General features: G+C 42.9%; 103 protein-coding genes, 6 pseudogenes and 2 CRISPR repeat arrays (2 of these 111 cut by a window edge). Of the genes and pseudogenes, 44 read left to right on the forward strand and 65 right to left on the reverse strand.

Translation table 11 applies throughout. The annotated features are described in order from the left end of the window. Positions 1 to 931: a CRISPR direct-repeat array (repeat unit 25 nt; unit sequence CTTTCAATCCCGTTATGGGTTCAAC) (it extends 1,008 nt beyond the left edge of the window). Positions 932 to 2,027: 1,096 nt separating this feature from the next. From cas2 to crn1, 5 genes are all read left to right on the forward strand, one after another. Beyond that, positions 2,028 to 2,312, forward strand: a complete 285-nt coding sequence (gene cas2, locus IC007_RS10585) for a CRISPR-associated endonuclease Cas2 (protein WP_054846540.1) — start codon at positions 2,028 to 2,030, stop codon at positions 2,310 to 2,312. Between the two features lie 189 nt (positions 2,313 to 2,501). Continuing rightward, complete coding sequence (gene cas4 / locus IC007_RS10590) at positions 2,502 to 3,038, forward strand: CRISPR-associated protein Cas4 (protein WP_054846539.1); 537 nt, start codon at positions 2,502 to 2,504, stop codon at positions 3,036 to 3,038. A gap of 946 nt (positions 3,039 to 3,984) precedes the next feature. Beyond that, on the forward strand, positions 3,985 to 4,683 hold the full coding sequence (locus IC007_RS10595) for an ATP-binding cassette domain-containing protein (RefSeq protein ID WP_054846538.1): 699 nt from the start codon (positions 3,985 to 3,987) through the stop codon (positions 4,681 to 4,683). After that, entirely contained in the window at positions 4,680 to 5,189 is a 510-nt protein-coding gene (locus IC007_RS10600; protein WP_054846537.1) for a hypothetical protein, read from the forward strand. The genes IC007_RS10595 and IC007_RS10600 overlap by 4 nt, the downstream gene beginning before the upstream one ends. Positions 5,190 to 5,465: 276 nt before the next feature. After that, positions 5,466 to 5,966 (forward strand): CRISPR-associated ring nuclease Crn1, encoded by a 501-nt coding sequence (crn1, locus tag IC007_RS10605; RefSeq protein WP_054846536.1) that lies wholly within the window; start codon positions 5,466 to 5,468, stop codon positions 5,964 to 5,966. 1,541 nt (positions 5,967 to 7,507) lie between these two features. On the opposite strand, the gene cas4a is transcribed toward crn1, so the two are convergent. Beyond that, on the reverse strand, positions 7,508 to 8,371 hold the full coding sequence (gene cas4a / locus IC007_RS10610; protein ID WP_149528740.1) for a type I-A CRISPR-associated protein Cas4/Csa1: 864 nt from the start codon (positions 8,369 to 8,371) through the stop codon (positions 7,508 to 7,510). Between the two features lie 746 nt (positions 8,372 to 9,117). Next, a CRISPR array of direct repeats spans positions 9,118 to 11,246; the repeat unit is 25 nt; unit sequence GTTGAACCCATAACGGGATTGAAAG. A gap of 171 nt (positions 11,247 to 11,417) precedes the next feature. On the opposite strand from cas4a, the gene IC007_RS10615 reads away from it, so the two are divergent. The 14 genes from IC007_RS10615 (at position 11,418) to IC007_RS10680 (ending at position 24,756) form a co-directional block, all read left to right on the forward strand. Continuing rightward, the gene (locus IC007_RS10615) at positions 11,418 to 11,969 is read left to right on the forward strand and encodes a hypothetical protein (RefSeq protein ID WP_054846533.1); all 552 of its coding nucleotides are present in this window, start codon (positions 11,418 to 11,420) and stop codon (positions 11,967 to 11,969) included. A 1-nt stretch (position 11,970) separates the two neighbouring features. Further along, entirely contained in the window at positions 11,971 to 13,038 is a 1,068-nt protein-coding gene (gene cas7a / locus IC007_RS10620) for a type I-A CRISPR-associated protein Cas7/Csa2 (RefSeq protein ID WP_054846532.1), read from the forward strand. 9 nt (positions 13,039 to 13,047) lie between these two features. After that, positions 13,048 to 13,821 carry a type I-A CRISPR-associated protein Cas5a gene (gene cas5a / locus IC007_RS10625; RefSeq protein WP_054846531.1) on the forward strand — a complete coding sequence of 258 codons (774 nt, stop codon included), beginning with the start codon at positions 13,048 to 13,050 and terminating at the stop codon, positions 13,819 to 13,821. Continuing rightward, on the forward strand, positions 13,811 to 14,851 hold the full coding sequence (locus IC007_RS10630) for a hypothetical protein (RefSeq protein ID WP_149528741.1): 1,041 nt from the start codon (positions 13,811 to 13,813) through the stop codon (positions 14,849 to 14,851). The genes cas5a (IC007_RS10625) and IC007_RS10630 overlap by 11 nt, the downstream gene beginning before the upstream one ends. Beyond that, a complete protein-coding gene (gene cas3, locus IC007_RS10635) occupies positions 14,824 to 16,359 on the forward strand; it encodes a CRISPR-associated helicase Cas3' (protein ID WP_054846529.1) in 1,536 nt (511 codons plus the stop codon). The genes IC007_RS10630 and cas3 (IC007_RS10635) overlap by 28 nt, the downstream gene beginning before the upstream one ends. Further along, on the forward strand, positions 16,356 to 17,075 hold the full coding sequence (locus IC007_RS10640) for an HD domain-containing protein (protein ID WP_054846528.1): 720 nt from the start codon (positions 16,356 to 16,358) through the stop codon (positions 17,073 to 17,075). The genes cas3 (IC007_RS10635) and IC007_RS10640 overlap by 4 nt, the downstream gene beginning before the upstream one ends. Before the next feature lie 278 nt (positions 17,076 to 17,353). Further along, positions 17,354 to 19,939 carry an HD domain-containing protein gene (locus IC007_RS10645; RefSeq protein WP_149528742.1) on the forward strand — a complete coding sequence of 862 codons (2,586 nt, stop codon included), beginning with the start codon at positions 17,354 to 17,356 and terminating at the stop codon, positions 19,937 to 19,939. A gap of 5 nt (positions 19,940 to 19,944) precedes the next feature. Beyond that, entirely contained in the window at positions 19,945 to 20,463 is a 519-nt protein-coding gene (locus tag IC007_RS10650; RefSeq protein ID WP_084739869.1) for an RAMP superfamily CRISPR-associated protein, read from the forward strand. Positions 20,464 to 20,468: 5 nt separating this feature from the next. Continuing rightward, a complete protein-coding gene (locus tag IC007_RS10655) occupies positions 20,469 to 21,452 on the forward strand; it encodes a hypothetical protein (protein ID WP_149528743.1) in 984 nt (327 codons plus the stop codon). After that, the gene (locus IC007_RS10660) at positions 21,433 to 21,870 is read left to right on the forward strand and encodes a hypothetical protein (RefSeq protein ID WP_054846523.1); all 438 of its coding nucleotides are present in this window, start codon (positions 21,433 to 21,435) and stop codon (positions 21,868 to 21,870) included. Before IC007_RS10655 ends, IC007_RS10660 begins: the two co-directional genes overlap by 20 nt. Before the next feature lie 3 nt (positions 21,871 to 21,873). Further along, a complete protein-coding gene (gene csx7 / locus IC007_RS10665) occupies positions 21,874 to 22,611 on the forward strand; it encodes a type III CRISPR-associated RAMP protein Csx7 (RefSeq protein WP_149528744.1) in 738 nt (245 codons plus the stop codon). 5 nt (positions 22,612 to 22,616) lie between these two features. Then, on the forward strand, positions 22,617 to 23,375 hold the full coding sequence (locus tag IC007_RS10670; RefSeq protein WP_162205017.1) for an RAMP superfamily CRISPR-associated protein: 759 nt from the start codon (positions 22,617 to 22,619) through the stop codon (positions 23,373 to 23,375). Between the two features lie 8 nt (positions 23,376 to 23,383). Next, positions 23,384 to 24,271, forward strand: a complete 888-nt coding sequence (locus IC007_RS10675; RefSeq protein WP_149528745.1) for an RAMP superfamily CRISPR-associated protein — start codon at positions 23,384 to 23,386, stop codon at positions 24,269 to 24,271. 5 nt (positions 24,272 to 24,276) lie between these two features. Beyond that, on the forward strand, positions 24,277 to 24,756 hold the full coding sequence (locus tag IC007_RS10680; protein ID WP_149528746.1) for a hypothetical protein: 480 nt from the start codon (positions 24,277 to 24,279) through the stop codon (positions 24,754 to 24,756). A gap of 111 nt (positions 24,757 to 24,867) precedes the next feature. Here IC007_RS10680 and cas6 read toward each other — a convergent pair whose 3' ends face one another. After that, a complete protein-coding gene (gene cas6 / locus IC007_RS10685) occupies positions 24,868 to 25,683 on the reverse strand; it encodes a CRISPR-associated endoribonuclease Cas6 (RefSeq protein ID WP_149528747.1) in 816 nt (271 codons plus the stop codon). 274 nt (positions 25,684 to 25,957) lie between these two features. Here cas6 and IC007_RS10690 point away from each other — a divergent pair, with 274 nt between their 5' ends. Next, the gene (locus IC007_RS10690) at positions 25,958 to 27,400 is read left to right on the forward strand and encodes a TM1812 family CRISPR-associated protein (protein WP_054846922.1); all 1,443 of its coding nucleotides are present in this window, start codon (positions 25,958 to 25,960) and stop codon (positions 27,398 to 27,400) included. Between the two features lie 688 nt (positions 27,401 to 28,088). Here IC007_RS10690 and IC007_RS10695 read toward each other — a convergent pair. The 4 genes and pseudogenes from IC007_RS10695 to IC007_RS13550 all read right to left on the reverse strand — a co-directional run bounded on the left by IC007_RS10695 (position 28,089) and on the right by IC007_RS13550 (position 32,291). Continuing rightward, positions 28,089 to 29,195, reverse strand: a complete 1,107-nt coding sequence (locus tag IC007_RS10695) for a hypothetical protein (RefSeq protein WP_054846588.1) — start codon at positions 29,193 to 29,195, stop codon at positions 28,089 to 28,091. A gap of 214 nt (positions 29,196 to 29,409) precedes the next feature. After that, positions 29,410 to 29,730, reverse strand: coding sequence for a clan AA aspartic protease (locus tag IC007_RS10700; RefSeq protein WP_054846589.1), 321 nt, complete (start codon positions 29,728 to 29,730; stop codon positions 29,410 to 29,412). After that, a pseudogene (locus tag IC007_RS10705) lies at positions 29,720 to 30,713 on the reverse strand (putative CRISPR-associated protein). The gene IC007_RS10700 and the pseudogene IC007_RS10705 overlap by 11 nt, the downstream one beginning before the upstream one ends. 579 nt (positions 30,714 to 31,292) lie before the next feature. Then, positions 31,293 to 32,291 carry a hypothetical protein gene (locus tag IC007_RS13550; RefSeq protein WP_174861572.1) on the reverse strand — a complete coding sequence of 333 codons (999 nt, stop codon included), beginning with the start codon at positions 32,289 to 32,291 and terminating at the stop codon, positions 31,293 to 31,295. 534 nt (positions 32,292 to 32,825) lie between these two features. On the opposite strand from IC007_RS13550, the gene IC007_RS10715 reads away from it, so the two are divergent. Then, positions 32,826 to 33,347, forward strand: coding sequence for a hypothetical protein (locus IC007_RS10715; RefSeq protein ID WP_054846590.1), 522 nt, complete (start codon positions 32,826 to 32,828; stop codon positions 33,345 to 33,347). 73 nt (positions 33,348 to 33,420) lie between these two features. Here the strand turns inward: IC007_RS10715 and IC007_RS10720 are convergent, their stop codons facing one another. The 11 genes and pseudogenes from IC007_RS10720 to IC007_RS10760 form a co-directional block, all read right to left on the reverse strand. Beyond that, on the reverse strand, positions 33,421 to 33,831 hold the full coding sequence (locus IC007_RS10720; protein WP_054846591.1) for a PaREP1 family protein: 411 nt from the start codon (positions 33,829 to 33,831) through the stop codon (positions 33,421 to 33,423). A 202-nt stretch (positions 33,832 to 34,033) separates the two neighbouring features. Then, positions 34,034 to 34,159, reverse strand: coding sequence for an AF_0619 family ribbon-helix-helix protein (locus IC007_RS14300; protein WP_500797355.1), 126 nt, complete (start codon positions 34,157 to 34,159; stop codon positions 34,034 to 34,036). A gap of 721 nt (positions 34,160 to 34,880) precedes the next feature. Further along, entirely contained in the window at positions 34,881 to 35,501 is a 621-nt protein-coding gene (locus IC007_RS10725; RefSeq protein ID WP_054846592.1) for a hypothetical protein, read from the reverse strand. A 74-nt stretch (positions 35,502 to 35,575) separates the two neighbouring features. Continuing rightward, positions 35,576 to 36,070: an aromatic-ring-hydroxylating dioxygenase subunit beta gene (locus IC007_RS10730; protein ID WP_162205019.1), complete on the reverse strand. Its 495-nt coding sequence runs from the start codon at positions 36,068 to 36,070 to the stop codon at positions 35,576 to 35,578. After that, positions 36,060 to 37,040 (reverse strand): SRPBCC family protein, encoded by a 981-nt coding sequence (locus IC007_RS10735; RefSeq protein ID WP_054846594.1) that lies wholly within the window; start codon positions 37,038 to 37,040, stop codon positions 36,060 to 36,062. The genes IC007_RS10730 and IC007_RS10735 overlap by 11 nt, the downstream gene beginning before the upstream one ends. Beyond that, a pseudogene (locus tag IC007_RS14090) lies at positions 37,017 to 37,235 on the reverse strand (Rieske 2Fe-2S domain-containing protein); the annotation flags it as partial. The pseudogene IC007_RS14090 and the gene IC007_RS10735, both read right to left, overlap by 24 nt. Positions 37,236 to 37,458: 223 nt before the next feature. Beyond that, complete coding sequence (locus IC007_RS10740; protein ID WP_054846595.1) at positions 37,459 to 37,722, reverse strand: hypothetical protein; 264 nt, start codon at positions 37,720 to 37,722, stop codon at positions 37,459 to 37,461. Between the two features lie 41 nt (positions 37,723 to 37,763). After that, on the reverse strand, positions 37,764 to 38,654 hold the full coding sequence (locus tag IC007_RS10745; protein WP_149528749.1) for an amidohydrolase family protein: 891 nt from the start codon (positions 38,652 to 38,654) through the stop codon (positions 37,764 to 37,766). 212 nt (positions 38,655 to 38,866) lie between these two features. Then, the gene (locus IC007_RS10750; RefSeq protein WP_162302136.1) at positions 38,867 to 40,147 is read right to left on the reverse strand and encodes a 5'-methylthioadenosine/S-adenosylhomocysteine nucleosidase family protein; all 1,281 of its coding nucleotides are present in this window, start codon (positions 40,145 to 40,147) and stop codon (positions 38,867 to 38,869) included. A gap of 235 nt (positions 40,148 to 40,382) precedes the next feature. Next, on the reverse strand, positions 40,383 to 41,747 hold the full coding sequence (locus IC007_RS10755; RefSeq protein WP_054846599.1) for a ferredoxin-like domain-containing protein: 1,365 nt from the start codon (positions 41,745 to 41,747) through the stop codon (positions 40,383 to 40,385). 202 nt (positions 41,748 to 41,949) lie between these two features. Then, positions 41,950 to 43,299 carry an MFS transporter gene (locus IC007_RS10760; RefSeq protein ID WP_156303837.1) on the reverse strand — a complete coding sequence of 450 codons (1,350 nt, stop codon included), beginning with the start codon at positions 43,297 to 43,299 and terminating at the stop codon, positions 41,950 to 41,952. Between the two features lie 426 nt (positions 43,300 to 43,725). Between IC007_RS10760 and IC007_RS10765 the strand changes: the two genes are divergently transcribed. After that, the gene (locus IC007_RS10765; RefSeq protein WP_084739889.1) at positions 43,726 to 45,669 is read left to right on the forward strand and encodes a molybdopterin oxidoreductase family protein; all 1,944 of its coding nucleotides are present in this window, start codon (positions 43,726 to 43,728) and stop codon (positions 45,667 to 45,669) included. A 376-nt stretch (positions 45,670 to 46,045) separates the two neighbouring features. Here the strand turns inward: IC007_RS10765 and IC007_RS10770 are convergent, their stop codons facing one another. Further along, the gene (locus IC007_RS10770) at positions 46,046 to 47,842 is read right to left on the reverse strand and encodes a S53 family peptidase (RefSeq protein ID WP_149528751.1); all 1,797 of its coding nucleotides are present in this window, start codon (positions 47,840 to 47,842) and stop codon (positions 46,046 to 46,048) included. Positions 47,843 to 49,244: 1,402 nt separating this feature from the next. On the opposite strand from IC007_RS10770, the gene IC007_RS10775 reads away from it, so the two are divergent. Then, positions 49,245 to 49,790, forward strand: a complete 546-nt coding sequence (locus IC007_RS10775) for an amidohydrolase family protein (RefSeq protein WP_054846603.1) — start codon at positions 49,245 to 49,247, stop codon at positions 49,788 to 49,790. A gap of 116 nt (positions 49,791 to 49,906) precedes the next feature. Here IC007_RS10775 and IC007_RS10780 read toward each other — a convergent pair whose 3' ends face one another. The 4 genes from IC007_RS10780 to IC007_RS10800 form a co-directional block, all read right to left on the reverse strand. After that, on the reverse strand, positions 49,907 to 50,164 hold the full coding sequence (locus IC007_RS10780) for a winged helix-turn-helix transcriptional regulator (RefSeq protein ID WP_084739890.1): 258 nt from the start codon (positions 50,162 to 50,164) through the stop codon (positions 49,907 to 49,909). Between the two features lie 1,109 nt (positions 50,165 to 51,273). Beyond that, the gene (locus IC007_RS10790) at positions 51,274 to 51,843 is read right to left on the reverse strand and encodes a DUF1286 domain-containing protein (protein ID WP_149528752.1); all 570 of its coding nucleotides are present in this window, start codon (positions 51,841 to 51,843) and stop codon (positions 51,274 to 51,276) included. Next, positions 51,843 to 52,226: a hypothetical protein gene (locus tag IC007_RS10795; RefSeq protein ID WP_054846604.1), complete on the reverse strand. Its 384-nt coding sequence runs from the start codon at positions 52,224 to 52,226 to the stop codon at positions 51,843 to 51,845. Before IC007_RS10795 ends, IC007_RS10790 begins: the two co-directional genes overlap by 1 nt. 9 nt (positions 52,227 to 52,235) lie before the next feature. Then, positions 52,236 to 52,490, reverse strand: coding sequence for a helix-turn-helix domain-containing protein (locus IC007_RS10800; RefSeq protein ID WP_054846605.1), 255 nt, complete (start codon positions 52,488 to 52,490; stop codon positions 52,236 to 52,238). 226 nt (positions 52,491 to 52,716) lie between these two features. Between IC007_RS10800 and IC007_RS10810 the strand changes: the two genes are divergently transcribed. After that, complete coding sequence (locus tag IC007_RS10810) at positions 52,717 to 54,744, forward strand: hypothetical protein (RefSeq protein ID WP_306344632.1); 2,028 nt, start codon at positions 52,717 to 52,719, stop codon at positions 54,742 to 54,744. Positions 54,745 to 54,855: 111 nt separating this feature from the next. Then, the gene (locus tag IC007_RS10815; protein WP_054846606.1) at positions 54,856 to 55,545 is read left to right on the forward strand and encodes a hypothetical protein; all 690 of its coding nucleotides are present in this window, start codon (positions 54,856 to 54,858) and stop codon (positions 55,543 to 55,545) included. On the opposite strand, the gene IC007_RS10820 is transcribed toward IC007_RS10815, so the two are convergent. Next, entirely contained in the window at positions 55,495 to 55,752 is a 258-nt protein-coding gene (locus IC007_RS10820) for a hypothetical protein (RefSeq protein WP_084739891.1), read from the reverse strand. The genes IC007_RS10815 and IC007_RS10820 overlap by 51 nt on opposite strands. 1 nt (position 55,753) lies before the next feature. Beyond that, the gene (locus IC007_RS10825; protein ID WP_149528753.1) at positions 55,754 to 57,610 is read right to left on the reverse strand and encodes a VirB4 family type IV secretion system protein; all 1,857 of its coding nucleotides are present in this window, start codon (positions 57,608 to 57,610) and stop codon (positions 55,754 to 55,756) included. 49 nt (positions 57,611 to 57,659) lie between these two features. On the opposite strand from IC007_RS10825, the gene IC007_RS10830 reads away from it, so the two are divergent. Continuing rightward, positions 57,660 to 59,177 (forward strand): Ig-like domain repeat protein, encoded by a 1,518-nt coding sequence (locus tag IC007_RS10830; protein WP_149528754.1) that lies wholly within the window; start codon positions 57,660 to 57,662, stop codon positions 59,175 to 59,177. 4 nt (positions 59,178 to 59,181) lie between these two features. Here the strand turns inward: IC007_RS10830 and IC007_RS10835 are convergent, their stop codons facing one another. Continuing rightward, the gene (locus IC007_RS10835; RefSeq protein WP_149528755.1) at positions 59,182 to 59,652 is read right to left on the reverse strand and encodes a hypothetical protein; all 471 of its coding nucleotides are present in this window, start codon (positions 59,650 to 59,652) and stop codon (positions 59,182 to 59,184) included. A 397-nt stretch (positions 59,653 to 60,049) separates the two neighbouring features. On the opposite strand from IC007_RS10835, the pseudogene IC007_RS10840 reads away from it, so the two are divergent. Beyond that, positions 60,050 to 61,067, forward strand: a pseudogene (locus tag IC007_RS10840) (transposase). Positions 61,068 to 61,090: 23 nt separating this feature from the next. Here the strand turns inward: IC007_RS10840 and IC007_RS10845 are convergent. Together IC007_RS10845 and IC007_RS10850 are read right to left on the reverse strand one after the other, a co-directional pair. Beyond that, positions 61,091 to 61,528 carry a hypothetical protein gene (locus IC007_RS10845; RefSeq protein WP_149528756.1) on the reverse strand — a complete coding sequence of 146 codons (438 nt, stop codon included), beginning with the start codon at positions 61,526 to 61,528 and terminating at the stop codon, positions 61,091 to 61,093. A gap of 3 nt (positions 61,529 to 61,531) precedes the next feature. Then, positions 61,532 to 62,002 carry a hypothetical protein gene (locus tag IC007_RS10850; RefSeq protein ID WP_054846891.1) on the reverse strand — a complete coding sequence of 157 codons (471 nt, stop codon included), beginning with the start codon at positions 62,000 to 62,002 and terminating at the stop codon, positions 61,532 to 61,534. 182 nt (positions 62,003 to 62,184) lie between these two features. On the opposite strand from IC007_RS10850, the gene IC007_RS13490 reads away from it, so the two are divergent. Then, positions 62,185 to 62,343 carry a hypothetical protein gene (locus tag IC007_RS13490; protein WP_054846892.1) on the forward strand — a complete coding sequence of 53 codons (159 nt, stop codon included), beginning with the start codon at positions 62,185 to 62,187 and terminating at the stop codon, positions 62,341 to 62,343. Positions 62,344 to 62,370: 27 nt separating this feature from the next. On the opposite strand, the gene IC007_RS10855 is transcribed toward IC007_RS13490, so the two are convergent. Further along, entirely contained in the window at positions 62,371 to 62,907 is a 537-nt protein-coding gene (locus IC007_RS10855) for a hypothetical protein (protein ID WP_054846893.1), read from the reverse strand. A gap of 40 nt (positions 62,908 to 62,947) precedes the next feature. Between IC007_RS10855 and IC007_RS10860 the strand changes: the two genes are divergently transcribed. Further along, positions 62,948 to 63,235: a hypothetical protein gene (locus IC007_RS10860; RefSeq protein ID WP_054846894.1), complete on the forward strand. Its 288-nt coding sequence runs from the start codon at positions 62,948 to 62,950 to the stop codon at positions 63,233 to 63,235. A 26-nt stretch (positions 63,236 to 63,261) separates the two neighbouring features. Here the strand turns inward: IC007_RS10860 and IC007_RS10865 are convergent, their stop codons facing one another. After that, entirely contained in the window at positions 63,262 to 63,780 is a 519-nt protein-coding gene (locus tag IC007_RS10865; RefSeq protein WP_232048908.1) for a conjugal transfer protein, read from the reverse strand. Between the two features lie 37 nt (positions 63,781 to 63,817). Here IC007_RS10865 and IC007_RS10870 point away from each other — a divergent pair, with 37 nt between their 5' ends. Then, on the forward strand, positions 63,818 to 64,213 hold the full coding sequence (locus tag IC007_RS10870) for a hypothetical protein (protein WP_054846895.1): 396 nt from the start codon (positions 63,818 to 63,820) through the stop codon (positions 64,211 to 64,213). A gap of 585 nt (positions 64,214 to 64,798) precedes the next feature. Continuing rightward, on the forward strand, positions 64,799 to 66,781 hold the full coding sequence (locus IC007_RS10875) for a type IV secretion system DNA-binding domain-containing protein (protein WP_232048909.1): 1,983 nt from the start codon (positions 64,799 to 64,801) through the stop codon (positions 66,779 to 66,781). Here IC007_RS10875 and IC007_RS10880 read toward each other — a convergent pair. The 3 genes from IC007_RS10880 to IC007_RS13900 are packed head-to-tail and all read right to left on the reverse strand — an operon-like array spanning position 66,706 to position 69,062. Continuing rightward, positions 66,706 to 67,632: a tyrosine-type recombinase/integrase gene (locus tag IC007_RS10880; protein ID WP_232048910.1), complete on the reverse strand. Its 927-nt coding sequence runs from the start codon at positions 67,630 to 67,632 to the stop codon at positions 66,706 to 66,708. The genes IC007_RS10875 and IC007_RS10880 overlap by 76 nt on opposite strands. A 43-nt stretch (positions 67,633 to 67,675) precedes the next feature. Continuing rightward, positions 67,676 to 68,539 (reverse strand): RNA-guided endonuclease InsQ/TnpB family protein, encoded by an 864-nt coding sequence (locus tag IC007_RS13895; protein ID WP_232048911.1) that lies wholly within the window; start codon positions 68,537 to 68,539, stop codon positions 67,676 to 67,678. Between the two features lie 43 nt (positions 68,540 to 68,582). Beyond that, complete coding sequence (locus IC007_RS13900; RefSeq protein WP_232048912.1) at positions 68,583 to 69,062, reverse strand: hypothetical protein; 480 nt, start codon at positions 69,060 to 69,062, stop codon at positions 68,583 to 68,585. A gap of 57 nt (positions 69,063 to 69,119) precedes the next feature. Here IC007_RS13900 and IC007_RS10890 point away from each other — a divergent pair, with 57 nt between their 5' ends. Then, the gene (locus tag IC007_RS10890; protein WP_149528757.1) at positions 69,120 to 69,965 is read left to right on the forward strand and encodes an amidohydrolase family protein; all 846 of its coding nucleotides are present in this window, start codon (positions 69,120 to 69,122) and stop codon (positions 69,963 to 69,965) included. Positions 69,966 to 70,208: 243 nt separating this feature from the next. Continuing rightward, a complete protein-coding gene (cynS, locus tag IC007_RS10895; RefSeq protein WP_054846210.1) occupies positions 70,209 to 70,658 on the forward strand; it encodes a cyanase in 450 nt (149 codons plus the stop codon). 72 nt (positions 70,659 to 70,730) lie between these two features. On the opposite strand, the gene speB (IC007_RS10900) is transcribed toward cynS, so the two are convergent. The 7 genes and pseudogenes from speB (IC007_RS10900) to IC007_RS10920 all read right to left on the reverse strand — a co-directional run bounded on the left by speB (IC007_RS10900) (position 70,731) and on the right by IC007_RS10920 (position 75,970). Further along, a complete protein-coding gene (gene speB, locus IC007_RS10900) occupies positions 70,731 to 71,681 on the reverse strand; it encodes an agmatinase (RefSeq protein WP_149528758.1) in 951 nt (316 codons plus the stop codon). Between the two features lie 287 nt (positions 71,682 to 71,968). After that, positions 71,969 to 72,106 carry a hypothetical protein gene (locus IC007_RS13390; RefSeq protein ID WP_156303792.1) on the reverse strand — a complete coding sequence of 46 codons (138 nt, stop codon included), beginning with the start codon at positions 72,104 to 72,106 and terminating at the stop codon, positions 71,969 to 71,971. Between the two features lie 780 nt (positions 72,107 to 72,886). Beyond that, on the reverse strand, positions 72,887 to 73,144 hold the full coding sequence (locus IC007_RS13905) for a pepsin/retropepsin-like aspartic protease family protein (RefSeq protein ID WP_054846209.1): 258 nt from the start codon (positions 73,142 to 73,144) through the stop codon (positions 72,887 to 72,889). Then, positions 73,120 to 73,435 (reverse strand): annotated as a pseudogene (locus IC007_RS14235) (hypothetical protein). The gene IC007_RS13905 and the pseudogene IC007_RS14235 overlap by 25 nt, the downstream one beginning before the upstream one ends. A gap of 263 nt (positions 73,436 to 73,698) precedes the next feature. After that, positions 73,699 to 74,325: an MBL fold metallo-hydrolase gene (locus IC007_RS10910; protein WP_054846208.1), complete on the reverse strand. Its 627-nt coding sequence runs from the start codon at positions 74,323 to 74,325 to the stop codon at positions 73,699 to 73,701. Positions 74,326 to 74,841: 516 nt separating this feature from the next. Next, positions 74,842 to 75,006 (reverse strand): annotated as a pseudogene (locus IC007_RS14240) (hypothetical protein); the annotation flags it as partial. A gap of 223 nt (positions 75,007 to 75,229) precedes the next feature. Further along, positions 75,230 to 75,970, reverse strand: a complete 741-nt coding sequence (locus IC007_RS10920) for a hypothetical protein (protein ID WP_054846207.1) — start codon at positions 75,968 to 75,970, stop codon at positions 75,230 to 75,232. Between the two features lie 256 nt (positions 75,971 to 76,226). On the opposite strand from IC007_RS10920, the gene IC007_RS10925 reads away from it, so the two are divergent. Continuing rightward, positions 76,227 to 77,318 carry an FAD-binding oxidoreductase gene (locus IC007_RS10925; protein ID WP_054846206.1) on the forward strand — a complete coding sequence of 364 codons (1,092 nt, stop codon included), beginning with the start codon at positions 76,227 to 76,229 and terminating at the stop codon, positions 77,316 to 77,318. A gap of 145 nt (positions 77,319 to 77,463) precedes the next feature. Here IC007_RS10925 and IC007_RS10930 read toward each other — a convergent pair whose 3' ends face one another. Next, on the reverse strand, positions 77,464 to 78,678 hold the full coding sequence (locus IC007_RS10930; protein WP_149528760.1) for an FAD-binding oxidoreductase: 1,215 nt from the start codon (positions 78,676 to 78,678) through the stop codon (positions 77,464 to 77,466). A gap of 9 nt (positions 78,679 to 78,687) precedes the next feature. Continuing rightward, on the reverse strand, positions 78,688 to 79,875 hold the full coding sequence (locus tag IC007_RS10935) for an FAD-binding oxidoreductase (RefSeq protein ID WP_149528761.1): 1,188 nt from the start codon (positions 79,873 to 79,875) through the stop codon (positions 78,688 to 78,690). A gap of 600 nt (positions 79,876 to 80,475) precedes the next feature. Here IC007_RS10935 and IC007_RS10940 point away from each other — a divergent pair. The 3 genes from IC007_RS10940 to IC007_RS10950 all read left to right on the forward strand — a co-directional run bounded on the left by IC007_RS10940 (position 80,476) and on the right by IC007_RS10950 (position 84,719). Next, the gene (locus IC007_RS10940; RefSeq protein ID WP_054846202.1) at positions 80,476 to 81,954 is read left to right on the forward strand and encodes a thiamine pyrophosphate-binding protein; all 1,479 of its coding nucleotides are present in this window, start codon (positions 80,476 to 80,478) and stop codon (positions 81,952 to 81,954) included. A gap of 338 nt (positions 81,955 to 82,292) precedes the next feature. Then, positions 82,293 to 83,489, forward strand: coding sequence for a carboxypeptidase CpsA (gene cpsA, locus IC007_RS10945; protein ID WP_054846201.1), 1,197 nt, complete (start codon positions 82,293 to 82,295; stop codon positions 83,487 to 83,489). Positions 83,490 to 83,675: 186 nt separating this feature from the next. Next, positions 83,676 to 84,719, forward strand: coding sequence for a GH12 family glycosyl hydrolase domain-containing protein (locus tag IC007_RS10950; RefSeq protein ID WP_054846200.1), 1,044 nt, complete (start codon positions 83,676 to 83,678; stop codon positions 84,717 to 84,719). Positions 84,720 to 84,772: 53 nt separating this feature from the next. On the opposite strand, the gene IC007_RS10955 is transcribed toward IC007_RS10950, so the two are convergent. After that, the gene (locus IC007_RS10955) at positions 84,773 to 86,011 is read right to left on the reverse strand and encodes an RNA-guided endonuclease InsQ/TnpB family protein (RefSeq protein ID WP_149528762.1); all 1,239 of its coding nucleotides are present in this window, start codon (positions 86,009 to 86,011) and stop codon (positions 84,773 to 84,775) included. 365 nt (positions 86,012 to 86,376) lie between these two features. On the opposite strand from IC007_RS10955, the gene IC007_RS10960 reads away from it, so the two are divergent. Beyond that, the gene (locus IC007_RS10960) at positions 86,377 to 86,715 is read left to right on the forward strand and encodes a hypothetical protein (RefSeq protein ID WP_149528763.1); all 339 of its coding nucleotides are present in this window, start codon (positions 86,377 to 86,379) and stop codon (positions 86,713 to 86,715) included. On the opposite strand, the gene IC007_RS10965 is transcribed toward IC007_RS10960, so the two are convergent. Then, entirely contained in the window at positions 86,705 to 87,985 is a 1,281-nt protein-coding gene (locus IC007_RS10965) for an HD domain-containing protein (protein WP_054846198.1), read from the reverse strand. The genes IC007_RS10960 and IC007_RS10965 overlap by 11 nt on opposite strands. A 963-nt stretch (positions 87,986 to 88,948) precedes the next feature. Between IC007_RS10965 and IC007_RS10970 the strand changes: the two genes are divergently transcribed. Further along, positions 88,949 to 89,443: a hypothetical protein gene (locus tag IC007_RS10970; protein ID WP_054846197.1), complete on the forward strand. Its 495-nt coding sequence runs from the start codon at positions 88,949 to 88,951 to the stop codon at positions 89,441 to 89,443. Next, the gene (locus IC007_RS10975; RefSeq protein WP_149528764.1) at positions 89,394 to 89,786 is read left to right on the forward strand and encodes a winged helix-turn-helix domain-containing protein; all 393 of its coding nucleotides are present in this window, start codon (positions 89,394 to 89,396) and stop codon (positions 89,784 to 89,786) included. Before IC007_RS10970 ends, IC007_RS10975 begins: the two co-directional genes overlap by 50 nt. An 89-nt stretch (positions 89,787 to 89,875) precedes the next feature. On the opposite strand, the gene tsaA is transcribed toward IC007_RS10975, so the two are convergent. After that, positions 89,876 to 90,280 carry a tRNA (N6-threonylcarbamoyladenosine(37)-N6)-methyltransferase TrmO gene (gene tsaA, locus IC007_RS10980; protein ID WP_054846195.1) on the reverse strand — a complete coding sequence of 135 codons (405 nt, stop codon included), beginning with the start codon at positions 90,278 to 90,280 and terminating at the stop codon, positions 89,876 to 89,878. A 173-nt stretch (positions 90,281 to 90,453) separates the two neighbouring features. On the opposite strand from tsaA, the gene IC007_RS10985 reads away from it, so the two are divergent. Then, a complete protein-coding gene (locus IC007_RS10985; RefSeq protein ID WP_054846194.1) occupies positions 90,454 to 91,614 on the forward strand; it encodes a PIN domain-containing protein in 1,161 nt (386 codons plus the stop codon). Positions 91,615 to 91,803: 189 nt separating this feature from the next. On the opposite strand, the gene IC007_RS13910 is transcribed toward IC007_RS10985, so the two are convergent. The 5 genes from IC007_RS13910 to IC007_RS13925 are packed head-to-tail and all read right to left on the reverse strand — an operon-like array spanning position 91,804 to position 93,788. Then, entirely contained in the window at positions 91,804 to 92,010 is a 207-nt protein-coding gene (locus IC007_RS13910; protein ID WP_232048913.1) for a hypothetical protein, read from the reverse strand. After that, entirely contained in the window at positions 92,007 to 92,177 is a 171-nt protein-coding gene (locus IC007_RS13915) for a hypothetical protein (RefSeq protein WP_232048914.1), read from the reverse strand. Before IC007_RS13915 ends, IC007_RS13910 begins: the two co-directional genes overlap by 4 nt. A gap of 40 nt (positions 92,178 to 92,217) precedes the next feature. Further along, positions 92,218 to 92,901 carry a hypothetical protein gene (locus IC007_RS13920; protein ID WP_232048915.1) on the reverse strand — a complete coding sequence of 228 codons (684 nt, stop codon included), beginning with the start codon at positions 92,899 to 92,901 and terminating at the stop codon, positions 92,218 to 92,220. An 11-nt stretch (positions 92,902 to 92,912) separates the two neighbouring features. Next, positions 92,913 to 93,509: a DNA-methyltransferase gene (locus IC007_RS10995; protein WP_232048916.1), complete on the reverse strand. Its 597-nt coding sequence runs from the start codon at positions 93,507 to 93,509 to the stop codon at positions 92,913 to 92,915. Between the two features lie 39 nt (positions 93,510 to 93,548). Further along, positions 93,549 to 93,788, reverse strand: a complete 240-nt coding sequence (locus tag IC007_RS13925) for a class I SAM-dependent methyltransferase (protein ID WP_232048917.1) — start codon at positions 93,786 to 93,788, stop codon at positions 93,549 to 93,551. 731 nt (positions 93,789 to 94,519) lie between these two features. Here IC007_RS13925 and IC007_RS11000 point away from each other — a divergent pair. Then, the gene (locus tag IC007_RS11000; protein ID WP_149528765.1) at positions 94,520 to 95,086 is read left to right on the forward strand and encodes a ferredoxin reductase domain-containing protein; all 567 of its coding nucleotides are present in this window, start codon (positions 94,520 to 94,522) and stop codon (positions 95,084 to 95,086) included. Then, complete coding sequence (locus IC007_RS11005) at positions 95,083 to 96,012, forward strand: alcohol dehydrogenase catalytic domain-containing protein (protein WP_149528766.1); 930 nt, start codon at positions 95,083 to 95,085, stop codon at positions 96,010 to 96,012. The genes IC007_RS11000 and IC007_RS11005 overlap by 4 nt, the downstream gene beginning before the upstream one ends. Before the next feature lie 502 nt (positions 96,013 to 96,514). Here IC007_RS11005 and IC007_RS11010 read toward each other — a convergent pair. From IC007_RS11010 to IC007_RS11025, 4 genes are all read right to left on the reverse strand, one after another. Continuing rightward, on the reverse strand, positions 96,515 to 97,312 hold the full coding sequence (locus IC007_RS11010; protein WP_149528767.1) for an MFS transporter: 798 nt from the start codon (positions 97,310 to 97,312) through the stop codon (positions 96,515 to 96,517). Between the two features lie 1,295 nt (positions 97,313 to 98,607). Beyond that, entirely contained in the window at positions 98,608 to 99,516 is a 909-nt protein-coding gene (gene speB / locus IC007_RS11015) for an agmatinase (RefSeq protein ID WP_149528768.1), read from the reverse strand. A gap of 469 nt (positions 99,517 to 99,985) precedes the next feature. Next, a complete protein-coding gene (locus tag IC007_RS11020; protein WP_162302138.1) occupies positions 99,986 to 101,014 on the reverse strand; it encodes a saccharopine dehydrogenase family protein in 1,029 nt (342 codons plus the stop codon). 5 nt (positions 101,015 to 101,019) lie between these two features. Continuing rightward, entirely contained in the window at positions 101,020 to 102,636 is a 1,617-nt protein-coding gene (locus IC007_RS11025; protein WP_232049058.1) for an APC family permease, read from the reverse strand. Positions 102,637 to 103,366: 730 nt separating this feature from the next. Between IC007_RS11025 and IC007_RS11030 the strand changes: the two genes are divergently transcribed. After that, positions 103,367 to 104,677: an aspartate aminotransferase family protein gene (locus tag IC007_RS11030; protein ID WP_162302181.1), complete on the forward strand. Its 1,311-nt coding sequence runs from the start codon at positions 103,367 to 103,369 to the stop codon at positions 104,675 to 104,677. Positions 104,678 to 105,200: 523 nt separating this feature from the next. Here IC007_RS11030 and IC007_RS11035 read toward each other — a convergent pair. The 12 genes and pseudogenes from IC007_RS11035 to IC007_RS11090 all read right to left on the reverse strand — a co-directional run. Continuing rightward, a complete protein-coding gene (locus tag IC007_RS11035; protein WP_054846185.1) occupies positions 105,201 to 105,785 on the reverse strand; it encodes a hypothetical protein in 585 nt (194 codons plus the stop codon). A gap of 870 nt (positions 105,786 to 106,655) precedes the next feature. Beyond that, positions 106,656 to 107,288: a CRISPR-associated endonuclease Cas3'' gene (locus IC007_RS11040; RefSeq protein ID WP_149528771.1), complete on the reverse strand. Its 633-nt coding sequence runs from the start codon at positions 107,286 to 107,288 to the stop codon at positions 106,656 to 106,658. After that, entirely contained in the window at positions 107,285 to 108,940 is a 1,656-nt protein-coding gene (gene cas3, locus IC007_RS11045; protein WP_232048918.1) for a CRISPR-associated helicase Cas3', read from the reverse strand. Before cas3 (IC007_RS11045) ends, IC007_RS11040 begins: the two co-directional genes overlap by 4 nt. Continuing rightward, positions 108,909 to 109,889 carry a hypothetical protein gene (locus tag IC007_RS11050; protein ID WP_054846184.1) on the reverse strand — a complete coding sequence of 327 codons (981 nt, stop codon included), beginning with the start codon at positions 109,887 to 109,889 and terminating at the stop codon, positions 108,909 to 108,911. Before IC007_RS11050 ends, cas3 (IC007_RS11045) begins: the two co-directional genes overlap by 32 nt. Beyond that, positions 109,877 to 110,701 (reverse strand): type I-A CRISPR-associated protein Cas5a, encoded by an 825-nt coding sequence (gene cas5a, locus IC007_RS11055; RefSeq protein WP_149528772.1) that lies wholly within the window; start codon positions 110,699 to 110,701, stop codon positions 109,877 to 109,879. Before cas5a (IC007_RS11055) ends, IC007_RS11050 begins: the two co-directional genes overlap by 13 nt. Next, positions 110,698 to 111,729 (reverse strand): type I-A CRISPR-associated protein Cas7/Csa2, encoded by a 1,032-nt coding sequence (cas7a, locus tag IC007_RS11060; protein ID WP_054846183.1) that lies wholly within the window; start codon positions 111,727 to 111,729, stop codon positions 110,698 to 110,700. The genes cas5a (IC007_RS11055) and cas7a (IC007_RS11060) overlap by 4 nt, the downstream gene beginning before the upstream one ends. A gap of 1 nt (position 111,730) precedes the next feature. Then, the gene (locus IC007_RS11065; protein ID WP_054846182.1) at positions 111,731 to 112,201 is read right to left on the reverse strand and encodes a hypothetical protein; all 471 of its coding nucleotides are present in this window, start codon (positions 112,199 to 112,201) and stop codon (positions 111,731 to 111,733) included. A gap of 102 nt (positions 112,202 to 112,303) precedes the next feature. Then, a pseudogene (locus IC007_RS11070) lies at positions 112,304 to 113,230 on the reverse strand (IS1 family transposase); the annotation flags it as partial. 240 nt (positions 113,231 to 113,470) lie between these two features. Continuing rightward, positions 113,471 to 114,040: an urease accessory protein UreD gene (locus IC007_RS11075; RefSeq protein ID WP_149528773.1), complete on the reverse strand. Its 570-nt coding sequence runs from the start codon at positions 114,038 to 114,040 to the stop codon at positions 113,471 to 113,473. A gap of 1 nt (position 114,041) precedes the next feature. Then, on the reverse strand, positions 114,042 to 114,641 hold the full coding sequence (ureG, locus tag IC007_RS11080; RefSeq protein WP_054846180.1) for an urease accessory protein UreG: 600 nt from the start codon (positions 114,639 to 114,641) through the stop codon (positions 114,042 to 114,044). Between the two features lie 8 nt (positions 114,642 to 114,649). Continuing rightward, positions 114,650 to 115,234, reverse strand: coding sequence for an urease accessory protein UreF (locus tag IC007_RS11085; protein ID WP_084739805.1), 585 nt, complete (start codon positions 115,232 to 115,234; stop codon positions 114,650 to 114,652). Then, a protein-coding gene (locus tag IC007_RS11090; RefSeq protein WP_149528774.1) for an urease accessory protein UreE crosses the window boundary here: on the reverse strand, positions 115,231 to 115,343 show its final stretch. 307 nt of this gene lie beyond the right edge of the window; only the last 113 of its 420 coding nucleotides appear in the window; the start codon falls outside the window, past its right edge; it ends in the stop codon at positions 115,231 to 115,233. Before IC007_RS11090 ends, IC007_RS11085 begins: the two co-directional genes overlap by 4 nt.

Raw genomic sequence — 115,343 nt, forward strand, 5'->3', positions numbered from 1 at the left:
TGAACTACAACAACAAATCTTTCAATCCCGTTATGGGTTCAACCGAGACTGAAATAAGCTATATTGCTGACGACGTTGCCTTTCAATCCCGTTATGGGTTCAACCCTAGGCGTGAGCGTTCCGCTCAACAGAGTCGCAATAAACTTTCAATCCCGTTATGGGTTCAACTAGACATGTCATATACTTTTCATGTGTCACACTGTCACTTTCAATCCCGTTATGGGTTCAACTGAATACTCTTATGTCTTTGGATGGGACAGGGAAACTGCTTTCAATCCCGTTATGGGTTCAACCGAAAGGACGGCATCAATGTGGTGCCGTCCGCTATGACCGCTTTCAATCCCGTTATGGGTTCAACTTATTGATTTCGTGACCTCTGTAGTTTTTATGTCATTTATCTTTCAATCCCGTTATGGGTTCAACAAACCCTCCCTCAAACTTGAGGGGACTTTTCATATCACCCCCTTTCAATCCCGTTATGGGTTCAACTACGTCCATGGTTATATATAATCATCAAATACTAATACTTTCAATCCCGTTATGGGTTCAACTCGTCTCATATAAGGAATTGGTAGGGAAAATTTTACAGGGCTTTCAATCCCGTTATGGGTTCAACGATTCCTCTAGACAGGAACGAGCAAGGGTATTGTGTTAGCTTTCAATCCCGTTATGGGTTCAACCGCTATTATCGCAGTATTGCCATTGCCATTACAGATACGCTTTCAATCCCGTTATGGGTTCAACAGTAGTAGGAGTAGGAGTAGGAGGAGTAGTAGGAGGAGTCTTTCAATCCCGTTATGGGTTCAACGAATTTTTTCACCTCCGCGGGGGAAATCCCGCAATTCTTTCAATCCCGTTATGGGTTCAACGTATCTGAGAAGCCACACTCCTCTATGGCAAGTTCTCCTTTCAATCCCGTTATGGGTTCAACTGAAGGTTTTATTTATCTCTATCTTCATCTTCTCCTTTCTCCCCTATAAATTTTACGTCTCCTCCATTACCTCACAATTCGACCCTTTTCCCCTTCCTTTCCTTACCGTAACCCGGTCGCATGGTGTTTTACACTAACTGAAAGAAACTACCCTATTTATAAATGTAAAACTAATCTAAGGATTTCGTTTCGGTCGCAAGGAGACTCGAACTTCATCGTTTATTATCTCCATGGAAAGATCGAACTATTAGATATAACTTAATTAAAAAATAGGTACATACTAATAAGACCTTTACAAAATCATAGATCCTTAAAAGTTTTGTATATGTAAAATTAGAAAAAGAATAATCTACATATATAAGAAATATAAAATTAGATAAATAATTAAAAAATTTACTAAAAACTAAATATCTAATACAAAATCTAATATTAATGATTTTACATTTAATACTGTAAGATTTACAATTTTAATAGATTGAAAAATAGTTGAAATTTTCGCTCTAGAAAAGCTAAGGACTAAACTTCAAATTTCATCAAAAAAGAACTTCCTAAACCAAGAACGTGCCTGTTATGACCACGTAGTGAAGGTTTTATCTTGATGGATTTAGGATTAATACTCATCATCAATAGCCTTATTTAGATGTTACACGGTTCAAGAACGACATAGATCGCTGAGACGAGATTAAGGTTAAGAACCCTTTAAATAATCATGTAGATACATATCTACGCTCTATACGATTCAAATGCCGATGTAGAAGTACAAAAAGAAGACAAGGAACTTTGATAACATCTTCGTTCTATACTATTCAGCATAAATTACTATTTACATAAGACGAAAGCCCCTTCGGCGGATGTCTACCGAGTCATGTAATTGACTAAACCCTGAACTGTGAATTTCTCTGTCATACACCATAAAATAGTCGTACATGTACCTCACTCGGGCTTCAGACTTCTCTCAACAATACCTTCTGTTCTCTCCTCCAAACGTACATCAAGCTAAGTTTAAAACAGAAGAGAATCCAAGAAAAGGTCCCACCCATAGATATCATGAAAAGCCCGAATCAAAACTTATTTCTTATAAATTACACTAAACTGCATGTTTTACGTAGTCTTCTACGATATAACCGATTCCAATCTCAGGCAAAAAGTCGCTTCCTTCCTTAAATCTAGGGGTTTAAGAAGGGTACAGTTGAGCGTCTTCGTTGGGGAGATGAACTCTTCAACCTTGAAGGACGTGAAATCGGGACTGTCCAGGCTTCATAGAACGTCTCAAGAAGGGGAAAGGTTCTCCGTCATGATAGTACCAACTACTGAGTCTCTCTTCTCCAAGAGAGTTTCAATCCCCAGTGAAGGCGTGGAAGACGATAAGGTAATTTGGTGAGTTCTGGGATAAAATACGATGAAATAGCCCAAACGGCTAAAGACTTACATGGGATTATTTTATCATTCATTACCACAATTACTAGTGAAGCTTTCATATCACCCGAGGTTAACTGGTCATTTCATTCATTTTCTCTTTTAAGTGAATCTAATATATTAACTAGTGAAAATACTCATGCAGTGATAGGTCTTGATAACCGGAACCACGGTGAAGCACTACGTTTACTGTCCAAGGATAGTACACTTGGAAGCTTTAGGTTTCAGGGAGAGGGTAACCCAGTACATGGTTGAAGGTAAGGAAAAGGAGGAGGAAGCATACGAAGACCTTAGCCCTAAACTTCCCTTAGAGAAGGGAAAGTTCTACTCAACCGAAGGTTTATCAGGGTTTCCCGACTTCATAGTGAGGGGACAATGGGTCTCACCTTTAGACGTAAAGGTGAGCAATAAGGTTAGGTTAGATCACAAGGCCGAGGTTCTTTTCTACTGCTACCTCATGGAACTTTCAGGGGAGAGGGTAAAGGAAGGCATGCTTTACTATTTACCCGTCAAAAAACTGGTAAGGCTAAACTACTCTTCTCAAGAAAGAGAATACGTTAAGAGGATAATTAAGGAAATAATTATAAGTAAAATTACGGATCCCAAGGTAAGACAGCCGGTTAGGAAGTGCCTCAATTGCGGGTTCAGGAGGTGGTGCAATCCTCGTTTGAAGTCCTTCGGAGAAGCGTAGACCGAAGCCTCAAGAAACGTTACTCATCCCCCGTCTAGAGAAATGACCTCGCCCCTGGGCAAGTTCGCAGTAATGTAACAAAACCGAAAGATGAAGCCCGATAGAAGTTTTGCAGTCCTCTTCATGTAATGACAAGACCGAAAGATGAAGAGGGACGTGTTCGGCGTCCATCTCCATGACACACAAGGTCATACTTGATAGAACTACTTGTGTGTCGTTTTTTACAAAGGGATGAAAGCCTCGACCCCTCTCGGTAGACCCAAAATCATTTAACTGAATATAATAACGGTTAATTAATAAATCAAAATTTCCTTATATATGGTAAAATACAACGGAAAAACTGATTTTATCTAAAATTTTTATAAGTTAGACACATTATTTTACTGTTTTATCTAAAAATTTTTAAGAAAATATCACAAGGATTCCTAGAATTATAATAGCTTTCTTAAGTAATACATATATATATTTGATCATTTGATAATGATTTTACTTTAAATTTTTACTTATTATAATAAAATTATATACTTCGACTGTTAAAATGATACGATATCTAGATATGAATTATTTCTGAGAATAGGTTTCGGGTCTACCTTTTACCCGGGGAAGTCAGTAATGAGCATTCAGCACTAACTACATTTTTAATATCAATTTTAGTAAAATTATACAAAAATACGGATAAGGGAGTAATAGATTTGCACTTATAGACGTGGGGATTCTAATAGAGAATTTTTATTCGTTTTCACCGTGTTATATTTAGGGATCATGGCTGTCATTGAGCGTAACGTTATTGTGGAGAAAGTACTTAAACGTAGAGAAAGGCCTAGAAGCCCCGGTGTTAGGTCTGCTAATTGGAGGTGGGGAAATAGATGATTGAAATCAAGACGCTTCACTAGTCATTAATGGTAGAACAATCCTGGATATCAGTGCTATAATTGACAACAACTCAGTGATTTTAGGGTCAAACGGTGCGGGAAAAACTTCACTTCTCAAGGCTATAGTCGGGCTGTACAAGGTAAATAAGGGGAGTATCCTTGTGAACAATTTTGACGTAACAAGAGGAAAAAAGCTTAACCTATTATCCACGAATTTGGAATCGGTTTATCATTTAGGTTCACTCAATATAGGTCAAACATATTCCGTATATTCTGAGGCATTTAATTGTGTAAAAGATGCGGGCAACCTTTACAACTTAGTTAGACCTAAGGGCGACACTCTATCCAGGCTTTCCACGGGGGAAAAGAAGTGGTTTACTACCGTGTTAGCCTTGTTCGCGGGCACTGAAGTGACTCTGCTGGACGAACCTTTTGAAGATCTAGACCCGGCTTTGGTTAAGTCCTTAGTAAACGCCGTGCTCTCCGTCAAGGGAAAACAGCTAATCATAACACTCCACAGCATTCACTTGCTTAAATACTTCAAAGACTGGGATTTGTTCTTCATGTTTAACGGGAAACTTTACGGGAAAGCCAAAGTGGAAGACGTGTTAGACTCATGCATAGTTTCAGGAGATAAGGAGAACTCGGTCTTAAAAGTCAGTGTGGGAGGAATGACTTACTCTATAGTTAAAGGCGACTGCGAGGGAGGAATTTCACTAAAAGAAATTAATAACCTAGATATACTTTATGACAGACTAAGGGAAGAAATATGAGAGGAGTGGAGAAGCTTGTCTTTATCTACGAACTTGGTAACCTAGTTAAATCTAAGTACATAATTCTCTTCCCGGTCTTGTACCTTGGTTTGTTCCTCGGGTTTATAGGTATTTTCGGTGCGCACGAACCTTTCAGTTTTTGGTTTCCTTTGCTCTTACTTCTACTTTCTGCTTTTCTTGCGTCTTTGTTCGTAAACACTCTGGGAATAGCTATAGGGTTGGCGACGGCTAGGTTTAATTCACCCAGCATAATCAATGCCTTACCTTCCATACCACTCATACTGTACATGATATCCCTGCTCCTACCAGAAAAGTTGCAACAATATAACCCGTTGACTGCCACCTTCGTCATGATGGGTTCCTCTCTCACAACAGAGGTCATTCCACGGGATCAAATCTTTTTATCTGCATTAGTAATAGTATCTACTGTGCTCGTTTTAATGATGGTCAACACTCTACTGGCGAGGAAATTAAGGGACATCAACCTATACGACTTGTTCAAATGAAGATATATACACAATATATATATGTAACAACTGGCTATCTTGATTTGTTTTCCCGTGAGTTCGGTTCAAATTTCTATCATAGACTACAGTTGAGATAATGATTATACGAAATGGCGTCCAGTTACGTCCAGTTTCAAATTAAGTGGGATTATTAGCTCTATGCAAGTTGTCTGTCTTCGTGTGAGCGTTTACACTGCCTTCTGAGCGTCGTTGTCTTCACGAACAGTCTCCTGAGTCCCCGTCATGATATAAAAGCGGGGATGTGACAATAAGGACATGAAGTTAGTTTCCACGCTGGGGACTACCCCCGGGGGAGTGGCAGAGACCTACCTTTCCTTATTGAGGGGAGACTACTCTGCACCTTTCCCCAGTTCTCCTCTCAAGATAGATGAACTCATAGTAGTCAGAACTAGAGGCACTGACGTGTCTTTCTCCGTCCTCTCAGCCATCTTTTCTAAGTGCGTATCTCCGATTCCGATGAGGGAAGTTATACTCTCAATCGAAGACGTTATGAGCCCGCAGGACTTCAAGGAGGTCAGGGAGAAGGTTAGATCCCTGCTCTCCCCTGGAGATTACCTGGACTTCACGGGAGGAAGGAAAGCGATAAGCGCAGCCTCTGTCCTAGCAGCGAGGGAGGCCGGAGCTCATCTGGTCACCACTACCGTAGATCAGGAAACGTATGCCAGAATGAACGACGCCATGAGGAGGATAGCCAAAGGTGAGGATGTAGACCCTTGTAACCTTTTAGCTAAGGGTAGAACCTTAGTCTTCTTTTGACATCTTGAGGACTGACATCTTGAGAACTAGAGGGATTTCTTTCCTCCGCATCGGCAAGGACTTTGAGGTCAGCCACAGAAGTTCTGTTCACTCAGCACCTTCATTAACAGCAACTGTCTTTGAGGTCAAGGAATGATAAACATTGTCACGATGATTGTAGACACCAGCGGCAATGCCTTGAGAGTTCCCTCCTCTTCATGTTAACACGCTGACGTCCCTTCACGCTCACGTAATTCCAGAAGGGGAAATGCACTTACGGTGAAGACTTAAGAATTCGAGGAAGAGACGTACTCAGCTCTCGTGAGCAGGGACATAGAATGACGTTGTTGGGTCGTCTTTTCCTCTTAGTCTTTACCCCCATTTCCCGCTGGTCATAGTCGCCCGTTGGACTATTTTCCTCTTAGCCCGAGAGAATAGGTCAAAGTTTAATTGCGCATGCTCGTCATGACACCCTTAGTTTAACCAAGTCTACTAGATACCTGATAGGAGAGGAATTACAAGTCCCTAGGCTCCACTTCACGGTATCAACTGCGGGCCACGTCCTAAGTTAGGACCGTTTCTCGATGACGTGTTGAGGTGTCGTTGCTATCCTTACTTCTAGTTAGCGTGAAAACTAAAAGGCAAACAGCTTAGGGTGTTCAAGTGAGTAACTAAGCTATTACTACGAAAACTGGTTCATCTCTTTGTAAAGAAGCTGAAACTTGTTATAATTAGAAATCTAGTTATGTGACTTTTAGAGTTTCTTGTCACTCTTGTAATTTTAAAATAGACGACATTAAACCTCTCGAGAGTAATTGAGTTAGTTCCCTCCTTCTCATGTACTTGATTTGACAACATGGGAAGAGGTTCATTCGCCCTGAAGATACAAAAGGTGAGACACTCACTTCCCGTAGAGATACCATCAAGTGAGATAAGAAAGTTATATAAAATAGATTCCTTTGAAAACACCTAATAACTATCCATGCATTTCTCTTGATAAAAAGATGGTAAAGACAACTCGCTCTCCATGTGAGTGTGGGAGTGGAGTGTTAGGGGTCCTCTCCTGTGGCGGGAAGATAGAACTGTCGATGAACGGTATGTCACTCTTTTGGAGTGAAACCGTGGGAAGACTGAACAACACATGGTCAGTCTAGATGTATCTCCTACACCTCGTTGTGAAGCTTGGTCGGGTCGAGGATCGTTGATAGTTTTCCCGCTACGTCTCCTCACCCGTGGTACTGGCGATCCCTGGTGCGAGTACCTACACGGAAGAGGACTCTGTCGGTTTCTCGACCCTACACAGTATGAAGGTGTGCGGATATGCGGGTCTGTGAGTTTCCTGACCCTGTTACACTCCTGCAGTACCGTGTAGAAGCTTGGATTCCCGGCTTAGAGGTTCGATAGTAATTCTGTGTTAAGTACCATGATCGGAACTAAATTCCGTTTTTCCCCTTGATAACGAGAGACAACTGTAGTTCATAACATGTACGACTTGACTATCGCTGAACTCCCCTTGGTAACCAGAGACAACTGTCGAGAGCGCGAATTCTCTAGCAACATAATTAAGGATTACATACCTTCAAGAAGGGACAATCTTGGTCGCACCTCTTTGGCTTTTCCGGCTCCACTCCGTTCTCTATGGATTCCATTACCTTGTCCCTCATCTGGAGAAACTCGTCCCTCAGGTAGTCCCCCACTTGTACAAGCCTACAAGAGTCGAACACTCTCCCTTCCTTTACTTGGACGTAACAGAGGTATCCAAAGTCCATGGGGTATTCGAACATGCTCTCATAAGCTAAAGCGTAACCCGTCAAAGCCAACTCGTGTTGTCTCCTAGGTTTACCCGTCTTCATTTCTGCTATCATGGGTACGTGTGGGATGAACGCGTCAGCCCTCACCCCGTTGTGGAGGCCCACCAGCGTACCGTCAAGGGGGAACTCCACCGAGAACGGGACCACCATGGAGGCAAGCGAGTCCCTTGAGAAGTAAGGTGACCGTCCCTTTGCCTTGTCCAACTCAGCTGAGTACGTGTTAACTACCCTGTCCCAAATAGCCTTTGCTAGGGTTAAGTCTTCTACCTTTAGGGAGTAGAACTCGTCCTCCATGAGAGTCCTGAGTCTGGCCCCGTTCAAGTCCTCCTCGTAGATGAGTCTCTTTACTGTCTCAATCCCCTTGGCATAAACCTCGTGAACTGATGCGCCGGGGAGGGGCTTAACCTCAACTTTCTTTCCCGTGTACTTGAGGAAAGCGAACCTACCCGTGGGACAGAGCCCGTTAGTGAGGTCGGAAACACCGAGAGTCATAGTCGAGGGAGGGTAGACCGGAGGTTCGCTCCAATTCCACCCCCTCAGTTCTTCAGAAATAGAGCGGGGGGTACTACGCGTCCTCCTTGAGAGGAGCATCACGTCTGAGAGAGTGAAGAACATCGGATTATAATAATTTCTAGAAGGAAAAAGTTTTCCCTCCGTCTATTGACGATCACGTGATGAGGGGAAAGGCTTTCCTCCTAAAGGACGGTGGGAGTAGAGCATGGATAACTTTAACCGGAGCGTGAACAGCGAGACGAGGCCACGGAAGCACATGGGACAATGAGGGGAGGGCTTTCCTCACGGTGAAAGGCTTATCATGTAAGGAGATTTATCAAGAGGAAGGTTTATGAACAAATATATTTAACAGAGTGTAACTTTTATTTAAAAAAATATATATGTAAATAAATATAAAAATATTAAGTTTTATTATTCCTTTACTAAAATGAGATACAGATATCTTAATGTAATTCAGTAGCCTTTACGATTCTCTTAATCCATCTATTCTTATAAAGTATTTTAAAGCAAGATTTGTATTTTATTTTAAGTACAAGTTATAAAATGAGAAGAGAAAACTATTTTATTATGATTTAAATCTTTATATGATTAAAAGATTGGTAAGTTCGATCTTTCCATGGAGATAATAAACGATGAAGTTCGAGTCTCCTTGCGACCGAAACGAAATTCTTAGATTAGTTTTACATTTATAAATAGGGTGGTTTCTTTCAGTTAGTGTAAAACACCATGCGACCGGGTTACGGTAAGGAAAGGAAGGGGAGAAGGGTCGAATTGTGAGGTAATGGAGGAGACGTAAAATTTATAGGGGAGAAAGGAGAAGATGAAGATAGAGATAAATAAAACCTTCAGTTGAACCCATAACGGGATTGAAAGGTAGAATATGCATATGCCGTGGTTCAACTGCCACGGCAAATGTTGAACCCATAACGGGATTGAAAGAGGTATTATCACTGTCTTCCCTAACGCTAGCATCTCAAGGTTGAACCCATAACGGGATTGAAAGAAACAATATAATGCCTTGTATGTATGGCAACAAATACAATGTTGAACCCATAACGGGATTGAAAGTAAAAAATAAAACTTCTTAGAACGTATCCGTGCTCTTGTTGAACCCATAACGGGATTGAAAGGAAAAGCGATACGTAGTGTTGTGTCAACACGCGGGTCGGTTGAACCCATAACGGGATTGAAAGCAAAAATAAAAATACCAAATCTCACAATCCCATCATCTCCGTTGAACCCATAACGGGATTGAAAGATACCTAACTTAGGGCATAAGTCGTTAAGACCCGATAGAGTTGAACCCATAACGGGATTGAAAGTGAAATTGTTTTAGCAACGTGGTGTTAAGTGTCATGTAAGTTGAACCCATAACGGGATTGAAAGTTTCCAGCTCACTCTCGAGTTGCAACGCTTTGACATATGGTTGAACCCATAACGGGATTGAAAGTTGTCATAATACTCAGGTAGCTTTTCATATTTATTGATGAGGTTGAACCCATAACGGGATTGAAAGATGTATTTGTCAAGATTTAGTTTATCTAACTTGTTTGCAAGTTGAACCCATAACGGGATTGAAAGACAGAACCGTTATTCAGGATAAAGTACTGGTCTCCACCCGTTGAACCCATAACGGGATTGAAAGATTCCATGCTACCCCTGGGTAGGGCTGTAGCACATTCAGTTGAACCCATAACGGGATTGAAAGTCTGGAACTCATTTATAGCTTCAATATCCAAATCGTTATGTTGAACCCATAACGGGATTGAAAGCTCATAGCCGGAGAACATATGATAATCATCGGTCCTCCGGGTTGAACCCATAACGGGATTGAAAGTTAAATAGTTCATTTCCGACTGAATCAGTATTTGTATCCATGTTGAACCCATAACGGGATTGAAAGATTATCAGTGTATTGGTATTCGAATACGCTGTTAAGTTCGTTGAACCCATAACGGGATTGAAAGTGTTCCAAGTACCACCAAATTCATCCATGACAATACCAGTTGAACCCATAACGGGATTGAAAGACGGTCAAGCTAGTGCCGATTCTTATCTCGCCTCCTCGGTAGTTGAACCCATAACGGGATTGAAAGAGTTAGTCAATCCGAAATATATTTTTAATATTACAAATGTTGAACCCATAACGGGATTGAAAGTTAATCAGTTTGTTAATATGAAAATTAAGTAAATTATACGTTGAACCCATAACGGGATTGAAAGTGATATATTCCGACATAGAGCATTACCGTCATATTTTAGTTGAACCCATAACGGGATTGAAAGGTGTGTCAAAAGATGTCATGTTTTCTTGATTTTGATTTTGTTGAACCCATAACGGGATTGAAAGCGTCCAGCTCGGCTCGTGCGGGGGATAGGCGTACACCATGTTGAACCCATAACGGGATTGAAAGCAGTTTATGCGGGTAAAAGCGGTTTCCTGATATCTAGTTGAACCCATAACGGGATTGAAAGGATAGAAGCCTCTTCGGCTTCTATCGTGTATTTATCCCGTTGAACCCATAACGGGATTGAAAGTTAGCTATACCGTATCTTTGTCTGTCGATATATTTGTTGAACCCATAACGGGATTGAAAGTAAGGTAGGAATACGCCTTAGCCCCCCGTATCCCGTTGAACCCATAACGGGATTGAAAGATACTTACTTTGATTTGGGTTTGGGTTTGGGTCGCCATGTTGAACCCATAACGGGATTGAAAGTTTTCTGACACTCATCATGACAGTGAGGGGCATGACAGCGTTGAACCCATAACGGGATTGAAAGTCTCCTTCTCTCATATATTGTTTTGGATTTTACTTTTTCGTTGAACCCATAACGGGATTGAAAGTTCAATGAAATAGGTCCGGTTAACGTTACCCTTGATTCGTTGAACCCATAACGGGATTGAAAGTACTCTTCCAGGGTATTGATCAGTTCGTTGAGTTCTTTCTTGTTGAACCCATAACGGGATTGAAAGCTTCGCTATTTCCTCTCTACCTATGACAAACCCTCTTAGGATAGACTCATAACGGAATTTTAGCAAGATTTAGTCTAAGTTTGCGATTCACGTCCATTTTATAAAAATCAAGATATATAAAAGAACCAAAAATAATAATAGTTATTAAACTCCTTTATTTCAAGTATGTATATGCAAAAGTATAATGAGTATAAGGAGGGAGACGAGTTAGCAAAAGTCTTGGCCCTTCTTCTATATGTTCAGAGAGAATATTCCTATATTGATAAATTATCTCAGTCAGCGTCCAAGGATCTAGCATTGTACCACACGAGGGAAGCGTTGAGGGACTATAACTCTCTCTTGAACAGTGGGAAGATCAACGATCCCGAGGCCATCAACCTATCGAAAAGCATCAGATTCGACGCAGTTAATAAGGAGCTTGCCTTTATCAGGGCCATTAATTCTCTACCAGAATTAAGGGAGACCGTATCATATATTTCCGCCTCCGCATTAACCTTAGCAGCTAAGATGAAGGTTTCAAGGGAGTACTTATTGGCAAGTAATGCACTAAATCACCTTAAGTCAAGAGGTATTCAGGTTTCTGATCCAGAAAAGTTGTCTCAGGAACTCGAAATCCATAAACAGGATTTATCACAGGAACTGGATGTAGATGTCTCAGCTATAGAATCGCTGTCTCAGAACAAGAGCTTGATGTCTTATCTATTCAAGAAAGGTGAGGAATGAGATGTACGTTTCAGTTAGGGGCAGGGTATGGCTTGAAGTTGAGGCGGCCAACATGGTTGAGAGCGTCGGTAACTATGTTAAGCATAGGAGGGTTCCCGTGGTCGTGAAAGAGAAGGACGGGAATTTCATGACTTTCTTCGTCCCTTCCATTTCGGGAGAGAGCGTGGCCCATTCGTACCAGTTAATCTTAGCCGAAGCGTTGAAGAAGAAGGGGCAGAAGGTCTGTAAGTACTGTGAGAAGGGTATATTCCTTAAGAGTACCAATAAGGAAATATACAAGGAGGTCACTGGAAACGACCCGCCTAAATCAGGCAAAAAGGGAAGCGAGAGTGTACAAGCAGCTAATGAAATAGAGGAGAACATAATCAAAAGCTGTGGCGTAGAAGACGTCGGAGGTTTCTTGTTCGCCGAGAACCCCAACGTGAAGAGAACATCCGCTTTCAGTACAGGCTACATGATACCAGTCAAGGAATCCCTGAGCGTGACCTCGATAGATCCTCAACTTCACAGCAGATATGCGTTGGGTACAAAGTTCGTGAACATGGGCGAGGAGAGCAGTAGCTCTGGACAAATGATCTACTACGTGGAGGTATCCTCAGCTATGTTCTCTTTCTCCTTCGACATAGACACTAAGTTCATAGGCAAGTACACGTTTAGTGTGGATAATTACGGTAAAGTAATAAAAGACATGAGTGAAAATGATGTTAAGTCAAGGATAGAAGCCTCCCTTGAGGCTCTGAAGAGGTTCCTCCTCGAGTTCCCCGTAGGGGCGAAGAGGACTAGGTTCAACCCGTCCGACGTTAGTTGGGACTCAATAGGAATTGCAGTCTCAAACGAGGTGTGGACGATGCCTAGTAGCTTTACCGAGGACTATTTAAAGAGAGCAAGGATCAAGAGAGAAAAAGTATCATACGAAACTGAGATTCACGCTTACTCTGAAAACACGGAGACGAAGGAAGAAGTTTCCCCTAATGAAATGAAGAGTTACGACTCAGCCGAGGAGGCAATAGTTTCCGCGATCGAGAACGCAGAGAAACGAGTTTCCGCGATCGAGAACGCAAAGAAATGAGGCTAAAGCATGAAGGGTTACGTGTTTGACGTGGAGTATTGTTGGGGCTTTCAGGCGAGAATAGCGGGGATGTCCAAGACCTCGTCGTCTTACCTTTTCCCCCCGCCCAGCACCATCCTCGGTGCTATAGCGGAGTCATATAACGTCAGAAAAGGCAGGTCAGAAAGCGAGAGTGTGTCCACTGTTGTAAAGCTATCCAAAGAGATCCTTTCTCTTACTTTCAAGTCTTTGAACGCCATCCCGATTTCATTTCAGGATCTGAACAAGGTGATCGCGATCAGGACTTCTGCTGGTGAAGAGTACCCTTCTACTGTGGAGGTCTACAAGTCCTTCGATGCCCCAGCCAGGGGAAAGACTATCCTCTCTTCCTTGGATGATAGTCCTCCATCCCTCAGAGTTGTCCTGATAGTTAGGGACTCTGACATCACCGTTGATGATCTGTGGAGGATAAAGAGGATTGGGAGCAAGGAGAGTTTAGTTTCGGTAACCAACGTTAATGAACACGATGTGAAGGGAGTAGGTAAGGAGTTTGAGACAGACTTTGCCATCCCAGTATTGGACGAAGTAGAAATTCACAGCCTAGGGGAGTTTCTCTATCAATTTTACGTTCCTGTTGACGGGGGAAGCTTAGTGGACTCTCCGTGGAAGATGTACGTAGAGTCTAAGACAGTAAAATACATGATCGGGCTTCCGTTCAGAGATTATAAGGTAGCCGTGAAGGTCAAGGGCAAATACACTGGATACAAGGTAGGTGAAGAGGTAGTGATGGGAATTGAAAGTTAACTTTCCTCCTGACTCCTCAATACTCTCCTCGATGATCTACGAAGGGTACATTTACGTTTTGAGTATCTGCAGAAATGATCCATCACCTGAATGCCTTCAAGGTCTCTGGAGAAATAAAGTGCAATTTTACTTCACAGGAAACGACGTAAAGCATACTCTGAAAAGGATTTCTGCTCAAATTCCTCAGTGCAAACAGATTGACGCTAAGCTGGAGTCATTAGCAGAGTGTCTATCCCTCATCACACCCGACCTTGAAGTTAGCATGAAGGTGAACGAGGACGTCTTTGTAGGGCACAATCTCGAAATGAAAGAGAACTGGCTTAGCTTTCAGATCATGAAAGTAGACAGATATATGGGAATATCAAGCATGGAGAGCGGGCTTATGAAGAAGCAGGTTACATGTTTCACAGACTTGTCAGGAGCGTATCTCTTCTTTTTAGGGCTCATCTCCTCGAGCGTGGTCACTATAGGAAATGACTATTATTTTCTCCTATTCGACACTTCGCAGGTACCAGACTGTCTAGCCAATCCTTTAGCATGGTTCTCAGTGAAGGATCAGCTAAAGGCAGACTTAAGAAACGCCCTCAAGAAGGTCGGGAGGGTTTCGGAGGAGATAATTTCCCTGGAGTCCCTCCTGGACAGTTCCGTGATATCTGCAATGATGTCAAATCGACTAGAGCGGGTGAACCTGAGGTTGTTGAAGATCTCCAGTGAGGGGAATACGTATAAGGTGTATAACGATTTCCCAATAACTATGCTGAACATGAGGATATATCAAAACATGAAACTGGTGAAGTCCTTGCAAAAACTCGTGAACTTACTCATAATACCTGCGTCGGATTTCCTTAACGGGAGAGATAAGAAAGGCGACGGTTATCACGCTTACATGGCACTAAAGTACGTGTACATGTTCCTGACCTCGGATAACTCTACATATCTGAACATGGCAGTGAGGGAGCTCCACGAGGCGAATAAAGCGAATGAAAAGGGCGGATACCTGAGATGGATAACTTATCTTATTATGAGGTAGTCAAGGAGTCCCTGGGACTCAAGGAGAGGCCCTTCCTAGATCACGTGATGTCTTCAATTCAGGATGGAAACTACTTCGTCTTGGCACCCACTGGGTACGGCAAGACTGCCATATCAATGGCGCTCTCCATGAGAGAGATAGAGGATGGCTTCAAGATAGTCGTGTCATACCCCCTTAGATCACTCATTGAACAACAGTCATGGAAGTTCCAAAACTTCATGAGGATGAGGGGCTACATTGACGTTATCGGGGTGAGGTACATGGGAAGGGCAGATTCACCTTACTTGGTTCACCCGGTTACTCTTACCACTGTGGATAACTTATCCCTCATGTCCTTGGGTCTATCTCCCGAGGATACCCAGAAAGTATACAAGGAATATCATGGGACGACCTATGGCTCCCTGGGACATTACATGTTCTCATGGGCCTCAGTTTTCACCGCGTCTCACGTCTTCGATGAGGTACATCTTTTGGCGGATAGGACTAAGTCGCTTTCCTTCCTTATGACCTTTCTGAGGCTTAGCAAAACGTTCGGGAATAACGTGATCTCCATGTCAGCTACCTTACCCAAGTCTTACAGAGGGATCCTCTCGCAACAAGCTAAGTTACTTGAGTTCAAGGAATGCTACGATAAGGAGTTCTCCAGAGAAAGGGAGAGTAAGAGATACAGAATCGAGCTCAAGGGAATAAGGAATGACAAGTTAAATACTCTGAAGTCTGTCCTGAAAGACCTCAAGAAAGACTTCAGGAAGGCGTTGGTTATCTTCAATACCGTCAATGATGCCATAGAGTTCTACAGAAGTATAGAAGGGGAGAAGAAAGTCCTCATACATTCTAGATTCTCGGACGAGGATAGGAAAAAGAAGGCCATCGAGGTGGAGACAATGAGTGAAGGTATAGTCGTTGGGACTCAAGCAGTGGAGGCGGGACTGGACTTCTCATCAGATTTGATAATTTCTGAGCTATGCCCAGCAAACTCTCTTATCCAAAGGTTCGGTAGGTTCCTTAGAAAAGATGAGAAGAAAGGTAAAGCGATAGTGTGGTACGAGGAAGGGAAAGAGGACGGAGTTAGGTACAAGGTTTACGAAGGAGAGTTGGTCAGAAGAACCCTGGATTACCTGAGTTCAAACCAGGACATCAATCTACACATAGGTTATGAGAGGTTCCTCGATCACGTCTATTCTTCCCCTCCTGAGGTGGACTACAACCTGATGGAGAAAATAGTTAACGTGATCACTAACCTGAGCAATCCTTCAGAGTCTGCCATGGACCTCCTGATAAAGATGGATGGGAGTCTCGTGAGGGAGGGAGATGTCCTGACAGCTTTGTCAAGCGACGGGGTGGAGGTTCCTGTAAACTTCAACTACATAAGGAATAACTGCGTTAAAGCATTTAACGGAAATGAAGAGAGGAGGTGCCCTCGTAGCGAGAAGGAAGCTGTAATCTACTCATTGGAGGGTTTCAAGTATAAGGTAAATTCTGCCTATACGGAGGTGGGTCTTCCGTGATCTACAGCTTCTATGATCCTCCTGTGGAGGAGAGATTAAAGGATCATATTAACCTAGCTTTGAGTAACATTAACGCTGAAGGAAGATTGATCAGGCAAGGCATGAAGCTGACCGACGACTTCTTGAAGATCCTGCGTCTGTCTATAATATTCCACGACTTCGGTAAAGTGGTTTTCAACCAACACGCCTTCAGAGAGGGTAAGAGACTTACCTTCCCTGGGCATGAGGTTATTTCCTGCTGGGCGGTTTACAGACATTTCAATGTAGGTCAATACCTCAAGGACGAAATAACGGGCAGAAAGTTAATCGCTCTATCTGTGTTGATGCATCACCACCCAATGGAACTTAGGGAGAGGATTAACATCTTGAAGAAGAACGAGATGGAAGTAGACGAGGAGACCTTTAATCTATTCTGGGAAGAGTTAAACGATATTTATATTGATAATGTGAGACTAAATAGAGTGAATGTATCTGAGATTGCGTGGGAAACTCAGAGGATCTATGTAGAGCTATGGAAAGAGATCTGGATGAACTCCAGTCCAAAAATTAGGAAGATATTTCTCCTCAATCTTCAAGGGTTAGTTGCATGTGACTACACTTCAGCTAATAAGCTCAGGGGTGGAGATAAGGGGTTCATAAACGTCATAAGGAAATTCAACGATTCATTCATGAGTTCCAGACAAGGGATGGGGAGAGAAGACCGGGACCACACATAAAGACTCTTACCTTAATAATCCCCTAAGAGACTTCCTCAGCGGATATACATTGTTATGTTCACTTCTTAACTTAATACCATAATATATTGACTTTTATCTACAATAATAAATATATAGTCTAAAATATTAATATAGAGATTTTATAGTTAGTATTAATTCTATATTATTCTTATTTTGTATTTACATTTCATATAAGTTTATTTAAAAATATAATTGATTAACATGGGTGTCACGAGAAATAGTAAAGTTAAATTATCTTCACTTACACTACTCTGCTAATGAGTTCTGCGAACTATGTCAGACCTGATCCGTTAACTTTCAAGGTAATAAGAAAGAGCACTTCTCGTGAATCTGAGGAAATTAGAGAGAAGGTAAGAGAATGTTGGAAAGAGAACCTTGATTACTGGAAGAAAGGAGAAAAAGGAAAGGCACTAAACCTGACAGCAGATTGCATAGTGAATGAGATAAAGGAAGAGATCAGACTTTATCATAAGGAATTAGAAATAGGGAAAAGTTACGATGTTCCTTTCGTTATTCTACCGGCTGATACGCGGTTCCCGGGTTTCCTCAATAGTATAGGAGATCACATGATTACGACATCAGCCTTCGCTGTAAGTGTAGCCCTCTCTATGTACGACAAAGGGCTTCTAGGCGATGTCATATATCCATTTTTAGGAAATAATTCATGTGATAGAGAGATTTTAAGGGGTTTCATAAGACTGGCTGCCTTACTTCACGATTTAGGTAAGATGCCTCCTTGTAACCACGCGGAAAGATCATATGAATATGTCAAGAATATTTTCAGAGAAGACGGGGAGCTCGCTGAAGCGTTGGCCTTAACTGCATCTCGTCATCACTACGGTAGATATACCTCTCAAGATAGAAGGCCTTCTAATATTCTAGAGTTGATCGTAGCTTTCGCCGATAAGGTTTCATCGTCGTCGAGATCCATAGTTTTCAGGGAGACCGACTTAAACAGTGGGAAGGATAGCATGATGAATTTTTTAAGAAGAGCTCGTGGTTTCAAGGAAATCGGGTACAATATAGGAAGCGATGAAGACCTCAAGAGAATAGAGGACCTAATAAGAGACGGGCATGTAGAGGAAGACGAGGACTTTTCAGGAGTGAGGACTTACGGTTTTCTAGACAAGGATGAAAATGCCTCTCTCAGGGTAAACAGTAGACTCGTAAACGCTGAACGAGAACTCATAGGAGAAAAGGGGGAGGGAAAACTCGTCTCCATGTATTTCTTTGAGATTCCCTCAATAAAGAGTTACGTAAGCAGGGGAACATCCCTTAAGGTGTACGCTGGTTACAGTCTGCTCATAGATTACTTGAACCACGAGATCTCAAGGCGAATACAGGAGAAAGTGGGACCAGAATGCGTCATCTCGGATGAAGGTGGCTCGGTTCTGGCTATAACGCCTTCTACTTTCAAAACAGAGGAAATTCTAACCGGAGTTCTGGATCCTGAAAAGGGCGAACTTAGGTTCTTTAAGTACAGAGACTTCAAGGAAGACTTTCTGCTTTCAGAATTCTTCCTTGGACCTAAGGAAGTGTGGGAAGGCTGGGGAGAAAAGTCCCCTTATTTGAGGGACTCAGTGAGGAGTTTTGGGTCACTAGTATCGAAGTTTCTCTCACATGCGTCATCGAGCGAGATTAAGCCGTCCTCTGAGCTAGGAAAGGAGAGAAGGATTCCCATCAATAACACTTGTAAGGAGTGTAAAATGAACCCTAAGGAGGAAGGAGATCTATGCGGTGCGTGTAAGTTAGCTCAAGATATGTATGTAGAGTTCAGAAATAGCGTCCAGTCCCTGCTTGGAGGTGAAGATAACCCAGGGAAGAGAGTGGAGGTCCTAAGGGCTTTCAACATCATAAGGGAATTAATACACGATCTGAAAGAAAGCGGGAAAGACGTTGTGGGAATTAAAGTGCCGATAACTGTTGATGAGTGGGATGAGAACCATGGTGGGTCAGGGTGGATAGCCTTCTTTGACGCCGATGGAGACAATTTCGGAAAACTTAAGAGCAACGCGACGACCTTGACCCAGTACATAGCAATCCTGAACGGGCTTAGCTTTTACATCTATTACTCTATAGAAAGAGGACTTTTATATACAATTGAAAAGAAGGGGGAGGTAAACTTCGTTCCTCTCGTCCTTGGAGGGGACGACATTATTTTCTTATTCAGAGGAGACGACGTCTTTCTTTTCTCTGAAGGAATGGATATGGCGTTAAAGAACGCAACCTATTCTAGAAAAGGAGGTGAACTTGAGAGGAAAGCTACTGATGCAGACCCTTATATGTGGTTCGGAATCTCTGCAGGGATATTCCTCAGTAACAAGGTAGACTATCCTTTCATATTAGGGAAGGAAGAAGCTGAGAGGCTCCAAGGTATATCGAAAGAGTACTCCAAAACTAAAGTTCAACCCAAGTTAAAGGGAGCAGGTTTAATCACCAGCTTTCTATCCTCGAAGTTCGGAGGAACAGAAGAAGTTTCCTCCTTCCCCGGTCTAGTGTTATCGAGGGAGGACGTCAAGGGATTGTCAGAATACATGTCTGAGTTTTGCAAGTCTGGGCTAAACACTAAGAATATGAGGGAACTTCTGAAGTATATCAAGGAAGATAAGATTTCGCTCACCTATAGAGTCTTTAGATCTAAGGGAACCGATATAGTGAAACTGTTCCTGGAAATGTTCAACGAATTACAAGACGAGGAACTACTACGTAAGCTCGTCATAACATTTATCTCAGTGCTCGAGCCTATGGAAGATATGCCGATCTCTGCAGGGAATGAAAAATTAAAAAAGGATGAAATTTGCACCTTCTTTAATGAACTCGAAGCTAAGGCTCAATCGAGGTAATTCGTATGAAGTATAGTGTGACCTTAATAGTGGATAATTTAAGAGGTTCAAGCGAGAACTCATTTACAGGGGATTTTGAGCCTGATTTAAAGGTTCTTTACATGACCTCTGGCGATAAGGTTCTGGTCGTACCCGGATCTAGCATAAAAGGAGTCATCAAGAAGAACGCATTAATGGTGTGTAAAAATCGAGATCCTATCGAGGAAATATTCGGTCTTCCCGGAACCAAACAGGGAAAGGTGGAATTTGGCTGGGGATATGTCTCATCGGCTAAGCCGAATAAAAGGTACGGTGTGAAATTAGATCAAAAGCTGGGAATAGTGAAAACTGCTCATCTATACTCTTTCGAGTATTTACCTGGAAAACTATCGTTAAAGTTTGAGGCTAGAGAGGTCTACCCTTTATCTCAAAATTCAAGAGAAATATTGAAGAATTCTATCAAATTACTTAAGTATACTTCCATAGGTTGGGGAGGATCTAAAGGGCTGGGTATCATAAAGGAAGTTGAAATTCAAGAAGGGTGAAGAGGTTGATAAAGAAAATTACGGTAATAAATGAAACTCCTTTGCTGATATCCTCCCTTTCAAAAAACTACATGAAGTCTATAGATTTCATTCCTTCTACTACACTTAAAGGTGCATATCTGTCTAGAATTATTGACGGTGATAAGTTATTTAAAGAGAAATCCAAACCTCAAACGTCTCTGAGCTTCACTGATGCCTTCCCATCAATGAAATGTCAGATGAACGTTCCCTCGCTGGCCACTCTATCTAAGGATGAAAGCGGAAAAATAGCCGACAAACTAAACGTGATAATAGATGAACTTGAAGGTAGGAAGAAAATAGGCGAGGAGGTAGTGAGGCTCAAGAAAGGACCGAGGAACTGGTTCCTCGATGGCGAAGTAAAGGAAATTAGAGTTAAACGATTCCACGCATCAGTTATAGAGGTCGATCCTAAACTTAAGACAGTTAGGACAGTAAGGGAAAACAACGAAATAAAAGGGCTTTTCTCCCATGTTATCGCAATCTCGCCTGGACATCAATTCACGTTCGAGGTCAAGGGAGAAGAGCAGGAGATACAGGAATTAGAGTCAATGTTGAAAAATGGAGAGATAAACGTTGGAGCACTCAGAACAGACGGATACGGAAAGCTAAGGCTGTTGAAGGCAGAGAAGGAAGAGGTAGAGATAGACGATAGAAGGGATGATTTCCTGGTAATGGACATTTACGGATACTTACCGTATAGTAAATACACAGAGGCATTAGAGGCACTAAAGGAATTCTTCGACGTTAAGGTGAAGATAGTTAGTATTGAGGAGAGGAGATCTCTAGATTACGATGAATGGGAAGTCAGGAACTATGTGAGAACTGGATCGGTCGTATTATTAAAAAGAAAAAAGGATATTAAAGAGGAATTATATAACTCTAGATTGAAGGATATTGTCGTCAATTCAATCGAATCGGGAGGAAGGATCTTCTTTAACCATAAAGTCCATGAGAAACAAGGGAGCTAAGGACGCAATAGAAATTCTGGATAGGAGATTGCAGACTACAGCACAAGGTGGGCAATCTCAAAGCATCGAAAGGAGTAATGGAAATGGAGAGGATGATAAAAAGGGGATAACTAGGAATTTAACTCGGAATTTACTTGATCTAGCAATTAACGAGACCGACCTCAAGAACTTCATGTTAAATTTGTCATATCTGGTTGCTAGAAATAAGGGATTTTCACAGAATAACGAGTTAATGTCTTTGTTTAATAAAATACAAGAACTGATACAAAGCGAGAGAAGGAAGAATAAGAATGATAAAGAAATTCTGGAAGAAATTACAGAGTACTTGAAGGGAGTAGTAATGGTAACTTATGTGGTAGAGAAAAGCGATAAAAAGAAGGATATCCTAGACATACTTAAAAAATCAATGGGTGAATAAAAAATGGAGTTACATGCAGCTATAAAATACAGGGAAGTGGTTGAGTTTCAGCTGGAGTCTAAAGAGTTCTTAAGGGTCGGTGGTGTCCCTGGGGCAGACATTGCAGAACCTGATTTACCCGTAATAAAAGGAGCAGACGGAAAACCGTTCATTCCAGGATCCTCAATTAAGGGGGTGATAAGGGCTGAATACACCAGAATGCTATCCTCTATTCCTCCTCAAAAATTAAAGGAAATTATAGGAATAGAAAAGGCAGTAGGGAAAGAGGAGGAGATAATAGAACTTCAGAAGGAAAAAGATACTAATTCCTTACTTGTGGAGGTCGAGAAGTCCATAAACGGAGATAAAGACGCAAAACTAGGTGTAATTGACCTTTTATTTGGGTCTCATTTCTTCGCATCCCCATTATTGTTTACCGACGCTCAAGTCGATAACGGAGCTGTGAAGAGTAGGTTTCACGTGTCTATTGATTTAGACAGGGAAGTTGCTAAGACAGGGGCATTGGTAGAACTAGAGGCCGTTGAGCCTGGATCTAAATTCATTGGAAAGATGATATATAATTCTATAGATACAGGAAACTCGAGTCAAATAGATAGAGCCTTCGAGATATTGAAATCTACGCTAAATAAAACTGAAATCTTTATAGGTGGTTGGAGGAGTAGAGGATATGGACTATGTGAGTTCTCCATCATTAACTCTAAGAAGTACACTCCAATTGATTTGATTTCTGAGAAAAAGTGATGATAATGTCAGATCAAGTTAAATTCTCTAAAATGTTTACTAATGATAGAATTGAGGTTGAAGTCACTAACCTTTCGCCTTTGAGAGTCGGAACGGGTGAAAACAGAGAGATAGATGAACCAGACCTGCCTACGTTTAGATACGGAAAGAAGGTAGCAATACCAGGTTCATCCTTGAAGGGAATTTTTAGATCCAGTCTCAATAAGATTTACGGAAGGGACTTCGAGGAGCTTTTTGGCTCTACTGGGAACGAGAATAACTTCGCCTCTCCTTTATTATTCACCGATTTTGTGTCGAAAGAGGATGTTCCGGTACACGAAAGAACTCACATAAAGATTGATTTAAGTACGGGTGGCGTATCTAACTTGTTCACGGTAGAGTACGTCCCTCCTGGTATTACTTTCACAGGAGAAATAATATCAAGGAATTTACCTCTATTATATCTCCTAAGCAAACTTAACGATGTGATATCTCTATTAAACGATAGAGTCGTCAGAGTTGGAGGGTTCAAGAGTAGAGGTTACGGAGAAGTATCATTCAGTATTAAGTCAATATATCATTATCAAGTCTCTCCTGAAATTGAGTTCTATTCCCCCTTCAGTAAATCCAAATGCAAGTACATTATAAGGGATAAAGTGTTAGAGATAACTGAAAACATAGGAGGAAATGAAAAGCAACAGAAAGTTAATCTGAAATCATTGAGAAAGAAAGGGATTTTAAATATAGCTGAAATTTCAGAAGAAGCCATAAAATTGTTAGGGTGATCAAGCTAATGACAAACAGACCATTGTCAAACAGATTTCCGAGTTCAAACTATGATTTCGTAGGAAAATACAGTGATGTTATACTCCCCAGCGAGCATACGTCTAGAGGTACTTTTTTTAACGCTGGGAAAGGTAGAAGTCTCTTTAAAGTTGAGTTATCACTGCAAGTGGTCAAGAATACATGCACTTGCTCAGGCGAGGTCGGTTTTATCAGGTCTTGCTATAACCAAGAGAATCTGACTGTCCTTTCGTACAAGTCAGGGAATAAACTAGCATTAAGTGGCTCATCCCTAAAGGGAGCTATTAGAGCTCACTTCTTAGCAGTTTATGGATATCCCATGCTAACTGCGGACTTATTTGGATTTTCGCATGGAGAAAGCGCGGAGAGCAGAGTACTCTTTAGTGACGCTATAGCTGGAGATGCTAGACCTGAGTATGTATCTATAGGTAGAGAATGGAAACCACATAAATATTGTAAGAGTGGTGGAATAAAGTTCTACATACCCGAGTATAGAAAAGATATAAATATTGAAGATTTACTTAGAAGAGGCTATACTTGCCTAGAAACTATTCCCGCTGGAACTAAATTAGAGGGAAGATTAATTATGACTAATTCCACTATAGAAGAACTGACGAAAGTCTTAGCAGTGATGTCTCCTGATCAAGGAGGCAAGTACGAGAACTGCGGTTTCCGCATAGGGAGAGCTAAGCCATTTGGAATAGGTAGAGTGAAGCTCCTAAATTTCAAGGTAGAGGAGAAGTCAAGCCTGACATCAGGTTGGAGGGAAATAGACGTGAAGGATCGCGTAGCAAGGGAGTTTTCAGAAAGGGTAGTAAATACTAGAACAAAGGGATGTAAGATTTCAAGTAATAAATTCAGAATATACTGTGAGTGATCGTTATGAGTAGAAATAACAATTTTTCGCATAGAGGGAGAAACAATAGTGAAAGTAGACCTCAAAGACGCCCTGATGCGATGTTTAACAATAGCAGTGATGAAAATTTAAGAGATAAGCTATGCAAAATATTCGGAGAAAATGCTGAAATATTTGAACAGGAAATAGAAGATATAGGAAAATTAAAAAGAGAAACTAGACAATATATTTCTAGTATGAATGACGTGGATAAATTCTTAAGGAAAATTATACGAAGTTATTTAATAATATTAAATAAGGAGTCTGGTGTAAGTCAAGAGAACTTTAATATAATTTTCCTGAAAGCTCTCAAAGACATACGATATTTTGAAAGAAATCGAAATATTAACATAAGAGATGTGAACACTAATGCACAGAACGTAATGAGAATTCTGAGAGAATGGAAGAGGGATAAATTGATAAAGATATTAGAAATATTAGAGATAACGAATAATCAGAGGCAGTAATTATAATAATTTTAGTTGTATGAAATAAAACTAAATATTAAAATATCTTGGTGAAATCACAGCGTTTCAAGAATGAGTTTTATTTGTTATTTATCACCATATAAAATTTTTTTATTTGTTATCTTTTTTATCTATTTGTGTGAACGTATTTTGATCCTTAGGCTTGTAGGGGAGATCCTGCGGGATGACTTCTACCTCTCCGAAACCTATGGATCTGCTCTTCCCCACCCCTACGTAGTTAGCGTATTGAAGGAGAACATCTATACCTCTCCTCAAGTTAGATCCTTTCTTAGCCTTGAGCTCAAACGTAGTCCATCCCAAGAAGCCCCTTATGGTGTTAGATCCGTACTCAGCTGATACAGCAGATATCTCGTAATTCACTTCCCTCAAGGAATATAGAACTCTGAGGTAAGACCCAACCTTTATGTGAGACATGTACTTATTCCAGTGTGACCATAATGACTTTACGAGAAAGGGAGAGTAAGGGAAGAGAATGAAGCGATTAGTTTTTGTTCTTCTAGGCCTAGGAGGTTGTATCAGGGTTGGAGTCTTGAACCTAACGTGAAAGAACCTCTTTTCGGAAGGTTCTATGTTGGGCGTTGCTTCTACCTTAGAGAGTTCCATTTGAAACTCAGCTCCCCATAACTCCTTCTTTAAAGAGGGGTTTTGAAGAATCGAGAAGTCCTCCCTAAGGGTGGTGAAACTGAAGTTGTAAGTCTCCTCCTTTTTCAGGATTCCTTTAAACACGGGGTTACCGGATTTTTTAAGAACAGTGACCCGAAAAGGTTTCAGCGGTTCGGTGCTCTCTATCATCTCCTTGTATAGAGGAGAGACTGAAGTAAGGAGCGTCCTTGAGACCTTTGACGAGAAAGGAGGTATAACCACGTCGTGGTTTACCCTCACGTTAAACAAATACTTGTAAATCACCCTTGTAACTTTTAATTCTCTAAAAAAAGGTTTTCGAGTAAACACGTTCACTTTAATGTATTCCTACCAAGTTCCTTTCGTTTGCGTCCCATGTTTTTACCAAACTTTTTTTACAAGTTTATCACATAGTGAAATTCCAAGCTTCGTCTTAATTTGGTAACTGTTTTATTACGTAAAATCTAGGAGAACTAAAAATAGAGAATAGTTAAGAAACATGAGGGTTAGGAAAAATTGGCTACAGTATTTTTTAGTACAGTAAACATGTATAGATTATATGAAATGTTTATTATACATTGCAGGAGATGTAAATAATTATAATCCTGTAAGATATATCATAAACGGGAGAGAGGAATTTACTTTCATTGCCGCACATGCCCTCTCTCAGGTGCTTAATCCGGATAGAGTTGTCGCCCTTTTGCCTGACAGCTTAATAGTTGAAGAAGGAAATAGTGTGAATGTTGATAACCTGGTAAAAGCTTATAGAGACTTATTGAGAAAAAGGGCCTCAAAATTACAGAGCCAATTAAGTGAAGACAAACAGAAAGGACTGGAAGAATTCATACAAAAGATGGAAGTTAGATATATCCCTAACATAGGCGTTGGTTCTGCTACGTTAAGCCGTAACGGTGAGGTAGTGGTTAATGAAGACGGCAAAAACGGCGGTGGAGTCGTTAAAAAACCCTATAAGAGGGAGGGTAATCCAACCTTCGTGTTTAACGTTATATACTCAGTTTTCAAAGAATTGGAGTCTGACGATTGCGACGAGTTCCTCGTCGACCTAACTCACGGCACAAACGTCTTAGTGTCCATCACTTTAAGCGTAGGTTCTCTCTTTAACTCCAGCTTCTTCTCTGCTCCAGTCATAGGGAACCCTGGTACACAGGAAGTGAGAGTGTTAGACCTCACCGAAGTGGTGAAGGCTACTAAGGACTCCCTCATGATATCTTCCTCCATAGAGAAATTAGATGAAAGGTACTTCAAAGACTATAGTTCCAGCCTGAGAGGATTGAACCCCAACACGTTCAATGGGGATGAAGTCTATGTTATAAAGAATATAAAGGGAGCAGATCCTGGGAAGGTGATTAACCTTCTTCGCGACATAAGGAACGGATTTTCGGTCAACGCCATGCGTGACATTGAGGATGTAAACGAAAACATTGAAAGTATAAAACAAGACGTCGATAAGTTGAGGTCTTTCTTCAGCGAATGGTACAAACACCAGACGCTTGACGTCAGAGAGATAGTCCTATCGAACTTCTACTCCACGTTCAAAGTGGAGAGAATAACATCAAACATGGAAGACGACATCACTTCACTTATGAAATTGCTGAAACTTTACATAGACGCATCGATGTACGATAAGGCATTCTCCCTAGCTAGAGAACTACCGGTAGCCTTCTGCATGAAATTGAGAGGAGGCGGAACATTTGACGCTGAAGATAACAAATATGAGAAATGCGATAATTTGGTGACGTCTTACTTCAACTCGTATCACAGCGAAGTCCTGAAATACAGGAACGTGTTGATGCACGGTGGATTATCTATAGATTTAAAGGTAAATGTAAGCCCAGATGGTAAATTGTCCATAAGTAAAGAAAACCAGATCAGGTTAGGAAGACTGGAGGAAGAGAGTAAAAAATTGGAGAATTATGAAGAGGAAATAATGAATGAAATAAAAAATGTAGGAGAAAGTGGAAATGAAAGTAAAAATAAGTGAAGCCACTGGATGAATTCTAGGAAGCAGGAGATTCGATGTTACAGTTAAGATCCTTCAGTCTCTATACGTTATTTTCGATGCTCTTTCTGAGGACATCTTGAGGAACTTGTAGGCCTATTCATCCTTTAATTCAAAGTATAACGATAACTGAGTGATCAGCTCATTTATGTTAGGCCTTTCGGTGAAGTCGACGTCGTAACGTTTCCCTACGATATTGTTGCAGTTTCCCTCGTCATGACGTTTATACATTTCTTGGGACTGAGGGCATCATTGAGGGAAGTGAACATGAACGTCAACACGCCGGGTCAAGAGAAGACTTACTCCTGTATTTCGGTCCCTTTATACTTAGTTGGCTCTCTTGACTAGTGAGAGGAGAACTTATACTTGGCTAGATCTTAAAGGACGAGATTTACTTTAGATCTACGCGCAGTTTGACACCTTAAACCAGGGCACTAGGAGGAACTTGTCCTTTAAAGTCTGATGAAGTATAAATTGAGCGATAAACGGGAACGTTAGATCCTTCAAATTGAGGCGTCCTTTTGTCGTAGAGCCCCTTGTCGTTTCTGATTTATAATAGAAAAAGAAGAAAAGAGAAAAGAAGAAAAAGGATTTTACAACACTTTTACATTACATTAACAGATAAATTAAGAATAATGTGATCAAAAAAGTTGGAAGACGTGGAGAATGCTTACTGCATGACTATCATTGCGTTAGCTGGGACAAAGACATACAGTTCGTATAAAGGGGAACTAGTGATAGGTATTTGGGTTCCTACAGGGTAGTAGGTGGAAGTTTGAAATGGATAACTCTCATTGTAGGTCATGCCAACTCCTTTGGATCCCACTGAAAGATACCAAGTGCCATACAAGTTAACGATAGAAATTCTGTAGAACACTACACTAAGATAACCATCGTTTATTGAGTCGTTTATCTCAGTATATCTATACATTTTGGCGAAAGTTACGTGGGAATACTGCTCCCCTTTTAATTGATTAGAGCTCGAATTAACTACAGGGTAGAAGCTCTCCCAGAACAACTGAGTCCCATTATTTTCACCCTCTCCGTAGAAATATTCATAGTAATAATGTCCATAATTGTTCCCATATCCGTCACCGCTGTAGAACAGTATTCCGAAGGGTGAAGGTGCAGGATCTCCATTCTCGAAGAAGTACATTCCTATGCATAGAGTCAGGTTGTTTTTAGGGAACGTGTAAATCAGAGTTACGTTGGACAATCCTAAATAGTTCGTACCGTCAGCTTGTTGTGTCACAACCTCCGCGCCTGAAACATCGTGAAACGGTAACGAAGACGCTTCGTCTATTATGTTGTAGACTTCCTGGGTGTCAGAAAAGTTCTTGAGGCTGATCGCATGAGTTATCCCTATCCCTCCGTTCAGACTTGCATCACTGGGATCTTGAAGAGGATAGTCGCTGACGTTATACTCTTCTCCGTCGTTTGTGACTGCTATGAACCATCCGTTGTAGTTATTCACTAGAGAAGATACGGGGAGAGGTTTTGAGGAGATTTCCACGTTCACGCTTTTCACCTCACCGTCAGGGAAAATAAGGTACTTAACGTATAGCGGTTCACCGGAGGAGGACATCAGCAGGGGTTCGCCCTGAGAGTATACCTCAACTAAAGGGCTAAACTCGAGCGTTTTAGAGACGGAACTCTGTTGCCCTGCGAAAACGCTTGATTGCTCCCTCTCCAACGTCATCAATAGGCTGAGGCTACCCACTAAAATGGTAATTAAAATTAGACCACCTAAGATCCCGGATATTGCCCTCTGTTTCATGGAAAAAGAGTAGCAAAAAGGAACGGGAGAGTGGAATGAAAGTTTTTTCATGGGGCTTGTCAATGCCATAGAGTATCTTGAACTAATTACCAAAACCGAGGTTAAGGAGAGGGAATCTCATTCAGCGGAGATATCCTGTATTTAAACATGGTCTATGAATATATCTTGTGTTTAATTTCTTTAAGCGATAAGTTCTCCTGGTAGGCAATGAATTCTAAATTAATTTCTCTTTATAGTTTACTACAAGCCCTAGTTTCTCGAGGAGTCTCTCTCCGATAATGTTTTTGTCTATTACGGGTGAATACAATATCTCAGCTACAGCTTCTTTTCCAAGCCCACTCACGTTAGCGAGCTTTACGTAGGTCTCATAGCACTGCATTGATGCGGTGCATATCCTAGGTCCGTCAGAAGGCTCGGCCGGTATCTCGTCAAAGATACCCTTTTCGACCAGTAGCTCACCTTGAAACCCTGTGTCTACCTTGACTTTTACTTTGACTTTTACTTTCGTCCCCTCTACCTCTACTTCAAGGTCCAAGGAAATACACCTTATCTGGAGTCTCCACTCTCACCTTCTTTCCCTCCTTTCTCTTAATCTCCATGAACTTGTAAGCATCGTCCTCACTCTGAAATTCAGCCTCAACTTTGTCTTCGACCACTACTTTGTAAGTCTCGTTGTGGAATCCGTTGGGTAGGTAGTTGTGGAATCCGTTGGGTAGGTACATGTCTACTATTTTCCTCGCCCATTCCCTTAATCTGTATGCGTCCTCTCCTTTCCTCTCTGCTAGACTCCTGATCTCAAGGGAATGAACGGGAATGCCGAGCTCTTTAGCTCTCCTGTTAGAGAGCGTATACCCGGGACTCTGCGAAGCGAATTAACCATTCGAGGTACTTAGGGGTGATCGTTATAGGAAGAGAAGGCAGAGAGACTACATTGTTGAACTCTTGGTACTTGTAGTAGATAGAGTCTGCCCCTGCGAGAAGTCCAGCTAGGGAAAGGAACGTGGTCTCAGGCTTGAGTCCAGGGGTAGCGTTTATGAAGACCTCATCTCCTTCTTCCTTGAACTTGATGATCCTTTTTATCACCTTGTCGAAAAGGTCATTAATTCCTTCATAAAATGATTCCTCAGAGGATATGGAGCTTATCTCTGTTTTCTCTCCATGAATACCTTGTTCCTCCAAGTAGTCCTTGATGACTTCCCCTGCAAGTTCCGAGTTCCACGTATTCGTGGTGTACATGAGCACGTAAACCTCCTCCTTCGAGTGCCCAAATCTCTTCATTGCTGAAAGGAGGGAGTCCAGCTCTGCAGACCCTCCTTGCCCTTTGTCCCTCAAGTACTCTAAGAGGACTCCCTTGATCCTGTTGAAATTATCAGCTATCTTTCTCTGTCTATCATCGTTGAAACTCATCCTCTCCCAGTTTTCAAGTCCTAGTTCATCTATAACCTTTTTCACATTACTGTCTTTTGACGAATTCCCTAACAGCGAAGTTCCTACTGCAGTTACATGAACTTTCCTCATAGGTATGAATAGTCTTAGGTCAATTTAGAACCAATACTCTGTCTAGATAGTGAGAAAAAAAGTGCTTGATATCTAAATCCACTAAAGTAATAGAGAGAATCAAAGATTAGGCTTGAGGCTAGCTAGAATTTCCTCATAAAGAACGGGTTTAAGAGAGCGAAAAGTTAGAGATGAGGGCAGATAGTCTCACCATTTGATACTCTTTTTCTTAAAAATAATTCCTATACTGAGATCTCCTTTAAGGCTGGGGGTTTAGCGAGACCTTGAGAGGAGAATCAACTATTATATATAAACATTTTATATACATGCATACACACCTACTGTCTTATCTTACTTGAATGGAGAAGATAGTATATGAACAACAATCCGCATATTGAGTGCCTATCTCCACGCTAAAAGAGAGATGGGCGAACAACGCACGGAACGGCGAACCAGTGAAACTTGTGTGAGGCAATAGTTAGATATCACCTTGCCCTCGTTAAACTTACAAGAAGGAGCAGGATCCATGTGTTCATTTCGTCGTGTTTTCTCCTGCAAGAGATAAAGCTCATGTTCACTCTTCACTTTTTGGGGAACTTGTCAGATCTTGCTACAAGTCTCACGTTCCAGTTCTGCCCTCAAACGGATCTTCAGGTCGACCTCTGAAGGAATCTTTATCTTGTTTATCAGGTTCCTAGTCCTGTTAGCTAAATAATTCAGGTAAATGAGAGAATACAATTTCCTGGACTTCTCGTTATCTTTGACCACATCTCCCAAGCTGACTAGATAAGTCCTCATCTCCTCGCAACAGAGCTCTATTCCTTTCTCCTTGCAGAAGGACGGGTTTTCCAGCATTTCCTTCAAGGGGTTCTTCTTCCCCTCTATGAGGTCCGACATCTCGAACTTCTCGTTGCACTGTTCGTCTCCGCATCTGCAGTCCACAATGAAGTCCAGTTTGTCGAGAATATTTGGAAGTTCCTTCGCGTTGAAGGCCTTGGAGATGTCCTCTCTCATAAGGTTGAGTTTCATCTCCCCTTTCTCCACAGTTTCCATGACCGGGAGGTCTACCTCGAATAGATCCGAATCGTTGAGCCCGCCGTACCTTTCCTTCAGCTTCTTTAGTTCTTCGACAGTTCTACACCCGTTCTCGGAGTCGCAAATTGACCTTATGATACCTCCGATGAGCTCATATGATCCCTTGAATCTCTCCACTTGTAATGACTTTAGGTCCCTCAACAGCCTGTTGACGTTGTCTAGAAAACTGTCTAGGTTTCCCTCCTTCATGCTGGAGAACAAGTTGTGGACGTATACCATGCATTGTATCGAATCGGAACAAGACTCGTTAAGCTTCCTCTTGAAGGACGCTATTTCGTCTATCTCGTCTAACATGAGAGGTAAAAGCACATCATGAATCCTTATCAACGAGTCCCTGACCTGTAGGCACTCCTGAACCGACGACTGGGACTTTATCTCGTCAAGCTGGACCTGTAAAAGCTGGGTCTGTTTCCTGTAATAATAAATCGTTGCAATTAAAGCGGCTGTAGAAATCACGGAGCTCAGTCCGGAAGCATATCCAATAGCCTGCAGTATCACGCTCATAGTTCGATTAAAGTAACATCACGTTTAAGGTTAACATTCTCTCATAGATCAGTTTTTCCTACATGAACCCAATCAATGGAATCACTTTACAAGTCCTCCATTTTATACGGTCTAGTATGAAAAACTCATTTTTAGACATGTTCAAAGTTCAGTAGGAAAATCTCGAACTCACTATTAAGTAAAATTGAAAGGTTCAAAAACCAGAAGAAAAGACCCATCTCAGGGCCTAGGGCGATTCAGGTCATCATTGCAAATTGTAATTATATTAAAATAGATTAAATAAAGAGAATTGTCAAGCGTGAGTCCTCGCCCAGCCCATACGAGGGTGTTCAATTAAATTTATTCTATTTCAATAAATAAACTGAATTCGCAAAGGAGAGGTAGATTGCTCGGGCCCTGAAGTTACTAAGATATTTAAAGACTTTAGAAATTAAATTAATAAATAAGGATCACAATATAACTCCTTTTATGCTTGAATTAATAATTGATTCTTTAAGAAAAAAACTTTATTAGCTCAAAAGGTTATATTTATTTATGCCTCAAACAGTAGAGCTATGCGGAATAAAGAGAGGAGAAGTTCTAAGGGACCCGTTGATATACGTTCTCTATGTTGTACCGCTGGTCATAGCTCTGGGGTTAATACCGGTTAAAGTTTCTTTCTCTTTCTCTTTGTTAGTTATAATTTCTTCTTTCATATTAATGACTCTTCTAATCCTTGTTCTCTCCTTCTTATTTGACAGATCTGGGTTGGGAGTATATCTGGTGGACGGAAAGGAACTAAAGATAAGGTATACCAAGAACGGTTTCACTTTCAAAGAGAAGAGGTTCACCTTACCCGTGACAATGGAAACGGTGAGCGGAACTCCAGTGAGAATAGCGGGATTGGGGCTGTATAAAATAGGCTACGGTACATTTCACGTCTCTGGGCATACGCTACCAACTATCATAAAGGGAAACATATCTAGGATAAAGACGGGTTACGTTATCAACGGTGAGGTCTTGATATACTGTGAGGACCTTGAGAAATACATCCAGCTCATAACTAGAAAATGCTAAACGTCATAGAGCATGAGTTGAGGAGACCAAGATAATTTCCATCTACGTCAGAGGTGAGACGTTCCCTGTACGCTTAAAGTCTCCTCTTGAGCTCGTCTATCTCCATTATCTCGCGGTCGTCCAGGAAATCCTTCAGCCAGTCGTATCTTAACCTTACAAGAAGTTCCTTAACGTCATCAGGGTCCACGTCCCCACGCTTCCACTGGTCGAACAAGGAAAGCGCTGACGAAGTCATGTCCTCTATTCCTTCGTACTTTCCCCTAAGCCTCTCAGCTACATCCATCATACATCTCTTTGGTACAGCACAAGGAGTGTCCTTCCTGTGGAGGTCGTGTATCATTGCCAAACACTGGAGCATCCTGCGCTCCGCCTTATAAGCCCTGAAGGCAGATAACCTAAGTTCTCCCTTCTTTAACCTCTCGTATGCTACCTTAAAGTCGTTCAAGCTCATTCTGGCGTAGGTTTTCTCATCCCTTATTGGCATATGAGAGTGACATATGTAGAGTCGAGGAATAAATTTTCCTTTCATGAGGAGTAGGTTTAGTGCTCAGGCAGGCGTTTTCTTGAACCCAGAGATGAATCTATTTGTTCAATGATAAAAAATCTTCTAATCTAAACTATTTAATTGTCCTACTCCCGTCGTTGGAGAGAGAGTCGCTACAATTAGCGTTTCGAACGACCTAAATCTACTTGAGATTGAAAGGAAGAAGGAGTTTAATTGCGTTCCTAATAATTTCACTCCAATTGATCTCTTTATGCTTCCTCATTTTCTCGTAGAGATCTTCCGGAACTTTTACCGTTATGATTCTCATGAGATAAACCTGTATATATGGGTATGTATATTTATAACTAATAGTTGCCTTATACAACGCTTTCAATTTATTTTACTTAAATAATACAGCAAATTACTTGGTAGATCGTGGTGTAATAACCCTCTACAAGAAGCACGTGGTTAAGCCTGAGAGGAAGGACGAGCGACGAGACAAAGACGTGGAAAGGGAAATAGACACGGGATAGTAAGGCAAGAGGAATCAGATCCAGGGAAAAGCGAAGGAACTGCTAGAAATGTTTAGACGGGAGAAGGTTAAAAGGGATATCTCGTTTCAAGCTTCAGATCTCATTTTCTATCTGTAGAGATTGAGTGATCACTTGAGGCAATTGAATAGATTAGGCCTAATATGAGTCCCTTATGAATAGCGTACAACCTTACAATGAATTGGAGAGTTTCCCTTAAGTTATTATATGTATATTACGTGTCCACTATTCACGAAAAAAGCATGAAGTAAGGCTGAGAGAATAGTTGTTTCTTACCCATCTTAATATCGCAGGACGGAGAAAACCCAAGTCCGTAGTTAGACTTGAAGGTAATACCGTGTCATTTCTCTAGTTATTACAAAAAACATGGTTCATCCATATAATAGCACTTTTAAGGAATATGTTAAGAAGAGGAACAAGGTATAGGAAAAAATTACTGTAAATATTTTCTACATAGTTTTATTTGTTCTAATATTGAAAATGGATGCAAAGCACCTATTAGGACACAGTTATATAAATGAAGGACGGAGGCGTCAACGTAGACGATATTTCTATCGTGTACTCCCCTGGGGAGAGCGGAACAAGTTTATCTCCAAGGGGACCTCCGTAGTACCCCGATATTTTTACGCTCACGGACGAGCTTACGAACTTATATTCGACTCCATGAATCCCCTCATATGTGACGTTAAGTATATCACTTTGAGGAAGTAAGGTCTCGTTGATCACAGGGAATTCTATAGGACAGAATACTATCCTAGGGTATACATATAACGGCGTCGCATTCGAGACGTTTTGGGGAGTGAATATACCTTTGTACATAATAACGCCTATAGGTATGTAATTATTACAAGGCTGAGCACCAAGAATTTGGCTTTGGTTTACCTTCACCGGAACGTTTGTTGCTGACGGGTTGAATAACGTGACGTGTAATAGGAAGGGTTCCCCGGGCGAAATTGACGTAGAATTAACGGAAACTTCAAGGAAAGGGGAGTCAGAAGTATGAGATGACTGAGCACCTCTTTCTCCACTCATGAAATTAGAATTCTCTATCTCATGAAATACAGCGTAACTCATCCCTGTTATTAGGACTAATATTAGAAATGCAAAGGTAAGTTTCATTGAACTCTATCGCTCCTCAGAAAACTTAAACCTTTTCGTTATATGTTTGAATCATTTTTGGTTTTTTCTAACTATCATAATATTCTCGAAAACACTACATCAGGAATATCGGCGTCGAACTCTATCTTTCTCCTTCTTAGCATGAGTTTTCCATCTGTGAAAGAGAGAGTATCTTTCCTTAACATCGAGATCACTTGAGACTTTCCGTTTCTGTAAACATAGACTAACAAAGACGTTTCAACCTCTACCTCCCTCTGGTCTCCCTTTATTATTACCTTTGAAGGATGGTACCTAACCTTGGATGGAGGAGTTTCAATCCAATCATAAGCTGTCCTTGATTTCTCACACCTAATGGAAAGAGACATTTTGTTATCTCTAAAAATAGAAATGTCTTTCCCTTCGACTTTTGTATGCAGAGAATTCAAAGTGGTTTCCATGGTGTAAGATACATCATCCGTGAGAAGGGTAAGCCATTCTTCACATTTTCCCTCCTCGAGCAATTTCATTTCATTCACCAGAAAATTCACTACTGAGTCTTTCAACTTACAATCAAGTTCGCTACATATCATCAAGTTCTTCACCTTCGAGATAGTTAAGGTATTCCTTGAAGAAAGAGATTGTATTGCCTTCATTATTTCCTCCATAATAGAGTTCTCCGGGTCCCTCAAATTGGGTAGGACTCTGGTTCATCCCCCCGTAATATTTCAATTTCAAGTTCAAGGAGGATAACTTACTAGAGTTCTCAGTCATGGACTCCCACATGGCAACATCGTCGTGTTCTACAGAACCGGCAGCGCCGAAGAGTCTTAAAAATGTGTCAATAGCTTTCTTCTTAAGGTTCTCTGGTTCATCCTTGTCAAACGCTAACCACGTCCATATTTCAGTTTCGAAAGTTGATATGGGTCTCCATAACCTGAACGTTAATATTGGAACCGGAGGTTCACTGTCTATAGTGTAAGCAACGTTTCCAAACGCCATGTTCGGAAATACGTGTCCCAACATTTCATATGTACCATATTTCTTCCATACATCGAACTCTCTCTGTGTTAGTTTAACTTTTGCTTTCTCCACTAAGTTAGGCCACCATAGTGGATAGAAAAGTGGTCTGGGAATGTCAGGGTAATCGTCTGCTGAAGGTCCGGTGAAAAGCACTCCGTGTCCTCCCTTGACCCTAATTACCCCTGTTATTGACGTTAGTTTAAGGTCTTGTATGCCGAGACCTACCTCTCCTAACCAGCCATGGGCTGTGAGGAAATGCCACGAATCTCCGATGAAGTTATCAACTATTGTCTTCCAGTTGACTCTCACTATCCACCTCTGAGGAGAGGAGAAAACTAACCCCTCGCTTCTTCCCGCAACTATATCTATGAAGAACTTCATGTCACCCAGAAACTCGTCAAGTGTTGCGTTGGAATCTATTGTGCAGAAAACAAGTCCCTTGTACGTTTCACACCTTATAGGAAACATCCCGAAACTGCTGGTATCAACACCCTGATAGATGCCTCTTTGCATTGGTGCCCCAAGGAATTTTCCTTCCATATTGAAAGTCCAACCATGATATGGACAACGTAGGATTTCACCTTTGCCTACATCCTCCCTAATTATCTTTGCTCCACGATGGGGACACACATTAAGAAACCCCATTATCTTTCCTTGATGCTTTGTGATTATAACAGGGACGTCCCCTATATACCTTTGAAGATACGTCCACTCATCGAATTCCGATACGTGACCTACGAAAGCCCAAACCTTGCTAAATAATTTCTTTCTAAAGTAAACAGGGAATCATCAGCGAAAAGCCATAGGGGAACTTGATTCTCTTTTAGAATTTGTGCTGCTTCCCTTACCTTAGATTTCAAGCTCATGAAGTGCACCGTCAAGAAATGTGGAATACACTGACGAGACTCTTTCCAGTCCCTTAATTTCTACATATTCGTTGTAGATATGAGAATTAAACTCAGAACCAGGCCCGTAACAGAGCGAAGGAATTCCTCTCTCTGAATAGCCTACCGTCGTTATCAGCAGGATCTATAATTTTCATCAAACTTATTCCGGACTTAATCGCTGAACTTTCGAAGTTATCCATCCATTTTCCCATGTAATAGTTAGGATAGGTCACGAACTTGATCTCGCACCATTCTTTGAGTTTCTCAACTATTCCCTTTGGGGTCCCGTGAGGAAGTCTGATGTCAAGCTCTGCAAAAGAAGAGTCTGGAACCATCGTAGGGACCCTTCCTCCTTCGATAACACCTAAATTAACAGTTATCTTCCTAGAGATACGTTTATTCCTTGAGAGAGCAATAATTGAAGAGGAGCCAAGCCTCTCGGTACTTCCCTCTCAGTATATCTTCCTTGAAGGTGAAGGTTTGTCTCTGGATTAATCACTACCGAGACTTTAGTTTCCTTCATCCTGAGCAATAAGTTACGGAACATGGCCCCTTGATACTGGGAGGATACCATGTGGCTTAGAGTCGTCATTTTACCCCAAGATCTTCTCTTAGCTTCGCTTACCATGTAGAAAGAAAAGTCAGATTCCGGATCGTCAATCTCGTCTATATGACCATCAACTGGCTTATTGAATTTCTGAGCTATGTCAAATACCTTTGAAATGGACTTAAGTCCGCCTTCCCTGTCCTCTCCGTGTGGCATTGCTCCAACCACGTCTGCACCGGCCTCCAAGGTTCTCTCCATTTCGTTCTCGTTATCAGAAAACGAAAGGGAGGGACTAGGACAAGCAACAACTTGAACCTTAATTAAAGAAGTTTCGTGAAGTATCGTAATCAACCTTCTTGCATTTCCATTTAAAATTGGTTCATGGTCTCTAACATACAATGTTCCATTCATGAACATGATTAATTGAATCTTCTCAAGTCTTCTCTTTACATCGTCGATTGTAACACGCGGAAGTACGTCATCTCTCAGGAGAGCGAGACCGTCAATAAGTTTACCGGTCTCGTTTTTCCTGTTATATCCCAAGGTTAAGGCTTGGGAGAGATGAACGTGAGAATTAACAAAAGGTAAGGTCAGGGCTCCTCCCTCCGCGTTAATTACTTGCCCATCTCTCCTGTTGCAGTTAATACATTCTATGATCCCCTCTGAGTTAACGTAAATGTTAGATAATCTTCCTCCTAACTTGACATTAGTTATTAACATAACACCTTTTAAGCAAATAGTTTGATGAATATAAAAACACAAACATAACTAGTTCCTTTAATATCTGAGGAAAATGAAGCTTCATGCTAAAACCTAGGAATGGCCCCGCTCAAGTCTAGGGCAAAACGCATTTAATATTCAGTATTAAGAAGGAGACGATTCTCACGTAAATCTAATAGTAAGGAAAGGAAAAAATAAGAGTCCTTATATTATCATTCTTTAGGATATGAATATTCTTGTATACAGTCTGGATCAGTATCGTTAATCGTTGTTCCGTTAGGCGCTGTATAAGAAATCAATGTGACGTTAAAGTCAGTATAGTAAACTTTATCCGCGACGATGTATCCGTGGATTCTAGCGTTGGACTGGGGCGAAAGGGAATAGAAACTTGCGGTGTCATGTAGTCCTTTCACGGACGAGTTGAAGTGGGATACTACCCACATCGTCACGTTTGCAGCTCTATCTGCAGCCAGCACTCCCTCATACACAGATGGGTACCAGGGCGAATCGGAGATACCTCTCACGATTAACCAAGGAATCTGAAAGTGCGTATTAACGTAAGCGAATCCCATACCTTCGTTCTCCCCTGCATCTGTCTGGTACAACGCGTTCTGTTGAGCCATCCAGAATAGCGGTTCGGTCCATTGGTTCGCCGACCCAATCACACCAGCAATTATTTCATTTCTGATATTACCCGTCACGTTCATCCCTGTAGCTTGGGAGTCAGGGATTGTCATAGGATAAGGATATGACTCAGCTAGCTTCAGAAGTCCAAGGGACGATGGTAATGCCTCGACGTAGGTATAAGAGTAATCTACACCGAATCCACATCCGTAATTTGATGCATTAGAAGGAGTGTCCTGAGCTTCACCGAAACCTCCTACCACAGAATTATTGATGGCAGTCACATTCACGATCTCTACTCCCGTATAAGGGGTCTCAGAATAGCTGTAACTCTCGTTTCCTAAGTGGGACAAATGGTAGTGTATGCTACTCTTGTCCACAGCATATGCACCCAGAACTACGTCTCCCACGACTACGTTCGGATTTCTCGACCCTGCAGTCCCGGAGAGGAGTGCAGCTTGGATGTTGAAATAAGTATCCATTAACGTGGTAGCCATTGTGGATGCATACTCCTTCTCTCCGCTCCTTACCAGCACTACGTTATGACCTTTCATTACACCTAGATAAAAAGTGTATCCACTTATGTTTACCACAGCGTTTACTTTCGTCTGAGCTAGGAGAGGAGCTTGTTCCATAGCCATAGCGGTGACTATCCCTATCCTGGGTGTCATCAAAAGCTGAGTTAGGTTAGCATTGGAAGGATAGACAGAGACTAAGTTTTTAGACATCAGGAAATTAGAGACTTGTGCATAATAATTCACGGTGTTAGGTTGAGAGGAGTTATTAATATTAATTTTATTAAGATAAAATATAGTCCAAGAAATTAATATAAGAACTAAAACTATTATTCCGACTATTTTCTTGTCCATTGTTACTTCACTGTATAAGTAGTATATATATTCTTTATAAATGACAGATTGGATATTATCTAAATTTAAGGATAAACTACTTATGGAGAAACAAGAAGATTTGAAGCAAAGGATTATGAAAAATTGCTGAAACACTGCTGTATATATCCTCATTTTTATTACTTTAATCATAATCTACGTTGTCAATAGTAGAGAAGTTATCTTTTAATTATTGTAAAATACTTTTTGAACTTTTTTAATCAATTCTTGTAAACGATGGAATATCCTCGAGCAAAGAAATTATCTGGTCAGTCCGCTGGCTCTTTACCATGTCTTCTACTTTACTTAGCCTGCGAATCACCTCTGCGTACATGTCCGCATCAACCTCTCCTACCTCCTGTCCCAGTCTGAAATTATCCCCTCCAATAAATATTTTCAACCTGGGTTTCCCGTCCCTCATAGATGCACCTAGTCCTATTTCCCCTATTTGATGCCTTCCGCACGAATGGGAACACCCGCTTATCTTCACGTTTAACTTGGAACCCTCTTCTTTCAACACCTTGGATACTCCTTCTGCTACGGTACTGGTGGAAACTATTGCAGGAGGACAAAAATCATTGCCTATACACGACTCAACATCTCCTTTTAAATCTCCGTATTCTTCAGGTCTAATTACCTGATAGTTTAAGGTAGTGTTTACTTGTCCTTTTACGGGTACATCGAGCACTTGTTTGTTGAAAAGTACTACGAAATCGAAGTTATCTTCACTCATCTTTGCTATTTCTCTGACCTCTGCTGAGCTCAACCATCCACCTCTAGTTTGAAACCTCAAAATCCTCTTGGCTTCTATCCTTTCTGTTTCCTCATGGAAGTCCTCTACCTTAATGTCTTTCATCATATTCTCCAGAATTTCCTTTGTCTTCTGAAGACCGTATTTGTTCACGACCCATTTGAACCCCCTTTTTTCCTTCTCCGCCTTGAGGAGATCAGCTACCGCTATTGATATTTTCTCGAGATCGTTCTCGCTCACTCCTTCAAATAATTTAACCGACTGAAAAGCGTGATCTCCCACGCCTCCTCCAACGTAAACATCGAATTTACCGTTCTTATTTGCTACTATTCCAACATCCATTATGCCTGGAGTGGCACACCCTTTGTCACAGGCTGAGACTGTTATCTTTACTCGCTTAGGCAACAGCGGATATTCGTACTGAGGATTGTGACGGAACCTCCTCGATATCCTTTTAGAGACCGAGACTGCATCCGTTCTCGCAAGCGGGCAGAGATAGGAAGGGCAAGGCATTACGTTCCTCACGGAAGCTCCACACGAATCCCTGGGATCTAGTTCAGCCTTATCCAAAAGGTCAATGACGTGAGTTAAATCTGGCTCATGGATTCCGTAAAGCTCTATGTCTCCTCTTGTGGTGAAGTGTATTTTCCCGTTTCCATACGTGTCGGATATGGAACACAAAGCTTCTAGTTGCTTGCTAGTCCATTTGCTCGGATCCCTTCCTTCTTTTTGTCTTATTCTGACTGAGACCAGATCGTTTTCTCCTCTACTTGTATAGATACCTTTAAACCTTTGAGGATAATACACCTTATATTTATCCGCAAACCTCATAATTGATTTAAATTTAAAAAAATCATTTAAGTTTTATCGTGATTATAATGTATACTTTTTAATCATAATGACAGATATTTGGTCTCTTCTTGTACTATAACTTTATAAAAAGAATAAGATTGAGGAAAACAGAATTAAAATCAATTGATAATTCATTTAAGTTAAACATTATCTATTCTTCAAGAAGAACTTATTTTTCACATCACCTTTTCTTTGAGTTGCTTCTCTCCTCAGCTTCTTGTGTTTTCGGAAGCTTTAATCTCATCACTGAGTTGGATCCTAATAGAGCGAAAACTGCTATCACTGAAAGCGGAACGAAAATAAGAGGCACTAACGATATCCCAATAGATCCGGTTATTCCTATTCCTGCTGAGATCGAAAATCCTCCGAAGCCTCCTATTCCCCCTATTATTCCAGAAGCCTTACCGACATCCTTTATAGAGTAACTTTCAGACACCAGCTTGAACACTGCTCCGTTTGCGAAACTGAGTGCAGATCCTAGCGAAATGAAAGAAATTATCGATAAGGGTAAGGATTTCTCAACAAGTCCTATGCTAGCCATGATAGAACTTACTAGGACCAGAACTACTCCTACTACAGAAGCCTTTTTCCCTTCTAACTTGTCTCCAATCAAACCGCCCAAGGGTCTGAAAATAGCTGCTGATATCACAGAGAAGAAAAGGACTATTCCCCCCTCTAGGAGAGAATCTTTGAATACAGATACGAAGACTGTAGGTATCCATAGTCCTACAGCCAAGAATCCGCCGAAAGTTAGATAATAAACATAAGAAAGCAATCCTGTTTGTTTCCCGTATAACAAGAACGTGATTAGGATAATGAGCGAGGTCAATCCGAATTCCAATGAAGCTTCAATGTAGAGAGACTTACTGGCTATAACAGTACTTATCAAGAACGATATGGCAATTGCTGTGTATCCTACGAATCCTATCTTGTCCTTAAAGGAGACCTTCCTATCCTTGATTTCGTTCTCCTTAATGTCTGACGGAGATAAAATAGTCAGTATCAAAGGTAAAACCAGGATTACAGATAGGGCTATGAAGACTCCAGAGAACCCGAACCTCTCAAATAGAATAGGCACTAAAATCCCCGAGAATGCACTCCCTGCATTCCCTATTCCGCCGTAAATTCCAAGTAAAGACCCTATATTGCTAGAATAAATTCTATCCACGTATGCTATCCCGATAGGGAATATTCCTCCTGCGACTCCGAGCAATGATGCAGCTATCAAGAACTGAACGAAGGAACTAGAGAAGGAAGTCGCGAAGAGAGCTACTACTGACAAAACAAGGAATATAATCATGGTCACCCTTGCTCCTATCCTGTCTGACATGTATCCTGCTATATATCTGGTTGGAAGAGCCAATACCTTAGGCGCGCCTATGATGATGCCTAAAAGGATTAACGAGAGTCCAAAGTCTTTCTTAAAGACAGGGCCTAAAGGACCGTAAGCGGTCCATGCCATAAACGTAGCAAAAAATGATAAAGTACTTGCGAAAATAGGTAAAACTCCTTTACCATTTAATCCAGCCAATTTTTCACAGAAATCACACTGAACAATATAACTTTTAAATATTTCAGGCTATTTGAATGAAAAATTTATTTCTATAATTATAAATCTCTGGAGCTTAAGATTTAGGCTTGTTTACACAATAGAAGGAGATCTCAACTCATGAATTTAAATTCCAGCCTACCTCCTACTATTTTGACAGCCATAGAGGAAAGTCTTCTCCTTATATTTTTTACTAATAAAAAATTATATTCAGATTTTAGAAATAAACAGAGAGAGTACATGTCTTTTTATCTAATTAATCTAAACTATTTAGACAAAATAAATGTAAACAATTTACGTTCTCTTATCTCCAGCCTTATTTGTGACGATGTTCTATAATGATGGATAAAAACTTTTTAGACAGAAAAGGGTAATTCTTAAAGACTATAGATAAATATAAACTCTCTAATGAAAACTATCTGTCCTTTCTGTGGCGTAGGTTGTGGTATAGATGTGTCAGAGAACGGTGTTAGAGGGGCTGATTACATAACTAACAGGAAAAGTATGTGCATAAAGGCTTCGATCTTGCCCGAGATAAGAGAGTTGGAGAGATTAACTTCTCCGATGATCAATTTCGAAAACGTGGAATGGAGAAAGGCGACAAATCAGGTGGCTGACAAGATAAAGTCAACAATCAGGAAATACGGTAAGAACGCTGTGGGCTTCTATATAGGAGCACAAATCCCTACGGAGGACCAGTACGTAGCCACGAAGTTAGGGAAGGGTATAATAGGAACAGGGGTTTTCGACTCAAACGTTAGGCTTTGTATGTCGAGCGCAGCTTCAGCTCTGAAATTCTCTCTGGGTACCCCATTGCCTACAGCTGATTATGACGATATAGACGAAGCAGAGAACATTCTACTCATAGGGGTGAACCCTGCTTCTAATTTTCCTGTACTATGGAATAGAATCCTAAAGAGAAAAAACAGGGAAAAGGCTAAGGTCGTAGTTGTGGATCCAGTAATTACCGATACTGCAGAAAGCGCCGATATACATGTTCATATAAGACCTGGAACAGATTTAATCTTGATTTCTGGCATAGCCAGTGCTTTGATTGAACATGGAGATGCGGATCTCTCTGAACTGGAAGGAAAGGAAGAATTCGTTAATTTCGCAAAGAGATGGTATCCCTCCAAGGCATCAATGATAACAGGAGTTCCCGAGGAAACCATTAGAGACTTAGCCAATTTGTTAGAAAACAGGACACTCTTCATGTGGGGTATGGGAGTTAACCAAACTATCAATGGAACTGATACGGGGATTGCAATAATCACTCTAGCTAAAATTTCAGGAAATCTCTATGGAAATGGTAGAGGAATTTTACCGTTAACAGGTCAACATAATTCTATGGGAGCACGGGAAGCGGGTGCTCTAGCAGGTATGCTTCCTGGTTTCAGGTATGTAGATAACGAGAGAGACGTCGAGTTCGTAGAGGACTTTTGGGGAGTCCCTCGTTACACAGTATCTAGAAAATATTGGACGATAACGGATTTGCACAAGTTAGTTGAAGATAGAAAAATCAAGTTATTATGGATTATAGGCACGAACCCTGTAGTTTCTGTTCCGGAGTCTAGGCGTTTCAAGGACGCCCTTTCATATATCGACACGGTGATAGTCCAGGATGTGCACATGACCGAGACTGCCGCGGAGGCTGATGTGATATTGCCTGCAGCAGGATGGGGAGAAAGGGACGGCATCTGCACGTCAGGAGACAAAACAGTGTCGTACTTACCTACTATGAACAGTCCTCCAGGAGAGGCGAAGCCGGACTGGTTAATACTGTCCGAAGTAGGCCTTCTACTGGGAGCTGAGAACATGGAGTTTTCGTCTACATCAGATATATTTCAAGAGATGAAAGAAATATTCAGAAACACAATGTTAGATTTAAAGGATCTTAATTACTCATCGCTAGGAGGTGGATACAGACGTGAATTTATACCAGGGAAAGTTAGAACTAAAGGATTCAATGTAGATCTATTAGAATATTTAGATTATAATTCATTCAATTTAATTACAATAAGACTATCAACTCAATGGAACACGACTACGAAAACTGGAAAGAGTTGGAAACTGAACATGTTGACAAATCTTCCTAAAGACGTTGTAATGATATCTCTTGAGGATGCCAAAGAATTCAAGCTTGAGGACGGTGATCTAGTTAAGATAAGAAGTAGAGAGAACTGCCTCTTAGCAAGAGTCAAAGTGTCTAAAGGACTTCAAAGGAGAGTCCTTTACATGCCATTTCACTGGGGTTTAGCCAATGCACTGATGGATTGGAAAGCTGATCCTATAAGCAAGGAACCAGCTTTCAAACAGCTCTATATTACTCTGCATAAAGCAGACGAGAACTGATTCCTTTTAATTTAGTAGAAATTAAAAATGTATACACAAAAATATTTCTATATATAAGAATAAAATTAAGAATATTCTAAAGTTAATAGTTTAATTCTATTTTTCCGTCTTTATATGAGTTTCCATGTAGTTCCTCAAAAAGGTTTGATGTTGATTGAACAAATTTAAATCAATCGTCCTTCTACCTTTTTGTAATAATGTAATTATAGAAATATATTTTTATATATACCTCCTATGGCTTAAACTTGAAATATTTTACGAGATAAGAGTATGAATACAAGGTACGTTTCTCTTATGTATTCACATCGCCTCAATATAGAAAATAAAGATGAAAAAAGAAAAGAGAAAAACCTTTCTAAAAAGAAGTATTAACTTGTCACGTACCAGAAATCTCGTTGTATAGTCTCAAGTCATGAACCATACCGTATGCGTCATATGTCCCTGGACCGGTCACGAAGTTCCATCCGTAATATGCAGGCAGAGGATTGTTACCCTCAGTTACAGGGATCCACGCTGGTAGTCCCTGCACTATTCCCTTTGGTGTGACAATGATTCCCGAATACGATATATGATACAAGGCGTAATTCAGGGCACCTAGTCTCTCTCCAGTGAGAGCAACCATGGCTGCAGTCATAGGTGAAGCACCGCTTGTCCCATACCACAAGAAGAGCTGTCCTTGATAGATCAGAGGAAGACCAAAACCGTACTCTGTGATGTTGTATCCTCCTGCGGACACGAAAGCTATGTCAGGATACGTTCTCCCTATGGGTGGAGTGAATGGGATTAGGGATGTCAACTCGTAGGTCTGTACAGGGAAGACTGTACTGATACCTCCTGTGCTATAGTCCCAACCAGTGGCACTATACACTGTATCGTTCTCGGTCACGTTAAGGAAAATCCCTCCTACTGCAGTGACGTAGGGATCGCTTTCTGGATACCATATCGTGTTATACGTACCTATGTGGAAGTTAGGTGGTGGATGATCGCTCTCGAATCCCCAATCTCCTGACGCAGCCAATACCGAAATTCCCTCGTCCGCAGCTTGTATCATTGCATTGTGTATCATGTATAACATAGCAGGGTAGTACGCGCTAAGTAATGACTCGGGTACAGTAACGGAAGCTGATATGACTTGTGGATAGATATAGTTCACCATGTAATAGTACTCATAATAATAATTCAGCAAGTTCCCCACTAGAGCTGGCCCTCCTACGTAACCGTTGCTGAATACCACGTATACGTTTGACGCAGGAGCGAAGACTCCGGACCACTCAGCATCGAGTTCATTTTCACCCGACTGAGCTTGAGCTTCTGTCCCAAGCGTGACAACCTGAAGCTTTCCAGTGTGAGGTATAATGGAGAAATCCTGCCAGAAAGTGTATACGTCACTCTCATTTATGTAACCCTCAGGCTGTCCTACTATCGCTATCTTCATTCCCTTTCCTAGAAAACCTTGGTCGTAAAGTTTGGTGAAATTAAAGTAGTTAGCTATCACTGATGGAGTGACAAGGACGTTTGATATTATCCCTGGGTTTTGGGCTCCATGAACCATCTCCACTTTCCAAGCTTCTTCCATCGCAGGGTATACCTTTGGATCTACGCTGTCTATCCCTACTATTCCCAAGACGTACTTGCCGACGTTGTAAGGCAAGGAAGGAGTTACGTTATTGGTAAAATAATAGAAAGGTCCTATGTCAGTGATTCCAACTAAATGATACCAATAGATGTCCTTGTAAGGATAGTAGTAGACGTTTATGTATGTGTTGAACGCTCTATCTATTTGTCCTGCAGTACCATTGAAGGTTAGAATTAACCCGTAGTCTCCGGTCTCTTCTATGCCGAAGGACTTAAGGTAATTCACCAGGGAATTCTTATACGACGTAGACGGATAGTAATATTCCCTGAACTTTCCCGAAGAGAGGTAAGGCGATTGATGGTAAACTATATTCTGGGTCTCGCTCATGAGAGACGAATAGTTGGTGAAGTTAAGAAGCACCGCGAAAGGTATGGAATAGTTTGAGGGAAGTGTCTCCACGAACTGTGACCCTGGCAGTATCGAATATTGAGGAGAGCTAGTCCACACATAGTACGCTGACTGATTAGAGGCTATACCTAAAACCTGAAACGAGGAAAAAACCATGACTAAGACGAACGCTATTAATACTTTCCTCATCAAAAGAAAATATTAGCAGACCGTTATAAGCATAACTGTGAATAATTTTCTTTTAGGAAAACAAAAAGGGCATTTCTTTTGATTAAGTATACCAAGTTGTAAGATTTTGTAGCTTATAATTTTTCATTTAAAGCTAGATCGGAGCGAAAATGAAAAGTAATTCAGTAAAAACGCGGTGATTGATAAAAAGTATATAATTCTAGCGTAAGACATAACCCTTAAAGTTGAAAATACAATAGACATATCTTTATGTAGAACAAGTTTGATTAAACATTTATCTTTTATTTCGTTAAAATTCAAGATATAATGATATTGGCGAAAACTTTATGTACACCGTACTTAAATAGATTATATTTTAAGTAATAACTAGAAATATTTGATTAAAAATTGAGCTAATGTGTTATTATGTTAAAGTAAAACAAGGGAATAAAATCAAAGTGCAATATCAACTTTTATTCTGTTGTGTATTACTATAATGTTAATATACCAGATTAGCAGAATGACAATTCAACTCATGGACTTTGTTACTCTTTATCATACCATATAGTTTTTGCGATTCGTATGGTTTTTATGATAACTATTTCTTCTAAATGACGGACATAAATTAATGTGAGACAAGCTTATTATTTTTAATTTATATTTATAAATTAATAACTTATGCTTGTAGCTAGAATTCTTATATTACGTCTCCTCATTAATTTTTAGGGATATTATTACACTATTCTCATTTATGTCCGTTGATGTTCGGATTACAGATCGAATGTTGTCTATAATTCCCTCATAGTATCCAGATATAAATGTTGAATATTTCTTATTAAAATTGTGATGAAATACAATCATGTATTCATTGCCCTTCTGATCTACGTCTACCTTATACATGGAGGAATAGATTGATGTACTAATAATCAGATTAATAAATGACTTTACATTTATATCAAGTCTATTTTCCCTCGAATTCCATAATATCAAATATTCCTTTCCCCAGTTCTTTCCTAATTCATACCCTTTATCTCTAAGCTTATCCTCCTCTTCAGTTAAGAGATCTAAAATAGCTCCAAAGAACCGGGAGGAGACTGTTATCTCTCCAGAACTTATCTTTCTTACTTTGTAAGTATAATTACAAAACTTTGTTAACTCCTCATTAACTATAGTGTTGAATTTCTTGTTCTCCTTGAAAGCTATGTTTTCTAGAATAGCGCTCTAAACAATACGAGTTTAAAGTTTTAATTAAAGTTTTAATTTTTTATTCTTTTTATATTTTATTTGATAGTTAAAGAAAAATTTATATCCATTTTTTAATTGACAAAAATTTGAGTTTTAGGCTTATAAAATGTTGTTCCTTGTAGGTGAAAGAATTTGAAACTTCAGCAAACCTTTTACTCTCTCTGTAGGTTTGAATCTCATGATAGCATTAAAGGGAAGGATATTCAATGGCGAAGGGATAACGGAAAACGGAGTTGTCTTCATAGAAGGCGGAAGGATAAGTAAGGTAGGCAAAGACTTAGACACGTCAGGCTTTAATACGATAGAAGGAGGTTTCATCACTCCAGGCCTAATAGATGCACATGTCCATTTCTTCGGAACAGTTAACGACAATGTACTTGAGTGGAACATAACCCCTGAAGGTCTGTCTGCTGCCAGAAGTGCATCAGACATGATAAGGCTACTCTCAGCAGGTTTCACTACAGTAAGGGATTTAGGGAGCAAATCCGCAATATATCTGAGCAGGGCTGAAAGGGAGGGAACTTTGATAGGCCCTCGGATAATAGCTTCTGGATATTCAGTAGCTGAAACCGGCGGAAACGACGATCCCAAGGACTTGCCATTAGATGTCGCACAACGTCTTTCGTACTCCTTCTACTGTGACTCACCTTGGGAATGTAGAAAGGCAGTGAGAATGAGCATAAGACAGGGGGCAGAGGTCATAAAGGGCTATTTCGTTTTCTAAGAAAGGCTTTAGAAATACGTTAAGGTTTTCGATTTACTTGCTTATGATAATGTAAAAAAGGAGTAATGGAAAACTAGATTTCTACTTACGGTTTAAGGAAAAGGAGTTTTCCGCGTTTACGCGTTTAATTCCTTTAATAATTTAGTACTTACACAGTAAAGTCTAATCCTCTTTCCTTCACCGTTTCTTAACCATCTACGTGTTATTATATGCTCTTCTGCTAAACGTGACAGATACACTTTTGCAGTGCCTCTGTTTATACCTAAGTCTCTTACTATCTCATCTAACGACACACAGTTTTTACGTGCTATATAAAACAGTAACTTTTCCCATAACTCCATATGAAAAATAACGCAAACCAGGGTTAAATACATTGTTACCTTTCATCAGCACGTGGGAAGTTGAGTTTCGGGAGTCAGTCCATTAGGATTAAATCCGTTGTTACTTTGCCTTCATAACTGTGAGAGCAAGCTCTTTTAACTAAAATTTTGCGGATCCAACCAGGATTAATTTTCCCAGTCGACTGGATACATATATATAAGCTTTATGCGAAAAGTTTAAATATAAATGCCCAATCAACTGGGAAACATTTTTTGCAGTAAACTTGGAAATTTATTCTAAAATTGTAGAGGGAAAACGTGCCTTAAGGATTTTTAAATTAATAAAAATAATCATGAACAAGAAAACTTTGCTCATCCTTTCATTTATTCTCTTAAGTATTGTGATAACTGTTTCCGCAATTCTTACACACATTTATATCTCTGCTATACAAATTTGTATAACTATAGAGATACTTAATTCAATTCAAATACATTATTATTTTACAATATATTATGACGAATGTATTACGTGGATTTGTTGCATTATATCACTTCTTGCCTGCATTTATTGTATATTGTTAGCTAATAATGTAAAGTTTGATGAGATTAGGAAATTGGAAGAAAGAATTTTTTCCTATTAAAATGGCGATATTATTCAAATTTTCTAACACATAAAGAAAGTGTAGGATCCCTACATATGTGCTTATACTACTTACTTAACAATTTTTCAAAATTCAATGAAAAGAAAGTTTAAAGCTACAGAATTAGAGATATTTATCAGCGGGTTCAGCGGGCCACGCTTTCATCACCGCTCAGAGTGGCCCTCGGGCGAGGGTCACTCACCCGCTTCATCACCCATTTCTACTTCTGTAAAAACACATTTAAAAATCTTTCTGTTTTTATTTTTTCTCAATTAATATCTCACTAGGAATAATGATAATAAAGATGAGCAAAAATTTTGGATTCAACGAAAGAAAATTATGAGATAAATAAAGAACGCGAGAAATACGATAAGTATTAAAGTTTCAACTAATCGTTCCCGCTTCATCTCTTCTTCCTCAATCAGTGATTTACAAACTACTTTCAAACACTCTAAATTTCTTCCACATAGATCTAGACAGTTTTTCTCTTCTTTTTTCATGCTTACTCACCTATAAATAATATTATTTGTAATAATAGTAGTACTGGTAGTAGAAATAATGATGTGAAATATAATATGCAGTCAATAGGAGCAAAAAACCGGCTATTATTGCTAAACCGTTAATTGCTGGATTATCATATCTGAAATGTGCTAGGGCAAATCTCCTCCATTTTCCGTATTTTTTAACGTAGATTCCTCTTTCGGTAAAAACGTCTAATAACATATGAGAGGGCCCAACAACTAGACCGTTTAACAGTGTTAGTAAAATCACTTTATTGTTAAGAAGGGAGAAATAGTATTCGTGATAGCTAAACCCATAGTAATAAATCAATAAAAGGATAAGGACCGGGACTATGGAAACAATACCCCAAATTACACTTCTGGGGATTGTGTGGGTCAACGGTGTCCTTACCGGGATATATCCGTACCTAGTTACAATCTCCTTATGGCCAATCCTATCAATCAAGAAATTGCCAATTACTGAAACTATTCCGCTCAAGATTAAAGTGTAGTAAAAATATTCATGAAAGAGTACGGAGTCCAGAAGTGATAATAGTCCCGTCGAAAAGATGTAATGGGTTCTTAACTTCATTAGAACCTCCTCAAAGCGTCTAACAAACTTTTTAGCAATTCTACTTCAGCTTTAACTTCGCTTTCTAATGTCCTTTTTAAGGGAAGTATTCTACTAGTTTCAAATTTTAGATGCAGTCCAGTATTATCATTTATTATTGGATATAACCATATTGAAATCTTATTCTTCAATTTATTATTTTTACTATAAATTTCCCAAACAATATCGGACATGCTGAAATAAACAATAGCATTATATTTATTATTAATAATATATGATAAATTCCCCGCAACTTCTATACTCTTTGCGTCATAAAATAGTCTGAGTACTCCAGGAGAAATAAAAAATCCCTTAAGCTTTTTATAATTATAAGGAAGTTCTGTTTTTATTACTATTTCCTTCATTTATCCACCTCAGTTAGAATTTTTCAAAATATTAATGTCATAAAATTCTAAATCATTTAAATCTAGCATAAGTTGTGCTATAGTTCTTATTGTTTCATCTACATAATATCGGTCATTCTCTTTCTTCACGATCCCCGCTGCGGTCAAAAATTCTAGTATATGATACACAGCTTCTTTTCGAATGCCCGTTGTCGAAGAGATATCTTCGACAGTACCATCTGTATTTGCTAAAATTATCAGAATTATATCATCTATACTGTTCAAATCATTAAATAGAGAGCTAGTAATATCATTCCACCCCCTAGAAGAGTTATTGAAAGATTTCTATACATCTTAGAAAGTTTAGGTTGAACATTTAGTTCAAATAGTAGTAGATAAACTGCAGAATAGAAAAAGAATATTATCGTTGGCACTAATAGCATTATTTTTATAACAATATCGAACGGGAGCACTTTATCACCATAATTCTGCTTTTTAAAAACCCCAAATTGTGGGAGAAGAAGTGGCGGGTAATGCATTCGGAATAGACATAAGACGTTTCAGTGTCCTAGTACTAGCTATAATAATAATTTTAGCATTCGTTGCGAGCTTTGCGAATATTAAAATTCCTCAGAACTCTTCAACAATTCAGATAGGGACATCTACACAGACTGAACAATATACGCAACCTAAGTTATTCAGTTACGTCTATAACAAAACTATAACATTGAGTCCCACACTTCAAGATCTGCAATATGTAAGAGCTAGCTTTGCTAACACCAAAGCTCCTTACTACAATATTTCTCCAGAAGCTTACATCTTATTCAACTTCTCTCAGCCTGACAACAATATGTTACAATTACTTCTAAATGCCCTGGCATGGAACGCATCAATTGTAGCTCCGGGTCCATACGGTGCTCTTCTGAGTATAGCGAGTGCTGCATATGTTCAGATACTGAATTATACTAACACCACACTGCAGCCGTTTCCTTTGAACAAAAATGATACAGAGAACTATTCAAAATATGCCATAATTGTGAACTACGCTAAGGACTTCGAGACACCTGAGAGTTTCCAGCCTAGTTGGAGCTATCCTCCCTCAGATAACATAACAGTAAGTCCCCTAAGTTACAACATAATCGATACATATACTGTAAAAGTAACTATTAGCGTCAGTTATAGTACCAGTACGTCCTTGGCTTCATCGTCAACATCTCAAAACGGGAATCAAACTATCGTTACAAAATATTACAAAATGAGTGTATCCGGGACTGTATATCTTCTAGCAAACGGCAGTAGCATAGCATCTAATAATTTTCAATTTTCATATACTGCAGTTCCGCCTTACAAACTGAATTATCAGAATACCTCCATTTATCAGCAATCATTTACAATTTCCGGAAACGTTAGTGTGCCTCCAGGTGTTTTGAGAACTGTATATTTAACATATAACGTTACAGCATATCAGTACAAAAAGGAACAAACGAGCGGAAATACAACATATATATGCTACTATCCAACGAATCCCTCTTTCAATTACAAGCCAGATTATTTTAACTGGTATGAATACAACGTTACGATCCCTGTAACAATAAAAGTCCTCAATGGGACAGCCCCAATAACTACCATAAATAATGAAAACTATATGGGAAGGACAATCAACACTTATTTTTGGTATACTGTCTGGAGCTCTGACCCTACGTCTAATACTACTTCGATACTAACTTACGATCATATTCAAGTAGCGAACTATTCGATTAAGCGAACGTGGGACGCAGGAAGTATAGAAATTATTCCACAACTGAATACACAGACTTCTGGAAATACGATAAATTACTATCTTACTTTCAATGTCAAAAATAATTTGGTTCGGCCTCCGCCTTGGATTAATCAGCAAATGACCTACAATAAGTATGCAGCAATTTCGTGGTTCTACTTGGAGCAAAACGCTAGTTTATCTCACTCACTTTATGAATTTATCATGAATACTATCAACAAGACTGACTATCAGTTCTGGAAATCTGAGTACTTTATTCTAGCTTCACAATTCGTTATGTATACTTTCAATACTACTTATAGCGTCTTCAATAATCTTCTAGAATTAGAGAGTTTTTACGAAAACTGGAGCTTAGTAGACGCAAACATACTTAATTTGAGCGCATGGCCTAAAACGCAATACTTTAACGGTCTGCTGGTGTTTTTCAACGTGAGCAGAATCCCCGTAATTTATAACGATACGATATTCTTCAATATAACTGGGAATTACGAAGTATATCTGACCGACATTTATAACGCCCTACAATACCCACAGTGGAGTAAAGTTCCATTCGGCAATATGTGCTACTATTTCAACCCGCTCGACAACAAAACAATATATTTCTATAAATTCAACAATCAAAATGTACCATATATCGGCGAGCATCTCAATTTCTATTATACGAATTATATACCAAGCATAATCTATGCAATATTTGTATATCCTAAGGGAACGAGTGCATACATTACGGCAATCTGGAACGGTACTGCATGGGTAACATAGTTTTTAAGTCAATCTTTTTTATAGAATTTATTTCGTTAAACACCCCAGTTTACTGGTAATACTAATTTTTCATAGAAATTCTTTCAGGTTTTTAAAAAGCATGATTTTTTGATGGTTGAAGAGTGTACTATAGTTACCACAAGGGAAGGATATACAGTTGATTCTTGTACGGGTGAAGTTATAGATTTCGAGGCTTACGACAGTGTTGATTATAGCGGCTTAGAGTACTATGAGAAAGTAAGCTCTTCAGTAAGAAAAAGAGAAGAGAAGGAAATAAGAGACATGAAGAAAATAGTCTTAAACTATTTACTTTCGATAATGACTGAAGAAGAGAAAAACGAGTTTTACAGAATTTTAAATCAAATCGAGAGGCATGGAAGGAAAGCGGATTCTGCACTGTACTTAGCTATTTATGAGCATATTTTGAGCAGAGAAGGGAAACAAGTTAAGCGTGATTATCTGAAGTTCATTAGAAGTAGAGGAATCGGAAGATATGCGATACGTCAACGTAAGAAGTTACTTAGACAGATGCTTAGAGAGGATCCAGTTATACAATATATTAAATATGAATATAGCGGGGATAAGGAGGAGGATTTGAAAGTATATGAACTACTGAAGAAACATAACTTAGCTTACGATAATGCGAAAAAGAGAAAGCAAATATTATTGAGGTATTTGACTGATAAAAAACTCTTGAATGAATTACTCGAAAAAGAGAAAATTGAAGAGATAGGCAATACTATACTTTTGCTAAACATCAGGGATTTTGAGAGCTTCTCTTTCAGTCAGTTCCCCGTCTAAAATCTTCTCTACAATCCTCTCGTTTAATTTTTCTGCAATATATGCCTCATTTTTTGTTAGATATCTGATATAATAGACATCCCTAACCACAGTAATTTGTACATAAGCGTAGTCATCTTTAATAATAATAACTACGCCGTTTGGAAGCTTATTGATCCTCGTTCCTTTTCTTTTCGCAACTCTTTCAATAAGATCGACGATGCTCATGTTACTCAGTCCTCCAGCGCTGTTTCTCTTCTTCTGTGAGTTGAATTCGTACGTGTGTTGTAATAGCTCCAGTCCTCAATATTCCCCTTCCCCTGGTACTCTTTAAGATGTAGTCTATCTCTTCTTCTGATAAATGAGCTAAACTTGCTAGATCATTTACAGCCTCCCTCTCTTGCTTCAGAATTAGCTTGTTGTCGGCTAACTGCCATGCCTCCTTAGCATAATTATTCATATTATAATGTTGTATAAGCTGTGTCATTGTTATCATACTAGTCCTCAGAGCCCTAGCAGTTCTGTAGATTATTGCAATGATCTTAGCTACGGATTGATACTCAAACAGGAAGTGAGCCTCATCAATTAAGATCAGTTTTTCAACATCTCTGGGGAGCTTATTGATTAACGAATAAGCATATAGCATTAACATCGTAGCTGCAAGTCTTTTCTTTCTAGTGTCCTCAGTCTGAAGGCCGAGAATGATAAACTTCTTCCCCTTTAATGATGGAGGAGTTCCCATAAAAACGAATTTATCAGCCCCAGAAGTCATGTTTAACAGAAAGTTCTCTAATTTTCTGTATTCTGTTGCGAATTTTTTGCTTGCCAAATCCTCCAGATTATCCCTTAATTCCTTAAGGCTCTTATTCTGTTCTAACTGACTGGCCAATATTCCTCTTAATTCTAGTGGGATCCCATAGGATTCAATTAGGAAATCGGCGATATCACCGCTTGAAACTATTCCCTCTGAGGCTAAAGCCACTGGATCTAGGCCTATATAATCGCCATCTCTGAAAGTAATGTTTAAATCGGCTTCGTTAGCAAAGAAACGATTATAATTACTCATCGGGTCTATGACGATTATATAAATCTTATCGTGGGCTTTCCTTAGCCTATCAATTAATACTGCACCTGTGGTTGTTTTTCCTGCTCCAGCAGTTCCAGTTATCGCCCAATGGGGATTCTGCCTTCCATTAATTGCTAAATACGGATTAGTTGCAATAGGAGCTCCTTTATCGTCAGTCCCTAAGAAGATGCCGTTAGGCTCAACTAAGTTAAAACCTACTAAAGGATAGAACTTTGCAAGACTGACATTGCTACTTATTCTGTATCCTACATTGTTGCTAAAATTATATAGCTCAGCTTGGGCACAACATGGAACATCTAAAAGTATTCCGTTTTCCTGTGCATTCTTAACTAATTCTCTAGTTAAAGATTCTAGTTCTTGAAACGTTTTTGCATGAACTACAAAGAGAAAACGGAATTTCAAGGGATCCGCAGCTTCCTCATCTAAATCTTTCTTAAGCTGATAACCTGACGTTAACATCTCTTCAATTTGTACGCTTAAGTTCCCATATCTCGTCATCTTCATGCGTTTAACTTCTAAACTGTTCAGATAATTTCTAACACTAGTCTGAGGAATTTTCTGAAACTGTATAACGAGCTCAAACAACTCCGGATTTATTGATTTGAAGTCTATCCTTCCCAGAGCTCCTTCCATAATTCTCACACTATATCTATAGCTCACTAAGACCCTAGCAAAACCTTGATCCGTCTCTAAGTATTTTGCTCTCTCTTTCTTAATCTTAGGCCTTTCTGGAGGTTCAGCAGTCTCTAAATCCATCTCTTTCTCTGTGACTAATTGAAAGCTAGATGATATTATGGGGAATTTAGTCCCTTCAAACTCGTAAGTATCAGGTTTACGACTGATGTAGATATACCCGTGTTCTGCTTGTGATAAAAGCGTCGATAGTTCCTTCATCTTCATATCTCTGTCTTCTGGGCTTAGTAAGAAGAACGGAACACCCTCAAGTCTGTAATATCTCTGCTTTGCTTTAGTTTCCGTTTTACCGTTTCCGAATAACATCTTTCCTCGTTTATTCAGCTTTTAAAAGCAGTAAGAGTAGGGAAAGGAAATGAAGAGATCATTAACAATATTCATTATAATATTATTAACGCCTAGCTTGTTAGGAGGAATAGGTAATATCGTGACAATAGCACAGACCGGAAACGGGATCACAGTAGGCAATTTTATCTCGACGCTTTACGATATAATACCGCCTTTATTATTACTACTGGCAATTTTAGCTAACAGATATGATCAAAGATACGCTTTAGTACTGTTTGCAGCTTCTTTAGCCTCAGCATTGTTCTTGGCAGCTGCGGGAAAAACAACAATTCCAGGCATATATACACCAGGAAATATAACGTACATACAACTGAATATAAAAGGTCCTTCAACAATTTATATTGGACAGACGGGGACATGGACCATATCTGGGGCTAATGTAACACCACAATGGTACATAATGAACGTAAGTAACGGCGTAAAAATAGCGTCCGGCTCTGGGACGTTAATAAGCTGGAACGATATCTCTCCAGGGAAGTATGTTATAGTTGCAACCTATATAGGAAATTCTACGAATAGTTCAAGTATCATTTATGCGTATGGAAGTTTCGTCTTCAATAGTCAATATCCGCCATCGCCTCTAGGGTGGATCCAAGAAGCAATAGAATCAGCATTTCAGGATTTAATTAATACTGTTGTAGGCGGATTTAGCCTAATAGGGAGCTTTGTTTCATCAAATATCGTACCGATTAATGATTTCGTTTATTCACCAACCACAAATGCTTTTACAATCTCAATATATTTTAAAATAGAAGAACTAATGACTGGTTTAGCGATGCTTCTGATTGCAGCGTCGATAGCGTACAACGCATTTAGAGGGTTTTACTACGATCTTATTGATTTAGCAAGGGATGTGTTATATAAGTTGGGAGTTTGGGGTCTGTTCACATCCGGAGGACTTACAATCTACGACTATGCTGCGGGTTTCATAAATTATCTTATAAATGTAACAGTAGGACCGTATTTAAATGCGATAGCTGGTGAAATGCTGACTTCTATAGCATCGTTTTGGGCATTATTCGCCGCTTCAAATGTTATAGGTTTCGATTTTGCGAGTGCTTTACGTCAATATGCAACGGATGTTGTATTGTTCTATTCGATATTTGTAGGGCTGGCATTTGTAAGATACGCAATATTATTGGCAGCAGTGTCTCTAATCCCATTAGCTGCAACATTATGGATCTTTGAATGGACGAGACCGATTGCCGGAATAATAGTAGATCTAATAGTGGGATTGATGGCTTCTGGTATTATCGCAGCAATCACTTTCGCTCTTTTAGAGCAGATGGGGATAGGAATAATAATATTCCTAGCAGGACCTATCATCGGAGGTGTGGAATTTGCAGTCACTCTATTTCTTACTTTCACCAGTTTAAAGCCACACCAACATATAGCTGGGTTAACAAGACGAGTAGGGGGAGGTAGTGATGGGGGAGGAACTCAGCCCCCTTCGCCTCAGCCACAGAGTCCCCAAGCACCGTCTCAGCCTGAACCCAGAGAAAGAAATCCATCACCGTATATGTGAAAAATCATCTTTTCAAGTAAACATTTTTTATATAACTTACAATATTATTCGGATCAACTGTATTATTAATCTCGATATTTTTATCATTAAGAAAAACCTTCAGATTCCCTTTCATTTCTTTGCCATCAAACCATGTTTTGATAACCTGGACGTCTCTTACTTGATCCCATGTAAACATTAATTTATTATTCCTCCATACGCCCTTTTCGTTAATCCAAAAATAGTTCCAACCCCTTGCTAGGATGATAGCAGGCTCTTTGGGGAATCTAGTCTTCATAATAAGTATAGCTAAGGCGAGCGGAAAGCCTAAAAATATCGTAACAATTATGATCAACGAAACGAGAAACATGTAAGAGGTTTCCAGACCCGTGTCTAATGAAGCATAAGATGCAAAAGAGAAAAATAACGTCAAAAATATCCCGATGACAACAGGTAACATCAACTTTCTTTTTATTCTTCCTATATCGCTACTCATCAATTTTCTTTATCTCTTTCGAATTTATATGCTTTTCGGTGAAAATCTTAACTCCACGGGAGTTTAACGTAAATTTACCTTGAACTGAAGGATAGTTCAAAGGAAGAGTTAAAGGGAAAAAGGAGGTCAACTCTAGGATAGTTAAATTATTACTCTTCTGTGTCTAAGATCTAATATTAAAATGCTCAAACATGCCATAGGGTGTATGACAGACAATACGACAATAATCACAGTTATCGGGCGGCTCAGGAGTCCATTGCGATTTCAATTTATTTCTATAGAATTAGATAGTAGAAATTGATTCTACATTTTCGGTAACACTGATAGGGGGCGAGCATGAGGTAATATCATGGAACTGTAAACTGTGAACGAGGTAACCCTCTACGGGGTCCGGATTATGGAGCTCGTAGAGGGACCTGGGAAGATATCCCTCACGCTCGTCCCCAAGATATTACCCGATGACGCCTTATTGAACAAACCGGTCCAGGAGATCGAGAGGATGGCCTTGGAGGAAGCTGAGAAAACTAGTCCCAGCTACCAGAGGGGTAAGGAGGTCAAGAGGAAGGGTTACGCGAGCTACAGGTTCCTGAAGGGGTTTGGGATCGTGATGGACGAGAGGGAGACGAAGTACGAGTTGGAGTGGATATCGGTGAAGCTGCCAGTGCTTTACGGTGAAGGGAGGGTGAGGACCCAGGTCGAGGAGACTCTACTGAGGGAGGAAAGGAAGGTCTTCGCGTCCCTAATGTTGGTCTACTCGGTTAAGGGAGGTAAGTTGAACGCCAAGCTCTGGATGCCCGAGATTGAAACGGGAGGCGACTTCAACTACGTGATAGTTGACGGGAAGTACGTGAAGCTCAAGGGGCGAAAGGCGGTCCTCCTCGTGGCTATGGGCGTGACCCGGGAGGGAAACAGGGCGGTCCTCGAGCTCATCATAAGCGAGGCTGAGGACGCCATCTATTGGAGTCTCCTGGTCAGGGTCTGGAAGAAGACCAGCTTCGTCCTGGTCGTGGCTGACGGGATCAAGGCCTTGGACAGGGCGATCTCCCTAGCTGAACTTCACGTGGGGAGGCAAGGCTGCCTGGTCCACCTGAAGCGTACGACCAAGGAGGAAAGGGAGGCTTTAGACGCGATCACCTCGTCCGCCGAGCTCGGCAAGATCATGGCCGAGACCAACCCTTCTAAGCTACCTCATCGCCGACAAGAAGCTCTGGAAGTGGCTAAAGTCCAACAACCTGGTCGAGTCCTTCAACTCCCTCCTAGAGAGGAGGTTCGGGTTGTTTCACTCTCCCTGGAGGATACTACAGCTCGCGCGGGCCATAGCCCTCTACTACAACCTATCGGCCTATTTTCTCGCTATCGTACTAATATTACGATCATCTTCATTCTTCTCACTTTCATCAAAATATACCAAATAATTTGTACATTAGATAAGTCTAATTTAAAGCCAGAAAATACAATTCGCAATGGACTCCTGAGCCGCCCACCTTATCTCTATTGGACTAATATTATTAACACTGTCATCAGGAAAATTAACACTGTCATCAGGAAAGAATGTTACTACAACAAAATTGCCATTACCTTCTTCTGCTATAACTATTCGAAATAAGTAAACTCGTCTTGGAAGACGATGAATATACCTTATATAGAAAGTTCTTCTACTAACTTCTCCCAAATTGGAATTAATTGGCTCATCAATACATAATTCATTATCTGTACAGTTGTTAAATATTGGGATAATGCATCTTTGTATAATTTCTGTAAGCCCATATAGTAAACAATCCGTGCATCCTTGTGAACCGTTTCGTTGTTTTTCTATTATGTCATTACAATGCTTTAACACATGACCTCCATATCTGATTAAAGGCTGACGAGACATCGTTCATTCACCTTGAAGCCTTTGCAAGATTCCCATTAATTTGTCAATTTTCATGTAGGACTTCTCTATATCGAATTCCAGTTTTGCTAATCCTACGTTCTCTATGATAGACATTTTAGTGTTAGCAATAATTCGGCGGTAGTTAGGAATATAATCAGAGTCTATAAAATACAATTCTACGTAATAGGGTTCTAAACAAGCGTTATCAAGTAGCAAAGTGCGTAATAATGAGTTGAACTCCTCTTTTAACATACCTTTGGGTAGATCTAAGATCTCCATAAATATACTTACTAGTCTGTTCTCGCAGGTAAAGCCTAATTCAACTGCAGAATGAAAGCTAACTTTTCTGAGATTGTCTTCCTTTTCAACTTCCCTGAAAATTAAACTAAAAGAATTTGATCCATTTACCTTAATTTTAGGGCGGATCTTAGTTAAATTATACTTGATAGGAATTAATGGGTGAGATTCTGGCAAATGTTTCCACCATTTCTTTATTTACTTTTAAGTAGGACGAATTAATATACTTTACGCTTATCTTAAGTTAGTCCTTATTTTCCCTTTAACTCTTTCTTTGAACTATCCTAGAGTTAAAGGCAATTTTACGTTTAACTCCCGTAGAGTTAAAAATTATAGCCTGTGAACGATATTATTTCTTGATGCAGTACATTATTAGAGTCAAAGATCCGAAACAGATAATAACACTTGCAGAGAAGTATAAGGCATTCCCGATGGAATTAACTATTTACTTAAATGATCCACAAGCAGTAGGTGGATTGAAGTCAAGAAGGAAAGTAGATGTGTTAAAAATAGAATAACTTTTTCCTTTTCCGTTAACCGAGAGTTTACTTCTCCTTCTTAATCTTTTTTATCACAAAGTAGACAACTTGAGCAGATAATAGCCCAGTCCCGATACCAAATGACGCTATTGTAAACCATAGTTGCATGGGTGTCAATGACACAGCTTGAAGTTCTGTAATCCTTACGAAGCTTTGAACAGATATTAGAAGAAACATTGCCCCGACTACCGTAAGTATTAAATCAATATACTTTCCTAACATCGGTAGTACTTCCGTCTTCTTCTCAGCTTTCTTTTCGCTAGGTTTCATTAGGTCTCTCAAATAGAACTTTATGAAGTAATAAACATACTGAAACTCATCCATGCTTTTCTCTTCATACAGAATTATGAAGATCACCGGGACCGAAGCCGCAAAACTGACCATTATATCACGAAAAGCAAGCGCTATCGCTATCATTATGAGCGGGAAGATCACTAATAACTCCTTTATGTTAATGTTCTTAATTCCCAATGGGAATGATTTTTCATCTAAACCGCTTACAGTCCTTAACCAGCCGATTAAGTATTCCCTTAATCTTGCCATATTCCCCGATATTTTGCCTTTTAAAAAGAGATTATCTCAAATGAAGGTGCTACAAGTAATAAAGAGCAAAGCTAAGGCATTAGCAAAAACTGTCATAAACTCAATAAAGATGCCGATAATGAAATACAAAAAAGGTAATCATGAGGCTGCAATGGGAGGTGTGATAGGAGGACTGGCCTTCCTCGGAGGTTCATTAGCAAGCACCTTTGACAGCGGTTTTGCCAATCTCTTGGGAAACGATGCATCATACATTTCAGCGTTTCTAGCACTAATAGGGTTTGTGAGTCTAATCGGAGGAGTAGTAGAATACAGAAAGTCAAGAAAATAGATCACGTATAAAAAGCTTTAAGATATTCATTTTTTATCATAATATTCTTCTATTTTTCTCATGTAATCCGGAGGATGAGTATCAAATATCCATGCTTTCAGTCGTTCAATTCGTGATTTTGGCCTGAAAACGTCAGATTCATATTTTACGTTATAGAGCCTGTAAGCGTATAAGTCAGCGTCACGCTCCATCTTCCACAATAAGAACTTCCCTATAAACACCGCAGGAACTGCAATTATATAACTTAATGGTAGGAGCGCTGCAACTAATAACAAAAACGCATAGATATAGTTGGGCTGCTTTAAATGTCCTTCCTCATGGCGTAGAATTTTCTCATTTATCTCGTTAGAGAGAAAGACTATAGTATTTCTAAAAAAGAACGAGTTGAGTGCAATAGCGTTCTCTTCTTCATTGTTAAGAATTCTTATGCTTATTCTTCCTTTCTTCTCTATTTCTCTGCTTTTATAGAATAAATATGCGTGAAATGACTCGTAAATTGCTATCACTATCGCTACGTTGAATAATGAAAGCTCTAAGTTCATCATCTATTATGCTTTTTAAAACTGCTTTAATTGAGGCAAAATGAGGGTAGTAATAGCTATACTTCCTATATTAATTATATTAGGAATAACAGCAGCTGCAACGACTACTAGCAATAGCATAATCAATTCGACTCAGATTCAGCAAGCAGCACAACAGATCCCCCCGCCTCCGAGCAATCTGCCCCAACAGATTATGTACTACATCGCTCAGGCTTACGATTGGTTCGTCGGGCTGATACAGAGCTTACTGGAGCATACGCTACTCAAAGCTGACCCAGGCTTGGCTTCAGCGTATGCGAATATCATAGCCTGGCTAGTTCCCCTAACCGCCCTCTACATCTTGCTGACCTTGGCCGAAGTAGCCAGAAAGTTTCTAGGGTATGTGATAGCGATAGGCTGGATATTTTTGATAGTAGTACTCTTTCTAGCCCGCTAAGTCATTTCAATTTTTTCTTAGTAAACTGGGGAGTTAATTCAAAATTTTTCACGTATATCTTCTCCTTTGGAATCCTATAGCAGCGCCTATCTTAACCATTTAACAATTTTCCAAAATTGTAAGAGACAAATTCAAAGTTTATAAAACTTTCTCTATATAGAGAATGTTAGGGCGATGACGACGGGATGGACAGCTGATGGGTGATGAGCCAGCTACACGCCGAGCCCGTAAACTAGGGAGTTTACCGCTCACATTTTTTAAAATACTCCTTCTTTGATGTGGGGTAAAAAAGAGCAAATAAAGTACTATGAACTGTTCCCAAAAGTTGAGTACGATAAAAGCTTTAGTATAATCAATAGCTTAGGGCATGTCTTTGAGATAATTTATCATCGTGATAAGGATATCATGCATCTATATGCTTATACTAACACACAACTAGAAGTTTTACGTAAGGACTTCGGTGTAAATGAAAATGCAAATGTTCCTATTCCTCGTTTTATAGGTCGTATTTTCTTCAAAAATGAGAAAGATTTTTACTGGGGTGCAGAGTTTAACGACTTCAACAGTTTTCTAACTAAGCTGCAAGTGGGGGAACAACTTAGGTTATGGATAGTATTAGAGCCACGCCTCAATGATATTTTCCTAAAGTATTCTGATAAATTGAAGAGAAATCAATCATTAATCGGAAGAAGACAGAGAGAAGTCTTAGCTAGTAGATTAGAAAGTTTTGCAAAAGACAACATATACTATCTACAGCCTTATCTGCTCTCTGATGATAAAAACAGAATAAAGCAACTATCAAAGGAACTGCAGCAATTTATCCTTACGAAGAGTAGAAAACTGAAGTTAGAGATTAGAAAAAGTAAGGGATGGGAGGATACAATACCCAGGGTTCCGAGGTTTCATTCTCTCAAAATTAAGAGATGGCTCTGGATTGACGAGGACAAAATAAGTAAAGTTGCAGTAATTCCTAATCCGTCAGTAATTCCAGTCAATTTTGTTACTGGAGGACTATTACCAGAGTTACCTCCTAACAGAAATGGGTTTGAGATAGGTAAAACGATACCCTCTGGCAAACCATATATGTTAGAGTTAGAGGACCTTTACCGGCACGGCTATATTATCGGAGGGACTGGAGCTGGGAAGACCACAACCATAATCTCTCTGATAACATCAATAAGGAAGGCATACAATAATGCAATAATAATGATATTCGACCCTCACGGCGATATGGCAGAAGAAGTAGCCTCCTATTTCGCCGATAACGAGAATTTAATATACTTCCACCCAGTTGAGGCTCCTCTCTCAATCAATCCCCTAGCTTTGCCCAATTTGCCTAATAAAGAACAAGCGTTGTTGTTAGGTTTCAGCAACGTTATGGAGATATTCGAGAAATTATTCGGCCTTAAGGACACTGCAGTGTATGTTAAGTACATCATTCAGGTTTCAATGCAATTGCTCTACTCAAAAACTCCAGAACCCACGTTTAGGGACCTTTACAGGATCATCTACAAGCTGAGAACAGGGGAAATAGATTTGCCGGTAGACGACCCTACGTGGGAAAGTAAGCTAGAAATGTTCCAGAACATGCAGGAGCAAAGTTTCTTATCCGCAATCTCTAGGTTGGAAATGCTAGGGACAAATCCATTATTACTTAAGATATTCAGTAAGACAAAGATAGACGATAATGAGTTATTCAAGCCTGGAAATATTATAGTAATAAACGCATCGAAAGCAGCTGTAGGAAATGACGCTTCATTTCTAATATTAGCTGGATGGATCTTTAAGACGTGGTATTATGCGTTGGCTAGAGCTGCATTGAATATGGAAAGGATCCCAATCATAGCATTTATGGACGAGTTCCAAAATATCGCTTCCCTTAGCGTGATAGACGATATCTTAAGTGAAGCTAGAAAATATGCAATGCATATCATAATGGCGCACCAGCATACTGGACAGTTAGATATGTCACTAATTAAATCAATAATGAGTAATACGGGAGTTAAGATGTTAATGAAGGAACAAGGTGATGACGCCAAAGCATTTGCAAAGATATTCCCAGATTTCGGCTCCGAACTAGAAAAGACGCTGCCAGGTTTAGGAGTAGGCGAAGCAGTAGTAATTATTACACCGAGGAAAGAAGGGGATAAGGTAGTTCCAGTAAGGGTTAAGATAAACTACGTCCCCACTAAAAAGGATCCGGAGAAGCTGAAGAAGGTAATAGAGAGAATGCAGAAATACGCGACTGGAGAAGTGCCGAAGAATGAAGACATAGAGAGTATAGTAAATCCAATTATGAAATACATAGAGAAACCTCAAGTACTGGAACAGCTTGTCCTCTACCACATCTTCAGAAATGGGAAGAAGATGTATTTAGTAGACTTACTAAAGGAATTAGGCCTGGATAGGGATAAGGTAAATGACGTTGTAAATAAGCTGGAGAAGTTAGGTTATATAGATGTTGAAAAGGAAGGGAATAAGAAGATCCTTTACTACGGTAAAGGGTTATTCGGAAATGTGAAGGCGGCCGCTCCTTCGCAAGTTTCCTTATGTAGAAATGAAATGTAAGCCCTCTTTGTCGCACTATTTTTCATTAATTTAATTATCCCATTCTCTAGATCTACTTGTTCTACAGAAAGAGAATAGACTTCCCCTACTCTTAATCCAGTCTCTGCAAGGATAAGAAAGAATGTCTTTGCACCTAAATGACCTATCAACTGAAATATATTCTTTAATATCTCTAAGGAAAGAGGAGGAGGGGAGTATTTGTAATCCACCTTTGGCACTCTGAATGAATTATAAAGTATCTGTCCCAAAATGGGATTTCTACTTGCTACTACTTCTTTGATAAAGAGTTTAAGCGTGTTAGCCCTATGCCTCGCTACGTTGGGTCCTTCTTCTGTCATTAATTCTAATATGTATTCTTTCAAGGACTCAGGCGAGAGTGAAAAGCCTAAATCCCTCATGGCGTATTTTATATGTCTAAGTCTTTCGTCTCTAGTTGCTTTGCTCTTCTGCTCTAATATTTTCTCAAACAGTTTTAGGTCCTCTTCAGTGACTACGTAACTATTCGTATTCTGTCTAACATACTCTCCTAAGAACCTATTTAACATCATAAAAAGCAAAGAACGGAACTGTGGATCCTCCACTGCAGTGTTTATTACTTTTAGTAGGTCGTTTATATCCGCTTTCTCTATCTTCTTACCGTAAATTATTCTAGCTATTTCATCTGGTGCTAAGAATTGCAGCACTTTCTCAATTACTTCTTTAGGTATTTCTCTCAGCCCTTTCTTATATCTCCAACCTGAAGCTTTAGAGATTCCTAATTGCTCATATGTTATTCCTTTTTCCTCAGTTGCATATGTAAATAATCTGATTTTTTGCTCATTTGTGAGCTTATCTATATCTATTAAGGCCATCTGACCTCCTCCCCGCCCTGAAGGGCGAGGGTTCCCCGAGGTCTCAAGGGTTACACCCCTTTACGGGTGCTACTCCGTTATGAAATACTAGGAAAGACAACGGTTTTTTAACTGTTAACACTACTTTGTCTATCGCTTTCTTAAGAATGTTTAAAGCACCGTTCAAGTCGCTGTGCAATTTATGACCTAAAGGACAGCTTACTACTCCCCTAGGGTGTCTCTTCACTTCCACGTTATGGTAAGCACATAGCCTTGAAGTATTGTATTCAACAACTTCATACACTTTCATACCGTATTCTTGAGCCTTTAATTCAATAGCTTCCATTAACTTGCGGTAAGACCACATGTTCACTGTGAACTTGTTGCCCTTGTCTTGTGCAATGTTGAAGGGGTAACCCAAGTAGATTGTAGATACACCTAGAACGTGCAATTTCTTAACCAAATGTGACGCAAGGTTTCTATATAAGTGAAGCAAACGATTGTATAGCTTCTTAAACAACCTCCTCTTCCCTCTTACTAACTCCTCATAAGCTTCGTATTCACCAATGTTTTTAGTTTTGTCCGCTAACGATTGTGCGTCGGCGATCTTCCTTTGTAAGTAGAAGTAGTCCTCCTTAGCCCTAACACCCTTGTAGAGTAACCACGTTCCGTCGTTCACGACAACACTTGCTAATACATTGATGCCTAAGTCTATGGAGGCTATCTTATTTCCTTTCGGTGTTTCAATCTGGATTGACTTTCTTTCACCGTGAACAATATACTTGCTCTTCTTACCAGTCTTTGTTTCTTCAACCCCAACTTCAACTGGTATGTGGGCATACCAGTGATTCGTAGTTTCATCATAGATGATCTCTAACCTACCTTGTTTACCGTACCACTTTAACCTACCTACAAACTCTATCTCCATGTGGAAGTCCTTAAAGATTATTACATGTCTTTCTTCATCAACGTCATAACGATCTTGTCTTACTACAAGGATTAGCTTTACTTCTCTTAGTCTCTCTGTCCTTCCAATACCTTGGTGGTGAAACGTAGTTCGTGTGTGATGGTAGTTTCCCTTGCTTTTTCAACTTCAGTAATGAAAAGAATGAACTCCACGCTTCGTTATTCTTCTGCATAACAGCTTGAGCGTTAACACCTAGAGTGCTTTTGTACTTCTCATAGTACTTGTCCCACGTTCCTTTTAGATCTACTTTTTCCCCATGGAAAAATTGCTGTCTTCTCTCATAGTTTAACCCATTGAATAACTTGGAACATTCATTAGCTAATCTTCTCAATTTTCTTTCTTGAAAACCGTTTGGCAAGAGACGTACTATGTTAGTCCTCTTGTTTGAATACTCAACTTCGTAGACACCCTCCTCTGGTATTGCGGGAGTAAATGTCGGCTCCCGCTCCTCATCCTCTGAAGGTTGACCAGAAGAGGGCGTCATAAAGAAGAATGTGTAAAAGAAGCTTAAAACTTTTTACCCCGCCCTGAAGGGCGAGGTTTGCCCTCTTTTTTATCATTAGTTTCCAGTTTGGGTTTAAGATGGTTTCCGATTTTTCCTAGATGGTTTCCGACCTCAGTCATAACCCCTCATCTGACCTTTCAATTTAAGGAAAAATTAGTGCCGCGGCCGGGATTTGAACCCGGGTCACGGGCTCGAAAGGTCTACGCTTCAGGGGCTTTCTCCCAAGGAGGGAAAGTTAAGGTAGCCCTAACCATAGACGACCTCAAGGCAATAGTTGACGAAGCCCACAGCGCAGGCCTCAGGGTCGCGTCCCACGCGTACGGTGAGGAAGCAATAGCCAACAGTATTGACGCAGGGGTCGACACTCTGGAACACGGCTTAGGTCTGAACGAGGAACTAGCCAAGGAGATCAAGAGGAAGGGCATATGTTACGTGCCGACCTTAGCTACTTACGAAGTCAACCCTAAGATATCCAAGTTAAGAGAAGAAATAAGGGAGAAAAGGGAGGAGTTAATAAGTACTCACTTCACAGAGGACATGAGAATCGCAGTTTCATTGGGGTTAAAGATTGTTGCAGGGACGGACTTCGTTGGTTCCTCAGATAGACCTCACGGTATGAACTACAAGGAGATCGTGCTCCTCAGCAAATACATGGGATTTAGCGGGTCTCTATCGGCTTCAACATCCTCCGCTTCAGAGTGCCTGGGTATCAGGGCGGGTAAAATCGAGGAAGGTTACCCCGCAGACATAACGGTCTTTGGTGAAGTTAAGACTGCCGAAGACTTGAACCCTTTTAACGTGAAGTACACCATTAAAGGAGGAGTAGTATATAATGCAGGATCCCTCAGGGACACGTTCTGGGGTACGATAAAGAGGTCATGAGTTACTTGTGGTCCTTTACTGTATGAAACTCTCCGCGATGTTCTTCTCTATCTTTAATTAAGAGTCTATCACTTCACAGAATATCTTCTTTTATCTTTCCAATCCAAATAGAATTCTAGGACACCATGAGAATGGATTGAACAGTATTTATAAATACGCCAATAAAGTAGCAACATTGTATTGAAGTCATGCCTAAAAAGTTAATAATGCCTTAACGTGATAAAGATAAGGTGTAAATTTTCTATGCTAGATAAATCTAAAGCTAGAGATCTCATGCTCCAGAGAAAGAGGGAAAAGAAGCTAACATGGGAGGAAATATCAAAGCACATAGGAAGAAGCCCAGTTTATACATCCATGTTGCTTTACGGCTATGGCCAAGCAACTGAGGAGGAAGCTGAGGGTTTGGTGAAGATATTGGAATTACCTCCAGAATACAAGGAGGTCTTGATGGATGTACCTATGAGGACTCCCTCTCAACCCTGGCCTCCCACAGATCCCTTTGTATACAGACTTTATGAGGCAGTTCTCCTTTACGGACCCGCAATAAAGGACGTAGCCCATGAGATGTTTGGAGACGGGATAATGAGCATGATAGATGTGATGATAGATGTAGACAAGGTCAAGGATGAGAAAGGGAACGAAAGGATGTTGCTTAAGTTCAATGGAAAATGGTTAAAGTATAGTAGATGGTAATAAAAGGAAATACAGCGTTATATACATAAAAAATAAATAAAATAAAAAGAAGAGAGGCTAAAATTCTTGTCACTAAGTTAGCTCTTTTTTAGTTTCGTTTTCTAGCAACTCTTCATTTCCAGTTTCTCTGGCCTTCACACTAGCTCCTTCGTAAAGTAAATAACTTGCTAAAAGCGAAGTGACCTCGCTTACATCGTAAGGAGGAGATACTTCCACTACGTCCATCCCAACTAAATCCACGTTCAGGCTTCTCATGATTTTGAGCATTTCATAGCTAGTAAGACCTCCCACCTCGGGTGTACCAGTCCCTGGAGCAAACGCTGGGTCAACTACATCTATGTCTAGAGAAATATAGACCTTCCCTTTGATTGAGTTCAGCTTAGAAATTACGTCGTTCATGTTCTCCTTCACCTGCTCTACGTAAACAACGTTAATTCCTAGGTCTTCTACTTCTTTGATATCATTTTTAGAGTAAAGGGGAGACCTTATTCCTACTTGATAAACCTCCCCTACCAAGCCCATCTCTATCGCTCTCCTCAACCAAGTTCCGTGGGTAAACCTCTTCCCCCAATACGAATCCCAAGTGTCGAAATGAGAGTCGAAATGTATTAAGTTGACCTTGCCTGCCTTGGAGAGCGACATGAGTACTGGAAGTGTTATAGAGTGATCCCCTCCTGCTATGAAAGGTGCTTCATAGTCCTTTACGTTGTCTAACCATTCCTCTACTTTCATCATTGTATCCTCAGTTGAACCTGGTACAACATTTACGTCTCCATGGTCACACATGTTGAGAATATCGAAAGGATATGTATCCTGAAAACGATTGTAAGGTCTAAGCATCCTGGAGGCTTCCCTTATAGCCCTAGGGCCGAACCTAGCACCTGGCCTAAAGGAAGTGGCATCATCGAAAGGTATTCCAAGGAAAAAAGCCTTGACTTCCTCTCCCTCTTTACACTCCGGGAGCCTACCAAAGGTGGTTATTTGAGTAAACCTCGGCGACTCCAAAGCATCTATTTGACGCATAAGATGAAGTCGCTTATACAGTTGATAAGCTTTAATGTAGAAATATGGAAATTGTTCAATATATACAAGACAAGCTATATAGGAATTTTAAGGAGGTCAGGTTAGCGTCTCTGTGTCTACTTAAAGCAGGGGACAGAAACATGTACCTAGTATTTCACTTCTTATACTTAGTCCTTAAAGGACAAGGTAACTTCATCTAGAGATGTCCAAGGTTCGCCGCACTTCGCACTGTACGCTAGGTCTCGTTCTCTTAGATACGGAGCGTAGGGACCTCTTAGCTCTCAAGGTTAAAATCCGTATAGGCCTTCGAGTAAGGCTTCCCCTTCAGCACTGCCCGAGGTCTCCCCCAGGCTTCTATCAGGAGGGTAAGGCGGTAGGTAAAAGGACTCCACGTTATCCTCCTCGACCTCGAGGAACTTCCTCATTTTACGTGTATCCTGGAGTTGTCCATCGCCACCTTCACGTGCTTCATCACCTTCCTCAAGTGGGGTATGTCTCCGGAGTTCAGTGAGGCTTCTCGTAGGTCGACTAGGTAAAGCTAATCCACCTTCTGGCCGCTGTTCACCTTATCCGCGTAACTCTTCCCGTCGTTGAGCCATCATTTTCCCCCGACCTTCCCCCGACCCCCTTATTCACGGGGGAAAAGTAACACTCGTGGAATGCACGTACCCTGTGTTCCTCCCCTATTTTTAAAAGCCTCTCCCCTTCCTCCTCTCCCCGTTTCTCTACGGTCTCCTCGTCTCTGACGTAGGCCCTCTTGTCTTTCTCGTACTTGAAGCCGGTTTTCCTGAGATGGCCAAAACTCTTCGGGTTCTACTTTATCCCGAAATCTCTCTCAATCGCGCGTTATTAACTTCAAGGTCCAGAAGTGGTAGTTTAACCCGAAATCCCTAAGGATCGTCTAGACATATTTCTTCTCCTTTCTTGATCTCTACACCGAACTTCTTTAATAGCTCCTCCCCATTAACGTTGTATTCCTACCTAAGATCGGACTTTCCACAAAGCTCTCCAACTCTATTTTCCCTATTTTTATACTTTGTCAGGCCTTAAAAGACAAGGTTATATTTCAAATATACGCAAGTTTCGAGACATTAACGTCAAACACGAAGAGACCCCCACACTCCGTGTCTGGAGGCTAATGACCTAACAGCGTGAGGAGGTACGGCTGACTTGGACGTCAATACTGGGTGAAGTTGCCTTGTTCTTTAAAGCCTGATGAAGTATATTCTAGCCTTAGCGACTTTAGTCCTAACAATACCGTTAAGTGTAGCGTAAGTTCTCCAGTAGCTCTCGTCTAACTCTACACTGTTTATTTTTGGGTATAACGGGTTCGCTAAAAGCAAATAACCTGAGAAGCTCGTGTCTATTGAAGCATTGACCTCAATCGACATGTGTTTAACTATATCCGTAACGGTTATGGGAACTTCAGGTCTGTCACCTATTCTAAAGCAATCGAGGACCATACCCATTCTCCAATTTCTTGTCTTGAATAATTTTTATTACTTATCATATACTTATTATACTCCTTAGCTCTCAAGGGCCTTCTTCTCGTCCTTAAAGGACCCCACGTATTTACCGTCGCACACTAAAACGTAATTCCCCTCATTTAGAGCCTTCATTGCCTCGGGAGTAGTTTTAAGGACGGTGTAGTTTTGGTCCGAAACGCTGTCTGTAACATTGAGCTAAAGCGATATAGCTTGCTGAATGGCATAGGAAACGTTAATCCCGAGTAATGCAGCCTTAGCCTTCAACATTTTGTAAAGTTATTCGTCCATGTTTTTTATAAGAACCTTCGTCGTCCATAGGTCAATTTTCGATTATATATAATTAATAAAGTTTATCTTTATTAACTATATTAGAACATTCATGAATAAGTATAATGAGATTGATCTATAAAGTAGAAGTAATTCCAGATTTTCGATCTCAGGACCTTCTTGGCTCCAGGTAAGAATATATCGAAGGTGAAGAGGCTAGAGTCAACTGTGACGTGATATTGAGAGAGATGACTATCTTCGTTCTAGAAAGGCCATCTCGGCGGCCCGCTTATACCGTGGGAGACGTAAACTTTCTCCACCTTAAATTCCTTGACTTTCTCTATGCTCCTTCTCAACTGGTTTAAGTCCTCATAGATGGACGGTATCTTAAGGCCCTTCTTGTCTCCCTGTAACATATCGCCCACGATCAACGCCCTTTCGTCTTCCACATAGATCGATACCGAGTCCTCGGTATGTCCGGGTGTGAAAACTAACTGGATCCCGGGGAAGAGCTCTCCCTCATTGAGCTTCTCTACGTCGAAGACGGGACCGGACCTTCTGGTGAAGAACGGAGACCCGAGGGAAAACAACAGTTTTAGGGGAGCCGAATGGAGGACTGGCTTCTTAGGAATTCCTTTCCTGAGGAAATCGATTCCCTTCTCGTGAATGAGGTTGTGGGGCATTTTCAGCTCACTCGCTCCACCAATGTGGTCCCCATGGGAGTGTGTGTATACTACTGTCTTAATCGACGAGGGACTCTTCCCGCTTTTCTCGAGGAACGAAATGATCTTCCTACCGCTACCAACTACTCCCGAGTCCACCAAGAACACATTCCCCCTGGTCTCCACCAGAAAGGACTTAACGAACCGAAGGTTTAACTCAAGGATCATATAGTATAAAGAGGGAGGGAAGTTTATTATCTCTTCTTCTTGGGTACGGACACTCGCTGAATTGAAGGAGCTACCTGAATCCCTATGAGTTGATAATAATGTCAAGTCAAAGTGAAATGAAGTGTTGTGGGTTAGGGAGCTTAGATATCTTGACAAGTTTTAATTTTATAGGGGTTTAAGGTGGCGAAAATCTTCCTGCGGGTGGATAGCCCCCTTATGTAAACTTTATTTCTATTTATTATTTATATGTCTAAATTTCCTCAGGCCTTGGATGTAAGAGTTGGATCACTATCCTCAGGACTGGGGGATCTTTCATTATATAGAGAAAACCCTCCGTAACCTCCTACACGGGGCATTGCAGAACGGTCCCGTTCGGTAGAAAGCTGTAGGTGAGGGGGGATCGAGGTTCCTCTGAGAAGCAGGAAATCTCCATAGCGAGGTGTGGAAGCCCCGTCTGTAAGGGCGGGGTGAGTTCACTCCTTCAGATAAACCCTATTATGAAAACCTTTTTTACAGTTACACAGGGTTTCCTTCTTTTTGAACTTCACCTTTTCTCCATTCTAGATTGCTCTCCTCTCTCTCTTTGAAATAATTCTCCATTACTTCTTGTATGAGAGAGGAGGACATACCTCTCCTCTTAGCTTCTTCTTTTACCTTGTCCCTGAACTCGACAGGGACAAATAATTCAAATTTTACTTATGATCTACTTTAACCGTACGGTTATTATAAATCTAACTTAGGACGTACACGTAGCCCATTTTATAGTATATGTACTTCGTTAAGCCTAAGTAAGAATTAAGCTCAATTCCTCCTATGTCTAAGCTAATCTTTTCACATATTGAAAGAATTGGTGTAATATATTCTCAAGGAAAAGCATAGGACTGTCCTTGGGAACACTATAGGATCAGTAAAAAAGGGTAGCGTAACCTCTCCTCAGTGCGGTTTTAGCTCCGGCCCTTGTAAGGAGAAGCGACGTTATACCCAAGATGATTGAGAGTGGGTAGAAAATGGGTATCAGAGCACCGCCTACTGCCATGATTAAACCACCAGTGGACATGCTTTCTACCTTGAATGTTGACCCTATGTCGTGAATCCCTATCCCTACCATGACGATCGATGCACCGGTGAATATCTCTATGAATATCTCTATGACGCCTATGATTAACTCGCTCTGGCTAAGGGACAAAAAGTCGATTGGTGAGGGAAGAGCGAAGACCTCAAGCACGGGGTAAGCTATGATCGGTAGCACGAACACGATCAGCGTGGAGGCTATGGTCATGTATGAACCTACTGAGACCTTGTATACCCCTCTCACGCCGGAGAAGTTCACCAAACCCCTCTTCAACTGGATCAGGGAGACCACGGCCAAAGACGCTGAGGCTAACGCACCTATACCTACAACGTAGTTGAGAGTAGGGATCAACCCCAAGGAAAAGAGGAAGAAAGGGACTAAGACACCTATAGAGAGAATGAGGGATATCAATGCAAGAGAGGAAAACCTCAATAGCTCCCTAAAGCCTACGGTTTCTCTATGCCCAAAGGGAACGGTGATGAAGCTCCTAACGAAATAGAGCGGAGTACCACAGAACTTGCATTGAGGTAAACTGTCCTCGTTTATTCCTCCGCAGACCGGACACCTTTTCATTGCCTATATATTTCATTGCCATGAAAAAGGTTTTTCCGTCTCTTTCTCTCTTTCAGTGGATTCTTGAGTATACTGCGCAAACTCATTTTCCCCATGTCTAGATTTTTATAAAGATAGATTAAAGTTTTCTATCGCCTTTCATACCTATTACAAAAAGTTGAAAGTCTCATGCCGGGATATTTACAGACACGACCAACGGCAGTTTAGAAGGAGAGGAATATAGACGCTTTTTAATTAAGCTTACTCAAAAATCTCCATGAAATGTTTAGATTCAGCTAACTTTAGCACAGTCAACCTTAACATGAAGTTCATTTACGATGAACAACCGAACCTCTCAGGATGTGGAGTGATCAGAGTCAATGACGAGGAAGAAATAGATCAAGTGGTCAAGGAATGCGTGAAGGAAAAGGTCCCCATCATACCTTTAGGTAGCGGAACCACGAACTTCGGGCAACTCATTCCTAACAAGCCGTCCCTTTTCGTAGATTTGAGCCAATTCAACGGGGTAATAGATGAAGACACTACCAGCGTAAAAGTGAGGTCAGGTACTAAAGTCATCGACATTTTAAACCGCCTCAGGAGGGAAGGAAAGACGTTGCCGGTATATCCAAGCAGTTTCGCGATCTCCACAATAGGAGGCTTCATAGAGGGCGGGAGCGGAGGGCCAGGGTCCTTTAAGTATGGGACACACTTCAGAGTTCTTACTAGAGAAATGGATCTGATCGCCTATGAGGACTTGAAGCTCTCAGGTAAGGAAATACTTGGAGTAACTCATGCGTGGGGAACAACTGGAGTTCTGAAGGAGGCCACCCTTAACATAGTTGATGACCAAGACTATGAAATGCAGTACGTCCCTTTCTCTGACCTAGAGTCCCTGAGGAAGGAGATCGAGGTCTTGTTCGACCAGAAAGACCGTGTAAACTTAGTGAGCGTTTACAATAAGGAAGGGTTCACCTCTATCTTCGGAGAGCAGGAAGAGAAGGAATGGATACTGGTGGTTTCGTCTTCGAAGAGCATCGGGAGTAATCTAAAAACCGACGAGAAGTTAAGCTTCGCTACGACCGTCAGGCCTAACTCTAAGTGGTTCGGAGCCAAACTGAGTTTGAAAGAAATTAACGTTATGAAGGAAGTAAAGAGAGGTGTAATACACGGTGAAGTGATGAATCACTTTGGAGAACCTGTTATATTCATGGACGTTTTCACTAGGGAAAACCTGAAAATGAGGGAGAACAAATTCAACACCGTGAAGGAGAGGTTGCTGGGACTGGACAAGGAAGTGTTGAACGAAGTGATGGAGCTGAAGAGAAGGGTCGACCCCTGGGACATATTCAACCCCGGTAAGCTGTGATTCTAGTCCCTTGAGGGAGGAAAGTGGGGAAAGTGCATTTTTTAAAAAACAAACTTTAAATTTAATTGTTATTATATACAAAAGTTGAAAAGGGGATAAGAAGAGCAGAAAGGCAATGATGAAATTTTAGTATACAAAAAGGATTCTAAAAAGATAATTTCCCCGGGTTGAACAAGTCCTCCTTATCGTAAGCTTTCTTATACGTGATTATTTTCTGGAGGTGGTCTCTGTCGAGCCTACCGTTTATCTTCACGTCGTGAAGGTCGAAGTTGCGCCCAGGGAAGGAATACATTACCTTCTTAACCGCATTGAAAGAGCTCGAGTCAGTCGTTATCAGAAAAGGATGCGCTATCCCTCCCCTCAGGAACTCAACCTGAACTGTAGACATGGACGACACATTAACGAGGAGTTCATGTAAGTTCTCCACTTGAATGTCCCTGGTCAGGTAAAACACTTGTCCAAGCCGCCTCCAGAAGAACCATATTATCCCTCCAAAGAAGAGGTCTCTCCTTTCCCACAGCCTACCTTCATCGTGGACAACCTGAGCTTTCTTTGGGACTTCCAATGTTTCCCCTTCAGGAAGGGAAATTATTACAAACCAACCGCTCGACGCAACTCCGGTCTCTCCCTCCATCGAGGTGGAAGCCCTAGGTGACCTCAACGTCATGTGATATATAGGGTAATACTCGTCATATGCGTCCAAAGAGAACTTCACTGCATCATCAATTGACTCGAACTTGAGGGTTACCGGGACGTCATTGGCCCACTCTTTCTTGAGTAACGAGATCTCCGTTACTATTCCCGTGGTGCCCTCAGCGTGGGCAGCTACCTTCACGTCGTCTGCAGTGAGGCTCACCACCTTCCCCTTAGGATTTACCATCCTTACACTCTCAGCTTGCCACCATACTCTGTTGTACCTGAACGCTCCTATTCCCCCGCACCCTCCCTCGAAGTTCCCCCCGATAGTGACGCCGTCCCTGAAAGTGGAAGGGTAAATCCTAGCGTTGAACGTCATCCCCTCATCGAAGTATTTCACCCCAGGCTGTGTCATGAACCTCTTTTCATCCTCGTGGTGGTATGTCATCCCTCCCATGTCAAGTATTATCCCTCCTTTCATTGGGATGACTCCCCCTATGTTGTTCCTTCCTGCTCCCCTGGGGACCAAGGGGACGTGTTCCTCTAGTGCTACTTCTACTACCTTGACCACGTCTTCCTCGCTCTTGGGGAACGCGACTAGGTCTGCCTTCCCTGACAGGTGGGATAGTTCGGGCGACATTCTTGTAAGGTCACTCGACTTCTCAGCCACTACCTCAGGGTCGGTGGAGAAGCTCACTCCAGTCTTCATCAGTTTTTTCAGCAACGTCCTTACCTAAATCCCTACTTTCCCCGGGTTGAACAAGTCCTCCTTATCGTAAGCTTTCTTGTAAGTTTTTATCCTGTGGAGGTGGTTCCTTGGAAGTCTGCCATCTATTCTTATGTCATGTAAGTTGAAAGTCGATGTGCCCATTATTTTCTCTATTACTAGAAATGACTCGACGTCTTCGGTCAGGAAGTACGTGTGAGCCTTTCCGTCACTGGCGAATTCAGACTCCACTATGGGTTTAGCCGATTTCACGCTCTCGATTGCCGAGGTCATGTCCTCTATCGGAATGTGGTATTGACTGTAATAGACGTTCTTTCTCATCGCGTGCATGTTAACGTATACCGCGGCAAAGAACATGTTTCGCTTGCTCCAAAGAGGGCTTCCGTCCATTCCGTCAAAATAAACTGTGGAATCCTTGGGGTAAACGACCAAGAGTTCCCACTTCCCGGTGTAATACCCAACAGACTTCTCGGTAGCCTTGCCCATCTCGGGAGACCTCAGGGTCATGTGGTATAGGGGGACCTCGTCATCGTATATCTTCTCTATGAACTTAGACGCGTCCTGAAGAGAATCGAAGAGGATTATCTTGGACTGGTCCTCTTCATCCCTGGTCAAGATCTTTAGCTCCGTTACTATTCCCGTGGTGCCCTCAGCGTGGGCAGCTACCTTCACGTCTCCTCCCCTGAGGGTGACCAGTTTTCCCTTAGGGTTGACCATCCTTATCTCTGTGACTTGGTCCCAGTTAGGTCCGTATTGGTAAGACCCTATACCCCAGGAACCGCCACAGAAGTACCCTCCGACGCTTGTCTTAGACCATATCGTAGGATATACCCTTGCCCTGAAGGAGAAAGGTGCTCCCGCTTGGGCCCTCACCGTGTCTTCATCTGAGATGACTTCCTTCATCAATGACATGTCTATGAGTATCCCTCCCTTGAGCGGGACTGCTCCTCCCACAGTACCGTAACCTGCTCCCCTGGGGACCAAGGGGACGTGTTCCTCTAGTGCTACTTCTACTACCTTGACCACGTCTTCCTCGCTCTTGGGGAACGCGACTAGGTCTGCCTTCCCTGACAGGTGGGATAGTCTGGGAGAGACGAAGCTCCAGTCCTTTGATTTCTCGTTCACCAAAACACTGTCATCAGTTACGTTCACTCCTTCTTTTCTTAACCTCTCCATTACAAAAGTCGTATCCATTTTTTATCCAACTCCCCTTTTATTCTAGAAGATTAAAAAGTATATAGGAGAAAGATTAAAAATTATTCTTTTATCATGTCATATTCATGAAAATAATTTACTCTGAACGGAAGATAGATTTCGTAAAAAATGAAAAGGAAAGGCTCACACAGTAAAAACAAAAGTTCATTTCTAGGACTGGGTAAAGCACCCTAGATTAATAATTTTTTCACGATAGACGAAATGTCCATGTAAAGTTGAAGAATCGCAACCATGAGAGTTGATTAGTTTAGTGTTCATTGATGGAAACCATTCACGGCCATGCAAATTTAGTTTACTTAAGGAAATGTAAAAAATATTTATTTATAAATGCTTTTGCATCAGCAAGGAATGGGTTCACGATCGATAGTTCAGTTCGCTATGTATCAATCTTATTCATGAAATACAGTTTGTGATAGGGATCTGAATAGCCAAGATGGGTCTCTCATTTTGACATGAAAAATGCGAAACCTTCTCTTTCACCCTTGATGGACTCAATTTATCTTTCTAGTTTCCTTTATTTTATAGGATCTTAGTTGAAGCAACCAATTTATTTTTTATACCTTCATTGAAGTGTTACTTATGCTCGGGGAAAAAGTTTACAAATTCTTGAGCCTCCTTTCTGACAGGATATATGGAAACCCAGGTACTACCGAACTATCTTTTTTAAGGGAGAAACCGGACGAGTTCAAGTACTTCCTAGCCCTTCAGGACGGCATTGCGGTGGGGATGGCTGAGGGTTACTATCTGAAGGAAGACAGGTTAGGCATAGTGAACCTTCATGCTTCCCCCGGGTTGTCTAATGCAATGGGGTTCATTAACACCGCGAGGGCGGACAGGGTTCCCTTACTCATCATAACTGGACAACAGACCTCAGATTACCTGATCGATGAGCCAAGACTCTACGGAGATTTGACCTCCATGGCTAGGCCTTTCGTGAAGGCGTCGTTTGAGGCCAGGCGGGAAGAAGAGGTCCTAAGATACCTAGAGAGGGCTTCGAAGATCTCCCTGACTCCACCTTACGGGCCAACCATGGTTTCTATCCCTGAAGACCTACAGAGGAAGGAATACGAGGCAGAGCCGAAGTTCTCTCATGTCGTAGACGTCTGTTGTGGGGAAGAGGTCGTTAAACAAGTCATGAAAAGGTTCAACTCATGTAAGAAGGTCGCAGTCGTAGCAGGTTACGAGATAGATGTGACTAATGCTCACGACGAGCTGAACGAGTTCGTGACACGCGCTAACGTCCCCGTTTTCGCCGAACCTTTCGCGTCCAGATCACCATTCGACGGGAATCAGTCCTTCTTCATGGGAGACTTACCTAGGAGAAGCAGTGAGATAAACAAGGTGTTAGGAGACTTCTCCCTGATCTTGATCGTAGGAGGGAGCGTGAACAACGTCCTCTTCCCCGACGATTCGTCACTCAGAGACAAGGAGGTAATACAAGTGACCATGGACTGGGAGGAGGCTAGCAAGAGACCTTGGGAAACTGTCGTGTGTAACCCGAAACACTTCTTGAAGATGGCTAAGGGAATGGTATCCACACACGAGATTGTTCCTAGAAGGGTGGAAACCAAGCAGACACCTGCAGACAAGATATTCCTTGAGCTGAGTAAGTACTCGGAGAAGTACGCTATCTTCGACGAGGTCCCTTCTTATAGGGAGTCACTGAGGAAAGCGTTAAGCTACAGGAGGAGGTCCTTCTTCGCTAATAGGGCCGGTTTCATAGGGTGGGCAATCCCAGCCTCATTCGGATATGCATCAGCGGGAGGTAAGTCCCTTGCCGTAGTCGGAGACGGGAGTTTCAACTACAGTTTCCAAGCCTTGTGGAGCGCGCAGAAGTACGGGGGCGTGATGAAAGTCCTCGTGGTGAACAACCAAGGTTATAACTCGTTAAGGGGGTGGTCTAACATGAACTCTGACGTTCTCTCCCCCGAGACTTCCCCTTGGAAGTTGGCTTCCAGCTACGGTTTCGAATCCAAAGAGTTCGACGATTACAGGAGAGGGATAGAGTGGCTCATGTCAGACGAGGCACAGAAGATGGTGGAGATAAGAGTTCAGTAAACTATCTTGCCCTTACGGGGTCTCTCGTGTTAAATGATGAATAAGTCGACAAGATATCAAACGGTCTAAAAATCGTCCCGAGAGGACGAAAACGAGATACTGAAGTACACCATGTGAACGTAAGAGAAATACCTCCATCAGGATCCGCCATTGTGTATACTTCTTCATTTGAGTATGCGAGTTTTCCCTTTTTAGACTTTCCCTTGTGATCCCCTCTCTAACGTTTTCGAGTTAGGTTCTATTCCTTTCCTCAAGCCTCTTGTGAAAAACAGTGAAATCAAATAGTTATACAGTGAAATCAAATAGTTATAAAGAGTAAAGGCTCTCTATACTTACCTATGAATGATTTAGTGAAAAAGGCAGAGAAGTTTCAGAAGGAAATCATCAGGATAAGGAGGGAAATCCACGAGAACCCTGAGCTTTCCTACAAGGAAGAGAAGACGTCTTCGCTCGTGATCGAGACATTACGTTCCCTTGGGGTAGAGGTCCAGACCAACGTAGGTTTACCTACTGCAGTAGTCGGTAGGTTAAAGGGTAAAGGAAAGGGAAGCACGGTAGCCCTCAGGGCAGACATGGACGCGCTTCCGGTGAAAGAGGAGACAGACCTGCCATTCAAGTCCAAGGTGGACGGCGTGATGCACGCCTGCGGTCACGACACTCATGTGTCAATGCTTCTGGGAGCTGCAATGATACTTTCAGAGGAGGAATTCCCAGGAGAGGTCAGGCTCCTTTTCCAGCCCGCAGAGGAGGACGGGGGTAAGGGAGGCGCCAAGCCCATGATAGAGGCTGGCGCTATGAAGGGAGTAGACTACGTCTTCGGGATACACATCTCCTCTTCCTACCCTTCCGGGGTCTTCGCGACTAGGAAGGGAGCTTTCATGGCAGTCCCTGACTCCTTCACCATCAGAGTACATGGCAGGGGAGGACACGGTTCAGCTCCCCATGAGACTGTTGACCCGATCCATACTTCAGTCCAAATAGCTAACGCGTTATACAGCGTGAACCGTTTGGTGAACCCGACTAAACCTTTCGTGCTCTCCATAACCAACATCCACTCCGGGACGACGGACAACGTGATCCCTGACGAAGCCTTTATGCAGGGCACAATCAGGAGCTTAGACGAAGACGTTAGGACGAGGGCCTTACAGTACGTTAAAGACGTGGTGTCATCAACGTGCTCAGTGTACGGTGCCGAGTGCGAAGTTAAGTTCATGGAAGACCCTTACCCTATCACGTTCAATGACCCTGATGTCACTGAGGAAGTAATGAACACCTTGAGGGAGATATCTACAGTAGTTGAGACCAACCCGATCCTGGGAGCTGAGGACTTCTCAAGGTACCTGCAGGTTGCCCCGGGGACGTTCTTCTTCCTCGGAACTAGAAACGAGAAGAAGGGTTGCGTATATCCTAACCACAGTTCCCAGTTCTGCGTTGATGAGGACGTACTGAAGCTCGGGGCTGCAGCATACGCTTCCCTTGCTCTCAAGTTCACGAAGGAGGAGAGGAAAAAAGTGAATGATCAAGGAAAACGCTAGAAGTTTTCCCCTCTCTTTCCTTACCTCTTTCCCTCCTCCCTTTTTTACCTCCCTTCCCTCTCTCACTTCTTTCTCTGTCTACTATTTTATTCCTTTTTCACTTTCTTACATTTCTTTTCCTACTCTATAGATTAAGAAAGATTATTAGAAAAACAGTTTAATACCTTGTATTACATCACTTTTAACATGAAGGCTAAATCTACTGCAGTTATTGTTCTGCTACTTGTGGTAGCGGGAGGCGTAGTGTCTTTCTTTACAATATATCACCCGGACTCCTCTTCAATACCTTCCTCAAGTTCATCCTCTAGTACCTCAAGAGAAGCGTCCTCAACGAGAGGCGAAGCGATAACTTCTTCCAGCCCTACCCCTTCTGACTCAGTCTCAGAGATACTGCTCTATAACTCCGGCGGTACGTTCACGGTCCTGGGTCACCACCAGAGCGACAGTGCTTACTCCATGGCCGAGGCATACACCCCTGACGCGTCCCTCATGGTATCTCCTTTCGTGTGGAACATGAAGGTAGCTGACGGATACGTCAACATGACCTACGACGGGCCGACCCTCAATGTGGACATAAACATGACCCACTTCCAAAAGATCACTCCTTCCATAGGTGTGAACGGCTACCCCGGGGTCATGTACGGGCAGGAGTGTTGGTTCCCCTTCGCAGGCCGTACAGTGGAGTCTCCCCTCCTTGAGTTGCCTGCACCGGTGGAGAGCTTACCTTACACCGATTCATGTCTCTCCTATTCTCTCTGGTTAGACAAGGGGTCAATTGACGACTTCTCCTACGACATATGGATGAGCCAGGACCCTAACACGACTTACTTGAAGTTCCCCGACGTAGAGATCATGATATGGCTGTACCACCAGGAGGAAATAACCTCCAAGTACTTCGTAAATGAGGGCACCTTCACAGTGCCCGGCGTGGTTAACGGGACGCCTGAGAACATGACTTTCTCAGTGTACGTCCTACCCCACACGGGTAGCGGAGACGGTTGGATAGGAGTCTACTACGTAAGCCAACAGGAAATGGAGGGTAAGGTCACAGTACCTCTGACCACCATGGTTCAGGGGAGCTTCCCCTTCATGGAAAAGATATTCAAGAACATGAATGAGAGCACATATTACTTGGACGCTGTGCAGGTAGGAATGGAGTTCAACAACGACTCTGCTGGTACAGCACTGATGGGTTACTCCTTGTACAACTGGACTATACAAGTCGGATGAGGCGTCATGAAATCTTATCCTCCCTGTGACTAGGGAGAGGAAAGTAAGTGAACTCACCCCGCCCTTACGGACGGGGCTTCCTGCTTCCTAGCTCCACCTTGCCAGTACCGAAGTACCGGTAGAGGGCGGAACTCCACAGGCCCTAAGGGTCGCACCGACCCCGATCTACGTAAGATGTTCAGGGAGGCGTTGTAATCACGGTCTGTGATCCATCCGCATCGCGGACAGGAGAACACTCGGTCAAGGAGGGTTAGGTCTTCCTTCACGTAACCGCATTTGGCGCAGGTTTTGGACGTGTACGCCGGATCCACAAGGGCAATGGATTTACCGTGCTTCTCCATCTGGTACTTCAAGATCATCTTGAGCTCGTGGAAGGCGACGTCGTGGAGCCTCATCCTCATCCTTCGGAGGGAGTTGCCCACGAGCTTCTTGACTTGTATGTCCTCCATAACGAGGACGTCGTAGTTCCTTGCAAAGTGTTTACCTAACCTCATGTAGAGGTCTTTCCTCAGGTTCTTGAGGTGCTCGTATGCCTTGGCTAACTTGATCTTTGCTTTGAACCAGTTCTTGGAGAGGAACTGCTTCCTGGACAGGATTCGGTGTAGGTGCCTCACCTTCCATAACGCCTTCTCGTAAGGCTTCAGGTTGGGGAAGTACTCCCCATCGGAAGTCATGATGAGGGTCTTGATGCCCACATCAAGTGCAGTTACCTTGTTGACCTGAGGTAGCTTGGGGAACTCGTAATCGACCACGAAGGAGATGTAGATCCTCCCCGAAGGTATCAACTTCACGATCACTCTCTTTACCTTATCAAGGGGGAAGTCCCTATGCACCAGAACCTTGAAGACGCCCAGGTGGGAGAGGCTCAGCTTCATCAACTTCTTGGGGTGGCCCTCCCTCGCCTCTCTGCTATTCTTCCTGATTATCTTCGCGCTCAGCACTTTCCACCCGCTCTGCGGGTACACAAGCGAGTACCATCTGTGGGGCTTCCTCTCCTTGGGGAAACGCGCCAATCCCTTGAAGAACCTCTCCCTAGCCTCGTAGAAGCGATCTGCAACGTTCTGCGCCACCTGAGAGTGCATTTGTTTATACTCCCCGTCCTGCTTCCTCAGGTCTAGGGCTAGTTGTCTCAACTGGGTTTGATTCAGACCTTTTCCATCTCTTGCATAGAAATAGGAGTCTGCCCAACGCAGGGTGTTGTACAGCTCACACGCCATCCTTAACTGGGCCTTTAACGCCCTCAACGTTTGCGAATTTGTGTAGGCTCGAAACCTGAATCCTACGTCAGGCATTAGGAGAATTTTGAAGAGCCGATATTTAACCTTATACAAAGGGGGCTATCCATCCCTCCCTGACGGAAGGGGTCTTCCGCCCCCTTTGAACCCCCATTAAGATAAAATAACGTGAGAGGTCATGCGAATCTTCAAGAGATCAGGGATGGAGTTAGCGGAGAAAGGTAAATAGGACTTCTTAAGTCCAAGAAAACTCAACTCTCTTAACTATATTCTATAATTGAAAACAGCGTCTTATTCGTTTATTAGACTTTTCTCCTTTCGTCCTAGGAGAGCTCAATACTCTTCCACTTTCGGCATACTGTCCCTCTATTGTAACTTATGCTCTAGTCCTCTAATAGATTAATACCAACAAATCTATATACATGATTGCTCTGGGTAGATGGAGAGCTTCCTCCTATATAAACTGCCTGAAAGACCACTTCGCAGATCAGAAGGCAGTCAGTTCTATGGCTTTCTTGATCGCTTCCTCCAAGAACGACGAGATAGACGTATTCGCCCTTGACACTGACAGCGTCATATACGTAGACAGACTAGAAGACGTTAAAGGGGAGTGTATCTCCTATGTAAGCTTGTTTTCCTCGTACGATATCAACTTGATAAAGAAGACGAGCGTTAAGCTATGGAACTACTACGGTAATAAGGAGATAAGTTTCGACGAAAAAGAGAAGAGACTCCTGTCGGACCTAGGGATCAAGATTTAAACCTTAAGACGACATCAAATTCCTCTTTAAAATACTCTGAGATTTCATGGGCAGACTCATCGTCATATGTCCCTATATATACCTTATCCCTCTCCGGTGGTATGACTACGGACTCCTCATCCGACAAGCTCCTCGGAGCTTCTTTTTTCCCAAAACTCCTTTTTATTAAGATATTCCCAGTCTCCGTCTTTATTTCAACGTAGTCTAGAACTACTTTACCCTTGAACTCTAACAGCCTCTGATAGAGTTCCTTTTCGTGTCCCTTCTGAGCGATGGCTTTCATGAAATACCTAGCTTGACTTCCCTCTAATGAGGCTCTCTTATACCTTCTCCTGCAGACGAGAGCATGGTAAAAGTGAGAGAAGTCCTTGTCACCCCTCATTCCTCTAAGAACGTGAGTTACACTGTCATCAGTGAAGTTTAGGAAGTCCTTCAAGTCCGAGGGCAAAGTCAACCAGGATTTAGAGAGCGCGAAAGCAATAAAGTAAGCCATGACTGTGTTGTATATCTCGATCACAGGGTGGTTATAGACAGAGCTATACATGTGAAATCTAGCGAGAAAGAAGTGTTCTAAGTCGTCTATGGCCTTGGAAGGGAACATGTATCCCGTGATTGAATCGGCATTCACTGTCACATCCATGGTGTTAATTAGCCTCTCAGGATCTATGAGCCCGAACTTCGCCCCTGAGTAGTACGAGTCCCTCTGTAGGTAGTCTAGTCTATCAGCGTCAAGGTCTGAGTTAACGATCAGCTTTCCAACCTTAGTCAAGTCGTCCTTGGGCTCGCTTTTGCTGTAAACTTTAGACATAAAGTCGGATAGTTCCTTTTCTCCTAGCTCCCTGAGTATTCTCATCCCCATGACTTCATGCAGTTTAGTCTGTAACTTCTCCCTTTGCCCCACTAAACTGACAAGAGTGTGGTAGACTCCTGGGTTTAGATATTCGAGTACTTTGGCTGCGTACTCAAAGGTATGAGAGAAAGGGAAGTGTCCTATATCGTGGTATAACGCTAACCTCTTCACTCTCTCCTTTTCATCGTTCCCCAGGCTCAAACCATGGACTTTGTCAAGCATCATGGACGCAACGTGATAAGTCCCCAAGGAATGTTCAAATCTGCTGTGTCTCATGGAGGGAAACACCATGTACGCCATACCATTCTGAACTACATACCTCAGCCTCTGAAAGAAGGGATTATCAATTAAGTCTTTATCTATCCTTACAATACCGTGTATGGGGTCCCTGATGTATTTAACAGTCTTCACGTCACTCATTTCCTGTCTTTCATAGAGAGACTGGAATAATTCTTAATTAATGTTTCTGTAGTGAAATCTTTATAGGTTTCGGGATAGTATGAGTTACTGAAATGGAATTGTCGTGTAATATGGACTTCTCTCTAGAACCTTCTCCTATAGTAAAGGAGAGTTAGCTGGATCATTATTCTTGTGTTTCTCTATAAGAGGTGATAATAAGCAAGACGGAATACTAACTAGGATAAGCAAAAGAAATACCTTCACCTCCTCTCAATCTCTTTGTCTTGATCTTCTCTGTGGTTCCCTTAGGGTCATAGTTCACCTTCTTTACTCTATTGAGATTTTCTTTTCTCAAGTGAGTAACGCTTGTTTCTAACTTGTGTTTGCATGAAATAAAAATATTTAATGTCTCTTTTTATCATCTTATCTTTATCGCGTTAACTCAAAATGTCTTTGGACTAACGTCAATTTTAATTCGAGAGAAATGATATATTTAGAAAGCTAAGTTACATTGGGAGAAATGTTGGAAGGTTTAAAAGTGGTATCTAGATTATCATGTTTATAATATACACTCCTCACGGACGGATAGGGGGAAAGAACTTCTTATGGAGGAGGTTCTTGAAGTGACGCCCATCTGATCGTAGTTTGCGAAGGAGAAGGACATGAAAGATCAAGTGATAATTTAATTCGCCAAGCTAAAGAAAGGAGGTATGTAGTCTCTGCTCTCGTACTAATTATCGAATAACGTCAAGGTACTCAAGGATTTCTCCATGGCGAAGAAGCACTCCTTCAGATGCTTGAAGGCGAGCTTAGACTACGTGCACTTTGAAATGTCTTTCAGGGGTGGGAGTTCTCGGCTTAGTGGACAAGGTTTGAACGTTTCGGAACACGTCTTGCGGGCAGAACAGTCACAACGCGTTCACAGTATAGTATAGTAAAGTAAAACTTAATAGTTGTAAAGTAGACAGAAAAAATAGATGAAAGGTGGAGTTAAAACACGAGATAAAGTCAAATTTCAAAATAAATGAAAACACCGAGTTCTCGGAGGTGGTTAACTACAAGGACGGGAAGCTGATGAGCGTCCTGGATTCCCTGACCTTCAACCTAGACAACTCCAGGATAGGGATATCTGTCTCGAGGGACGAAAACGGTAATCTAAAGATTGCGATACTCAACGTTGTAAAGGACGTCAAGACAGGAAACGAGGTCGCAGAGAGGCAAGTGACCTCTTTCATCATCGACCCTCAAGGGAGGAAAGTCACTTACACCGAGGCGTCCTTTAACAAGCCCAAGGGTGTGTCTCCTCACAAGAGTGTCGAGGAAAAGTTGAAAAACGTAGACGAAATAATTAAAAAATCGATAAATGAAAGAGAGAATTACGTGAAAACTCTTTTCAACGAAGCTAAAATCAACACCAAGGTGTTTAACATTGACACCGGCTCAGAGGAGAATACTCGAACTGACGAAAAGGAAGCCTAGGACGTTCTCCGAGTTGAGGAGAGACACCGGGTTGACCGATGCGGGGCTTTACAAAGCGTTACAGTCCTTAGAGAAGGGTGGGTACATCCAAAAGAAAGACTTGGGGTACACGATAACCACGAAGGGACTCAACGCGATAGAAAGAGAGAAAGTGTTTAGACAAGGGAGTATCACAGTGTTTTACGAGGGTGTCTCGGAGGAGAAAGTAAAAGAGATATGTAAAGCGCTGAGCGACGAAGAAGGTAAATTCTACATCCACGCCTTCAGAGAGGACAATCCCTCCGAGATAGACGAAATCTTGGGTCTGTCAATCCTCGTCCCTGAGCTGTTAGATAATAAATGACAACACTTCAATCTCCTTTTCCCCCTTTCTTCATTATAAAGAGTTTTAACATTTAGAGTATGTTTTTCCTGACCCCTCTACTAGCCTCTTCATTTCCCTCCGTTGTGCCATTCCGGCACCTTGGGGTTTACCGCGTCCCATGTGTCGTACGGCTTCACGTCCAGTACGGGAGTACCGTCGAACGCGTTAACTCCCCTCACATATAACGTGTTCTTTTCCCTCTTTACTAGGCTCACTACAGAGACCCCAAGAGGATTCGGTCTGTTCTGGGACCTGGTCGAGAAGACCCCTATCACTTTCTCGCCTCTCCTCCTGGTGATCTCGTACCCCCGAGAGAGGTGGAGGTGGTAGATCAGGATGAGGTGGGAGAACTCCTCTATCCCCTCCAGACCTTGGGAGAACTCGGGCTTCAACTCCACCCTGACCAAGGAGTCCCTTGACGAGGAACCGTCGTCCCTCTTGATGAAACCCACGTAATCGAAGCAACAGTCCATGGTATTTTCTATTTGTGGAGTCAATAAAATATTTTGCTGAGAGATAAGGGAAAAAGAACAAATCCTAGAAGAGACCAGAGGGGAATTCGTCCTCCCCTCTCTTCCTCTCTTCCTAATTCCTCTCTACCCTTCACAACGTATGTATTTTTTACTTCTCCGTCCCTTTTATCCCCATGATTCTCGGAACTCTCGGGTCTGACAAGATGGTCACCACGGTGAACGCTATTCTCTCGGAAGTGTTCACGGAGGTCTTTCCCTCGGAAGTGAGGATATATACCGAGGACGATCCCTCCTTCGACTACAGCAAGATCAAGGACTTCCTGAGGGTGCTTAACGTGGACGCTGACGTTAAAGTGGTTCGGGTCGGGAAGGGGATCTCGAGGTGGAAGGACGTAATAAGCAAGGAGAGCCTAGACGTGGCTGACGTGACCCCTGGTAGGAAGTACATGGCACTGGCCCTCCATAACTACTCCAACTCAGGTCAGGTGAGGTACGTCTACCTGGAGAACGAAAGGAAGGGGTACCGCCCTTTCGGTTATACCCCCTTTCATGAGATAAAGGTGGTCGACCTCAGGCAGGGGACAGAGGTGAAGATGAAGGCTATCAAGACTAGGGGAAGTCCCTCCGAGGTGAACCTGAACTACACAGGCCTCAGGATGACCCTGAACATGTTGTCGCTCCTGGGGGAGGTCAAGCTGGACTACACCTCAGACGAGAAGGCGGAGGAGTTCTGTAAGAGCTGGTCTGGGGAAGTCAAGTTCAAGGAGGAGAGCGAGATGGCCAAGGCTAGGGGGAGGTTGATAGCCGACACTAACGTGTACATGTCCATGGGCCCTAGGCTCCTTTACTTCGGGGACAAGGTCCTCCCCTCCTCCTCTACTTACGCCGAGCTCCTCAGCAGGACAGACTCCACACAGAAGATGAGCCCGGAGCTGACAAGGTTCCACCTAGGGATGTACGCATTCAGGCTGGTACACGACAAGGTGCCCGACCCGTCCAAGAAGTTCGGCGACGTCCCCCTCATAAACGAGGCGAAGTACCTGAAGTCGGAAATGAGCGAGGAGGTCACTCTGGTCACGGGAGACAGCGGGGTCATGAGGTCGGCCAGATCCAAGGGTTTAAACGTGATATACCTCCACGACAGAGAGAAAGGGAAGGTAGACTTTACCTCCAAGGCCCTGTGTTTGTCGGCATTCACTAAGGTGGACGTGAACGTGAACGGGGATACCTTCCTGAACGTGAGGGACTGGCAGTTCGAGACGTCAAAGGTGAGGAGCCTAAAGCAGGACTACAACTACGCCTACCTTTCCTACCTTCTGACAAAAAAGGAATGACTATCTTAGGAGATTAATTCAAATATTATGAAATTATTCGCTTAGACCACACGGAATTTTCTTTTACTTTAAGATGTAATTTACAATCTAATGTTATCTAACGTATTTAACACATATACCGTAATCCTTATTTTTTCTTATCTCTGGGCAACAAAGGTAGACTCGTGAGAAGAATGTCTCTTCATGAAGTTAACAAATGAAGTCTATGTACTTCACTCCCTTGTTCTCGTCCCTTTTCACCACTTTTTCCTGGTAGATTACCTCGAAGTTGTTGACCCCTGCCTCGTGAAGTATCTCCTCTAAGGTAGAGTAGTCTTTTTCGCGGAAGTTCCCTCCCCCGGTCAACTTAAGAATAGGTCTTATCTTTCTGATCTCGACCTTAGAGTCTCCCTTCAAGTAGGACAAGTTCTTAATATAGAGAAAACTATCATCTTCATAAGCCCGTCCTTAACGTTGTCTTCGGATGGGAGAGGCTTCTTTGCAGCGTTCTTTGCCTCCACTAGGCAAGCCGCGTCTTGGTTTACGTATGCTTCATCGAGGGTGAAGTGATACAGACCCCCCAAATAATTTTGGATGTCTATGATGGCTTTCTCTCCACTTACTCTATCTGGGTTGCACAGTCCTCAATTCCCTGTTCTGAGCCATCATGGACATCTCCCTGGAGCTTCTCTTGAACTCCTCGGCATTCTTGCTTATGTCCGAGATCCTTTTCATAGCAAGACCCAAATCGTGCATCTCCATGTTTAGTTCTTTTGAAATCCTGGTGTATGACTCTATAGCTTTCCTTCCTACCTTCTCTATGTTAGAAGCCGAAAGCTGTTCAAGGTTCCAATGGTACGCGTCAGACTGATACGAGGAAAGTTCCTTGAATTTAGTTTCCAAGTAAGCGTAGTTGAACTCCTGGGAGGTCACCTTATCCTTTTCCCTGGGGCTCACGTCAGCTTTATCGTAGTATCCCACTATTACGTAGACTTGAAGCAAGGTCATGAATGAAACGGTATCCCACTGGAGAAAATCTCTATCTCCTCCCTTCCCTTCGTCCTTCAGTATTGGTATTATCGTGACCCTCTTCTGGGACTGCAACGTATTGTATACCCTAGCGTAAGGATACGACCTAGTCCTTTTGGGAGAGACCCACCAGCTCACCGCGAAGTTCTGCCCCTCACATGAGTATATGAACGAGGTCCTCCCCCTGATCCCTTCCTCAAGGTAGTCGAAACTGTCCAGCTTGGGCAACTTGAAGGTAGGCTGATAGTGTATCCCCTCCACAACGCCTTCAAACTTCAAATTAACCCGCCTTACTTGTTCTCAAGTCTCTCCTTTATTTTAGTCCGCATCCCCGAGGAGAGACGTTTAGCGTCTTCTCTTTCTAGGAACTCTACCTTCTCCTCCCCGAAGAGTGTGTTCACGGGTATCCTCTCCCTTATGACCTCTTTAAGTTCCAAGTCAATTTCATATCCTATAGCGTCCCTCCCCATCTCCTTGGCGACCTTCAAAGTAGTCCCAGTGCCAGTGAAAGGGTTAAGGACTATGTCTCCAACGTAAGAGTACAACGTGATGACCCTACGGGCTAGCTCCTCGGGGAATGGAGCGGTGAACTTGGACAGCTTATTATTCGGTAGCACGTTAGTTATCTCCCACACGTTGGAGTACCACTTCTCCCTTTGGAACCTCGAAATGTCTATCTTGCTCTCCTCCTTGTTCCTTGGTTTGAAGTTCCCATCTTTCTTGAACACCACTATCTCTTCGTAGATGTTGTCTGGATAGAAATAGAGGGGGTAAGGGTGCTGGATCAGGACTCCTCTCCTCCTACTTATGCGTATGTAACCCTCTGGCTTCTTCCAGATTATCCTCTCCTGGTACTTGAACCCGATGTCCTGCATTATCTTTATCAAGTCAGCAACTATGGGTACAGGACACCGTCTATCCTCACATCAGCAGTGACGAAGACTACGGCTCTCCCCCTTCTCAAGCGACTTGTATACCTCCCTACCAACGTCCCTTAAGAGGTCTAGGTAGGCTGAGTAACTCGGGAACAGGTCAGGGAAGCCGAACGGGGCGTTATAGTAAGGAGGTGATGTTAGGACTAGGCTGATGCTCTCGTCCGTAAGCTCCCTCATGTTCCTTGAATCGCCGAAGATTACTTTAATCATGAAGAGATCTTGCCAAGTCAAGATAAAAACTTTCCTAGCCTCCTGCTCTGAAGTGGTAGCTCGTTCCTCACTACCCTCTTACAGACTACGTTGGGGATTGCTAAAATATCAAGTCAAGAAAATAGCAACCTCCTTTTATATTCGCACGTTTAGAGACGATCAAGAAGAACGCCTATTACCTGAGTATATAGAACGTCATGAAAACCATTATGATAAGAGACGACGTCTACATAACGAAAGTCAAACCCTGGATTTCCTATTAGGACTTGAGACCGTAAACGTGACAAGAGAGGACTCTTCTAGCCTCTAGGATTTACAAAGCAATGAAGGAGAAAGGCAAGCTAATAGACCTTTTGATATAATAATAGCGTCACAAGCCATAAATAGAGATCAAAAATCAGTTACTAAAGATACTGACTTTTTAAGGATGAAGGAAATAGGATTTAAAAAAAAGCTAAAACTCCCGAATGTCTGACGAAGGCCTTACTATATTTCTCTGTCACCAAGTCAGTAAAAGCAACTACGTATTTCCTGGGAATGAAAGTGCTAGAGCGTTAATGTGTCTATGATGTGGTCTTCCTATCGGTCTTCCCACTAAGCTAAAGGGAGACCCCGAGAGCCTTGGCTTCTCTCTAAGAGTGAGCTAGGCAAATACACCATCCTTTCACGCCGTAATCTCGATAGTTACCCCGTCTAGGTCCTCCGTCTTGATGGACAGTGAACTATTTTTCTGACCGAGGCACCATTATCATATGAAAGCGAAAATAGTCAAGGTTGAGAGAAAAGGAGGGAAATACCTAGTTGTACACCTAGATAAGACACTGGACTTCAAGCCAGGCAACACTATAGACGTGGTCGTGGGAAACGATAGGAGGACTTTTTCCATCGCGAGCAAGAGGGGAGAGCCACTCCTTTTCGCTACCATAGACTCGTCCCCTTTCAAGAAACATCTCGAGGAGGGGAAAGAGGTGGAGGTCGAAGGGCCCTTCGAGGACGAGTTCGTGATAAAGGAGGCAAAAGACCACGTGTTCGTGGCCAAGGGGATAGGGATAACTCCCGTGAGGCCCATGGTGTTCGACTTGATCTCAAGGGGGATGACCCCTTCCCTCTTTTACGAGACTGACCACGTCATTTTCGACGACATGAACGACATGATGATCAAGAGGATGCCAACGACAGAGGACGTGAAGTCACACGGGGACGCTTTCTTCTACGTGAGTGGGACTCCGTCAGACACTAAGGAGATCACCTCCGTCCTGGTTAAGGCAGGAGTGAAGCCAGGTAGGTTCGTGGTGGAGCCCTTCAGCGGGTACGAGTGAGGGGGACTGACATACCGTGTCTCGTGGTGATGATCGCGAAAGCACTAGTCTTCCACAACGAGCTCTCCATGAAGGACGTCAAACTTGAAGGGGACTACAGAGTACTCTACGTGGGGATATGCGGGACAGACATAGCGATCCTGAAGGGGAGTTATAAGCCCAGGAAGCTACCCCTCGTGCTAGGGCACGAGTTCTCCCTGGAAGTAGACGGAAAGGTATACACGTCCGAGATCAACGTGGTTGACTGGACTTGCGACTACTGTAGGAGAGGGGAATATACCCACTGCGAGAACAGGAAGGCGATAGGGATAGACCTAGACGGGGCCATGAGGGAGAACATCTCCGTACCAAGGTACCTCCTCCACCGCGGGAATACACCGCTTGCGTCATCCCTCGCGGAACCGACAGCTGCAGTGCTTAGGATGGTGGAACTTCTCCGTCCCTCCCCCGAGGACAGAGCGCTGGTGATAGGTGACGGTCCCGTTGGTATCATATCTGCCCTCGTGCTCTCGAGGGAAGGGCTAGACGTGACGCTCAAGGGTAAACACAGGGAAAGGATGATGGTAGCATCCTCCATGGGGGTCAAGGTAGCTGAGCCTCAGGGGAAATACGAGGTTGTGGTCGAGGCCACGGGAGGGAACGCGCTCAACGAGGCTGTCCAACACGTGAAACCGATGGGGAAGGTAGCCGTGAAGTCTACCCACGGCCTAAACGTTCCTCTTGACCAGACTAAGGTCGCTGTGGAGGAGATCTCCGTGATAGGGAGCAGATGCGGGCCTTTCTACCTCTGGGACAAGGCAGTGAGGTACACGAAAGAGCTGGGCCTAGAGGACATGGTGAAGATGTACAGCTTTCGCGACTACGCACAAGCTTTCAGGGACGTCATGGAGAGGAGAGTCGTGAAGGCAGTCCTCGATCTCTCGTAACTTGATATCACTTTTTTACATTAATTCAGCCTTTAGCAATTGAGTAGATAAAAATTATTGTAATTATATATGCGTGAAGACTTCAATTCCTTTCCGTGTGGAACATCAAGAGAACAGTTATTCCTAATGATTTTTTATAGACTTTTCTATTGCTTTCTCTCTTTCCTCAAATAATAAATAAAAACCAAGATATTGCTTTAAATTCTATCAAAAATTGCTTTGAGACTCGCCTAGAGACGAAATTCAAGAAGGGACTAGGAACTCGTCTTAAAGTCCTCTCAGGGGTAATACCTAGGGACATAGAGCCGACAGGGGCAGGGCGGTGACTACGTCCTATGGAACGTCGTGGACCTTAGCGTCCCCTTACGGGAGGAAACTCCCTGAGCCTTTCTTCGCGTCGTATAGCACAAGAGGTTATCTGATGTAACTTTACAGGTGGTCTCGGATGAGATGGCTGTATGAGGCACTCTCCTTTTGAGACTGAAAAGGGCAGGGGCCCTTACTAGACAGAGTACGCCTCGGACCCCTTCCTCTTGTCGCGTTCCTCTTTCCTGTCGTGGATCGAGAGGTAGAGGAACGATATCCCTATCCTCATCACGGCAGCTAGGAAGAGGAGTGACCTGACAGCGACAGCGAGGGGCAGGAACGCGGAAAGGGCCACGAAAGACAATGACCCCAGGAGAGATCCCGCGATAGACCCTACCCCTTCACCCACGCTCAGGAAAGATATAGCCTTCCTCACGTTCTTAGTGTTGTCGTACACGAAGGAAGTGTAAGCTATCGCGTTCACAGGCCCGGTTACTCCCATCATGACGTAGGCTACGTATATCTCGTAAACGTTGTCTGCAAGGGAATAGGCGAGCGGGAAAGTCGCCAGGGCCACCCTTCCCACGAACATCACGACACGTCTGTTCCTGTCCATCCACTCACCTATCCTCCTCTGCAGGACTAACCCGGACACACCCCCGATCAGGGTTATGAAGGCGAGGTTGACCTCGTCCATGTGGTACACGTGCACTTCAGCCAGGGGGAAGAGTGGCCACGCGAAGGACCAAACCACGTAGAATAGGGTGTTGACCCCTATCATCCTCAACACGTCCTCCCCTACCTCCTGGGAGGGAGGCACGACGACTTCCTCTTCCCTGATTGCAAGTGATATCCAAGAGGAGAAGAGGTAGATTGCCCCCGTCGCCAGGAAGAACCACCTCATCAGAGAGTACTGGTCCCCGACGAGGAACCCCACCCCAACTGTGGCCACGAGGCTACCTACCCTGGCGTACTGTGCGTACTGAGACAGCACCCTCCCCCTCGCCCCCCTGCTTATCTCCTCCATGATGAGGGAGTAACCGAACGTGGAAGACCCGGAGCCCACGGCAGCGAGGACGTACACTAACGTGGAGGTCCCACCGAAGGGGAGGAAGGATAGGATGACCCACGCCAGGCCGCTGAGCAAGTAACCGTACACGATTAGGCTCTTAGCCCTCACTCTCAGGAAAGTGAATGTCCCCTGCACGAGGCTCGGGAAGGTGGTGAAGGAGGAGGAGACTACCCCCAGGAGGAGTCCGCTGATACCTCCGACCACACTAAGGAAAGAGAAGTAGGGCTGGGATATACTCGACGCTAGAGAGCTGAGGAGCGTTATCGTCCGCAATGGTTTTGCCATAGAGTGTACCAAGGGGAGAAGCTTAAAGGTTTAACTAACTGAAAAACACAGTCTTAGATGAGGTCCTCGGCAAGACAAGAGGTCTCTGAAATAGGAGACATTCCCTTAAATGATCCCATTTAAAAGTACGAAAGTTTAAGCAATAAGAATGAGGTAGTTGGGGAAAAATCTCCTTTATCGTGAAAAGAAACCTTTATTCCCTCCATAACGTGAAGGTTATGAGGTTAACGGCCCAAAGCACAGAAAAAAGGAGGAAAAGGGAAAAATAAAGAGAAAGATATCATGTACCCCTCCCCTTGGTCTACGCTTGAGAGAGGAGTGACCGCTTGACGTAGATGTGGTCCGACCACGGGTACACGTGGTATAAAACACAACGACATCGAACTAGAAGGCTTTCAACGAGAGGAGTTGGAAAAACCGAAATGAGGTTCTTGAGGTCTGAGACGGGGAGCCAGCGGGCCAGAACACGGGTAACAGTTTACGGGGTTCCCTGCTGCCTAAACGTTTTCATCTTCCAGTGTTAAGAAATTTCATCCATTTTAAGATAAGGGGGTCTTTATTACGTACAACTAATTAATCCCCTTAATCGATCTCTGTCCTATCTCTCTCTATTAAATTATTTTTAACCTCACGTAACTCTCTAGGTTTTCAGATAAAAGCTACTCCAGACTCTGGGTGTCATGATAGGGTTCTGGGTAACTCTCTAGGTTTTCAGATAAAAGCTACACGATCCTTTCTTGGTGAAGAATGACACACACCAGTTGCCTAAAGGAGAGTCCTGAGAATAGAGAGTAAAGAGGGAAAAAAGGAAGTATATAAGAGAGAGATGAGATAGGTCCTTACGATATCAGGTAAATGACATAAAGGGGAAGAGCCGATAAGACGGTGACCTTGATACACGGGAGAGTTGTAGTCTACCTCACTTCTCTCGCCTACCTCTTCGCCTTCACGCTCATGGCTTCGTAGATCAGGTTAGCAGCAAGCATTGAGGTTATCTCAGACACGTCGTACGAGGGGGCTACCTCAACCACATCGAACCCGACCATGTTAACCTTGAACCCTCTCACCATCTCCACCACCTCGAAGCTCGTCAGCCCACCCACCTCGGGAGTCCCGGTCGCGGGGGCGAAAGCGGGGTCAACTGAGTCTATGTCGAAGGAGACGTAAGTCTTTCCTTCCAGGGAGTTGATCTCCTTCATAACTCCCTCGGGGTCCCTCTTCACATCCCTGATGGTAAAGCTCTTCACTCCCAGCTTGTCCCTGTCTTGGAGGTCATCCTTGGAGAAAGTTGAACCTCTTATCCCTACCTGTACCACCTTACCCAGCAAGTTCTCCTCTAGCGCCCTCCTGAGCCAGGAACCGTGAGTGTACTTTTTTCCCCAGTACGTGTCCCAGAAGTCGTAGTGCGAGTCGAAGTGTACCAAGTTCACCTTGCCGTGTACCTTATTCATCGCCCTCAATACTGGTAGAGTAATTGAATGATCACCTCCCGCTATGAAAGGGGTAGATCCTCCCTTGATGAGTTCCACCATACCCTCCTCTATCACCTTCATGGTGTCCATGAGATACCCGGGGATCACGTTGATGTCTCCCACGTCGCAGGCATTGAGCTCGTCGAAGGTGTACACGTCAAGGAACTGGTTGTAAGGCCTCAGGAGCCTTGACCCCTGCCTTATCCCCATCGGGCCGAAACGCGCTCCGGGCCGGTAAGTCGTCGCGTCGTCGAAGGGTATCCCCACGAAGAAGGCCTTCACGTCATGGAGGTCCTGGAGGAGGGGGAGCCTACCGAAAGTGGAGACTTGTGTGAACCTCGGTGATTTGAGAGCGTCTATTTGTCTCATGTCTTGAAGGTAGAAGGTAAACTTAAAAATCTTTGTTCCTTTCACGGTCTCCGCTACTGTTTCGCGTCTTGAGGTTAGTTGTGAGCACTGAACTCTATGGTTGATAGAATGAAAGTTTCACTCTAGTCCTGATGAGAACTGAGGTAGTCCCGACGTAAAGAGAAGGAAGGAGAGAGCGGGAAGTGACTCTCTCGAGAGTGCTAGTTTTTCCTCAATGACCTTTTCTTGTAGCTAGGAGAAGGAGATTAGGGAAGGATATCTTGAATTACCCTAATTATCAGCGCTTACTGAACTATGTTTTAAGTAAACGTTTGCTTTGGAATGAAATGAGGGTACATGCGTACATATATATAATATGTATATCAGCTTAATATCTAGAGGGAAAAAACAAGAATTCCACAAAGAGGTAAAGGAAGGAAAGAAGGAAAAAGGGAACAACATGATGGAGAAAGAGAATTACTTCCCTTCTTCATAACGTCCTGAAGCTCACCTCTATCCCCTCCCTCCTCAAGGAGTCCAGGAAGGGATCGGGGCTGATCACCTTCTCAGGGGGGAGAACTCCCTCGCCTTTCAAGCCCATCTCAAGCGCTATGACGGGAGATATACCGGTCACGAACTGGGTGCCGTCGAACTCACCCCTGGGGAAGGAGACGAACTCCGATATCACCTTTCTGTTCTCGTACACAAAGGATATCTTAGCTGCCTCGACCTCGTCGGGGGTGACTCCCCTGTAACCTATCAAGCCGTTCCTCCTCAAGGCGTCCTTCAAAACTCCCCTGTCCTTTCCGAAGAGCTTCCCCAACAGTAGGACGCACTCGAAACCCGTGCCGCCCTCCATCCAGTCTACCTTGGTCACGCCGGGGAAGGTGTAAGGGAATGTCGCGAGCTCGCTGTGTATGGTCAGGTAAGTCTTTATCTTACCGATGGAGAAGTTTACCTCCTCTGATACGGAGAAAGGTGGTAGGAACTTCATCTCGCCGTCCCAGATGGGTGCGTCCATGGTCGCCTCGTCCAGTTGCGTATCCACGCTCCAGTTGAAGTTTTCCAAGCTGGACTTCCAACCGTCCCTTAGGTGTATCTCGAGGGGGACCCCGTACATCTCCTTAACCTTACTCGCCATAACGTTGGTGACCCCGGGCTCAGCTCCCATGCCTATCAACGCTAGGAGCCCCTCCCTCTCGAAGTCCTTGTCCATCTCCAGCTGTTTCCTCGTCATCCAGAAGAGCCCTCCTAGGTCCACGTAGTTGACCCCCGCCTTCAGGGACGCCTTCATAGCGTCCAAGTTGAAGTAGTATTGTGCTGAGTTGACCACGAAGTCGAACCCCTTCAACCTCTCAGCGGTCTCGCTCACTTCCTTCAGGTCTACCTTCACGAAGTCACCAACGTTGAATTCGGGCTTCACCAAGTCCATCACTGTCACCGTGTGGCCTCTCTTCACAAGCTCTGTCGATATCACCCTCCCTATGAGGCCTGCTCCTCCCAGTACTGCGATCTTCATGTCCATCACTCCGGAGGTATTTCCTTGAATATCAGTTGGGGCTCTATACCCTTCTTCTTAGTGGAGACGTAGCTCCCGACGTAAATCAGTACTCCCAACCCGTATATAGCAGCGAGGGACGCTATGGTAGGGAAGTTGATGGGGAGTAGAACTGGGTTACCCCAAGTTATAGCCAGCGCGTAGACCAGGAACCCGAAGGTGAGGAAACCTAACCACGTCACCGCGGGGATGCCGAGGAACTTCCTCCTCACCGACGCAGGGACGGTTCCCTCATAGAGGGACTTCCTGAGGAAGGGCATGAGAGCTATGGAGAAAGCGAACACAGCGTAGCTGACCTCGAATATGACTGTCACGTCAACTATAGAGATGAAGGGGACGAAGGCGTACATCAGGACACCCGCCACTCCGAGGAGGGCGACCAGAGCTGTGGACTTCACCGGCACGTGGAGCTTCGAGTTCACGTCAGCGAACCACTCCGGAAATATCCTATCGAAGGACCAAGCGAACATGTACCTGGTCAGGGATATGACGAGGGGAGGGTTACTGTAGAAGTTAGGCAACCAGAAGGCTATGAACATGACCAAGTACATCGCAACGTTGCCTGTGGTGATGAGGACGAAGAACGGAGTGAAAGTGGAGATTGAGGACAGAGAGCTGTACACAGGGTCACTCACCCCGTTGCAGGAAATGTAACCCCAGGAGGTGAGGAACTTCTCCCCGAACGCGTCTATGTTCAGCTGTGTGAAGAGCACGTAGTAAGCGCCTATGAGGAGTATGGCGAGTATGACGGAGTATAACACGTTCTTCTTGACGCTCTTCATCTCACCCGACCAGGAAGCGGGGAGGTTGTACCATGTATAGAAGTACCATATGACGGGGATCCCAAGGAAAGCGGAGAGAACAGGGTTAGGTACGAAGGAGAGGCCGTTCCCCTCGGCGTTAGCGATGACCTCATGATAGGCGTTGTGTATCCCCGTAAAGGAGGAAAGGGAGGAGGCGAACTGCGTTGGGTGGATTGTGGTGAGGAGCGCGAACATCGCCACTGTAGTGACGAGGCTTATGACCCCGCTCAACAAGACGAACTTCCACAGGGCTTTCGTGTAGAAGCTGATCAATGCACCTATCACCACTATCGCGACCCCCGTGACGACGCTCCCTACAGTGCTGGAGAAGAAATCCCCCAACGACAGGAGGGAAGAGCTCCCGTAGTACATCCCCAGCCCTGAGAAGAGGTACGCGAACCACCTAGCTCCAAGGTAGCTGTACAGCCCCAGCGAGAGGGCGAAGGCTATGAAGAGGCCGAAGTAGTTTATGAACCCTACAGCGGGATGGAGGGCCCTGCTGTTGAACACGTAGTCCCCGCCTGACCTGGGCATAGACACGCCTGCAACGTAGAAGAGGAACGCCATGCTCAGCGTGGGTACAAGAGTGATGACGTAAGACAAGGGCCAGTTTATCCCGGGGGCGAGCCATAACCACGATATGATGAGTATCGGAACGCCTCCCGTGACCAAGGCGAATGTAGCCATCATAGACGACCACGGGCTCACTTCCCTTACCAGACCTGAGGACTCCCTCAGGAAGACCTTTGTTTTCTTATCGACTTCTCCCATGTGAATCATTTTCACTCCTCCAACAAGGTATAAATATTTTAAAGTGATTAAGGTAAAAACTTTTCAAACTTTACATGGAAAGCCGTCTCTTTAATGAAAGCTTTTAGAAACTTAATAGGACGAATTAGAAGGGAACTTCCAGAGAAAGTCCTCCTCCTCAATCAGGCGTGGGGGCGCGTAAGGTCCCCAGGTCCTAAAACCGTAATAATTCATACTTCCTCAGACCTTAAAGGGAGGTCGGTATATGTCGGTCCATGAATTATGAGCTCTAAAGGATATCACGTAATTTCGTCTTGTCATTTACATTCTAAGCGAGTATAAGGTGGAGATGAAAAGCTAAGTACTGGCGAGTCCCCCCGTGGTAGGTCAGCGTCGTCAATTAAACTCTTAGTCCTCAACCGACGTGAACCCTACCCACGTAAGTCCATTATTATTTTCCAATGCCTTAAATAATTTTCATCGATTTTCTTTACCTTCTCTTGCGTTTTATTCTCTTTTCACTCTCTTTTCATTCCCTCCCTTACCTACCTCTCGGTTCTCTTGAAATGTAGTTAAAATCATTCCGTCTCTTTTTAATTATTATTCACAACAAAAGGAATATAAGAGGGGTAATTGTTTATTATATCAGGTGTTCAAATTGGTATGTCGAAAGTCCCAAAACCTCTTTTTTAAGTCATCCTATTTTATGAAAACCAAACTCGTACATCTTCTCGTTTTAAAGGATTAGGTGGTGATGGACTTGAAGAGCTATTCTGAAGCGACAGTTGGTTCCTTGAATCTCTTCAACGAGAACAAGAAGGTAATGCCTTACGGGGTGAGCAGTAACTACAGGTTCTTCGAACCGTACCCGCTGTATATAAAGAAAGGTAAAGGGTCGAGAGTGTGGGACGTGGACGGGAACGAGTACGTGGACTACAACTTGGGCTTCGGAGTAATGGAGGTGGGATACGGGAACGAGAGGATAGTGAGGGAAGTGTCTAAAGTGATAGAAGAGGGAACAATACTCGGCTTCGAGTACTACAGGACGGGGGAGTTAGCGAGGGAGATATCGAGGAGGTACGGGGCTGAGATGGTCAGGTTCTCCTCCACGGGGACGGAGGCTACCATGCACTCGATAAGGATTGCGAGGGCTTTCACGGGGAGGAAGAAGGTAGTCAAGTTCGAGGGCCATTACCACGGGAGCCACGACCAGTTACTCGTCAACGTTAACCCGCCTAACCCCAAGGGGAAGACCATGTCTTCCTTAGGCATACCCGAGGAGACAGTCGTGAACACTATAGTGGTAGACTGGAACGATATAGACGAGGTGGAGAAGGTAATGAAAGAGGACGTCGCGGCGGTTATAATGGAACCCGTGGCTATGAACATGGGCCTGATCCCGACCAAGGAGGATTTCTTGAGGGAGGTAGTGAAGATGTCAAAGGAAGTGGGCGCTGTAGTCATCTTCGACGAGACCAAGACGGGAGGGAAGGCCTACTCAGGCGCCTCGGGAGAGTTCGGGATAAAGCCAGACCTGATGATACTTGGAAAGTCAATAACGGGAGGTTTCCCGCTCTCTGTAATAGGGGGGAAGAGGGAGGTCATGGAGGTGATAGGACCGGGTAAGACAGCACACGGGGGGACGTATAACGCCAACCCTGTGTCAGTCGTGTCCTCCTTGGTTACACTGAAGGAAATACTGACTGAGGACGCGTTCTACCACATGCGGAGGCTGAACAGGATGCTGGTCAAGGGATATGAGGAGATAGGAGAGGACGTAGGTATTGACGTGTCGATATCCTCTTGGGGGACCAGCGGGACAGTGTTCTTCTCGGACGAAGTCCCAGAGAACTACAAGGAGTTCATAGCCACGGACGTGAGGAGGTGGTTTTCCTACTTCTTCGCTTGTCTTGAAGAGGGGGTGATACCGATGGGAGGTTTTAACGAACAGTGGACCTTGTCAGTAAGCCACTCGGAGGAGGACGTGAAGAGACATCTGGAGGCAGCTGAGGCGGGACTGAAGAAGGCAAAGGAAGGGGGAATGAACTTCTCCACGGACGAGTCGTTCTGACTCTTGCGACCTTTCTATACCCGGTAAACGGCCTAGAAGGTGATGAAAATGAAAACTCGGCGTGGTGCAGTGGTGAGGTAGTCCACCAAGGCTGTCGAGAGGAAGACACGGTACTCTGATTTCAATGGGCCTCGTTATTGGTGGACAAGAGTGTAGATAGAGAAGGAAATGACATAATAGAGAGGACTCTATCGCATAGAGGACTTATTCCTTTTATAATAGTAGCACATATGTCACAAAATGACTCTTGGTAAATTCAGAACGATTATAGCGCCTTTGTGGACGTGTTGTGTTAACGCCTCGTTAGACTACAGCCCCTTCCCTGGGCTTGTAGTCGTGTAATTCCGATCCTTTTTTAACTCAAGAACTGCCAGGCCATGACCAGAGCAAACTTTCCCCGATCTTTCTAAAAAGGCCTAATTTCATGTACGTGAATAAAAACGTCTTTCATGTCCTTCAGTATGTCTATAGAGTAATAATACTATCCATTATAACCTTCTACACGTAGCAAAAAAGATCAAAATTAAGGCTGAGGCCTACCTTCTATGTCGACGACGTAGTTCCCCTTCCTACCCCTTACGAAAAACACTTGGCCGTTGACAGTGTTCACCTCGATCTGGTAACCATTCTGCATCAAGACGTTAACCAGTTGCATGTGTTCAGGGCTTCCTCCCTGAGGGAATTGAGGGACAGGATGATACATTGGTTGCGTAGGTTGTGGAGACTGAGGCTGCGTTAACTGCGGCATAGACGATTGATATCCCTGTGCAGTAGGATATGGGGGCATAGGGCGTGGGAATTGCTGTGGGGCCTGCGGTGGCTGCATTGAAGGTTGTGAGGGCGCGGGGCCTCCGGGCTGGTTGAACAACGGTTCAGCTATGTTCATCAGCTCCCACTCCAGCCTTCCGTGAGTTATCAACCTCACCGCGCCCCAGTCGTTGAACACTTCCACTTCTCCGTGTTCCTCTCCTCTCCTAACTAAGACCTTGAAACCGTTGTCCCTAGGTTCGTCCCTGACCACTTCGAACCCGTTGCTCTGCAACTCCCCTGTTAACCTGTCGTGTATCGCGTTCACGTCCGTGTTGTCCATCTGAAAGGTTTTTTCCATCTTGGGTCACTATCCATTGTGCTCAATTACTATTAAACCTTCCTGTAGCTATATAAAAAATATATATATATTCTAATAGAGTTAATTAAATGATCGGTGGAGGAAAAAGGGGCTATATCCAGACAATGACAAAAGGACAGGGTTAATGATAATGCTTAAGTCACATGTAGTCCTAAAAAAGGGTTGAAGCCAAACGGGAGTGCCCTCATGGAGTCACCTTATTCGAGGACATGTAGTAAAAATATTGGTATAGGGTAGAAATCTCTTCTTTTAGGGATGTGGTGGCCCTCGACTAGATTTGGGGCTGGAGGACCAAGGGAGTCCAGAGAAGAGCCATGTGCAGGTAGCGAGATCCTTTTGAGTGATAAGGTGGACCTCTTACTCAATCTACCAAGTCCTAGACAACCACGTATAGCAGTTTACGAGGATTCCTGCTGTCTAAATGTTTTCATCTAGTACCGCCTAGAAATAAAATTTATCTATTTTATGGTGAGAAGGTCTTCCAACCTATAGCTAATTATTTGATCTCTATCCTGTCGTTATTAAATTATTTTTAAGGTCACGTAAACCTGCAAGGGTTTTCCGATAAGAACTACACGTGATAGGAAAGAGACGCACCTATACTGTAGAGAGGTACGACTCCTACTCAAGCCCCACTTGTCCAGATTGGCTGGGGACAGGAGCGGTAAACAGGGGCAGGAGGACATGGGTCGCAGCCTGTCCCTGCTTAACGTGGTTTACCCCGTCTGTCCTCACACGAGTGGCCTCCTGGGCCAAGCCTACCTTTGGGAGTACAGTATATCAGAGATGCTCTCATATAATTTTACAGACATGTCTCGAATAAGGTGACTGCGTGAGAACACTCCCACGTCATGAGATAAACTTCTTATATTCCAATATTAATAGGTTCCTGTTCCCCCCTCCCCTGTGTGCGTTAGCAGTGTAAGTATCGCATACCATTAATGGGCCTAATATTATCGGGTATAAGTAGAACTTTTCGTTGTTTATCTTCATAAACCATGATGCGACGTCTTCTGGGGTTATGAGTTTTCTATCCAGGTTGACGCTGATGCCTATTTCCTTTGCGACCTCGTTTATATCGTCTAAGCATTCCTCATTAAACTCAAAGTTATGTAATTTTTTGTATTCTTCTGATCTTATAAGCTCAAGACCCCTCTCAACCATTGCCTGGTGGTGGCTCATTGAAGAGAGGGCCGCTATGTCCCTGAGTTCGCTGTTACAACACCCTCTTATCATAGAGCTTACAATATATCCGCTGTAAAACTCGTGACCGTAGTAAGACGTGGTATAAGCCTTTGAGGCTTTACCTACGTCATGAAAGGCTACTGCTATTTCGATGTTCTTCTTCACAGTACTTATCTCTACACCAGTCCTGTGAGAAAGTATCGGGTTGATGTAAGCGAAGTTCCTCCTGAAGCAGTCCAAAGTCCCGAGAGCGTGGTCCTTAAAAGTCTCCTGTCCAAAAAATGCCCAACAAGTCATTTCAACCTTAACCCCTTTTTGCTATCGTAATACTCTCTTTTAACCTTTAAGCCAAGGAGTATTTTCCTATCATAAGTCACCTTCCTGTACTTCCTGCACAAGTCCTTCCAATCCCTAAATTCTATATACCCCTCAACTACTTCTACTTTATCCGTAGAGCCGTCGCTACCGTACTTCTCAAAGAAAGCCAAAACCTTATTACCTTCTCTTTCTAAAGGGGCTTTGTCTACCATCTCCCCATTGAAGGGTATCAAGTCTTCCTGAGAGTCCGGTTTATCAACTGCTAAGTTTATTATGAAGGAGTTCGTTAGCGTACAGTACTTGTCGAGGAGGTAGTCCAGATCCTTTCTAGTCAGAAAAGGGTTAATGCTTATCTTATCGAGCTCCTCAAAGAGCCTGCGGTTTATTTCGGGTTTTGTCATTATATTATCCATCACCTCAGCGTACCCCTTCTTGCCGTAGCACCCGTAAGGGTCTTTTAAGCAGACGTCATTACCCTTCAAAGCTTTAAGTGTGCTATCAACTTCGCTCTTATCATAAGGGGCGTAGTCCCCACTCGTCCATATATATAATTTACCTCCCTCCTTTTCGTTCCTCCTCAAAAGCCTGCCGACACGCTGGACTATTGACGGTAAGGGCGCTTGCTCGGTTATCATTACGTCAGATGACATGTCAACTCCTACCTCAATCACTTGTGTAGAAATTATCAATTGGCACTCGTCTAGGTCGATCTTCTTTCTATCTGAGACCTTAAACCTTGAATGTATTAAGCAAGGGTTTAGGTCTCTCAGTTTTTCGTAAATTGAAATGGCCTTATCTACAGTGTTTACGACTATTACTGTCCTGCCGTCAATGTACTTTGAAAAATCGCCTTGATCAATAAACCTTACATCTATATCGGGGACTTTGACTTCATCTTTCACTTCAACTACTTTATACTTCGCTTTGCCCGCATTGCACTCGTATTCTCCTTCTTCTCCTAATCCTCTGCATTCCCTGTTTTTCACTGAGTCGCCGTAATTCCTTACCACAGAGACCTTCACTACGTCCTTCGCGTTGTTTATTACCTCTTCCTCAAGGCCCCTGTTCGGCGTAGCTGAGGAAAGGACGAAGTTCACTCCGGTTTTTGATAAATGGTTGATAGCCCCTATTAACGAAGTCCAACTGTTACCTTCGTTCATTAGGTGGAACTCATCGAAATGTACAAGGGAAGTATATATGGAGAACCTGGGTAAATCGTAATGTCCGTGGACCGAAAAAGGCTCCCCTACACTAGCCTTATAGAGGTTGAGGAGGAACGAGTCGTAAGTAGTTATAACGAACTTTGCTAAGAAATTTGGGGACCTTAGTTCTGAAGGTGCAAAGGAGTATTGTACTGCGTACTTTAAACTGGCAGACCTCTTAGCTATGTCCTCTACCAAAGACCTGGTAGGTACTACGTGTATTAGCCTGCTGAAGTTCGACGTACTGTGAGTAGATAACCACTTCGCTAACTCTATTGAGAGAGTAGTTTTACCATATCCCGTGGGGAAGTTTAAGATGAAGTTTAAGTCCCTGCACTCAGTGAAGCCGTTGCCATCTTTACAGTCCATCAATTCGAGGACTTTCCTAATACCTTCCCTAAGGTGAGTAAAGTCTTTGCTTAACGGCAAGGCTTATCCCTTCTTTAAGCCTCTTCACCATTCTCGGCGTAATGAAGCCAAAAGCTTCGTCCTTTAAATAGGTGTCCCTGGCTATAAAGTAAGCTACCTGCTCTGGAGAAACACTACCACTAACGGCTTCAAAAACGTAGTTAGCTATCTTATTAAATACGTCGGTGGAACTATGGTCGTCAACCAACTTCTGGTCGTTGAGTAACCTAAGGTACCTTTCTTTGTCTTTCTCGTCCTTGCTGTTAACGTTCTTCCATACCCTAATTATAGGCTCTATTGAACCAAAAGTGTCATCTTCAATTATTTCTCCCCTGTGATTACTGAGTTTTAGGACTACTAACTTTTGGCAAACGTTATCACTGTAATGCATTGCAAACAGGAAGACCCTGCCCATGTGGGACAGCTTATCAATATTCCTAGCTTTAATCCTCTCTTCAGATATCAAGTTCCTGCATGCTTGGTACTCCATTATAGTATCTACCGGGGCAATACCTATAACGTCCGTTTTTTTAACCCTGTAGTGGAAGACAGTAAATAAGCCTAAAGCTATCCAAGCCAGGAGTGCGGACTGCTTAGAGATCTCGATGCTCTTCTTTTTCTTTCCTCCGCCGTTCCACCCGCCGTACCACCTCTCAGCCTCCATTAATTCGGGTAAAAGGAGCGTGTAGGAGTAGTCCTCTTTATCGTCATTAAAGAAGTCCTCCACCACTTTCCCTGCGTCTTCCTCAAGGATGTAGGAAGTTTGCTCCTTAAATTTACTGCTGGACTTCTTAACCAAGCTAGCTGATCTGGTTTCCCTGAACTTCTTCAGCACATCTTCTAAGTTCCCCACATTTTCTAATTCCGCAATATCGCCCTTTATTTTGAAACTGGCCCCCGTCTCCAGTAATGCGCTCACTGTCAAGTCTCTTGCCAAGTAACCCATTGGTGGTAATTTTATTTCAGCCATTTCCCTAACCCCTCCTTTACCGTTATCAAGTATTTATCTCCAAGCTTAAAGACAGTACATTCTTCGCTTACTTTACCTTTGAGCTTAACGTAACCCCCTATTAGAGGGCCGTGAGAAGGTATCCAGAACTCGTCTTCAATTCCCCCAACAGGCTCTTTAGAAAGGTTGTACGCGTTTGACACAGAGAGCTTATACGGCTCCATCCCCTCGACGTCTTGGATGCACACCTTGGGTACAAAGAAATTAGTGTAAACCTCGAAATCAGTGGAAACCCCTTCTGTCCCAACGTCGACTGCGTCTACGACCTTTACGTCGGTAATAGTTACAATAGACTCCTTATTACCTAAAGAAACTATTTGCCAAGCGTACTCGGATACCTGTTCTGCCTTATCCTTAACTAAAACCGCTATTGAAAACCTGACGTCCTCAGCGTAGGTCTTCCCAAAGGCGGAGACCCCGAACCACTCTATTAAATTATCGATCTCTTTATCTTTCTCTTTCCTTGTCCTCTTCCTGTACTTATCTTGCCTATAGGAAACTCTCTGCTCCCTCAAAATGTCTGCATAGTGCAGTAACCTAGGCTCATCAGCACCATATGCAACCCAAAAAATATAGGGCTTATAATCATTAATGAACTCCTCAGTACAAGAAGTCCCGTTCTTCACGGCATAGCTACTGCAATAACCCCTGCTTAAGGCCCCCAATACCGTGGAGATTGGAACGTAAGGATAAGAGCTACCTCCGGCAGAAGCCTTTGGTGCCCTTACAGAAAAACCCCAGTGGTGCAACCCTGAGACTAAAACGCCTTTCATGATCCCGCTTCTTTATCTCCTTTTATTTTTCCATATTCTTCAAATACCTCCACCGGGTTACTCTTACTACCTTCAACTCCCTTAGCATAGAAGACTACTGTAGGAGTATTAATACCAAGGACTTTACCGAAAGAGTTGGCAGTGTTCCTCACCAACTCAAGGTATTCTTTAATGTTTCCGTTAATCGGCGGTATGTTGAAGGGCTTTTCCGATACGGACAGCACAAGGGCTTCTATTTCAGTGAGCGGGTTATACCTACTGCGTTTCGCGCCGAAGAGGAACTGTGTCAAAGTCAGCGTAAGTGAGTCCAGTGCACATTTCATCCTTTCTTTTCTACACTCACTTTTTCCTTCACACTCAACTTCCTTATCTTTTCTACACTCACTTTTTCCTTCACACTCAACTTCCTTAACGGGGTAGTTCTGCGTAATACCGATCCCGTCCAAGTTTAGGTACCCTGTTAGTACATAGGAAGCGCTGGCAGTCTCCACGTTATAAAGCGACTGTATGTTTTCGTTCTTATGTTCATCGATTAACTCCTTAGTTGCATACCTGACTTGGAATTGAGAGGCAATTGCTGAAGCTTTTACCGTGTCAAGTGCTGGGATCATGTAACTGAAGGCTATGTTAGAAGTCCTCTTGATTAACTTATTGGGGTTCATGAACCCAGCCACATCTTCTACTACGTCCTCACTTATTACACATTGTTCATAATCCGAACCTTTCTTGTCCTCACACTTACTTTTATGTACGCTGTCCCCAGCGCCCCTCTTAAGCAGTACTCCTTGTTTTACTAGGTCTTCTACTGGCAGTCCTTTCTGAGTTGCTATGTCGGCCAGATTGGCTTGGTACCCGTGCGCTATCATTTCACCGCTCACTGCGGGGACGTAAGTTACAGAGTACGTCTTATCGTTTTCCTTAACTACTATTGGTGCCCTCCTGTGCCTTACGTAGTTGCCTGCTGACTCTACGTTGTTTAGGTCTTCAACGTTAACCAAATACCTAACCGAGAAGGATATCCACGTCATTTTACTCACCTACAGCTATTGATATTAGGCTCCTAGCAAAGCCTATGTCTTGCTCTACGTTCTTAAGGAAGTCCTTAACCTTTCTAGGATTTACCAGGACAGGGTTACCGTGCTTAGTCCAAGTAACCGGAGAAATGCAGAGGTCGTCACTTTTATCTACCCCATGGACTATGTCAGGGTAAGCTCTTAGGAAAGTAGAAGGAATTTCACTGCTCTTAGCTGTTACTAAACAAGGGATTTGATACGTCTTTACCTGACCTTTATAGTACAAGTTAACGCTCTTAACTGTTGCAGAAGAAAGGTAAGAAGTGTAGTCCCTTAAAGCCTGTGCTATTACGTCCCTTACACAGTTAGTGTCCAGAGCGTAAATTAACGGGTCTATGTAGTTAAAACGCCTGAGGACAATGTAGAACCTAAATACCTTAACTAAACTCCTGAACTCTTTCCCTACAACTTCCGAAACCGATTCCATAACAAATAACGTCACTGATATGTTATAAGTATTGCGATGGAGATACTTTGTGGACTTTCTCAATTCTAAGCAGGGGAAACTTCCCTCTAGAGGGGAGTGTCCTCATAAAGCCATCTTATTCGAGATGTGTCTGTAAAAATGCATGAGATTATCTCTGATATACTGTACTCCCCTAAGGTAGACTCGGTTCAGAGGAGTATCCTCGTGTGAGGACAGACGGGGGTACACCACGTTAAGCAGGGATAAGCTGTAGTCCACCGTCCTCCTGCTCTTATTGACTTAGTGTCCCTAGCCAGTCTGGACAGGTGGGACTTGAGTAGAAGTTGTAGCTCTCCGCGGTGTGGATATGTCTCTTTCCGACGACGTGGTTGTCTAGGACTTGGTAGATCTGATAGGAGTCGGTGAAGTGTACTTCACTCTCGGGGAGGGAGCGCCACAGGGAGCGGAAGGTAGCGTAGCCCCTGTCCCCGGTGACGAAGAAGGGGACCCCGTCCGCCAGCGTTCCACACCCAGAGGTCCTCCCTCATAGGCCCGCGCCTCACGCGGACGTAAGTCCAGCTCTCGTCAAGCACTACACGTCCGGCCTTGAATTCCTTGAGTTGTCCCTGCAGAAAGGACAGGTTGGCGTACGCCTCAAGCCTGCCCTCTTCACGAAGCTGTAGACGGTCGTCAAGGGCTTCCTCCACCTCGGATATTCCCCAAGGTCGTCCTGTTCAAGTACTTCCTCAGGTCCCTATCCCTCTGTTCCCTGCTGATCCTGTGACTCAAGGTGGAGTAGAAAGTCCTCCCGCACCCCCTGCACTTGTACTTTATCCTCCCTCTTGAGGGACAGTCCCTCACCACTCGGTCAGAGTTGCAGGAGGGACACCTAGGCCTCGCTTCCCTCCTCCTGACTCCCAGCTTCCCGACATAGTAGTATAGCGTGGAAGGTGGTACTTCTAGCTCCTTGACTTAGACTCCCAACAAGTAAGCTGAGACTGCAAATCCGACCTCCAACGAGTGCTTCCTCGGCCAGTTTAAAAGAGAGCGAAATTATAAGTCGCGCGAGGGCTCCGAGTTTTGTGATGTCACCCAAAAAGAACCTCGCGACCCTCACACTTAACTCTTCTCTAAATCCTTTGTCCCAAGTCTCAAATCTCGTCTAGAGTCATTACCATAAAAGAAGAGATTTCTACCATATACTAATATTTTTACACTCTTTTCTCGAATAAGATGACTACATGAGCTCCCATTTCAGGGAAAGGACGGAGAGCTTCCCCCTTCGCGGCTCTAATGGGACGTTCTGTTTATCTCCCTCCTAACTTCAGCCTCACCGTCGACCACGCTGATCGTAGTCTTCACTGCGTCCCCTCCGAGGAAGTTGGGGTCCCTCCACTCCTCCCCTTTTATCTCCATGGTGTCGTAAACTATCAACCTACCCCTAGAGTTCCTCACCTCCGTGACTGACCTCACCTTTCCCCTTGTAAATTCCTCTCCATGATATCTCCTACCCAGAATTATGGTTTCTTGCAAGAGGAGGTTGTCTGACCTAGCCTTCACGGTCACCTCGCAGTTAGCACCGTCGTACAGGAGGAGTGGCCTCATGACGACCTCCATTCCTTCTCCTTCCAGCACGTAAGATATCCTGACGTGGGAGTCCTTCATCACCTTGGTGAACGACGCCTCAGTTAGCTTCATCCTCCCTACAGCTTCCACTACCAACTCGTCCTCATGTGCCATGACTTCCGCGGGGTTAGCGACTATGACCCATCCGTCCCAAGAGGTGAGAGCGTTCACCGTCCCCTTTCTTGTCACCTTCACCCTTCCGTCCTCTCCTTCAACCCTCAGGTAGTTCCTCAATTCACACGCCCAGGTCGTCCCTGATTACCTTCACCATCTCGTCGAGCCCCTCGCCAGTCTTGAGGCTCACCATGACGAAGGGCTTCCCCTTCCTGACATAGATAGCGCCTTCTCTCATTTTCTGAAGGTCTGCCCCCACATAAGGTGCTAGGTCTATCTTGTTGATCACCAAGAGGTCGCTCTCCATGATCCCGAGTCCCCCCTTCCTGGGGTACTTGTCTCCCGCAGCTGTGTCGAGGACGTACACTGTGTAGTCAGCCAACGAGGGGCTGAAGGTAGACATGACGTTGTCACCTCCGCTCTCTATGAGGATCAAGTCAGGGGAGTTCTTGGACAGCCTCTGAAGGGCCCTCAGGTTGACCGAGGGGTCCTCCCTGATGGCGGTGTGGGGGCACCCACCAGTCACTATCCCTATCACGTTTTCCCGTGGGATCACACCTGAGTCGACGAGGTCCTTATAGATCCTCTCAGCGTCGTAGTTAGAGACCACGTCGTTGGTGATTATAGCTACCCTGTGGTAGGGCGAGAACGTCTTGGCCAAATATTCTATAAGAGTGGTCTTTCCCGATCCTACCGGTCCCAGTATGCCTATCTTCACCATGTTACCACCTATGAGTTGAACATCTTCGGCTCCCTGGACTCGTGGGAGACTGAGAGGACTTCCGTCACCGGGTTGCAGGGGAAGAACTCTTCGTATTCCCTGAACTCCATGAGGGAGGACAGGAGGTCCTGGCCCTCGTGGAAGTCCATGGCGCCCAGCTTCACGGCCGAGTACACCATTTGGGACAGCTCGCTGTAAGCCACCCCCTCCATGCACGTCCTCAAGTCTATCCCCTGACACTTGCACACCTCTCCCACCACCGCAGGGTAAGTCCCTGGGGTCTCCCCACCCCTCACTGCCTCGAGGAAGGGAGTGTTACAGAGGCCTAAGTCGGCTAGCGCCCTGCCCATGGAGACTGAGGAGTCCTTCATTTCCCTGGTGAGCTTCGACGCGAACACTAGCTCGTCAGCGAGGAAGGGGTCCCTGAACGCGACCTTGACTGCGACCACGTCACCCCTCAGTACCACGTTGCGGTATAGTGAGGATATGTACTCCTTCACGTCGTAACCCGAGAGGAAGGCCTCCTCCACCGTAGAGGAGAAGTTGAACGAACCTATCGGAAGGGCGGAGTCGAACAGCCTGAACTCCCTCATTCTTCCACCTTGTTCACGTTAGGTGTGAACTTGGCCCTTCCCTGGGAGAACTCCGTCCCCTCGAGGACGTTCCTGTAGTACTCGTCGGGGAACTTCTTCGGTATCATTA

This window comes from Sulfuracidifex tepidarius (genome assembly GCF_008326425.1).
In the GTDB taxonomy this organism is placed as follows: domain Archaea; phylum Thermoproteota; class Thermoprotei_A; order Sulfolobales; family Sulfolobaceae; genus Sulfuracidifex; species Sulfuracidifex tepidarius.

Coding starts and splice junctions, on each gene's coding strand:
- cynS (WP_054846210.1), top strand. CDS start 70,209: ATGCTAGATAAATCTAAAGCTAGAGATCTCATGCTCCAGAGAAAGAGG.
- IC007_RS10925 (WP_054846206.1), top strand. CDS start 76,227: ATGAAATGTTTAGATTCAGCTAACTTTAGCACAGTCAACCTTAACATG.
- IC007_RS10725 (WP_054846592.1), bottom strand. CDS start 35,501: ATGAAACTTACCTTTGCATTTCTAATATTAGTCCTAATAACAGGGATG.
- IC007_RS10920 (WP_054846207.1), bottom strand. CDS start 75,970: ATGAAAAGGTGTCCGGTCTGCGGAGGAATAAACGAGGACAGTTTACCT.
- cas3 (WP_054846529.1), top strand. CDS start 14,824: ATGGATAACTTATCTTATTATGAGGTAGTCAAGGAGTCCCTGGGACTC.
- IC007_RS13895 (WP_232048911.1), bottom strand. CDS start 68,539: ATGGAGATAGAGTTTGTAGGTAGGTTAAAGTGGTACGGTAAACAAGGT.
- IC007_RS11085 (WP_084739805.1), bottom strand. CDS start 115,234: ATGAGGGAGTTCAGGCTGTTCGACTCCGCCCTTCCGATAGGTTCGTTC.
- IC007_RS10960 (WP_149528763.1), top strand. CDS start 86,377: ATGATTGCTCTGGGTAGATGGAGAGCTTCCTCCTATATAAACTGCCTG.
- IC007_RS13490 (WP_054846892.1), top strand. CDS start 62,185: ATGCAGTACATTATTAGAGTCAAAGATCCGAAACAGATAATAACACTT.
- IC007_RS10750 (WP_162302136.1), bottom strand. CDS start 40,147: ATGGACAAGAAAATAGTCGGAATAATAGTTTTAGTTCTTATATTAATT.
- IC007_RS11020 (WP_162302138.1), bottom strand. CDS start 101,014: ATGAAGATCGCAGTACTGGGAGGAGCAGGCCTCATAGGGAGGGTGATA.
- IC007_RS10935 (WP_149528761.1), bottom strand. CDS start 79,875: ATGGATACGACTTTTGTAATGGAGAGGTTAAGAAAAGAAGGAGTGAAC.
- IC007_RS10670 (WP_162205017.1), top strand. CDS start 22,617: ATGTCAGATCAAGTTAAATTCTCTAAAATGTTTACTAATGATAGAATT.
- IC007_RS10825 (WP_149528753.1), bottom strand. CDS start 57,610: ATGTTATTCGGAAACGGTAAAACGGAAACTAAAGCAAAGCAGAGATAT.
- cas5a (WP_149528772.1), bottom strand. CDS start 110,701: ATGAAAGGCGTTTTAGTCTCAGGGTTGCACCACTGGGGTTTTTCTGTA.
- IC007_RS10855 (WP_054846893.1), bottom strand. CDS start 62,907: ATGGCAAGATTAAGGGAATACTTAATCGGCTGGTTAAGGACTGTAAGC.
- IC007_RS13900 (WP_232048912.1), bottom strand. CDS start 69,062: ATGACGCCCTCTTCTGGTCAACCTTCAGAGGATGAGGAGCGGGAGCCG.
- cas5a (WP_054846531.1), top strand. CDS start 13,048: ATGAAGGGTTACGTGTTTGACGTGGAGTATTGTTGGGGCTTTCAGGCG.
- IC007_RS10690 (WP_054846922.1), top strand. CDS start 25,958: ATGAAATGTTTATTATACATTGCAGGAGATGTAAATAATTATAATCCT.
- IC007_RS11040 (WP_149528771.1), bottom strand. CDS start 107,288: ATGACTTGTTGGGCATTTTTTGGACAGGAGACTTTTAAGGACCACGCT.
- IC007_RS10965 (WP_054846198.1), bottom strand. CDS start 87,985: ATGAGTGACGTGAAGACTGTTAAATACATCAGGGACCCCATACACGGT.
- crn1 (WP_054846536.1), top strand. CDS start 5,466: ATGAAGTTAGTTTCCACGCTGGGGACTACCCCCGGGGGAGTGGCAGAG.
- IC007_RS11050 (WP_054846184.1), bottom strand. CDS start 109,889: ATGGCTGAAATAAAATTACCACCAATGGGTTACTTGGCAAGAGACTTG.
- IC007_RS10645 (WP_149528742.1), top strand. CDS start 17,354: ATGAGTTCTGCGAACTATGTCAGACCTGATCCGTTAACTTTCAAGGTA.
- IC007_RS10845 (WP_149528756.1), bottom strand. CDS start 61,528: ATGTCTCGTCAGCCTTTAATCAGATATGGAGGTCATGTGTTAAAGCAT.
- cas2 (WP_054846540.1), top strand. CDS start 2,028: ATGTTTTACGTAGTCTTCTACGATATAACCGATTCCAATCTCAGGCAA.
- IC007_RS10940 (WP_054846202.1), top strand. CDS start 80,476: ATGCTCGGGGAAAAAGTTTACAAATTCTTGAGCCTCCTTTCTGACAGG.
- IC007_RS10695 (WP_054846588.1), bottom strand. CDS start 29,195: ATGAAACAGAGGGCAATATCCGGGATCTTAGGTGGTCTAATTTTAATT.
- IC007_RS10815 (WP_054846606.1), top strand. CDS start 54,856: ATGGTTGAAGAGTGTACTATAGTTACCACAAGGGAAGGATATACAGTT.
- IC007_RS10615 (WP_054846533.1), top strand. CDS start 11,418: ATGCAAAAGTATAATGAGTATAAGGAGGGAGACGAGTTAGCAAAAGTC.
- tsaA (WP_054846195.1), bottom strand. CDS start 90,280: ATGGACTGTTGCTTCGATTACGTGGGTTTCATCAAGAGGGACGACGGT.
- cpsA (WP_054846201.1), top strand. CDS start 82,293: ATGAATGATTTAGTGAAAAAGGCAGAGAAGTTTCAGAAGGAAATCATC.
- IC007_RS11035 (WP_054846185.1), bottom strand. CDS start 105,785: ATGGAAAAAACCTTTCAGATGGACAACACGGACGTGAACGCGATACAC.
- IC007_RS10830 (WP_149528754.1), top strand. CDS start 57,660: ATGAAGAGATCATTAACAATATTCATTATAATATTATTAACGCCTAGC.
- IC007_RS10910 (WP_054846208.1), bottom strand. CDS start 74,325: ATGATCCTTGAGTTAAACCTTCGGTTCGTTAAGTCCTTTCTGGTGGAG.
- IC007_RS10660 (WP_054846523.1), top strand. CDS start 21,433: ATGAGAAACAAGGGAGCTAAGGACGCAATAGAAATTCTGGATAGGAGA.
- IC007_RS10600 (WP_054846537.1), top strand. CDS start 4,680: ATGAGAGGAGTGGAGAAGCTTGTCTTTATCTACGAACTTGGTAACCTA.
- speB (WP_149528758.1), bottom strand. CDS start 71,681: ATGCGTCAAATAGATGCTTTGGAGTCGCCGAGGTTTACTCAAATAACC.
- csx7 (WP_149528744.1), top strand. CDS start 21,874: ATGGAGTTACATGCAGCTATAAAATACAGGGAAGTGGTTGAGTTTCAG.
- cas4a (WP_149528740.1), bottom strand. CDS start 8,371: ATGTTCTTCACTCTCTCAGACGTGATGCTCCTCTCAAGGAGGACGCGT.
- IC007_RS10730 (WP_162205019.1), bottom strand. CDS start 36,070: ATGATATGTAGCGAACTTGATTGTAAGTTGAAAGACTCAGTAGTGAAT.
- IC007_RS10950 (WP_054846200.1), top strand. CDS start 83,676: ATGAAGGCTAAATCTACTGCAGTTATTGTTCTGCTACTTGTGGTAGCG.
- ureG (WP_054846180.1), bottom strand. CDS start 114,641: ATGGTGAAGATAGGCATACTGGGACCGGTAGGATCGGGAAAGACCACT.
- IC007_RS14300 (WP_500797355.1), bottom strand. CDS start 34,159: ATGAGAATCATAACGGTAAAAGTTCCGGAAGATCTCTACGAGAAAATG.
- IC007_RS10790 (WP_149528752.1), bottom strand. CDS start 51,843: ATGAAGTTAAGAACCCATTACATCTTTTCGACGGGACTATTATCACTT.
- IC007_RS10755 (WP_054846599.1), bottom strand. CDS start 41,747: ATGAGGTTTGCGGATAAATATAAGGTGTATTATCCTCAAAGGTTTAAA.
- IC007_RS10880 (WP_232048910.1), bottom strand. CDS start 67,632: ATGGCCTTAATAGATATAGATAAGCTCACAAATGAGCAAAAAATCAGA.
- IC007_RS10680 (WP_149528746.1), top strand. CDS start 24,277: ATGAGTAGAAATAACAATTTTTCGCATAGAGGGAGAAACAATAGTGAA.
- IC007_RS10955 (WP_149528762.1), bottom strand. CDS start 86,011: ATGCCTGACGTAGGATTCAGGTTTCGAGCCTACACAAATTCGCAAACG.
- IC007_RS11025 (WP_232049058.1), bottom strand. CDS start 102,636: ATGATTCACATGGGAGAAGTCGATAAGAAAACAAAGGTCTTCCTGAGG.
- cas7a (WP_054846183.1), bottom strand. CDS start 111,729: ATGACGTGGATATCCTTCTCGGTTAGGTATTTGGTTAACGTTGAAGAC.
- IC007_RS10675 (WP_149528745.1), top strand. CDS start 23,384: ATGACAAACAGACCATTGTCAAACAGATTTCCGAGTTCAAACTATGAT.
- IC007_RS10745 (WP_149528749.1), bottom strand. CDS start 38,654: ATGTTAATAACTAATGTCAAGTTAGGAGGAAGATTATCTAACATTTAC.
- speB (WP_149528768.1), bottom strand. CDS start 99,516: ATGAGACAAATAGACGCTCTCAAATCACCGAGGTTCACACAAGTCTCC.
- IC007_RS10720 (WP_054846591.1), bottom strand. CDS start 33,831: ATGCCAATAAGGGATGAGAAAACCTACGCCAGAATGAGCTTGAACGAC.
- IC007_RS11065 (WP_054846182.1), bottom strand. CDS start 112,201: ATGGAATCGGTTTCGGAAGTTGTAGGGAAAGAGTTCAGGAGTTTAGTT.
- IC007_RS13390 (WP_156303792.1), bottom strand. CDS start 72,106: ATGAGGAAGTTCCTCGAGGTCGAGGAGGATAACGTGGAGTCCTTTTAC.
- cas7a (WP_054846532.1), top strand. CDS start 11,971: ATGTACGTTTCAGTTAGGGGCAGGGTATGGCTTGAAGTTGAGGCGGCC.
- IC007_RS10770 (WP_149528751.1), bottom strand. CDS start 47,842: ATGAGGAAAGTATTAATAGCGTTCGTCTTAGTCATGGTTTTTTCCTCG.
- IC007_RS13550 (WP_174861572.1), bottom strand. CDS start 32,291: ATGAGCGTGATACTGCAGGCTATTGGATATGCTTCCGGACTGAGCTCC.
- IC007_RS10780 (WP_084739890.1), bottom strand. CDS start 50,164: ATGTATTTAACCCTGGTTTGCGTTATTTTTCATATGGAGTTATGGGAA.
- IC007_RS10835 (WP_149528755.1), bottom strand. CDS start 59,652: ATGAGTAGCGATATAGGAAGAATAAAAAGAAAGTTGATGTTACCTGTT.
- IC007_RS10715 (WP_054846590.1), top strand. CDS start 32,826: ATGCCTCAAACAGTAGAGCTATGCGGAATAAAGAGAGGAGAAGTTCTA.
- IC007_RS10740 (WP_054846595.1), bottom strand. CDS start 37,722: ATGGTTCCAGACTCTTCTTTTGCAGAGCTTGACATCAGACTTCCTCAC.
- IC007_RS10985 (WP_054846194.1), top strand. CDS start 90,454: ATGATTCTCGGAACTCTCGGGTCTGACAAGATGGTCACCACGGTGAAC.
- IC007_RS10775 (WP_054846603.1), top strand. CDS start 49,245: ATGATAGCATTAAAGGGAAGGATATTCAATGGCGAAGGGATAACGGAA.
- IC007_RS10860 (WP_054846894.1), top strand. CDS start 62,948: ATGAAGGTGCTACAAGTAATAAAGAGCAAAGCTAAGGCATTAGCAAAA.
- IC007_RS10870 (WP_054846895.1), top strand. CDS start 63,818: ATGAGGGTAGTAATAGCTATACTTCCTATATTAATTATATTAGGAATA.
- IC007_RS11000 (WP_149528765.1), top strand. CDS start 94,520: ATGAAAGCGAAAATAGTCAAGGTTGAGAGAAAAGGAGGGAAATACCTA.
- IC007_RS10795 (WP_054846604.1), bottom strand. CDS start 52,226: ATGAAGGAAATAGTAATAAAAACAGAACTTCCTTATAATTATAAAAAG.
- IC007_RS13905 (WP_054846209.1), bottom strand. CDS start 73,144: ATGGTCCTCGATTGCTTTAGAATAGGTGACAGACCTGAAGTTCCCATA.
- IC007_RS10650 (WP_084739869.1), top strand. CDS start 19,945: ATGAAGTATAGTGTGACCTTAATAGTGGATAATTTAAGAGGTTCAAGC.
- IC007_RS10735 (WP_054846594.1), bottom strand. CDS start 37,040: ATGGAAGGAAAATTCCTTGGGGCACCAATGCAAAGAGGCATCTATCAG.
- IC007_RS10820 (WP_084739891.1), bottom strand. CDS start 55,752: ATGAGCATCGTCGATCTTATTGAAAGAGTTGCGAAAAGAAAAGGAACG.
- IC007_RS10765 (WP_084739889.1), top strand. CDS start 43,726: ATGAAAACTATCTGTCCTTTCTGTGGCGTAGGTTGTGGTATAGATGTG.
- IC007_RS10865 (WP_232048908.1), bottom strand. CDS start 63,780: ATGATGAACTTAGAGCTTTCATTATTCAACGTAGCGATAGTGATAGCA.